This window comes from Streptomyces sp. NPDC003635 (assembly GCF_053587635.1).
Genome location: NZ_JBSFOK010000017.1, coordinates 56,714 through 157,809 on the forward strand (window position 1 = coordinate 56,714; position 101,096 = coordinate 157,809).

The 101,096-nt window shown below is 69.1% G+C and carries 92 protein-coding genes and 6 pseudogenes (1 of these 98 cut by a window edge); 45 read left to right on the forward strand and 53 right to left on the reverse strand.

Translation table 11 applies throughout. From position 1 onward, the window contains the following. The 10 genes and pseudogenes from ACWDRW_RS18080 to ACWDRW_RS18125 form a co-directional block, all read left to right on the forward strand. On the forward strand, positions 1 to 245 hold the 3' end of the coding sequence (locus tag ACWDRW_RS18080) for a helix-turn-helix transcriptional regulator (RefSeq protein WP_451724270.1). Its footprint begins 604 nt before the window's first position; only the last 245 of its 849 coding nucleotides appear in the window; its start codon lies off the left edge, out of view; the stop codon is at positions 243 to 245. A gap of 207 nt (positions 246 to 452) precedes the next feature. Beyond that, positions 453 to 986 (forward strand): annotated as a pseudogene (locus ACWDRW_RS18085) (transposase); the annotation flags it as partial. Positions 987 to 1,134: 148 nt separating this feature from the next. Further along, positions 1,135 to 1,566, forward strand: coding sequence for a DUF4240 domain-containing protein (locus ACWDRW_RS18090; protein ID WP_451724271.1), 432 nt, complete (start codon positions 1,135 to 1,137; stop codon positions 1,564 to 1,566). A 56-nt stretch (positions 1,567 to 1,622) separates the two neighbouring features. Then, positions 1,623 to 1,946, forward strand: coding sequence for a hypothetical protein (locus ACWDRW_RS18095; protein WP_451724272.1), 324 nt, complete (start codon positions 1,623 to 1,625; stop codon positions 1,944 to 1,946). 130 nt (positions 1,947 to 2,076) lie between these two features. After that, positions 2,077 to 2,256, forward strand: coding sequence for a hypothetical protein (locus tag ACWDRW_RS18100; protein WP_451724427.1), 180 nt, complete (start codon positions 2,077 to 2,079; stop codon positions 2,254 to 2,256). 158 nt (positions 2,257 to 2,414) lie between these two features. Next, positions 2,415 to 3,233, forward strand: a complete 819-nt coding sequence (locus ACWDRW_RS18105; RefSeq protein ID WP_451724274.1) for a barstar family protein — start codon at positions 2,415 to 2,417, stop codon at positions 3,231 to 3,233. Positions 3,234 to 3,306: 73 nt separating this feature from the next. Next, a complete protein-coding gene (locus ACWDRW_RS18110) occupies positions 3,307 to 3,447 on the forward strand; it encodes a transposase (RefSeq protein WP_451724277.1) in 141 nt (46 codons plus the stop codon). 22 nt (positions 3,448 to 3,469) lie between these two features. Then, positions 3,470 to 3,860: pseudogene (locus ACWDRW_RS18115) on the forward strand (transposase); the annotation flags it as partial. A gap of 39 nt (positions 3,861 to 3,899) precedes the next feature. Further along, entirely contained in the window at positions 3,900 to 4,301 is a 402-nt protein-coding gene (locus ACWDRW_RS18120) for a hypothetical protein (protein ID WP_451724279.1), read from the forward strand. Positions 4,302 to 5,256: 955 nt separating this feature from the next. Continuing rightward, positions 5,257 to 5,541 (forward strand): hypothetical protein, encoded by a 285-nt coding sequence (locus tag ACWDRW_RS18125; protein WP_451724281.1) that lies wholly within the window; start codon positions 5,257 to 5,259, stop codon positions 5,539 to 5,541. A gap of 467 nt (positions 5,542 to 6,008) precedes the next feature. On the opposite strand, the gene ACWDRW_RS18130 is transcribed toward ACWDRW_RS18125, so the two are convergent. The 5 genes from ACWDRW_RS18130 to ACWDRW_RS18150 form a co-directional block, all read right to left on the reverse strand. Next, on the reverse strand, positions 6,009 to 6,230 hold the full coding sequence (locus tag ACWDRW_RS18130) for a hypothetical protein (RefSeq protein WP_451724418.1): 222 nt from the start codon (positions 6,228 to 6,230) through the stop codon (positions 6,009 to 6,011). A gap of 393 nt (positions 6,231 to 6,623) precedes the next feature. Further along, positions 6,624 to 7,880, reverse strand: coding sequence for an alginate lyase family protein (locus ACWDRW_RS18135; protein WP_451724283.1), 1,257 nt, complete (start codon positions 7,878 to 7,880; stop codon positions 6,624 to 6,626). Between the two features lie 514 nt (positions 7,881 to 8,394). Continuing rightward, positions 8,395 to 8,886, reverse strand: coding sequence for an SRPBCC family protein (locus ACWDRW_RS18140; RefSeq protein ID WP_451724284.1), 492 nt, complete (start codon positions 8,884 to 8,886; stop codon positions 8,395 to 8,397). Next, positions 8,883 to 9,275, reverse strand: coding sequence for a metalloregulator ArsR/SmtB family transcription factor (locus ACWDRW_RS18145; RefSeq protein ID WP_451724285.1), 393 nt, complete (start codon positions 9,273 to 9,275; stop codon positions 8,883 to 8,885). Before ACWDRW_RS18145 ends, ACWDRW_RS18140 begins: the two co-directional genes overlap by 4 nt. 162 nt (positions 9,276 to 9,437) lie before the next feature. Then, positions 9,438 to 10,175, reverse strand: a complete 738-nt coding sequence (locus ACWDRW_RS18150) for an SDR family oxidoreductase (RefSeq protein WP_451724288.1) — start codon at positions 10,173 to 10,175, stop codon at positions 9,438 to 9,440. 92 nt (positions 10,176 to 10,267) lie between these two features. On the opposite strand from ACWDRW_RS18150, the gene ACWDRW_RS18155 reads away from it, so the two are divergent. From ACWDRW_RS18155 to ACWDRW_RS18165, 3 genes and pseudogenes are all read left to right on the forward strand, one after another. Further along, positions 10,268 to 11,131: a LysR family transcriptional regulator gene (locus ACWDRW_RS18155; protein ID WP_451724289.1), complete on the forward strand. Its 864-nt coding sequence runs from the start codon at positions 10,268 to 10,270 to the stop codon at positions 11,129 to 11,131. Between the two features lie 1,891 nt (positions 11,132 to 13,022). After that, the gene (locus ACWDRW_RS18160; protein ID WP_451724419.1) at positions 13,023 to 13,604 is read left to right on the forward strand and encodes a DUF998 domain-containing protein; all 582 of its coding nucleotides are present in this window, start codon (positions 13,023 to 13,025) and stop codon (positions 13,602 to 13,604) included. 42 nt (positions 13,605 to 13,646) lie between these two features. Further along, a pseudogene (locus ACWDRW_RS18165) lies at positions 13,647 to 14,421 on the forward strand (transposase). 44 nt (positions 14,422 to 14,465) lie between these two features. On the opposite strand, the gene ACWDRW_RS18170 reads toward ACWDRW_RS18165, so the two are convergent. The 5 genes from ACWDRW_RS18170 to ACWDRW_RS18190 all read right to left on the reverse strand — a co-directional run bounded on the left by ACWDRW_RS18170 (position 14,466) and on the right by ACWDRW_RS18190 (position 18,885). Continuing rightward, entirely contained in the window at positions 14,466 to 15,017 is a 552-nt protein-coding gene (locus tag ACWDRW_RS18170) for a hypothetical protein (protein WP_451724421.1), read from the reverse strand. Between the two features lie 168 nt (positions 15,018 to 15,185). Then, positions 15,186 to 15,671: a MarR family winged helix-turn-helix transcriptional regulator gene (locus ACWDRW_RS18175; protein WP_451724290.1), complete on the reverse strand. Its 486-nt coding sequence runs from the start codon at positions 15,669 to 15,671 to the stop codon at positions 15,186 to 15,188. A 445-nt stretch (positions 15,672 to 16,116) separates the two neighbouring features. Next, entirely contained in the window at positions 16,117 to 16,584 is a 468-nt protein-coding gene (locus ACWDRW_RS18180) for a cupin domain-containing protein (RefSeq protein WP_451724291.1), read from the reverse strand. Positions 16,585 to 16,692: 108 nt separating this feature from the next. Next, positions 16,693 to 17,679: an alpha/beta hydrolase gene (locus tag ACWDRW_RS18185; protein ID WP_451724292.1), complete on the reverse strand. Its 987-nt coding sequence runs from the start codon at positions 17,677 to 17,679 to the stop codon at positions 16,693 to 16,695. A 225-nt stretch (positions 17,680 to 17,904) separates the two neighbouring features. Further along, entirely contained in the window at positions 17,905 to 18,885 is a 981-nt protein-coding gene (locus ACWDRW_RS18190; protein WP_451724294.1) for an AraC family transcriptional regulator, read from the reverse strand. 136 nt (positions 18,886 to 19,021) lie between these two features. Here ACWDRW_RS18190 and ACWDRW_RS18195 point away from each other — a divergent pair, with 136 nt between their 5' ends. After that, positions 19,022 to 19,318, forward strand: a complete 297-nt coding sequence (locus ACWDRW_RS18195; RefSeq protein ID WP_451724297.1) for a DUF1330 domain-containing protein — start codon at positions 19,022 to 19,024, stop codon at positions 19,316 to 19,318. 771 nt (positions 19,319 to 20,089) lie between these two features. Here the strand turns inward: ACWDRW_RS18195 and ACWDRW_RS18200 are convergent. Continuing rightward, positions 20,090 to 21,514, reverse strand: coding sequence for a family 43 glycosylhydrolase (locus ACWDRW_RS18200; protein WP_451724422.1), 1,425 nt, complete (start codon positions 21,512 to 21,514; stop codon positions 20,090 to 20,092). A gap of 259 nt (positions 21,515 to 21,773) precedes the next feature. Between ACWDRW_RS18200 and ACWDRW_RS18205 the strand changes: the two genes are divergently transcribed. Beyond that, complete coding sequence (locus ACWDRW_RS18205; RefSeq protein ID WP_451724298.1) at positions 21,774 to 22,400, forward strand: class I SAM-dependent methyltransferase; 627 nt, start codon at positions 21,774 to 21,776, stop codon at positions 22,398 to 22,400. A 457-nt stretch (positions 22,401 to 22,857) separates the two neighbouring features. Here ACWDRW_RS18205 and ACWDRW_RS18210 read toward each other — a convergent pair whose 3' ends face one another. Beyond that, a complete protein-coding gene (locus ACWDRW_RS18210; RefSeq protein ID WP_451724299.1) occupies positions 22,858 to 23,442 on the reverse strand; it encodes a hypothetical protein in 585 nt (194 codons plus the stop codon). Positions 23,443 to 23,837: 395 nt separating this feature from the next. Here ACWDRW_RS18210 and ACWDRW_RS18215 point away from each other — a divergent pair, with 395 nt between their 5' ends. The 3 genes from ACWDRW_RS18215 to ACWDRW_RS18225 all read left to right on the forward strand — a co-directional run bounded on the left by ACWDRW_RS18215 (position 23,838) and on the right by ACWDRW_RS18225 (position 25,872). Beyond that, the gene (locus ACWDRW_RS18215) at positions 23,838 to 24,905 is read left to right on the forward strand and encodes a fatty acid desaturase family protein (protein ID WP_451724301.1); all 1,068 of its coding nucleotides are present in this window, start codon (positions 23,838 to 23,840) and stop codon (positions 24,903 to 24,905) included. 284 nt (positions 24,906 to 25,189) lie between these two features. Beyond that, entirely contained in the window at positions 25,190 to 25,534 is a 345-nt protein-coding gene (locus tag ACWDRW_RS18220) for an alpha-amylase (RefSeq protein ID WP_451724302.1), read from the forward strand. Between the two features lie 161 nt (positions 25,535 to 25,695). Beyond that, positions 25,696 to 25,872: a transposase gene (locus tag ACWDRW_RS18225; protein ID WP_451724303.1), complete on the forward strand. Its 177-nt coding sequence runs from the start codon at positions 25,696 to 25,698 to the stop codon at positions 25,870 to 25,872. Positions 25,873 to 25,911: 39 nt separating this feature from the next. Here the strand turns inward: ACWDRW_RS18225 and ACWDRW_RS18230 are convergent, their stop codons facing one another. After that, the gene (locus ACWDRW_RS18230) at positions 25,912 to 26,445 is read right to left on the reverse strand and encodes a DinB family protein (RefSeq protein WP_451724304.1); all 534 of its coding nucleotides are present in this window, start codon (positions 26,443 to 26,445) and stop codon (positions 25,912 to 25,914) included. Between the two features lie 15 nt (positions 26,446 to 26,460). Beyond that, positions 26,461 to 26,742 (reverse strand): hypothetical protein, encoded by a 282-nt coding sequence (locus ACWDRW_RS18235; protein WP_451724306.1) that lies wholly within the window; start codon positions 26,740 to 26,742, stop codon positions 26,461 to 26,463. Between the two features lie 448 nt (positions 26,743 to 27,190). Here ACWDRW_RS18235 and ACWDRW_RS18240 point away from each other — a divergent pair, with 448 nt between their 5' ends. Further along, positions 27,191 to 28,453 carry an MFS transporter gene (locus ACWDRW_RS18240; RefSeq protein WP_451724307.1) on the forward strand — a complete coding sequence of 421 codons (1,263 nt, stop codon included), beginning with the start codon at positions 27,191 to 27,193 and terminating at the stop codon, positions 28,451 to 28,453. Between the two features lie 467 nt (positions 28,454 to 28,920). Here the strand turns inward: ACWDRW_RS18240 and ACWDRW_RS18245 are convergent, their stop codons facing one another. Next, on the reverse strand, positions 28,921 to 29,835 hold the full coding sequence (locus ACWDRW_RS18245) for a LysR family transcriptional regulator (protein ID WP_451724308.1): 915 nt from the start codon (positions 29,833 to 29,835) through the stop codon (positions 28,921 to 28,923). A gap of 105 nt (positions 29,836 to 29,940) precedes the next feature. On the opposite strand from ACWDRW_RS18245, the gene ACWDRW_RS18250 reads away from it, so the two are divergent. Further along, entirely contained in the window at positions 29,941 to 30,984 is a 1,044-nt protein-coding gene (locus tag ACWDRW_RS18250; RefSeq protein ID WP_451724309.1) for an EamA family transporter, read from the forward strand. 475 nt (positions 30,985 to 31,459) lie between these two features. On the opposite strand, the pseudogene ACWDRW_RS18255 reads toward ACWDRW_RS18250, so the two are convergent. Next, a pseudogene (locus ACWDRW_RS18255) lies at positions 31,460 to 31,745 on the reverse strand (IS5/IS1182 family transposase); the annotation flags it as partial. 24 nt (positions 31,746 to 31,769) lie between these two features. Next, complete coding sequence (locus ACWDRW_RS18260; protein WP_451724310.1) at positions 31,770 to 32,957, reverse strand: M20 metallopeptidase family protein; 1,188 nt, start codon at positions 32,955 to 32,957, stop codon at positions 31,770 to 31,772. Between the two features lie 244 nt (positions 32,958 to 33,201). Here ACWDRW_RS18260 and ACWDRW_RS18265 point away from each other — a divergent pair. Next, positions 33,202 to 33,453 (forward strand): annotated as a pseudogene (locus ACWDRW_RS18265) (transposase); the annotation flags it as partial. A gap of 53 nt (positions 33,454 to 33,506) precedes the next feature. Here ACWDRW_RS18265 and ACWDRW_RS18270 read toward each other — a convergent pair. The 6 genes from ACWDRW_RS18270 to ACWDRW_RS18295 all read right to left on the reverse strand — a co-directional run bounded on the left by ACWDRW_RS18270 (position 33,507) and on the right by ACWDRW_RS18295 (position 38,732). Continuing rightward, complete coding sequence (locus ACWDRW_RS18270) at positions 33,507 to 34,277, reverse strand: anti-sigma factor (protein WP_451724311.1); 771 nt, start codon at positions 34,275 to 34,277, stop codon at positions 33,507 to 33,509. A 16-nt stretch (positions 34,278 to 34,293) separates the two neighbouring features. Next, positions 34,294 to 34,857, reverse strand: coding sequence for a sigma-70 family RNA polymerase sigma factor (locus ACWDRW_RS18275; RefSeq protein ID WP_451724312.1), 564 nt, complete (start codon positions 34,855 to 34,857; stop codon positions 34,294 to 34,296). 47 nt (positions 34,858 to 34,904) lie between these two features. Further along, positions 34,905 to 35,609, reverse strand: a complete 705-nt coding sequence (locus tag ACWDRW_RS18280; RefSeq protein WP_451724314.1) for a class F sortase — start codon at positions 35,607 to 35,609, stop codon at positions 34,905 to 34,907. A 72-nt stretch (positions 35,610 to 35,681) separates the two neighbouring features. Beyond that, complete coding sequence (locus ACWDRW_RS18285) at positions 35,682 to 36,518, reverse strand: DUF4397 domain-containing protein (RefSeq protein WP_451724316.1); 837 nt, start codon at positions 36,516 to 36,518, stop codon at positions 35,682 to 35,684. A gap of 401 nt (positions 36,519 to 36,919) precedes the next feature. Beyond that, positions 36,920 to 37,612, reverse strand: coding sequence for a GAF and ANTAR domain-containing protein (locus tag ACWDRW_RS18290; RefSeq protein ID WP_451724319.1), 693 nt, complete (start codon positions 37,610 to 37,612; stop codon positions 36,920 to 36,922). Between the two features lie 382 nt (positions 37,613 to 37,994). Next, on the reverse strand, positions 37,995 to 38,732 hold the full coding sequence (locus ACWDRW_RS18295) for an SDR family NAD(P)-dependent oxidoreductase (RefSeq protein WP_451724322.1): 738 nt from the start codon (positions 38,730 to 38,732) through the stop codon (positions 37,995 to 37,997). A gap of 84 nt (positions 38,733 to 38,816) precedes the next feature. Here ACWDRW_RS18295 and ACWDRW_RS18300 point away from each other — a divergent pair, with 84 nt between their 5' ends. Next, the gene (locus tag ACWDRW_RS18300; RefSeq protein ID WP_451724324.1) at positions 38,817 to 39,458 is read left to right on the forward strand and encodes a TetR/AcrR family transcriptional regulator; all 642 of its coding nucleotides are present in this window, start codon (positions 38,817 to 38,819) and stop codon (positions 39,456 to 39,458) included. Between the two features lie 302 nt (positions 39,459 to 39,760). On the opposite strand, the gene ACWDRW_RS18305 is transcribed toward ACWDRW_RS18300, so the two are convergent. Further along, entirely contained in the window at positions 39,761 to 40,438 is a 678-nt protein-coding gene (locus ACWDRW_RS18305; RefSeq protein WP_451724325.1) for an NUDIX domain-containing protein, read from the reverse strand. Further along, positions 40,435 to 40,818, reverse strand: a complete 384-nt coding sequence (locus tag ACWDRW_RS18310; RefSeq protein ID WP_451724327.1) for a DUF4406 domain-containing protein — start codon at positions 40,816 to 40,818, stop codon at positions 40,435 to 40,437. The genes ACWDRW_RS18305 and ACWDRW_RS18310 overlap by 4 nt, the downstream gene beginning before the upstream one ends. A gap of 49 nt (positions 40,819 to 40,867) precedes the next feature. Between ACWDRW_RS18310 and ACWDRW_RS18315 the strand changes: the two genes are divergently transcribed. Beyond that, positions 40,868 to 41,626, forward strand: coding sequence for a DeoR/GlpR family DNA-binding transcription regulator (locus ACWDRW_RS18315; protein WP_451724329.1), 759 nt, complete (start codon positions 40,868 to 40,870; stop codon positions 41,624 to 41,626). A 196-nt stretch (positions 41,627 to 41,822) separates the two neighbouring features. On the opposite strand, the gene ACWDRW_RS18320 is transcribed toward ACWDRW_RS18315, so the two are convergent. Beyond that, complete coding sequence (locus ACWDRW_RS18320; RefSeq protein WP_451724330.1) at positions 41,823 to 42,968, reverse strand: YeiH family protein; 1,146 nt, start codon at positions 42,966 to 42,968, stop codon at positions 41,823 to 41,825. Continuing rightward, on the reverse strand, positions 42,965 to 44,152 hold the full coding sequence (locus ACWDRW_RS18325) for a TauD/TfdA family dioxygenase (RefSeq protein WP_451724332.1): 1,188 nt from the start codon (positions 44,150 to 44,152) through the stop codon (positions 42,965 to 42,967). Before ACWDRW_RS18325 ends, ACWDRW_RS18320 begins: the two co-directional genes overlap by 4 nt. Before the next feature lie 200 nt (positions 44,153 to 44,352). On the opposite strand from ACWDRW_RS18325, the gene ACWDRW_RS18330 reads away from it, so the two are divergent. From ACWDRW_RS18330 to ACWDRW_RS18365, 8 genes are all read left to right on the forward strand, one after another. Then, complete coding sequence (locus tag ACWDRW_RS18330; protein WP_451724334.1) at positions 44,353 to 45,375, forward strand: AraC family transcriptional regulator; 1,023 nt, start codon at positions 44,353 to 44,355, stop codon at positions 45,373 to 45,375. 401 nt (positions 45,376 to 45,776) lie between these two features. Next, positions 45,777 to 46,835 (forward strand): 3-keto-5-aminohexanoate cleavage protein, encoded by a 1,059-nt coding sequence (locus tag ACWDRW_RS18335; RefSeq protein WP_451724335.1) that lies wholly within the window; start codon positions 45,777 to 45,779, stop codon positions 46,833 to 46,835. 37 nt (positions 46,836 to 46,872) lie between these two features. Beyond that, the gene (locus ACWDRW_RS18340; RefSeq protein WP_451724336.1) at positions 46,873 to 47,847 is read left to right on the forward strand and encodes a quinone oxidoreductase family protein; all 975 of its coding nucleotides are present in this window, start codon (positions 46,873 to 46,875) and stop codon (positions 47,845 to 47,847) included. Positions 47,848 to 47,923: 76 nt separating this feature from the next. Further along, the gene (locus ACWDRW_RS18345) at positions 47,924 to 48,823 is read left to right on the forward strand and encodes a TauD/TfdA dioxygenase family protein (RefSeq protein ID WP_451724338.1); all 900 of its coding nucleotides are present in this window, start codon (positions 47,924 to 47,926) and stop codon (positions 48,821 to 48,823) included. 61 nt (positions 48,824 to 48,884) lie between these two features. Next, positions 48,885 to 50,198 (forward strand): MFS transporter, encoded by a 1,314-nt coding sequence (locus tag ACWDRW_RS18350; protein WP_451724339.1) that lies wholly within the window; start codon positions 48,885 to 48,887, stop codon positions 50,196 to 50,198. Beyond that, positions 50,195 to 50,818, forward strand: coding sequence for an RBBP9/YdeN family alpha/beta hydrolase (locus ACWDRW_RS18355; protein ID WP_451724341.1), 624 nt, complete (start codon positions 50,195 to 50,197; stop codon positions 50,816 to 50,818). The genes ACWDRW_RS18350 and ACWDRW_RS18355 overlap by 4 nt, the downstream gene beginning before the upstream one ends. Then, the gene (locus ACWDRW_RS18360; RefSeq protein ID WP_451724343.1) at positions 50,815 to 52,818 is read left to right on the forward strand and encodes an acetoacetate--CoA ligase; all 2,004 of its coding nucleotides are present in this window, start codon (positions 50,815 to 50,817) and stop codon (positions 52,816 to 52,818) included. The genes ACWDRW_RS18355 and ACWDRW_RS18360 overlap by 4 nt, the downstream gene beginning before the upstream one ends. 243 nt (positions 52,819 to 53,061) lie before the next feature. Beyond that, on the forward strand, positions 53,062 to 54,315 hold the full coding sequence (locus tag ACWDRW_RS18365; RefSeq protein WP_451724344.1) for a low temperature requirement protein A: 1,254 nt from the start codon (positions 53,062 to 53,064) through the stop codon (positions 54,313 to 54,315). Positions 54,316 to 54,501: 186 nt separating this feature from the next. Here the strand turns inward: ACWDRW_RS18365 and ACWDRW_RS18370 are convergent, their stop codons facing one another. Then, complete coding sequence (locus tag ACWDRW_RS18370; RefSeq protein WP_451724345.1) at positions 54,502 to 55,332, reverse strand: oxidoreductase; 831 nt, start codon at positions 55,330 to 55,332, stop codon at positions 54,502 to 54,504. 334 nt (positions 55,333 to 55,666) lie between these two features. Between ACWDRW_RS18370 and ACWDRW_RS18375 the strand changes: the two genes are divergently transcribed. Further along, the gene (locus ACWDRW_RS18375; protein ID WP_451724346.1) at positions 55,667 to 56,668 is read left to right on the forward strand and encodes an AraC family transcriptional regulator ligand-binding domain-containing protein; all 1,002 of its coding nucleotides are present in this window, start codon (positions 55,667 to 55,669) and stop codon (positions 56,666 to 56,668) included. A 432-nt stretch (positions 56,669 to 57,100) separates the two neighbouring features. On the opposite strand, the gene ACWDRW_RS18380 is transcribed toward ACWDRW_RS18375, so the two are convergent. Further along, positions 57,101 to 57,526 carry a MerR family transcriptional regulator gene (locus tag ACWDRW_RS18380; RefSeq protein WP_451724424.1) on the reverse strand — a complete coding sequence of 142 codons (426 nt, stop codon included), beginning with the start codon at positions 57,524 to 57,526 and terminating at the stop codon, positions 57,101 to 57,103. A gap of 71 nt (positions 57,527 to 57,597) precedes the next feature. On the opposite strand from ACWDRW_RS18380, the gene ACWDRW_RS18385 reads away from it, so the two are divergent. After that, on the forward strand, positions 57,598 to 58,848 hold the full coding sequence (locus ACWDRW_RS18385) for an MFS transporter (protein ID WP_451724348.1): 1,251 nt from the start codon (positions 57,598 to 57,600) through the stop codon (positions 58,846 to 58,848). Here the strand turns inward: ACWDRW_RS18385 and ACWDRW_RS18390 are convergent. The 6 genes and pseudogenes from ACWDRW_RS18390 to ACWDRW_RS18415 form a co-directional block, all read right to left on the reverse strand. Next, complete coding sequence (locus ACWDRW_RS18390; protein ID WP_451724349.1) at positions 58,815 to 59,129, reverse strand: aldehyde dehydrogenase family protein; 315 nt, start codon at positions 59,127 to 59,129, stop codon at positions 58,815 to 58,817. The two genes, ACWDRW_RS18385 and ACWDRW_RS18390, sit on opposite strands and share 34 nt — an antisense overlap. A 73-nt stretch (positions 59,130 to 59,202) precedes the next feature. Then, positions 59,203 to 59,535, reverse strand: a pseudogene (locus tag ACWDRW_RS18395) (aldehyde dehydrogenase family protein); the annotation flags it as partial. A 14-nt stretch (positions 59,536 to 59,549) separates the two neighbouring features. Further along, a complete protein-coding gene (locus ACWDRW_RS18400; RefSeq protein ID WP_451724351.1) occupies positions 59,550 to 59,798 on the reverse strand; it encodes an aldehyde dehydrogenase family protein in 249 nt (82 codons plus the stop codon). A 233-nt stretch (positions 59,799 to 60,031) separates the two neighbouring features. Beyond that, positions 60,032 to 61,111 (reverse strand): DUF1996 domain-containing protein, encoded by a 1,080-nt coding sequence (locus ACWDRW_RS18405; RefSeq protein ID WP_451724352.1) that lies wholly within the window; start codon positions 61,109 to 61,111, stop codon positions 60,032 to 60,034. 69 nt (positions 61,112 to 61,180) lie between these two features. Continuing rightward, positions 61,181 to 63,352, reverse strand: a complete 2,172-nt coding sequence (locus ACWDRW_RS18410) for a discoidin domain-containing protein (protein ID WP_451724354.1) — start codon at positions 63,350 to 63,352, stop codon at positions 61,181 to 61,183. 843 nt (positions 63,353 to 64,195) lie between these two features. Then, positions 64,196 to 66,004, reverse strand: a complete 1,809-nt coding sequence (locus tag ACWDRW_RS18415; protein ID WP_451724355.1) for a S8 family peptidase — start codon at positions 66,002 to 66,004, stop codon at positions 64,196 to 64,198. Positions 66,005 to 66,477: 473 nt separating this feature from the next. Here ACWDRW_RS18415 and ACWDRW_RS18420 point away from each other — a divergent pair, with 473 nt between their 5' ends. After that, on the forward strand, positions 66,478 to 66,996 hold the full coding sequence (locus ACWDRW_RS18420; protein WP_451724357.1) for a hypothetical protein: 519 nt from the start codon (positions 66,478 to 66,480) through the stop codon (positions 66,994 to 66,996). 128 nt (positions 66,997 to 67,124) lie between these two features. On the opposite strand, the gene ACWDRW_RS18425 is transcribed toward ACWDRW_RS18420, so the two are convergent. The 3 genes from ACWDRW_RS18425 to ACWDRW_RS18435 form a co-directional block, all read right to left on the reverse strand. After that, complete coding sequence (locus ACWDRW_RS18425) at positions 67,125 to 69,518, reverse strand: SpoIIE family protein phosphatase (protein ID WP_451724359.1); 2,394 nt, start codon at positions 69,516 to 69,518, stop codon at positions 67,125 to 67,127. 926 nt (positions 69,519 to 70,444) lie between these two features. Continuing rightward, a complete protein-coding gene (locus ACWDRW_RS18430) occupies positions 70,445 to 71,086 on the reverse strand; it encodes a DUF6338 family protein (RefSeq protein ID WP_451724361.1) in 642 nt (213 codons plus the stop codon). A 35-nt stretch (positions 71,087 to 71,121) separates the two neighbouring features. Beyond that, positions 71,122 to 74,559, reverse strand: coding sequence for a CHAT domain-containing protein (locus ACWDRW_RS18435; RefSeq protein ID WP_451724363.1), 3,438 nt, complete (start codon positions 74,557 to 74,559; stop codon positions 71,122 to 71,124). Positions 74,560 to 75,011: 452 nt separating this feature from the next. On the opposite strand from ACWDRW_RS18435, the gene ACWDRW_RS18440 reads away from it, so the two are divergent. Then, positions 75,012 to 75,752 (forward strand): peptidoglycan recognition protein family protein, encoded by a 741-nt coding sequence (locus tag ACWDRW_RS18440; RefSeq protein WP_451724365.1) that lies wholly within the window; start codon positions 75,012 to 75,014, stop codon positions 75,750 to 75,752. Between the two features lie 76 nt (positions 75,753 to 75,828). Beyond that, a complete protein-coding gene (locus ACWDRW_RS18445; RefSeq protein WP_451724368.1) occupies positions 75,829 to 77,403 on the forward strand; it encodes a family 10 glycosylhydrolase in 1,575 nt (524 codons plus the stop codon). Between the two features lie 219 nt (positions 77,404 to 77,622). On the opposite strand, the gene ACWDRW_RS18450 is transcribed toward ACWDRW_RS18445, so the two are convergent. The 3 genes from ACWDRW_RS18450 to ACWDRW_RS18460 all read right to left on the reverse strand — a co-directional run bounded on the left by ACWDRW_RS18450 (position 77,623) and on the right by ACWDRW_RS18460 (position 79,644). Further along, positions 77,623 to 78,204, reverse strand: a complete 582-nt coding sequence (locus ACWDRW_RS18450) for a hypothetical protein (protein WP_451724370.1) — start codon at positions 78,202 to 78,204, stop codon at positions 77,623 to 77,625. A 124-nt stretch (positions 78,205 to 78,328) separates the two neighbouring features. Next, positions 78,329 to 78,694, reverse strand: a complete 366-nt coding sequence (locus ACWDRW_RS18455; protein WP_451724372.1) for a hypothetical protein — start codon at positions 78,692 to 78,694, stop codon at positions 78,329 to 78,331. A 377-nt stretch (positions 78,695 to 79,071) separates the two neighbouring features. Continuing rightward, the gene (locus ACWDRW_RS18460) at positions 79,072 to 79,644 is read right to left on the reverse strand and encodes a DUF308 domain-containing protein (protein ID WP_451724374.1); all 573 of its coding nucleotides are present in this window, start codon (positions 79,642 to 79,644) and stop codon (positions 79,072 to 79,074) included. A 110-nt stretch (positions 79,645 to 79,754) separates the two neighbouring features. Between ACWDRW_RS18460 and ACWDRW_RS18465 the strand changes: the two genes are divergently transcribed. After that, on the forward strand, positions 79,755 to 80,357 hold the full coding sequence (locus ACWDRW_RS18465) for a TetR/AcrR family transcriptional regulator (RefSeq protein WP_451724377.1): 603 nt from the start codon (positions 79,755 to 79,757) through the stop codon (positions 80,355 to 80,357). A gap of 113 nt (positions 80,358 to 80,470) precedes the next feature. Beyond that, complete coding sequence (locus tag ACWDRW_RS18470; RefSeq protein WP_451724380.1) at positions 80,471 to 81,076, forward strand: dihydrofolate reductase family protein; 606 nt, start codon at positions 80,471 to 80,473, stop codon at positions 81,074 to 81,076. 318 nt (positions 81,077 to 81,394) lie between these two features. Here the strand turns inward: ACWDRW_RS18470 and ACWDRW_RS18475 are convergent, their stop codons facing one another. Further along, positions 81,395 to 82,513, reverse strand: a complete 1,119-nt coding sequence (locus tag ACWDRW_RS18475) for a fatty acid desaturase family protein (RefSeq protein ID WP_451724381.1) — start codon at positions 82,511 to 82,513, stop codon at positions 81,395 to 81,397. Positions 82,514 to 82,520: 7 nt separating this feature from the next. After that, a complete protein-coding gene (locus tag ACWDRW_RS18480; RefSeq protein ID WP_451724383.1) occupies positions 82,521 to 83,576 on the reverse strand; it encodes a ferredoxin reductase in 1,056 nt (351 codons plus the stop codon). Positions 83,577 to 83,662: 86 nt separating this feature from the next. Between ACWDRW_RS18480 and ACWDRW_RS18485 the strand changes: the two genes are divergently transcribed. Continuing rightward, on the forward strand, positions 83,663 to 84,802 hold the full coding sequence (locus ACWDRW_RS18485) for a PucR family transcriptional regulator (protein ID WP_451724384.1): 1,140 nt from the start codon (positions 83,663 to 83,665) through the stop codon (positions 84,800 to 84,802). A 75-nt stretch (positions 84,803 to 84,877) separates the two neighbouring features. Here the strand turns inward: ACWDRW_RS18485 and ACWDRW_RS18490 are convergent, their stop codons facing one another. From ACWDRW_RS18490 to ACWDRW_RS18505, 4 genes are all read right to left on the reverse strand, one after another. After that, on the reverse strand, positions 84,878 to 85,165 hold the full coding sequence (locus ACWDRW_RS18490) for a hypothetical protein (protein WP_451724385.1): 288 nt from the start codon (positions 85,163 to 85,165) through the stop codon (positions 84,878 to 84,880). Next, complete coding sequence (locus ACWDRW_RS18495) at positions 85,162 to 86,019, reverse strand: MBL fold metallo-hydrolase (protein ID WP_451724387.1); 858 nt, start codon at positions 86,017 to 86,019, stop codon at positions 85,162 to 85,164. The genes ACWDRW_RS18490 and ACWDRW_RS18495 overlap by 4 nt, the downstream gene beginning before the upstream one ends. Positions 86,020 to 86,271: 252 nt before the next feature. After that, a complete protein-coding gene (locus ACWDRW_RS18500; RefSeq protein WP_451724389.1) occupies positions 86,272 to 86,931 on the reverse strand; it encodes a response regulator in 660 nt (219 codons plus the stop codon). Then, the gene (locus ACWDRW_RS18505) at positions 86,928 to 88,055 is read right to left on the reverse strand and encodes a sensor histidine kinase (RefSeq protein WP_451724391.1); all 1,128 of its coding nucleotides are present in this window, start codon (positions 88,053 to 88,055) and stop codon (positions 86,928 to 86,930) included. Before ACWDRW_RS18505 ends, ACWDRW_RS18500 begins: the two co-directional genes overlap by 4 nt. Positions 88,056 to 88,286: 231 nt before the next feature. Between ACWDRW_RS18505 and ACWDRW_RS18510 the strand changes: the two genes are divergently transcribed. Continuing rightward, positions 88,287 to 88,703 carry a DUF6223 family protein gene (locus ACWDRW_RS18510; protein ID WP_451724392.1) on the forward strand — a complete coding sequence of 139 codons (417 nt, stop codon included), beginning with the start codon at positions 88,287 to 88,289 and terminating at the stop codon, positions 88,701 to 88,703. Positions 88,704 to 88,807: 104 nt separating this feature from the next. On the opposite strand, the gene ACWDRW_RS18515 is transcribed toward ACWDRW_RS18510, so the two are convergent. Next, positions 88,808 to 89,224, reverse strand: a complete 417-nt coding sequence (locus ACWDRW_RS18515) for a contact-dependent growth inhibition system immunity protein (protein WP_451724394.1) — start codon at positions 89,222 to 89,224, stop codon at positions 88,808 to 88,810. On the opposite strand from ACWDRW_RS18515, the gene ACWDRW_RS18520 reads away from it, so the two are divergent. The 4 genes from ACWDRW_RS18520 to ACWDRW_RS18535 all read left to right on the forward strand — a co-directional run bounded on the left by ACWDRW_RS18520 (position 89,223) and on the right by ACWDRW_RS18535 (position 92,155). Next, positions 89,223 to 89,411: a hypothetical protein gene (locus ACWDRW_RS18520; protein ID WP_451724396.1), complete on the forward strand. Its 189-nt coding sequence runs from the start codon at positions 89,223 to 89,225 to the stop codon at positions 89,409 to 89,411. The genes ACWDRW_RS18515 and ACWDRW_RS18520 overlap by 2 nt on opposite strands. A 760-nt stretch (positions 89,412 to 90,171) precedes the next feature. After that, positions 90,172 to 91,176, forward strand: coding sequence for a polyphosphate kinase 2 (ppk2, locus tag ACWDRW_RS18525; protein ID WP_451724399.1), 1,005 nt, complete (start codon positions 90,172 to 90,174; stop codon positions 91,174 to 91,176). Between the two features lie 293 nt (positions 91,177 to 91,469). Next, entirely contained in the window at positions 91,470 to 91,769 is a 300-nt protein-coding gene (locus ACWDRW_RS18530; RefSeq protein ID WP_451724401.1) for a hypothetical protein, read from the forward strand. Next, positions 91,766 to 92,155, forward strand: coding sequence for a fic family toxin-antitoxin system, toxin component (locus ACWDRW_RS18535; protein ID WP_451724403.1), 390 nt, complete (start codon positions 91,766 to 91,768; stop codon positions 92,153 to 92,155). Before ACWDRW_RS18530 ends, ACWDRW_RS18535 begins: the two co-directional genes overlap by 4 nt. A gap of 59 nt (positions 92,156 to 92,214) precedes the next feature. Here the strand turns inward: ACWDRW_RS18535 and ACWDRW_RS18540 are convergent, their stop codons facing one another. From ACWDRW_RS18540 to ACWDRW_RS18560, 5 genes are all read right to left on the reverse strand, one after another. Then, on the reverse strand, positions 92,215 to 93,186 hold the full coding sequence (locus ACWDRW_RS18540; protein WP_451724406.1) for a hypothetical protein: 972 nt from the start codon (positions 93,184 to 93,186) through the stop codon (positions 92,215 to 92,217). Between the two features lie 186 nt (positions 93,187 to 93,372). Next, entirely contained in the window at positions 93,373 to 94,350 is a 978-nt protein-coding gene (locus ACWDRW_RS18545) for a CU044_5270 family protein (protein WP_451724407.1), read from the reverse strand. Then, positions 94,347 to 94,943, reverse strand: coding sequence for an RNA polymerase sigma factor (locus tag ACWDRW_RS18550; RefSeq protein ID WP_451724408.1), 597 nt, complete (start codon positions 94,941 to 94,943; stop codon positions 94,347 to 94,349). Before ACWDRW_RS18550 ends, ACWDRW_RS18545 begins: the two co-directional genes overlap by 4 nt. 416 nt (positions 94,944 to 95,359) lie before the next feature. After that, positions 95,360 to 95,974: a CatB-related O-acetyltransferase gene (locus tag ACWDRW_RS18555; protein ID WP_451724425.1), complete on the reverse strand. Its 615-nt coding sequence runs from the start codon at positions 95,972 to 95,974 to the stop codon at positions 95,360 to 95,362. Positions 95,975 to 96,368: 394 nt separating this feature from the next. Next, a complete protein-coding gene (locus tag ACWDRW_RS18560) occupies positions 96,369 to 97,796 on the reverse strand; it encodes a non-reducing end alpha-L-arabinofuranosidase family hydrolase (RefSeq protein WP_451724410.1) in 1,428 nt (475 codons plus the stop codon). 1,554 nt (positions 97,797 to 99,350) lie between these two features. Between ACWDRW_RS18560 and ACWDRW_RS18565 the strand changes: the two genes are divergently transcribed. Next, the gene (locus ACWDRW_RS18565; protein ID WP_451724412.1) at positions 99,351 to 100,781 is read left to right on the forward strand and encodes an endo-1,4-beta-xylanase; all 1,431 of its coding nucleotides are present in this window, start codon (positions 99,351 to 99,353) and stop codon (positions 100,779 to 100,781) included. Positions 100,782 to 101,096 lie beyond the last annotated feature (315 nt).

Sequence of the window (101,096 nt, forward strand, 5' to 3'; positions counted from 1 at the left end):
GCCTGTGGGCCCGTGCGGACGTGCGGGCCCGCGCCCATGGACGCAAGGCCTACCGGCACCCGCTGGTCGGCCTGCTGGAACTGCACCAGGAGAACTTCGCTCTGCCGGACGCGTCCGGCATGGAACTGCTCCTCCTGTCCGCGGCCCCTGGCAGCCCCGCCGAGGACGGCCTGCGCCTGCTCGCGGGCCTGGGCGCGAACGACGACGACGCGCATCCTGCGGCCAGGGCTCATGCACACGAGTAGTCCCACCTCACGGCAACAGGACCGAGCACCACAGCCCGAGTGACCCGGTCAGGGCAGGATCTCGGCATGGCCGTCGGTGCCGTGGACCCGCATACGCTGGCAGCCCCTGATCCGCCGGGTGGCCGGACGCCGTTTCATTCGGTGCCTGCGGGTCGTTGAATGGTTCGTAGGAGCCCTGTTGAGCGGTTGATGCCAGATGAGCTGTGAGTGCTGCTCCGGCGGGTGGTGCCGCCTTCCGAGGTCAAGCGCCCTCAGGGCGGTGGGCAAGCTCGAGCAGGTGACCGCGAAGTACTGGCCCGCGATCACCTTCGTGGCCACCTCGGGCTACACCTGGCGACACCTACCGCCGATCTCCGGTCCTGCCTGGCCCATCATCGACCCACGTTTCGCCGAGTGGAGCCAGGACCGTGGGCGGGCCAGGCTCCACCGCGTCCTCCCGGACGGGCTTGGCGTCCGCGGCAAGTTGGACTGGTCGCGGTGCGCGATCGACTCCGCCAAATCTTCGATGCGCTCTCGTCCCGGTCGGTCGGATTCGGTCCGGCCAGGGGCCCTCTTGTGCCGCTCTGAGGTGACAAGGGCTACGACTACGACCACCGGCGGAGGCGGCTGCGCGAGCGAGGCATCCGCCACCGGATTGCCCGCAGGGGCATCGACTCGTCCCAATTGCTCGGGCGACACCGCTGGGTGGTCGCGCACACGATGTCGTGGCTGGCGGGATGCCGCCGCCTGCACCGGCGCTACGAACACAAGGGCGAGCACTACCTCGCATTCGTCAGCATCGCGGCAGACCTCATCTGCCTTCGCCGTCCGGTCAGACAGCGTGCACCCATGTGGAACGGTGGGCCGGCGCCGCCCCGCCACTGTCAGAGCCGTCCGTCATCCTCTGCCCATGAACGAGAAAGACTTCTGGCAGCTCATCGACGACTGCACAGCGTGCACACCCGACCCGGACGCCGTGCAACTGGCCGCGAGACTGACGAGCCGTCTGTCCGCTGGACCGCTGGCGACGGTCATCGGATTCGCCGAACGGCTGTCCTGGGCGCTCTACCGGCTGGATCGCAAGGAGTACGGACACGACCTGTCGAGCGACATCTTCCTCTACACCCGCGCAGCCATCGTGGCCGCCAGCCGTGAAACCTACGCAGCAACGCTCCGCGATGCCCAGCTCTTTGCTCCCTACGCCCGCGACCTCATCTGGGCAGAGAGCCTGCTCTATGTGCCAGACGAAGCGTACAGACGCATTACCGGCAACGAGTGGGACCGCAGCACCCGCTACTCCTACGAGTCCTACTCGAATTCTGAGGGATGGGCCGACGCATAGCCCTAGCAGCCTCAGTCACATCCAAGGAAACAGCGCCCAACCCAGGGGGATTGCCTGTGAGCAGCGACTTTGGTTTCTGGAAGCGCTCTGCCGGAAACCCTGAGGAAGTTTTCGACAACCTCGCTGAGGGCGAGACCAGCAACCTCGTAGCGAGCCCTGAAGTCTTGTGCTTCCGGCATGAGTTGATGACCAGGTGGCCAGATTTGGCGGATGTTCTGGAGCCGTCTCGATTCGACTTGGAGGAGGAACCGGATGACGTGGAAAAGTACGTCCTCCTGACCCTTTCGGTGAGTCAACTGGAGTACCTGCCACAGATCCTTGAGGTGGCGAAGCGGAACGGCCTCGTCGGATTCAGCGGGGTGGCGGGCGAGCCGATTTAGACTTCTGATTCGCGACGCAGTCAAGCGCAAGGATGTGGCCCCTGTCGATGTTGTCTACATGGGCCGTTGCGCAGCTCAACGGCATTGGATGAGGGCAACGGCGTCGGCCACGGGGCCCGCAGCCGTTGCCGTGAGCCGTGTAGCAAACCTGATCGAGGATGCGGCCGAGGAGGCCGGTGGCATCTCACTGAAGGCGGAATCGGACGTGGGCGCAGACGGTGGCGGTGACGCAGATGTGGGCGTGACCGAGGAGTTCTTTGATCACGACGAGTTCGACGCCCTGTGCCAGGAGCGACCTGCTCGCAGCTGACCGCTCGGGCGTCAGGTGTCGTACTCGCCGTTCCACGGTGCCGAGAAGGCCAACCGATCCAGATAGAGCGCAGCTCAGTGAGCCTTTCCAGCAACCATTGCGGATGTGGGCAGGGCACAGGCGATGACGGGTAGGATCAGCGCTTTCATGGAGGTTCGATGCGACCATCAGGGCGGAGCAGCCAGGGGAAGAAGTACGCGCTGACCTCGGACGAGGGCGACCGTGACTTCTGGGGCTTCGCTCACGAGTCCAAGGGGCTCTTCGAACCTCTGCCGGACGCGGAGGGTGCACGCCGAGTGCAGCTCGAGGGCTGCCTCCCGCAGGGTGGTCTGCTAAAGAGTATCGATCACGTGGGTAGTCGTCGTGCGGTGGCAGGGAACGCCTGGTTCGAGTTCCTCGACGGCGACGGTGCCATCATGGGGTCCTACTTCGTCAACGAGGTCACCATCGTCGATGCCAACCCCTCCACCCGTGAAGCCGGCCTCGTCGACCTCACGGTGACACTGTGGTGCGAGAACGCCCTGCCCGGAGCAGAGCGAACGTGGGAGCTGATCCAAGCTGGGCGCCTGAACCGCACCAACATGTGGAACAAACTCACGCCCGAAGAAAGACATGCCTGGCTGTCAGTGGCGCTCTGGTCCCGGGAATACCAACGCCAGGGAAGGCCTGATGCCCCTGCAGGCGAGATGTTCACCTTGGACGGCCGGCACATCGTTGATAGGGACACCTTCTATTGCGCGATCGGTGAGGCCATCAACGGACCCGGCGGATACTTCGGCTGGAACCTGGACGCTCTGGACGACTGTCTTTGCGGCGGCTGGGGCGCCACCACTCCATTCACCTTGCACTGGGAATCCTCGGCCGCGGCGCGGGCACGGTTGACAGAACGCGTGCCTATTGGCGACCGCGAGGTTGCGCTTTTCGACCTGCTCCTGGAAATCTTCGAGGAACGAGGCGTGAGCGTCTCTCTTCAGTGAGGGCCTATACAGTGTCCCCAATTGATCTTGAGTGATGGATCTTGGTCGGGTGATACGTCGCCATGACTGTCCGATGCCGAAGTGGGAACTCGTCCGGCCGCTGCTGCCTGCGCCCTTGCGGGGGCGGAGGCGGTTGGACGATCGACGGGTCCTCAACGGGATCGCGTGGAAGGTCCACACCGGCACCGCCTGGCGGGATGTACCCCAGCGGTAGGGCCCTGACAGGCGCTGCACACCTTCCGCTCTCGGTCGGCATCTCCGGCGCCAACCTCCACGAGAGCCAGGCCCTGATCCCTTTGAGGCGCGGCATCCCTCCAGTGCGCTGCCGCTTTGCCCCCGGCGCCGACGCCTAGCCAGGCTGTCTGCGGACACCGGCTGCGACTTCGACCACCTGCGAGGTTGGCTGCGCCGTGGGCAGATCGTGCCAGGCATAGCCCGTAGCAGGGGTGGAAAACTCCAACCGTCTGGGCCCGCACCGTTAAGTGGTCGAGCGGACGATGTCCTGGCTGAACGGATGCCGTCGACTGCGCCGCCGCTACGAGCGTATGGCCGGCCACTTCCTCGCCTGCGTTGGCATTGCCCGCCCTGATCTGCCACCGGCGCCTTCGCCGATCAGGGTGTTCGTAGAGTGCCCAGCAGGATGCTAGGCAACTGGAGGTTGCGGGAATGCTCGTCTGGTGGAGGGCAACGGACCACGAAACGCGACAGTTCTCCCCGACTGGGCGAAGCTCCGACATCGCGGATCTGACGGATTATTTCACCGCACTGCGATCGCGTGGTCGGGGGTATCTGGAAGTTCGCCTGCCGGGCCGCGAGTTTCCCCTGCTGACCCTGGGCTTCCAAGACGATCAAGCAGTCATCCATCTGTTCGACGCTGCTGAGAAGTCATCCCTACTCGTCGGCGACGGCGCCGCGGCATCGGATGAGGTCGTGGAAGTGCCGATCATGGACGACCTGGCCGTGTTCAGTGGCGACTGCGTCGTCGCTGTCGATCGCGCCTGGGCCTTCGTTCGCAACTTCATCCAGAGCAAGGCGCCTCGTGAGCTGGGTGAGTGGCGCGAGCTGTGACCCCGCCCCGATCACCAACCGCGACACTGTCTTAACTGCAATGACGGCCGCCACGCCGCCAGCAGCTGCCCGCGGTGCGCACCCGGACTACTACATCGCGGGATGGGCGGTGCGAAGCTGGGTTGTGCCACCGGACCAGAGTCGTGCGTAGCCGCCTACAAACACGGCCGCCCACCACTGTCGCCCCACCGTCCTGGTCTGCCGTGGTCGGGGCAACTACGGCCACCACGCCCCATCCGTGCACGCACTGCGCAGCCCGACTGCGCATCGTGGGGTGGGTCGTTGCGCAGCCTGGCTGCGCAACCGGTCGGGGTTCGTGCGTAGTCGCCCTGCGCATAGGGCTGCGCACTCTCCCCTCACCCCGCGGCCCCAGTGCGCAGGTTCAGACGCTGCCCTGCGCAGGCTCTGTCGTTACTCCCGTACGGTCTGTGATGCGCCCCCCTTGCGGGCCCACTGGCGCAGGACGAGAGCCTCGTGACGGTCCTCGGTTGCGGAGTGCGGGCGGACAGGGTGAGCGGTCCCCGGCGGTGTGCCGCTGAGCTTTGTGGTCTGGTCTGTGGTCGGGGCGACCATGACCCGTACCACGGGCTTCGTGTCCTCCTTGTGACCGTGGTCGGGCCTTCATGGTCGGTGGTCTGGTCGGGGCTTGCAGGTTCTTTCAGGTCAGCAACCACTTCTTCTTACGTGGGAGTTCAATCAGATACCCCGGCAAGCAGGGCCTGGAGAATGAGGCCGCTGCTCCGATGGCGGCAGGTGTCCGGCTGAACGCGATGCGGCGTCGGGCAGGTCCTCGCCATCGGCGAGGCGTTCAGCCGTCCCGGCCACCACAAAGTCGGCACCAAGCCCGGCCGCGACACCTGAAGCGCCACCCGCCTGAACCGTCAAGAAGCCGACGAGGTTGGATGGCTCCGTGGGAAGAGAAAAGCGGGAGGAGAAGAGGCGACCACCCTTCGGCATGCCCAAAGGCATCATCCTGCTCGCGACGCCGGAAGGCTGGCGCCACAGTGTCCTCACCGTGGAAGGCGGGATGCTCTGCGGGCGCCTCGCTGATGTCCCGGTCGACGCCAGCCCAGACGAGGCACGGGCCGCCGCAGCGGCCAAGGTGGTGAGACTCGCACACGACTTCCACGACGTACGCGTCGACGTGACCTGGGACTCACCCCAGGAACCCGGGTCCTGGACCGCCCAGGTCACGGTCGCCTCGACCCCGCCGCACGCCTTCGGTCAAACGACAAGGTGAGACGCCGAGCAGATGCTCACTGAAGACGAAGCACGAGGGCTCGTGCTGGCGGAGCTCGCAAGGACCGAAAGTGCGATACACCTGAAGCTCGCCATCTCCAGGATCGAACCCGCGTCTTTCGGCTGGGTGTTCTACTGGTGCGCGCGACGGGACGTGGGGCGTCCCGCCGGACAACGGCCAACACTCGGTGGGAACGGCCCTTTCTTGGTGGATCGGGAGAACGAGCGGCTCATCCGCACTGCAACCAGCAGATCCGTGCCCCTACAGATCGCGGACTATGAGCGTCGGCTGCGTCGTGAGGCTCACGCCCAGAACGCAGCGGCGAAGCGAGCTGCGCAGCCAGGCAGTACAGCGACCACGGCAACCGTAGACGTCCGCCACCAGCCTCCGACGGCCCACTGACCTGCCGAGCAGGCCTCATCGCCTGTCGTTCGTATCACGCGGCCTCGACGACCAGGACGACCCCGTCATGCGAACGGAGACAAGCCATTGCTCTCCAGGTGAGCGAGCAACGCATCAAGGCATGCGTCGGCGCTGCCCAGGTCCGCGCGGAAGAACGACTCCTCACCAAGTGGCCCCCCACTGACTATGACCATCCATGCCTTCCTGCGCTCGGTCATGCGATCACCGTCGACCTTGAACACGGTCGTGACTCCCCGCTCGGCCAGCCACTCCATCAGCTCGAGCATGTCCACTGGCACCCCTCCAGGGAGATCATCCGCCGCGGCGGGCGATCATGGGTGTGATGCCGGTTGCGCAGACCAATCGGCGGTACTTGTCGAGGCCGTAGCCGCGGCCGGCCAGAAGCGTATCGGGCCATCGGCGTGGCCGCCGGCCAGACCCGTGACCGTCCGACACTGGGACGGGCGGCCCGGACTGGACACTCTCGACAGGATCCACGGTCTCCAACTCCACGGCCATGGCCACCGCCACTCCCCCGGCCGAGCCCTCAACGTCCCCGAGAAGTTCACGGGACAGGTGGCTCCCGCCCCGTTTGGACGACTTGGGCCCAGACTGCTTGTACGTCACCGGAGCCTCGTTCCGGTTGCGCTCGTCAGTCGGCAGGCGCGGCTCGTCGCCCGTCAGGTGAGGTTGTGAGCGTGCGTGAGCGTCTCCCAGGCAAGGAAGTAGCCCGCGCCGCTGGGGCGTTGCCTGGTCTGGATCAGTTGTCTCGTCTTGGGAAGGCTGACTCCCTTACGGTCGGCGTAGTGGTTGTAGGCGACCTCCAGGACGGAGCCGATGCCGCGGTCGACCGAGCCTTTGCAGAGCCAGGACGGCACCGTCGCACCGAGTTCGTAGGCGGCGTGGAACTCCAGCGCCTTGGTCATCCGGCCTTGTGCCTCGGAGTAGAGGTCAAGGCCCTGAATACGAGCGGTCTCTGCGACATGAGCCGCTGCGGCGAAGCCCCAGCCGGTGTGACCGAAGTCCCGGCAGGTCTCCTGGGCCAGCCCGTCGACGAACGTGGACTGGCCCTGCCAGTAGTCGATCAGCTCTTGGCGGGTGTCCTTGCTGCTGCCTGGCGGGCTCTTCGGCAGCGCCCCGTCGCTCCTGAGGTAGATATAGGCGGGCACCCGCTTGCGCCAGATGGCGATCGCCTTCTCGAAAGAGGCCCGGTCATCGAGGAAGACGGAGATCCCGGTGGCGGCGTCCATCATGATGAGTTCCCAGTTGCCGTTGGCGTTCGGCCGCCCTTTGATCACCATCGGCAGGTACACCGTGCGCAGCATGGCGGCGAAACGGCTCTGCCGCGCACCCGACCATCCGGTGTAGGTGTGCTTCATCAGCTCGCCGGCACGAGCGAAGGAGGCGCCCGCCCAGCCCGTCTGCAGGGGCGCGTTGTGGTTCGTGTGGCCCTTGATCACAGCAGACCACGCGTCCATGATCTCAATGGCCTTGGCGGCATGGCGGCGGTCCTTGGTGAGATTCCACAGCAGGGCGTGCGTGTACGCCGCCAGCGCATCGTCACGCTCGTCAGAGCATCCGCGATTGGGGCTGGAACCCGGACCGCACTCAACAATCGCCCGCGGCCTCGCAGTCCACGACAACGACGCGTACTTACTCTTCAGCATGGCGTCATACGCGGACGTCCACGGCTCCGCTTTCGCCTTCACCCTCCCCCGCACGAAGTCCAACTGCGCCTCGCTGACCAGCACTCCTGGATGTTGGAAAGAATTCCTGGCCGATGCCCCGGCATAAGGCTGCGCGCCGGCCGCTTCAGCGTCGTCGGAGGTAAGGGAAGGAAGGGTCGCCGCCCCGAGCGTGAAGGCAACAAGCGCCGACACCACGGTCACCGAGAGCCGTCGGCGCCTGCGATGCCTCCCACGGGCACGTTCCCCCATACCGTCGGTTCCCTGACACGCATCCCTCATCAACGCCTCCGCGAAACAGTCGATCCCGACACCGGTACCCGAAGATGCGGCATCAGCCCGGACACCGAAATCGACCGCCCTGCAGACAGGCACACCACGGGCAGTGCCCACGAAACCGCCGTCTCGACACCGAGACTTCGCCATGGACACGTAAAGCACACTGACCTCGAACAAACCGTGCGGTCAACCAACTGAGCCTGCGTTAGGAAACCCTTAAGACAGGAGAAAGGAAGCACCACACTGAACCGTTCCGGGGCTGATGGAGGCTCGATTCCCTGAGGGGATCGAGTCATGGCACGTCCGTCCCCCTGTCCTCCCGAGCATGAGCCTTTTCCCTCCCGCCTACGAGGTGGGAAAAGGCTCACGCCAACAGTGAGGCCGCCGGGGCACGTGCACACTCCGCCTACCCGCAACCAGCGGCGACGCCAACCGCTGCTCCACCTCCGGGACGAAGCCCTCACCCGCCTGGGGCGCAGGGCCCGGCTCAGGCCAGGGACTCGAAGTACGCTTTCTGGGCCGGGTAGTAGTCCTCGAAGTCAGGCCGCGGCCCGCCCGTGCGCGCCGCGGTCAGCGTGTCCAGGTAGTACTCCCAGCCGGGGCCGACCTGGCCGAGTTGGTCGGTGGTGGTGAGGTGCTGGATCAGCCGGAGTTCGGTGCTGCCGTCGGTCTCGGCCAGCAGCAGTTCCATCGACCAGGCTCCGGCCTCGTCCTCCATCGAGACAGCCAGCCGGCGCGGCGGTTCGCAGGCTTCGATTCGCAGGGGGCTCCAGGGCGCGGATTCCTCGAACGCCATCTGTACCTCGATGGTGCGGCCGGGTCCCGCATGGCCCCGCCACGGGCCGAACCAGCGGGCGGTGCGCTCGGGTTCGGTCACGCTGGCCCAGACGTCGTCCGCACCGGCGCGGTAGGTGCGGGTCAGGATCAGGTCGTACCCCGTCGGCGTGGGAATCAGTTGTCCGGTGGGCTCGAGGGTCATGCCGTGTCCTCCTTGGGGTGGCGTACGTCCTGCTGGTCGACGGCAGGCTCAGCCCGGCGGCGCTCCCGCCCGGTGCGGTGGACCTCGGTCTCCAAGGCGGCCAGGCGCGGCGACCAGCCGGCCTGGCGGGTATCGAACTGCGAGAGCCAGGCGGCAAGGTCTCCCAGCCGGGAGGGGACGAGCGAGTAGCGCCGGTGGCGGCCGATCTGCTCGTCCAGGACGAGACCGCTCTCCCGCAGCACGCGCAGATGGCGGCTGACCGCGGGCCTGGTGATGGTGAACCGGGCAGCGATGTCACCTGCCGTCAGCGGACTGTGGCGCAACATCATCATGATCTCCCGGCGCACCGGATCCGCGATGGCGTCGGCCACACCGCTCAGTTCGTCCACACCGTAAGCGTAACCTATTGGTTACGCGTTGAGGGAGTCTTCGGGTCATCGCCGCAGCGCATCTCCCCGCGTCGATGACCCGGTGCCGTGATGTCGCCCGGCCCGCCTACCGGCGCCGGCGGGTGGTTTTTGTGACTGCGGTGTGCGCCGGGCGGTTCGTGTTCACCAGGGGACGACGCCGTCATCCTCGAAGAACGAACCGGTCGGACCGCCGTCGGGCAGGGTGGCGAGCCGGATCGCCGTGGTCGCGCCCTGTTCAGGAGTACGGGGCCCTTGGAAGCCTGTGAAGTCGGTCGCGACCAGGCCCGGGCAGGCGGCGTTGATCAGGATGTTCGTGCCGGCGAACTGCCGGGCGTACTGCACGGTGAGGGCGTTGAGGAACGACTTCGACGGCGCGTAGGCCGCCATGATCGGGCCGATCTCGATGTCCGGGTCCGATTGCCTGGTCAGGGAGCCGACGCTACTGGAGACGTTGACGATGCGTGGTGAGGGCGAGCGCCGCAGCAGTGGCAGCATGGCGTTGGTGACCCGGACGACACCCATGACGTTGGTATCCACGACCGTGCGGAGCACTTCCAGGTCGAGCGCGGTCGGGTCCTGCACCCACCCGGGGCCCATCTCGCCCGAGATGCCGGCATTGTTGACCAGGACGTCCAGGCGCCCGACCTGCCGTTCGACCAGTTCCGCGGCATCAGTGACGCTCTGGCCGTCAGTCACGTCCAGCGGTACCCCGAACGCGTCCACGCCGACGGCGCGCAGCTTCCCGACGGCGGTTTCGCGTCGGGTGGCGTCGCGGGCTCCCACCCCCACGCGGTACCCCAGGCTGCCCAGCCCGGCCGCGATCTCGTACCCGATTCCCTTGTTCGCGCCGGTCACCAGCGCGATCATCGTTTCGCTCATGCTCATGATGCTGGCTCGCGGGCGAGTGGCGCGGCCAACACCGATACGGTGTCCTGTCATACCCTCCAGGTATCACCGCGTATGCTGCGGCCATGGACACCCTGGAGACGCGCGAGTTGAGGTACTTCGTGGCGGTGGCCGAGGAACTGCACTTCGGGCGCGCCGCGGAGCGCCTCGGCATGGCCCAGCCCCCGCTGTCGCGGGCGATCCAGCAGCTTGAACGGCGCCTCGGAGTCAGCCTGCTGCAGCGCAACCGCCGTGGTGTCCGTCTGACCGGTGCCGGAGAGGTGCTGTTGCACGAGGGCCGGGCGGCCCTCGACGCGACCGCTGCCGCTGCCCGCCGCACCCGGCGCGCAGGCGGTGCCGACAGCTCTGGCGGCTCCCGCGGACGGCTGGTCCTCGCGGTGAAGGCCGCCGCGTCGCACGAACTGCTGCGGAAACTTCTCGACGCTTACGCGGCCGAGCCCGACAGTGCCGAGATCGAGGTGCTGCCGTGCGGCCTCTGCGAGCAGGAAGAGCTGCTGCGCGACGGACGTGCCGACGTCGCGCTCATGCACGCGCCGTGGAACTCCCTCGCCGGGTTCGACAGTGAGGCACTGACGACCGAGGGACAGGTTGCCGTCCTGCCTGCCGAGCACCCGCTCGCCGCCCGCGAGACCCTGTCCGTGGCGGATGTCAGGGACATCCCCGATCTGCCGCTCGCCCGCTGGCCCACCCACGGCACCTACGCACCCGGCCCCGGGCCCGAGGTCCACAACCAGACACAACTGGCTCAGCTGATCGCCCTCGGACGCACCGTGGCGATCGTCCCCGACTCCGCCCGCTCCTGGCTGTGGGCCGAGCACACAGCCGTCCCCTTGACCGACGCGCCTCCCGTCGTGACCCACATCGCCTGGCCCGCGCACAGCCGCTCCCTCGCCCTGGCCAGCCTGGTCCGCACAGCCGCACGTCTCTGACCGGCCGCGGTTCGTTGCGGTGCAGACTGCAGCTGAGCTTGATCACGGTCGGCCAGTGGACGGGCCGCTGCTACCGCTGGGGGCCACGGACCGGGGCCCCTGCCAGGATGCCTCCGGCAGTCCGGCGCGGGGACCTGGAAGGGCGTTCCGGTTCGGCGCTTTTTCTTGGACCACGTACGGAGCCAGAAGATGATCAAAACGCAGAACATAGAAGTCAGTCGTAACGGGGGACTCATCCGCCGTCGCCGGATCCCTCGCCGTACGTAACGGCGTCACCAGCTCTGTGGCCGTCGTCCTCACGGCGATCACGGTGGTGGTTCGGGACCCCACCACTGAAGCGCGGCGGCCAGTACTGGTCCGCGGTACACCAGGCGACACTGGGGCCTTGAGGGGGCTTGACTCCAGTTTCATCTTCGCCCCCGCCGATTGCCGTGCGCCGTACGGGCGGATTCTGGAACCTGCCCCGCGTCAGCGGGCTGCCCGCCCCCGCCGAGCAAGCGTCGAACATGACGTCACTCACGTACTACCGGATCACGAGAGGGCTCCTTCACCCGAGGCATCCCCGGTGTGGGTGGCAATGGCTCGTGTCCGGCTGTCGAAGAGGCTCCGCAGTGCCTCCTGGACAGCTTCGTGATCCAGCTGCCGCTCCTGGGCCAGGAGCAGGCGGGCCTCGGCCTCGACCCGGGCCCACGCCAGGCGGCTGCGTCGGTTCTCAGCGCGTCTCACATCGCTGCGGAGGAAACCGGCTCCTGCTGAGAAGCCGGCGGAGACAAGGGCCAGCACCGCAGCGGGGACACGGGCATCCGGCGAGGCCAGCCCGGCAGCTCCGGACAGACCGGCAAGCACCGCAGCGGGAAACCCGAGCGCGATGTCGGTGACAGACCAAAAGCGCACTCTCAGGTGGGCACTGCGTGCTCGCCGTTCCGCCTCACCCAGCACGCGTTCGACTTCCGCCCGAACAGGCGTCACCGCGCCACGTGGAGTGCCCTGATGCAGTGCGTCGTCTCCAGCCACGGGCCCAACAATCTCACCGACGCCGACCCAACAGGCGACAACCGACCACGGCGATTCCCTCGGGTGTCCTTGGCCTCTCCGTCCATCGGGTGCTGCGGGACTTCGGCCACCCCGCACCAAGGTGGCCCGACGGCGGTTCTTCCCGCCCGGTGCTCAGTCAGCGCCGCCCTTTTGCGGGTGGTCAGCCGGAGGCTTGAGGGGCGCCCCCCGCCTCGTGCTGGGCATGCAGGGCGGGGTCCGCCGTCGCGTTGGTGGGCAACGCACCTGAGCCGCCGGAAGTTCAGGAGCGAAGAGTCTGTCCTCGTTGTCGCCAGGGAGCGGGTTGGGCTGAATCTCGATTCGCGCGTTGGGGATGCTGGCAGCGTGGTAGGCACACCGGTAATCGCCGTCACGCTCGGTGAAGACCAGCCGAAGGCGGCCGCTGACGAGTCGGACACGCTCGTCAGTAGTGCGGGTGCTGACGCCATAGGTCGGTCATGGTGCACCACACTCTCGGCCGCTGCCGCCGACCGGAGCGCTCCCGCCTCACCGTCGCCGTCATGCACCTCGAAGCCAACAGAATCAGGGTTAACCGACCCGCGAGCAACTGAACGCACTCACCCACGGGTTGAAGAGCGCGCGTTCCAACGCCGCCCGGGCCGCCGCCACATTCCGCACGCGGAAGCCTGACCCGGCTGAACCGAGTGGGACGCCCGAGGACGCGCGCCCGGAGCCGCGCGCTGCCGGAAGTCGAGCATGTCGGCTAAAGGCCGCCCCGTAAATGATCCCCTGAGGTCAGCCGCCAGAGTGTCCCGCCTCCTGTCAATCAGGGTTGACACAACCCATTCCGTCAACCTAAGTTGACACGATGGGGAATCAAGTGCTCCTTGCATGCGGGATGGCTGCTGGACCGCTCTTCACCCTCGCGTACCTACTGGAAGGCGCCAGCCGTGTGGACTACAAATCCTGCCGCCACCCCGTCAGTTCGCTTGCTCTTGGCCGCGCCGGGTGGGCGCAGACCGTCAGTTTCCTCTTCACGGGCTTGCTGTCGCTGCTCTTCGCCGTGGGCCTGTGGGATACCGGACCTTCCCGCTGGGGTGCACTGCTGATCTGCGTTTGGGCGGTCGGCCTGCTGGGCGCAGGTGCCTTCCGCACGGATCCGGTGAGCGGCTACCCGGTCGGCACCCCCGATCAGCTTCAGCACCCCACCCGCCTCGGGGCTCTGCATGACCTGTTCTCCCTCATCGGATTCCTCGCCCTTGCCCTAGCCTGTTTTGTCTTCGCCCTGTCCACCTCGCTGGGATGGGCCTTCTACTCGATCGTCAGCGGTGTGCTCTTCGCAACCACGATGGCGCTGGCCAGTGTCGCGTTCAGCCAGCATCAACGCTGGGGGGATCTGGGCGGACTGTTCCAGCGCGTCTCACTCACGATCGGCTGGACCTGGCAGACGCTGCTCGCCGTGCGCCTTCTGCACATCTGACGGTCGTCACATATCGCCGCTCACCGCAGCGACGATCTTTCGGTGGCTGGTGTGATTACGGCGTCGGAGCCGTCTTGGATAGGCCCCTTCACCCGGCTGAGCCTGCGATGCTTCACCAAGTAGGTGAGCGCACTGCGGCGCAAGGACGCGGACGCGGTCCGTAGAGGCCGGCCGTGGAGCCTTCCGCTGGAGGGCCGAGTCCTGCTCGTGACGGCCTACTGGTGCACGAACTTGACGATGCGACAGCTCGCCCCGCATTTCGGCATCTCATAGTCCGCAGCTGACCGCGTCATCGACCACCTCGGCTCCAAGCTCGCGCTCCAGGCACGCAAGCGATTCCGCAAGGACGCCGTACTCATCGTGGACGGCACGCTCGTACCCACCCCGGACCACGGGGCCGCCGAGCAGTCGAGAAATTGCCGGTACTCCACCAACCACCAGGTCGTGATCGACGCCGAAACCCGCCGGATCGTCATGGTCGGCCGACCGCACCCGGTAACCGCCCCGGCTCCAAGGCGTGGACGGAATCCGGCGCCAAGGCCGCCGTTGCCAGGACGATGACGATCGCGAACGGCGGCCATCCCGGCACAGGACTCGTCATGCCACATCCCCGACGCCAAGGCGAAGAGCTGCCCGACTGGAAGCAGGCACACAACAAGTCACACAAACAGGTCCGGGCCCGCGTCGAGCATGTCTTTGCCCGGATGAAGGGCTGGAAGATCCTGCGCGCCTGCCGCCTCAAAGCGACGGTGTCCACCACGCCATGCTCGGCATCGCCCGCCTGCACAACCTCGCCCCAAGACTTGTCCCGCAATGATCACGCAGGAGGGCGTCGCAGCCGCTTGCCGGCTGGCTGCGGAGTCAGTCAAGGCCGGTCGCCCAAGTCGTCAGCGCGGCGAAGTCGTCAACGGCGAGGCCGCGTCGCGGGTCGATCCGGTGTAGTAGGGCGGGACCGTCGTGGTGTTCCTTCACCCAGGAATGATCCGCCTCTGTGATCTCGTCATCGACCCAGGCGAACGCACGTCCTGTCGCCCAGGCGACGATCTCAGGCGTCTTCCAGAACACACCGTTCCCGGGCTCGGGCCGCGGCGAGGGCCAAGGGATGAAGGGCAGCTCGGGCAACCCCAGGACTGGCGCGACGAAGGCGTTGGCTTCTTCCTCCCACGTAGTCGCCCACACCAGGTCGAAGGGAAGTGCCTCCAGCGCCGGGCCGTGATCCGGGTTAAGCCACACCCGCAGCGGCTTCACCGGCTTGTTCGGCAGCCCCCACTCAGCCAGCCGGCGCCGCTCGGCGGCCTCCCACCGAGGCGTCAGCAGGCGGTGCGTCTGATAGCCCACAGGCCGACGGTGCGGCTTCGCTGCATACGGGTTCAGCGGTCCGTCCACATCCACCAACAACACTGGGCGCACCAGCTCATCCCCCCTTGGTCCTGCGTCGCACCGTACCGGCCAGTGACGAGCCCGCCCAACAGCGGCCAGCCGCTTCAGCGTCGTCCTGGCCAGCTCGGCCTGCCCGATGAGCAGGCGGTAGCCGGACGGGACCGCGGAACGTAGCCGGCCAGGGCGCAGCGGCCAGTGCTTCTACTTTTTCGCCGTGTCCTGAGCAGGACGGCGGCCGCTCATGGCGTCCGCGATGGTGTGCGCGGTCCGGGTGAAGTCCTCGGCCTGCTGCGGGGACAGATCGCGCAGGGAGGCTTCCTCCAGAGCCTTCCACATGGCCTCGATCGGCCCGCGCATCGCCCGCCCCTTGTCGGTGAGGTGGACGATCATGACGCGCCGGTCGTGCGGGGCCGGTTCACGGGTCAGAAGACCGGCGTCCTGCATGCGGCGCAGCGACTTCGAGACCGTGGAGTGATCCAGCCCGACGCTTTCGAGCAGCTCGGACTGGCTCTGGCCGTCCCGGTCCAGGAGCTGCATGAGCAGCAGTTCCTGCCCGGGATGCAGGTCCATCTCCCGCAGCATGGCCGAGGCATAGCCACGGTGAGCGCGGGCCAGCTGGAAGATCGCATAGCTCAGCGCACCCTGACGGGCAGTGGAGGGCAGGGCGGGCGGAGTGAGGGCGGTCATGTGCCAATCCTTCAATCGTCCGGTCGGGGGCAGGCGGCGGTCGGTGAACAGTGAGGACGAGTGTGCCTCCAATGCGACCACACTCGCCGCCCGGCCTCGGCTCAGGTCGTCGGGACGAGGGTGGTGGGTGAGGGCCAGTGGAGGACGACCGTAGGCCGGAGTGGCCAGGCGGGATGCCCGGGCGGCCGCCACGGGCCAGGTCGGACGGGCGCGCAATGCGCGCTCGGCTTCCGTAGTGGCGGCGTGGGGGGTGATTTGCGTCGATGGCGGGCAGGACGCCGCAGCAGCCCGGACGGGCGGCCAGGGCCGCGACGGTGGAGCGCTCCCGAGCGGCGGGGGGTGACGGTTGTGCCGGGCTGGGAGCAGCCACGCCAGGCGAGCGCGGGGTGCCTGGACGGTGCCTGTCGGGTGCCTGAGCCCTGCGGCGGAGGGCGGGTGGCCGGGGTCAGCGTGGAGGGCCGAGGATGACGCCGCCGTAGAGTTCCGCCGCCTCGGCCAGGAGGGCTTTGGGGATGGTGAAGCCGTCCGGGCGCGGTGTGGTCAGGTCGCGGCCGGCGTGGCGGAACATGCCCTCGATGCCGCCCGGCGTGGCGATCATGAGGAGGTCGGCGCGCTTCGAGGTGATGCGGTAGGTGTGGGGGATGTTGCGGGGCAGGTAGACGATTCCGCCCTCACGCAGGTGGTGTTCCTCCTCCCCCGCCCAAACCAGTGCGCTGCCCTGGAGGAGCAGGAAGACCTCGTCCTCGCGGGTGTGCAGGTGCAGGGGCGGGGCTTCGCCTCGGGCGACATCGAAGCGGCCCACGGTGAGCTGGCCTGCGGTTGCTTCCTTGTCGAGCAGGACGGAGAACGTGCCCCCGTCGAGCCATTCCAGTTTCTGCTGGTCCTCGGCCTGGGCCAGATACGGCATGCTCATCACTTCCCCCTCAGTCAAACCGGGTGGTCGGTGGGTGGCGCTCCCCGTTCAGGCGCGGTCGGTTCAAGCGCGGGTTGTGCAGGCGCGGTTGAGTCAGGCGCGGGAGGTTCAGGTGCCGGGGGTTGAGGCGGTGAGGATGCGGCGTACCCATGCCGTGCGGGCGGCGAGCGCGGCGACGGACAGGGCCGCGGCGGGGGCGGCGCCGTCGAAGATGTGGAAACCGCCCGCCCACACGTGGAGTTCGGCCTGTACGCCCGCCGCCCACAGACGGGAGGCGTAGGCGACGTCCTCGTCCCGGAAGACCTCCGCTGAACCGACATCAATGAAAGCAGGCGGCAGGGCGGACAGATCCGTGGCACGGGCCGGAGCACTGTATGCGGAGACGGCCTCGGTGCCGCGCAGGTCCCCCAGCAGCGCGGTCCAGCCGGTGAGGTTGCTCTCCCGGCTCCAGGAGCCGGTGCCCGCGTACTGCCGCGTGGACACCGTCTCGTCCCGGTCGTCCAACATCGGGCTCATCAAGAGCTGCGCCAGCGCCTTCGGCCCCTTGCGGTCACGCGCCAGCAGAGCGACTCCCGCGGCCAGTCCGCCGCCCGCCGACGTGCCGGCGAGCAGGATCCGCTGCGGATCGATACCCAGCTCGGCAGCGTGGGCGGCCATCCACACGAAGCCGGCGAAGGCGTCCTCCACCGGCGCCGGCGCCGGATGCTCGGGGGCGAGGCGGTAGTCAAGGCTGACGACGACCGCGTCGTGCTCCAGGGCCCAGTCCAGGATGTTCTCGATACCGGTGAACCGGTCACCGATGATCATGCCGCCACCGTGCAGGAAATAGATGCCCGCACCGCTCAGCGCCCCCGACCGCGGAGTGAACACCGACGCGGCGAGATCACGGTCCGGGCCCGGCACCGTGACGATCCGGTGCTGAAGGTCACGGGTGCTGAGCACCTCCTCGATCGGAGCGGTGAACGGCGCGGCCCGCAGGGCCCCGATCATCTCCGCAGTGATCGCCGAAGGCAGCGGACTCTGGTCCAGTAGGGCGCCCAACTCCGGGTCGTAGGGCGGTCGGGCAGGTGCTTCGGGTGTGGTCGAGACAGACATGACGACTCCTCGCAAGGGCTCCCGCCGACCACTTATGTGGCCGACCACATAAATGTAGCGCGAGAAAACGTGGCTGGCAACATATTTGGGTGGACCCTGCCCCCACCTGCAGTCACAACCCAGCCACCGGGCACCCTGGCGGCGATGCACCCGCGACACGGCCCGGCCAAACGCCACAGCCGCCGACGGCCGCGCCGCGCCCTCACATCTGCCGGCGAGCAGGCACTACACCCCGACGGGCGCCTCGCCGCTCGCCACGCGCCCCGGCTCACGCACGGCCCGGCGGAAGCGCCCGGGGGCGAGCCCATGATGGCGCTTGAAGGCATGGGCGAAGGCGAACTCTGAGGTGTAACCGACCTGTCCAGCGACCGCCGACAAGGGAGCATCGCTGTCGCGGAGGATCCGTGCGGCGCTGCTCAACCGCCACCAGGTGAGGTACGCCATCGGCGTGCTGCCGACGAACCGGGTGAAGCGGCGTGCGAAGGCTGTCCTCGACATGCCGACCTTGTGCGCCAGTTCCTGCACGGTCCAGGGGTGAGCGGGCCGGCGGTGGAGATAGTTGAGGGCCGCGGCGACCCTGGGGTCGGCAAGGGCGGCGCACCACCCCGCCGACGGCCCTCGAGCCGACTCCAGTTCCAGCCAGGCCCGCAGGACGTGCACCAGGAGAAGGTCGAGCAGCGCGGGCAGGGCCGCGTCCGCTCCGGGTTTCCCGTCCGTCAGGTCGGCAGCCAGCAGCTCGACCACCGCGGCCAGCGCGGGGTGGCGGTCCGGGCCTGCGGGCAGGTGCACGACGTCGGGCAGAGCGCGCAGGAAGGGATGGATCTGGCCACGGTCGAGCCGATACGCGCCGCAGACCAGCACCGCTCCCCCATCCACCACCTCGCCGTCGAGACCCCCACCGACGTCGTGCGCCGCTCCATCAGACGCACCCGGCTCAACGTCAAGCGGCAGGACAGCCGCCTCACGGTCGGGGCCACTGCTCATGCCGTGCACGGATCCGTGGGGCAGGAAGACCACATCGCCCACGCTGAGCCGTGTCGCCGTTCCATCGGGAGACAGCAGCCAGCAACTGCCTCGCAGAACGACATGGAACCCGGCACCGGGGTACGGACCGAACCGGCTGCCCCACTCACTCCCACGGCGGGAGAGGCGGAACTTGGCCCGCCCCACTCTCATCGTGGCGATCACATCGCTGACGACATCCACATCCCGACCCTAGAACACGTACAAAGGGCGGAACGCTCACGCATGTTCTGAGCTCTTTGGCGCATGGATGGGCCCCGTCCGCCGTCCATACGGTGGAAGCCGACCGGAAAACAGGCCTGAACAGGGAGCAGTTACCGTGACCGCATACGTCGTCATCGATCTCGACGTGACCGACCCCGCCGCATTCCAGAAGTACATCGACGGCGTCACCCCTCTCATCGAAGCAGCCGGCGCCCGCAACCTCCTCATCGACGACAACCCCGTTGTCCTGGAAGGGGACTGGAAGCCCGCCACACTGGTCCTTCACGAGTTCCCCTCCCGAGCGGCGCTGCAGGCGTTCTGGGACCTGCCGCAGTACCAGCCGCTCAAAGCGCTGCGCCGTACCTGCTCCACCGTCAAGGTCGTAGCGGGAGAGGACCCCGCAACACGCTGAGACACACAGCAACACCACGCCACACCACTTGCAGTCACCCAGCCCGCGAACACCGCATCTCCGCACACTGAGGGGACGTTGGCTCCGAATCCGGACTGGCGGCGGCAGCGCGCGGGCCAAAGTCCTCAGCCGCCTCGCCGACGATGAGTGCCATCACGCATGCACTCATGAGTACCAGCGCCAGCCCGCTCGTCCCGGTCGCCTGCGGCGCCCGGCCATGCGGCCGGGGCCGGGCACGGCGTAGATGAAGGACATACCGCTGATACCGGACGCGGCGCGGCTGGAGGAACGACTGGGCTCGGGCTCTCTGTGGCGGCCCGACGAAGACACCTGCCGGCCGAGCTGACCGGCGCCGAGGCGAGGGAGTACTTGCTCACGGTGGGCTTTTGCGCCGTCGGTCCCCCTTCCAGGGAATCGAGACGCGGCACCTGCGGGGCGAGGACGCCATGGAACCCGTCGACGCCGACGAGATCCACGGCAGCCGCTGTCCCGACCACGACTCCCCGCCCACCAACTTCTGCTTCAGCGTGCACGTACACGGGCTACTCAGCCTTCTGGTCCGGCGCCTTCAAGGCTCTCGGCTGACCAGCGCCGACGACAGGCTCCGTCGGAGCGAGGCGCCGGATCTGCCCGGCCCTGACCGGAAGCTCACAGGCACGCCTACTGGGGCAGGTCGGCGACGACATCCGGCGCGACGGTGACCGCCGTGGCACCCGACGCGCACTGAGGTCCACCCCTCACTCCGGCTCGCCAGCCCGCAACGGTGGCGGCTCACTGCGTGTAGAAGGTGGCGTCGGCCCGGTCCGTCGTCGTGCTGAGAGCCTGGACCTGGAGCAGATGGTCGTAGTGGCGGATGTAGCGGCCCGGGACGTTGGACGACTCGTACGAGACTCCGGCGGAGTCCGCCAGCCCGGGCCGGGCGATCCAGGAGGCGTCGCCGCGGAACAGGGCCGTGCCGTCGTTCTTCTCCACCCACACCTCGTAGTTCTTGTGGCGCAGGAAGTATCCGGGGAAGTTGGCCGACTCCAGGGAGACGGAGCCGCCGCCGGCAAGCCCGGGGACGACGCGGAACTGCGAGTCGGCCAGCGGGGAGACGTTCGACTCGGTCCTCGCGCGGAACTCCCAGTGCCTGATGAACCGGTCGGGGAAGTTGTAGGAGGAGAGCCGGACCGGGGTGAGGCCGTCGGCGACCGGGATGCCGAAGTCGGGTGTGCCGTCGGCCTTCCAGTAGATCTTCTGCACGCGGGTACGGCGGTTGGGGTCGTTGAGGGGGTCGCCGCTGATGTCCCGGTAGCCGCGGGAGTGGTAGACGAGGATGTCCGACCTACCGTCCTCGGAAACCGTGAACTGGTTGTGCCCGGGCCCGTATTGGCTGGTGGCGGCGTTGCTCGCGAAGACCGGGCCCGCGTGCTTGGTCCACGACGAGGCTTTGAGCAGGTCGGCGGAGGCTGACGCGGTCAGCATGCCCATGCAGTAGTTGGCGTCCGTCGCGCTGGCCGAGAAGGTCATGAAGACCTTGCCGTTGCGCTGGATCACGGCAGGTCCCTCGTTGACCGTCTGGCCTCCGGCGGTCTCCCACGCGGCCGTCGGCCGGCTGAGCATGACCGGTGCCCCGGTGATGGTCCACGGACTGGCCATCCGTGCGATGTAGAGGTTGGTGCCGGGGCCGACGGCGGGATCGTTCTGCGCCCAGGCGAGGTAGCGGGTGCCGTTCACGGTGAAGGTCGTGGCGTCCAGAGAGAAGGTGTCCAGTGGCAGGGCGATACGGCCCTTCTCCGTCCAGGCGCCGGTCACCGGGTTCGCGGCGGTGCACTCGAGGACGTAGGGCCGAATCCGCCACACATCGCCTGCGTCCCCGGCCGCGAAGTAGACGTACCATCTGCCGTCGATGAAGTGGATCTCCGGAGCCCAGATATGAGCGCCCATCGCCCCGGTGGCGTGCTTGGTCCAGATGGTCGCCTCGGCGGCCGAGGACAGTCCCTGGATCGTGGTGGCACGGCGCAGCACGATCCGGTCGTACGCCGGCACCGTGGCGGTGAAGTAGTAGTAGCCGTCGGTGTGTTTCCAGATGTGCGGGTCGGCCCGCTGTTCCGCGAGGGTGTTCGTGTAGGTGACACCGGGGGACGCCGGCACGGCGGCGTGGGCGGCACCGGCCGGGAGGCCGACAGCGACGGCGGCGGCCGAGCCGGCCATCATGCCGAGGACCGTTCGCCGGGTGGGTACAGGTCTCACGGGTTCTCCTTGTGGGGGCAAGGCGCGGAGGTGACTGCCTGTTCACGTGGATCGATATTTCGAACGCCGTTCGCGAGTTCGACCAGAAGATAGGTTCTGCCGATCCTCCGGTCAACGCTTCCGCCATGACAATCGCCGGTCCCCGGGCTCTTCCTCGGGCGGCTCACATCGCACGAGGCCAACGAAGCCGGGGCGTGCGCGAGTGCTAGCTTCCCTTCGCGTGATGGAGCATCAGGAGCAGACCAGGGCGGCCTATGACGGCGTCGTCGAACTGTACGCGGCGAAATTCGCCAACCAGTTGGAGGAGCAGCCGTTCTCCCGGAACATGATCAGGACCTTCGCCGAGTTGGTGCGCCGGACGGGTAACTCGCGGGCCGCCGACGTCGGGTGCGGGCCTGGACATCTGACGGCCATGCTGCACGATCTGGGACTGGACGCCTTTGGCCTCGACCTCTCCCCCGCCATGATCGACCATGCCAGGCGGACACATCCGGCGCTGCGCTTCGAGGAGGCGCGGATGGAGTCCCTGCCGGTCGAGGACAGCGCGCTCGGCGGGGTACTGGCCCACTACTCGATGATCCACACGCCTCCTGGGGACCTGCCCGCACTCCTCGCCGAGCAGGTACGGGTCCTGTCGCCAGGGGGACTGCTCATGGTCTCGTTCTTCGGGACAGACGAACCGGAGCCGGTCCGCTTCGACCACAAGGTGACGCCCGCCTACAGCTGGCCGGTGGACCGGTTCGCCGAGTTGCTGTTCCGGGCCGGGCTCGACCCGTTCGCCCGGCTGCTCCACGATCCGGCCTCCGAACGAGGCTTCCTCGACACGCACTTGCTGGCGCGGCTCCGCTGAGGGACGCGGACGTCGCCCTTGTGAGCGCCCCCGCCGCCGCAGCACGGGACCGCGGTGATCGTCCCGTGCGCCGAGCGGGGCGTGACCGCCGTGCGCACGCGCGGAGCCAACGAGCTCCTGTGCACACCCACCCCGGGTGGAGGGACATGTACGCGAGAGACCGTGGCCCCACGCTCCGCCTTCGGTCCCAAGCAGCCCAGGTGGTGGCTGTCGAGCTCGAAGCCGAAGGGGGTGACCCGCTGCAACGACGGACATCACGTCCCGAACAGTGACCTGCTGCGATGACGGAGACCACGTCCCGAACAGTGACCCGCTGCGATGACGGACACCACGTCCCGAACGACGCCGGTCAGCCGCGTCGGTGATCCTGCGCGGACACGATCCGGCCCGGGGCCCTGCCCCGCGCGGTTCCCCGCCCCAGGACAGGGCAGTCACCCGTACTGTGCGCGCCCGGCCTTCAGTTGAAGACGTCCAGGGCATCCATCCAGGAGCCATCGGCAGCGGAGCGGGCCCGCACGGGGCGCGGCTCCGGGTAAGTTGCCGTTGCGGCCCTGGCGCGGACGAGCTCCGGTCCGCCGCACGACGCGACCGCGAACGCGCCGAACACCTTGGCGAACGCGGCGGGGTCGCGAAACTCGACGCCGAACGCCCGGCCGTCCTGCAGCGGCACCCACACCACCCGGTCCAGCCGTCCCCACTCCAGCACCGGCTGATCGTCCGCGGTCGACCGTCCCTCCAGCCACAGCCGCGCCACGTGCAGGAGGTTCACCTCCTCCATCGGCAATCGCTTGCGCCGCACCCGCAGTTCACCCGCCGTCAGCTCAACCCGCTGGTCCTTCCTCGGGTACCAGACGACACCGATCCCGAACGGCACCCACAGCAGGATCCCGATCATCGGCCAGACCAGAGCTGCACCCCATGATCGGAACAGCCCGGCATCCAGCAGGTACAGGGCGCCGAAGACCACAACCCACTTCGCCGTCATGCGCCAGAACCCAGTGCCCTGCCGGTACAGCACCCGCCGCTTGCTCGTCATCGTCATGCCCGCACGCTATCCGCAGCCCCGCCACTGCCCACCAGCCGGCCGCCCGTGAGCGTGCCCGGCACGTCCCGTACCGACTCGTGGACCCGTCGAACCGGGCCGGCACGACCCGCCGAGCGGCGGCGGGCTCCCTGGCGGCGGGCTTCGCCCACCTCGCGCCGGCGACCTGAGCGACGTACCTGCAACGCCGCATCACCAAGGTCAGCGGCCAGGCCGAACCACACCGTGCGACAGCGCACCTGCGGACAACCCCCCTCTCGCGCCTGGGGGTCCCCTCCGATCGTCCGGGGGATGGCTCCATGGCACGCCACCGCCCATGATCCGTACGTTTCTGAGACCGGGCCGACCAGTCGAGCTCCGCGTCCACACCAGCCACCGAACCCAGGAGTACGACCATGTCCTTGGCCGGCGAAACCACTCTGCCGCACCCCGGGAAGCCAGCCGCGAGGCACGCCTCGGCGGACCCGGGCAGCGAGTTCGCGCCACTGTTGCGCCACGTCAAGGGACAAGGGCTGCTCGAACGGCGCACCGCCTGGTACGCACGCACCATAGGTGTCAACACGCTCAGTCTGGCCGCCGTCGTCACGGGCATGGCGCTCGTCGGCGGTTCGTGGTGGGTGCTCGCTCTCGCCCCCGTCCTCTCCGTCCTGTGTGCCCGCACCGCGTTCATCGGCCACGACGCGGGCCATGCCCAGATCAGCGGCGACCGCGTCACCAACCGCCGCATCGGTCTCATCCACGGCAACCTGCTGCTCGGCATGAGTTACGCGTGGTGGAACGACAAGCACAACCGCCACCACGCCAACCCCAACCACATCGACAAGGACCCTGACGTCGTCGCTGACGTCCTCGTCTTCACGAGTGAACAGGCCGCCACCCGCACAGGCTTCCGCGGCTGGCTCACCCGCCACCAAGCATGGCTCTTCCTCCCCCTCACCCTCCTCGAGGGCCTCGCTCTGAAGCTCTCCGGCTTCAAGGATCTGCGCCGCCAGAGCGGCCGCGAGCGCCTCATGGAGGGCTCACTCCTCATCGCTCACATCGCTGGGTACGTCACCCTGCTGCTGACGACCATGCCGCTCGCGCACGCACTCGTCTTCGCCGCGCTCCATCAAGCCCTGTTCGGGCTGCACCTGGGCATGGCCTTCGCACCCAACCACAAGGGGATGGACATGCCCGACACCGACGGTGAGAAGTGGGGACACCTGCGTCGCCAGGTCCTCACATCCCGCAACATCAGGGGCGGCGTCGTGACCGACTGGCTCCTCGGCGGCCTCAACTACCAGATCGAGCACCACCTGTTCCCCAGCATGCCCCGCCCTCATCTGAGGCTCGCGCAGTCCATGGTGAAGGCCCACTGCCACAACCTCGGTATCCCCTACGCCGAAACCGGCCTCGTCGACTCCTACCGTCAGGCCCTGCGGCACATGCACGAAGTGGGAGAACCGCTGCGCGCCGACAGGTGAGCGTGGGTTCCGCGCGAGCCGACCCCAAAACCGCGGTCGTCCGCTGCCGCTTTGCTGGGGGACCCGTACGCAGTCGACGGCGTCGAACGACATCAGGATCGTCAACTCGGCTCCGGCGTGAACCGTATCGCGACCTTGATCACGCTACGCAACAGACAGATCCGCAACAACTTTCAACCTTCCACATGGCAGATGAGCTGGAGATTAGGACCCTTAATGAGATCTTGTCTGAAAATACTTGCAGTAAGTTGCAGGAGCATTCGTGCGACCCCAGAATCCGGGGCATGGCAAACCACACGACGCGCGCATCGCGTCCCCTCGCTCTCGCCACCATGACCGCTGCGGCTCTGGTGATGTCCCTCGCCGCCGCCCCGTCCACCGTGGCGGCCACCGGATCGCCGGCTCCGGAATGCGTGGAGTACTTCCAGAGCTGGCGCTACACCGACGTCCATAACGGCTGCAGCGACACCGTCAACGTCACGGTCGAGTACACGAACGGCCAGTGGGCCCCCTGCCGCGTCATCGAGCCCGGCGGCTGGGCGACCTTCTCCGGCTACGGGACGAACGGCAATTACGTCACAGCGCTGCGGACGTGCGACCCCGCCCTCGTCACGGCCAACGGCGCCTGAAGATAGGTGATGACGGGCCCACGCTCGACCAAGCTGACAGTCACCCCACGAACGGCTCCCGTGGCGCAACTGCCTCCGAGCGCATAGCACTTGCCCGAGGCCCGTAGGCAGTGCGTCGAAAGTCGGCTCGCTTCCTCGTCCCCCATCGCGGTGATCTCGATGTGGGGCGAGGGGTTCCGTGGCGAGGTTTGCCGTCGGAGTACGGGCCACGGCAGTGGGTTTACGGACTCTTCCGCCGCTGGCAGCGTGACGGCACCTGGCCCGCACTGCTGGCCCGACTGCCGTCACTCATGTCCCGCTCGTTGACTGTGCACCAGCCCACGATGTCGTGCCGGTGAGGGATGGCTGCCGATTGCGCCTCGCGCAGGTGCAAGCGGTCAGGCGTAGGGGTTGCAGACGAGATACCCGTCGACGCGGCTGATCCAGTCCGAGGCAGGGTCGCAGGGAAGGGTGTGGCCGAGGTCGTCGACGCGGACCTCGCTGATCCACTGGTCGTGCTGGTACTCGTGGTTGATGAGCGCGAGCAGAAGGTGGCTGGCGACGATGGTCAGCTGGGTGGGGGCGCCGACCTTGCCGGCGGCGATATTGCCGATGCGGGCGTGGACGCGTTCGGCGACGGTGTCGCGGAACGCGGTGAGCCGTTCGACGGTCGGCAGGGCACCACGGAACTTCTCCGGGTTCGCCGAGTCCATGAGTCCGTCCAGCTCCGGGTCAGGGCTGGGCTCGGCAGCGGTGAGGTTGCGGATCAAGAAGTGGGCGACGTGGGCCTGGTGGCCCAGGTGCCAGCCGATGGCGCTGGAATCCTCGTGCGGTCGCCAGGTCACCTCGTCCGGGGTGAGGTCCCGCCACAGCTCGTCGGTGTAGGCGCGGGCGCGGTCGTACTCGCGCAGCAGGGCGTTGATTTCGTGCATGAGGTCACCCTGCCGTCAGGCGGCGTCGTAGAGGCGGATTTCGCGGCCCGTCTCCGGCAGCGGGGACAGGCCGTCGACCACGTCATGGGTGAACCGGCCGCTCTCCATGTGGGCCTTGGCGTCGGCCGTGCTCTCGAAGCCGTGGAGGACTTGGACGTCCTCGTCGCGGACGAGGAGTTTCTTGCTGACGGCGCCGGGGACGGTGTCCAGGAAGGGCCGCCTGTACTTCGCGTACACGCATGTGACTGCGGCGCGGTCGGCCGGGACCTCTGGCAGCGTGATGTCGAGATACGCCATGGGTATGCCTCGTTTGCTCGGCAGAAGGGGTTCGGTGCGGCGATTCCCGCAACGTGCCTGCCAAGTTAGGCATCCTCGGGAGAGTGCGGTAGGGGATCTCGCACCGAGGAGGCGATCTCGCGCGAGAAGGCCTTGGGGTAGTGAGCGCCGACCTGCGGTGCCCCTCCAGAGCGGCGTGGCGCTGGCGAGGCGTACGAGCTCGAGCGGCATGCGTGAACAAAGGAGACGGCGACTGAGCACACCGGATACTTCAAAGGCGCCCTCGCCGCCGGCGAACGAGCCGCCCGGTCCGTGCCGGCGACCCTGGAGAATACCGACGACCCGATCACCGAGCCCGCCCAGCTGTCCGATCTCAGCTGACGCCCCACCCGGCACACAGGCGACGACCCCGAACCTGGTCCGGGCCGTCACCCCCCGCCACGCCCGCAGCCCTGCCCCGGAAGAGGACATGACCTCGCACGCACCATCCCCCGCAACGATCCACATACCCGATGCCGCTCTGACCCAGCGCCGGATCCTGCGGGTCCTGGTCGTCTCGCAGATCCTGAGCGGCGCAGGTCTCGCCGCTGGCGTCACCGTCGGCGCCCTCCTCGCCCAAGACATGCTCGGCTCCACCAGCCTCGCCGGACTGCCCAGCACCCTGTTCACCGCCGGATCCGCGCTCGCCGCCGTCGCCGTCGGCCGCATCTCCCAGGCCCGCGGCCGCCGCCCCGGCCTGGCCACCGGCTACCTCACCGGCGCCGTCGGCTCGGGCGGCGTCATCACCGCCGCCGTTCTGGACAACCCTGTGCTGCTGTTCCTCGCCCTGTTCGTCTACGGCGCCGGCACCGCCACCAACCTCCAAGCCCGCTACGCCGGAGCCGACCTCGCAGCCCCCGGCCACCGAGCCCGCGCCGTCTCCACCGTCCTGGTCGCCACCACCCTCGGCGGCGTCGCCGGACCCAACCTCGCCGCCCCCACCGGCACCTTCGCCGAACGCCTCGGCATCCCCAACCTCGCCGGACCCTTCATCCTCTCCGGCGTCGCCTACGCACTGGCCGCCCTCGTCCTCGCCCTGTGGCTGCGCCCGGACCCCCTGCTCCTGGCCCGCTCCGTCGCCCAGGCCGAGAAGGCCGGCACCGCGGCCAACCCGGCCGCTGGCGGCCCCGGCCCGAGCTCCGGCCGCGGAAGCGTGGTCCTCGGCGCCCTGGTCATGGTCCTCACCCAGCTCGTCATGGTCGCCATCATGACGATGACCCCGGTCCACATGCACGACCACGGCCACGGCACCGCGGCCTCCGGTCTCGTCATCGCCATCCACATCGGCGCCATGTACCTGCCCTCACCGCTCACCGGATGGCTCGTCGACCGCTACGGCCACATGAAGATCGCCGCAGCCTCCGGCATCACCCTCCTGGCCTCCGGCATCCTCGCCGCGCTCGCGCCCGGCGATTCCATCGCCCTCCTCGCACTTGCCCTCGCCCTGCTCGGTCTGGGCTGGAACTTCGGTCTTGTATCCGGCACCGCGATCATCACCGACACCGTCCCGCTCGCCACCCGCGCCAAGACCCAGGGTCTGGTCGATGTTTCCATCGCCATCGCGGGTGCCACCGGCGGTATGGCCTCCGGCATCATGGTCGCCGCCACCAGCTACCCCGCCCTCGCTCTGGCGGGCGGCGCACTCTCCCTCGCTCTTCTGCCCGCAGTCGCCGCCACCGCCTACCGCCGGTGAGCCCAATGGATCCCGACACCACCACGACGGAGGACGTGCAGCCAGGGCTTGACTTCCGGTGGAGCTACTCATGGATGCGTGGTGCAGATCCTGACCCGCGACGCTGGATTGATCGCCGCCCTGCACGAGGTCAGCGACGCTGGTCAGAGTCCCGGTTCCTGGAGGGCTGGCGGGCGGCGGTCGGCAGGAGGGAGTCTGGCGCCGGCAGATGATCGACGCGGTGCGCTGCCTCGTCGACCACGGCAACAACTGGCAGGCGATGCCCGCGGACTTCCCCCTGCGTCTGTACCTGCGCCGGGCCAGGCAGCACCGGGTCATCCTCGTGGAACTCGGTGCCGAAAGAGAGCTGGTCTGGTCGCTCTGCGCGATCCACTCCGTGGGTGTGCGAGCGGCAACCGGGGCAACTGATCGGACCGAATCCGGCGGACCGCGGCGATACTCGGTCCGCGCAAGCGGATCCGGGTTGCTCAATGAACCGGCTGTGCCGTGCTGGGCCAGTGCTTCTGCAGGGTTTGAACGGTCTCGGCGATCGCGGGCCGTTGGGCCGCCCTGGTGCGCCACAGTGCGTACAGCCGCCGTACCGGGGTGGGATCGAGCGCCACCTCCGCCACCCCGGCAGGCAACGGTCCGCGGCCCAGGCGCGGGATGAGGCAGATACCCAGTCCTGCGGCAACGAGCGCCACCAAGGTCGGGTTCTCGTCCGCCTGGTGGACGATCTCCGGCTCGTGCCCGGCCGTCCGCAGGGTCCGCATCAGCCATTCGTGGCACACCCGGCCGGGCGGCTGGCACACCCACCGCTGCCCGCCGAGGTCCTCGCGCCGTACGGCCTCCCGCCCTGCGAACGGGTGGCCTTGTGGCACCAGCAGCGTGCACTGGTCCTCCCCGATCACCGCCCGCTGGACTCCCGGCGGCAACAGCAGCGGCGCGATGTCCCAGTCGTGGACCACGCTCATGTCGACCGCGCCCTTGGCGACCATGCCCACGGACAGGTGCGGGTCGACCTCGACGAGCCGGGCGTCCACTCCCGGATGCCGCACGGCCAGGTCGGCGAGGACGGCGGGCAGCAACCCGCGCGCCGCCGACGCGAAGGCGGCGATACTCAGGCGCCCGGCGGGCTTCCCGCGCCGTTGTTCCAGCTCGCCCTGCGCACGTTCCATGATGCCCAACAACTCCTCCGCTACAGCTACGAGTTGATGGGCCTCGGGGGTCAGCTTCACTCCGCGGCCCGCACGCTCCAGCAGCACGGTCCCGGTCTCCCGCTCCAGCTTCGCGATCTGCTGGGACACAGCGGAGGAGGTGAAGCCCAGGGCGGAGGCGGCGGCCCCGACGCTGCCGTGCACGCAGACGGCGTGCAAGGCGCGCAAACGATGCAGGTCGAGCATGAGAAGTCTCCCGTCAAAGCGAGGCAACCGATAAGCGTCACTTCATCCAACCAGGTAGCAATCATCGCTGGTGCTACATAGTTGGTGGGTGTGACTCTGTGGCCCATGCGCCCAGCTCACCTCGCCCTCGCCGTCGCTGTTGCCGCCGTCTGGGGTGTGAACTTCACGGTCATCGAGATCGGACTCGATCACTTCCCGCCCTTGCTCTTCTCGGCCTTGCGCTTCTTCGCGGCCGCGTTTCCCGCGGTTTTGCTGGTGGGACGCCCCAGGGTCGCCTGGAAGTGGGTGGTGGCGGTCGGGCTGGTCCTCGGCGTGGCCAAGTTCGGGCTGCTGTTCGTGGCCATGGACACCGGGATGCCGGCCGGCCTGTCCTCCTTGGTCCTGCAGATACAGGCGGTCTTCACGGCCATGATCGCCTTTGCTGTGCTGGGGGAACGCCCCTCGCGGCTCGGCGCGCTGGGTATGGCGATTGCCCTGGCCGGCATCGCCGTCGCGGCGGTGGACGAAGGCGACTCCGGCCCGCTCGGCGCGTTCGTCCTGTGCATTGCAGCGGCTGCCTGTTGGGGCGTCTCCAACGTTCTGACCCGCAAGGCTTCCCCGCCGGACGCACTGAACTTCATGGTCTGGGTCAGCACCATCCCGGTACTCCCCCTGCTGGCCCTGTCGTTGCTGATCGAGGGCCCGTCGCGGGACCTGGCCGCGTTGCGCACCCTGGACTGGCAGGGCGCAAGCACCGTCCTCTACGTCGCCTGGGCCACGACCATATTCGGCTTCGGCGCCTGGGGCTGGCTGCTACGGCGCCACCCGGCGTCCACGGTGGCCCCCTTCTCCCTCCTCGTCCCGGTCTTCGGCATGTCATCAGCCGTACTCCTCCTGAACGAACCGATGAGCGGGCTGCGCTGGTGGGCAGCGGTCCTGCTCGTCAGCGGAGTCGCCCTGACCTCGTTCGCACGCCCCACTCTGGCGGCACGTCACGCATCCGCCGAACCCCAACTCCTTCTCGGCCCGCGGAAATTCGCCGCACCCTTCGAACAGGCCGAACGGCAGTTGATCAGTGCGCAGAACGGCCCCGACGAGACTGCACCGCACCTTGCCCACCCCGGTTTGGAGGACACCATCAAAGACCGAACAGGCGGCCCCACCACATGACGCCATCGCCTGCCCAACTCACATGACGGCCCCGACATCCTGATGAGCTCTGTTACACGACAGCGGCCTCCTCCCTCCCGTCAAGCGTCGACTCCTGCTCTTGGAGCGGAGGTGCGCCGACCGTCTCGCCTCCAACATGACGTTGCACATGCCCCGACTCCTCCAGCACTTCGCGCGCCGGCCCCAGCTCCGCGAGCGCCGTGCCAAGGCTCATGGAAATCGGAACCTGGCCAGCTCGGTCGCGGCCGGGCGCATGTTGGTCAGCCGAAATCCAGGCCCGCGTCGGCGAGGTAGTCGAACTCGTCGTGGAGGGCAAAGCCGAGGATGATGCCCGTGGCCCGGCACGTGTCGGATCACACGACCATCGGCACTCCGGCATCGGCGCAGGTCTTGGTCATGCGCAGCTGCGCGGGCCAGAGGCCGCGGAGGGCCTTGCCGGTGGCGTGGCGAACTTCCCCGCCGACTGTCCCACGGGCACATGAAAGGTGAGGACGGCCTGGACGAGTTTGGTGATCTGGATGGTCGAGCCCCGTAGTTTGCGTTGCGGCCGCCAGGACTTGAGGGTGGCGACGGCGTGTTCGGCGAGGGCGCGGATCTTCGCGTGGGACCGGGGTACGGATCGTGCCGCTGGCGCCCCGGTAGACCTTGTCCGACCAGCACGGGATGCCGACGCCGGCGAGGCCTTCGAGGATGCCGTGTTCGCGGGCCGCGCGGCTGTCGTGGACGGCGCCGGGCAGTGCAGGTGCGGCCCACAGCAGTCGTTGCCCGGCCGACCGGGATGCAGCTCAGGCGAGGGCATCGAGACGGTGTGACAGGAACCCCGCCATCGCGCGGACCCCGATACCGATCGCGTGCTCGTCGGCAGCGAAGTCCGGGGAGTGGGGGACCCCGTTGATGCCCGCTTCCGGGTTGGCGACGCCTAGGTAGAACATCGCTCCGGACACCTGGTGCAGGAAGTACGCGAAGTCCTCGCCGTTGAACGGATACGCCGCGTGCAACGCCATGACCGCGTCCGCCCCCAGGACGCCTCGCAGGTACGAGGCTGCCGCCGCGTTGAGCTCCGGCGAGCACACCATGGCGGGCAACGGAGGCTCGGTGAACTCCACCCGCCCACGGGGCAGCGCATCCACCCGGCGCCGCACCTCCTCACGGATCTCGGCGTACTGGCTATCAGGCCAGGCCCGCACGTAGGCGTCCACGCGCGCGCCGTCATCGCACGAGCTCGCATAGGACAGGGCGTGGACAAAGCGCGCCAGCGGGCCGTCCGGGGTCTGCATGTCGTCCATGAGCTGCTGGAGCTGTCCGGGCGTCTGCGGGCGCCCGACAGTCGACAGTCCGCCGATCATGGCGACGAGCTGCTTGGCGTCGTCGTCGGCGCCCGGCCCCGCCAGCTCGATCCGGAAGCGGTCCTGTCCCGGCTGACCCGGTCCGATCGCGAACGTGCCCACTGGATTGGCGCCGCAGTGCAGCGCGTAGATCTCCCGTGGCGGGGTCCGCTCCAGGACCCCGTCCTCGATCATCGCCCGGGCGCCCTCGCACGTCTCCTCGGCCGGCTGGAAGACGAAGACGACCCGGCCGTTCAGTCGCTTGCGCAGCCGTGCGAGGACCAAGGCGATACCCACCCCGATCGCCGTGTGCAGGTCGTGGCCGCACAGGTGGGCAGCCCCCGGGACCTGCGAGGCGAAGGCACAGTCGAACAGTTCGTCGTCGTCGACCGCGTCCATGTCGGCCCGGTAGGCGACCGTCGGGCCCTCACCCGTACCGTCGAGCACCGCCACCACACCGTGGCCGCCCACGCCGGTTACGACGGCCAGACCCGCGGCGCGAAGCCGCTCGGCGACCAGTGCTGAGGTGCGCCGCTCCTCACCGGCAAGATCGGGATGCCGGTGGATGTCGCGGCGCATCCCGATCAGCTCATCGTCGATCTCGGCCGCAATCTTGTCGATCATCGCGTTGTCCAGCACGGAAGACATGCGCCGGAGGCTACACGAGCCGATCTCCAACCCTGCCTTGAAGTTGGCAAATCCGTTGCGCCAGGTCGTGCGCTTGTCGGAGTGCTCGTGCGGGAAGCGCTCACCTAGTTGGCTTGTGGTGCGTACAGGGGCGGTCTTGTCGGACCGCCCCTCGTGGAGCACCTCAGAAACCGAGCTCCAGGCCTATGAGTTCGCCGACGGCTCCTGCGACCCGGCGCAGGGGGAGGAACTGGCCTCCTGCCGCAGGGCGAAGGTGCATCACCGGATCGCTTTCCAAGCCGTGATCGTCGCCACCGGGATCTCCGCCACCGGGCACCGCGACATCCTCGGCCTGATGGTCGGCGACAGCGAGTCGAAGCCGTTCTCGACGAAATTCCTGCGTTCGCTGCGTGCCCGGGGCCTGTAATAACGTCCAGCTCATCCTCTCCGACAGCCACAGCGGGTGGCGGCCGCTATCCGCACCGGCTTCCTGAGGGCGGCTGTACGAAGCAGCCGGGCCCGGCCGCTCAAGCCCGCGGGGCGGAGGGAGTTTCCGCCATCGCGTCGGTGTCAGCTGGCGTAAGGCCCACGTACGAAGCTGTCGCCCGAGTGGTCGGGTTTGCCGTTGTAGGGCTGGAGGGAGACGTCGACCTCGGAGTATTCGGTCAGGTCGACGTTGTCGGGGACGGGCAGTGTCGCGTGGCCGTCGGGGCCGAGGACGCCCATGGAGATGAGCTTGGTGTGGGTGCTGTCCATCAGCCAGACCTCGAAATAGCCGGCCGTCTGGGGCAGTCCCTTCACCGTGATGTCCAGCTGGCGGTGTCCGTCGCTGTCGCTGAGGCTGGCATAGCCGGCCGAGTTCGCCTGAAGCGACTTGAGTCGATTGCCGTCTTCGGCGGACGGAGCGGCGGTCGTGCTGTTCTGCGTGATCCACCAGGTGATGCCGGAGCCGGCCGCGGCGCCGAGCAGGGCGGTGCACGCGGCCAGGCCCACGGTGAAGCGCGCGAGCCGTCGCCGCTTGCCCAGCGGGCTACCACCCGTCGGCGGCCTGCCGTTGCCGCCGCCGGACGCCGGGGCTTCCGCATCGACGTCCGGCGAGCGCCGGTCGGACACTCCCGCATCCGCCGCGCCAGTCACCTCCCCGTCCGTCACGGACAGGTTCAGTTCATCGACGACGGCGTCCCACACCTCGGAGGGCGGTGACAGCAGGTCGCGGTCCATGAGTGAGGGAGCCGTCATGGAGGTGGCCACCCGGCGCAGTGTCTCCAGTTCCTGACGGCACCGGCCGCAGGTGAGCAGGTGGTCGGAGACCGAGGGGGACGGTTCCTCTCCCAGCGCCACAAGCGTGAGCGTTCCGTCATCCGTGTGTTCCACCGTCCACCTCCAACCGGTTCTTCATGCGCATCAATCCGCGCCGTGTGTGACTCTTGACCGTGCCCAGCGGCAGCCCGGTGCGTTCGGCGATCTGGGCCTGCGTGAGGTCTTCGTAGAACGCCATTTTCAGCACGGTCTGCTGCTGCTCGGGCAGCCTGTCCAGCTCGTCCGTGAGCAGTACGAAGTCCAGCACCCCGTCTGAGGGTGCCGACTGCTGCGGCTGCTGCCCCGCCGTCGACGCGGCGGTGGCCGCCTCGACGTCCCGAAGATGCCGCGAACGCCGGGTGAGGGCGTCGGCGACCTTCTTGTACGCAATGCCCATGATCCACGTCTTCAGAGAGCCGCGCTGTGCGTCATATCCCTTGCGTCCGCGCCAGGCACCGACGAACACCTGCTGCGTGACGTCCTTGGCCTCCTCAGCATCGCCCAGTTTCCTTGCCGCCAGGGTGAAGACCAGGGCGCCCCAACGCCGGTACGCCTCGGTCAGGCATGACTCGTCGCCCTCGACGAAGCCATGCCCCAGCTGCTCGTCGGAGGCCGAGGTCACGGTCGCCACACTAGCCGCCAGGACCTCGGATCCGCCCCAGGTGGATGTCACCTCGGCCTCTCAACGGCTGTGACGACGAGGTTGTTCTGATATCCGCCCTGGTCGGAAAGGTACGGTCCGGCGCATGTGATGAGCGTCAGAACGGCGGGGCCGTCGCGGCGGAAGGCGCCAGAGGCCGAGAGGGCGTCCTTGGCGACGGTCCGGCGGGCGGTGATCTGGTACGTCACGCGTGCGCCGTCCGCGCGCTGCACGAGCACCTGGTCTCCGCGGCGTACCTCGTTCAGCGCGACCAGGACTCCCAGGCCCTGGCCGTCGGAGTCGACATGCCCCACCACGACCGTGGACCCCTTCGGTGCCCCCGGCGCGGGAGAGAACCGGTACCAGCCGACCCGCTGGGGATCCTTGGGGATCTCGACCTGTCCGTCGGCGGCGACTCCGACGGGATCGACCGGCGCGCTGATGCCCAGTCTGGGCAGGGACAGCCGGGAGGGCTGGGTGGCAGCGGCATCGTTGCCTGACGTGGCGCTGCCTGACGCGTCCCCGCCTGTTCCGCCCGTGGCCGCCCGTTCGGTCGCTGGGGCCTCGCTCCGCGCCCCGGTCGTAGCAGCCGCGGCAGGCACACGGCCGAAGTCGCTGCCGACCGCGTCTCTGTCCGGCCAGGAAGCCACGGCGAGCGCGGCCGCGACGGCGCACCCGATCAGCGCCAGACACAGTCCGGCGACCAGGCCGCGCCGCGACAGCGGTCTACCCATACCAAACCCCTCACCGGTTCTCGGCAGCCCAGGTGCCGCATCCGACGGCACCTGGGCTCTTGCGTCGTCGCGTCAGCGTGCGGAGGACCGCAGCTTGAGGAGAAGACCGGCCGCCATCAGGGCCGAGAAGGCGCCCAGTGAGAGAGCGCCCAGCGGCACGCCGCCGTTGTGGGCGGCTGCCTGTCCGCTCTCACCGGCGGGAACGCCGCCAGGCGCGGAGTGCAGACCGCTCAGGGTCTGCGTCGCCAGCGCCAGGTTCTTGTCCTCGGCGCTGCCCCACGCGTAGACGATGGTGTTCGTGCCTTCGGCCAGGTTCAGATCGGCCGGGCCGATCGCGACGGTGTCGGTTCCGGCCAGGACCACGTCGGCGGAGACCGTGCCGGCCGCCACCTCACCCTTGGCTTCCTTGGGATTCTCCAGATTCTTGAACACAGGGGTCTTGTCGGCGCGCACATCGACCGCGGGAGCGGCGGCCACGTGGCGCACGGTGAGACGGGCCTTGCCCGCAGGCACCTGGGACGTGTCGTTGACGAACGCGTCCAGCGCGGGATCGCCCTCGGCGGTCAGGTGAGCGACCAGGGTGGCGTTGGCACCGGCCGGCACGTCCACGGTCTTCTCAATGGCGGGCGTTCCGTCGGGGCCCTCACCGTCCTTGAAGATCTTGATGTCGTAGGAGCCGGCGTCGAGCTTCATCGGGTCGGTCAGGGTGCCGGGCTTGAAGTCGGCGATGAGTTCCTCGCTCCCCGCGTAGACGTCGACCGTCAGGCCCGGCACGGCATGCAGCACCGACACGGTGGCCTGATCATCGTCTGCGGCCTGCGGCTGCGCGAGAGCCGGGGCGCCGGCGGTGACAGACAGGACAACAGCGACTGCGGCGGTCACAGCCGCACCCGCGACACGAGTGGTCATGGCGGATACCCCTTCCGTTGTTCGAGCGCATCTCGAACCTCGTGGAAAGGCATTCCGCCGGCGACGCGGGGACGGTTTCAGAAGAGGCCGACATTTTTTGAGTGGCCTGTGCGGCCAAGGTCACCGGCGTCACCGGCCGCGGCCTGCCCCCGGCGGGGTGTGGTGGATCCCGGCGTCACGAACTGGGGAGCGCCGTGGCCTCGTAGCTCGTGCGTGGAGGGATCGAGGTGGTCGGGGTGCCGGGCGTTGGCGCCGATGCAGTTCCGTCTGTTACTGCAGTCAGTTCAGGAGCGGGAGCTGCATTGCGCACTCCCGGTGGCCGGCGTCGATTCCCAACGCACCGGTGCGGCCATGGTCGCGGTGGCGTGGGCCGGTGTCACCAGGCTTCGCGCGTGCCGGGGTCAGGCCGGGTCGCTGTTCTCCCCCCGGACCTTCTGGGCGACATCGCGCAGCTTGACGTTGTGGTGCTGGGAGATGCGTCGCAGCACGTTGAAGGCGTCTTCTTCGCTCAACTGATGCCGCTCCCTGAGGATGCCTATGGCCTCGCCGATGGCGTGCCGGGTTTCCATGGCGTGCTCGAGCTGGTCAATGGTGCGGGCGCTGGACAGGGCGACGGCGGCGTGCGAGGCGAGCATCCAGCCGGCCGTTTCGATGTCCTTGCTGAAGGTTCCGGGCCGACTGGCGTAGAGGTTGAGGGCTCCGAAGTCCTCGTTGTCGGTGTACAGCAGTACGCCGGTCATGCTGCCAATGCCCAGATTGCGGGCTTCGGCCGCGAAACGTTCCCATGTGGGCTGGGGTTGGCGGACGTCCACGATCCGATACACGCGCTCGCCGCCCTTGCTGCTGGCCAGATCGAAGCAGGGACCCTCGCCGAGCTCACCTTGCAGCCGGTCGGACTCACGGACGACGTCTCCGCAGGCGGCCAGGGTCACGGCCCGGCCCTTGCGGACCGAGAGAATTCCGGCGGCACTGCAGCCGTCAATCAGCGTCACCGCAGACGCCACGATGTGATCCAGCGTTGCCTGGACCGAGTCCTGGGCGAGTAGATCCCGTGCGAGCAGAGCCATCTGCTCGGCGTAGTTGCGCCACTCCACCGCCACCACCCACCTTGATCGCCGGTGCGGACACCCTACGCCAGCTTCTCCGCTTCCCGGTCAGGTACGGCTCTGAGGAGTTGCGGGGGTCCACGGGTGAGGGAGGTCCGGGGGGTGCGCTGGAATGGACTGACCTGTGGCCATTTCGGTGTCCGCTTGCCTCGCCTGCCGTCCGGTCTCCTGATGAGATGAATGAGCATCCAGCGAAGCTCGGCGTGGCCCCTGCGGGAGCCGGTGGTGGCGACCGGTGGCCGAGGTCGTCCTTGGAAGCCGCGGCCGCGATCTTGGTCTCGGGCGCACCGGGACTCGTACGGCGCACACGCGGGGACGTGAAGCGCGGCCCGTCGCGTCGAGGCAACCGGACGCCACCACCGACCGTCGTTCAGGCCCGGGTGTAGCCGCCGTCGGCGAAGAGTTCGGCGCCGGTGACGAACGACGAGGCGTCCGAAGCCAGGAAGAGGGCGGCCTCCGCGATCTCCTCGGCGTCGGCCAACCGCCCCAGGGGCACGACGGCCTCGGCGAACTGGTCGCCGTCCGGCCCCGCGGCGCCCAGCAGACCAGGGGTCCGGGTGGGTCCCGGGCTGAGCACGTTGACCCGGAAGTGGCGCTCCCGCGACTGCCGGGCCCAGTTGTGCACCAGGTTGCTCACCGCTGCCTTGGAGGCGCTGTAGACCTCGAGGTGCTCATTGGGCCGCACGCTGTTGCTCGAGCCGATGACCAGGACGGAGGCGTTCTCCGCCAGCAGCGGAAGCGCCTTCTGAACGGTGAACAGTGTGCCTTTCACGTTGACGGCGAGCGTGAGGTCTACGTTCGCCTCGCTGTGGGCGCCGAGCGCGGCGTCCGCGACGATGCCCGCGTTGGCCACCAGCACATCGATGCGTCCAGCCTGCTCACGCACTCGTGCGTAGAGCGCGTCCAGGTCGGCCAGGACCGAGACGTCGGATCGTACGCCGGTGACCGCAGGGCCCATCTCCTTGACTGTTGCTTCGAGGCGGTCGATGTCCCGGCCGGTCACGAAGACCCGTGCGCCTTCCCTCACGAAGCGGTGGGCGATGGCCAACCCGATCCCGCTGGTCCCTCCGGTAATCACGGCCACCTTCTCCTGCAACACGCCTGGCATGGCGAACCCTCTCAGTTATGGAATGGATCGTCCACAACGTAGGCAGTAATGGACGATCGAGTCAAGAATGGTTAGGCTCACACCATGGCGAGACCACGCGCTTTCAACGAACGCCAGGTCCTGGATCAGACCCGGGAACAGTTCTGGGCCACCGGCTACGCGGGGACCCGGATGGACGACATCGCTCGGGCGACCGGCCTGGGCAAGGGAAGCCTGTACGGCGCATTCGGCGACAAGGGCAAGCTGTTCCACCGGGTGTTCGGCGACTGGTGCACCGCAGTGGTCGAGGTGGCCGAAGAGCGGCTGGCGGGCGGCCCGGAAGCAGAGGCCCTGGACCGGCTGTCGGAATACGTGCACCTGATGGCAGAGAACACGGCCTCCGACACCGAGCAGCGCGGGTGCCTGCTGGCCAAGGGCGCGGCGGAACTGGCCCAGCTCGATCCGGTGGTCGCGGAACGGTCGGCCGAGACCATGAAGGCACTGCTGAGTCTGCTGCGGACGGAGATCAGCGCCGCCCAGCGCCACGGCGACATCGACAGCGCAGCGGATCCGGAGCGGTTGGCGGCGCTGCTGCTGACGGTTGTCCGCGGCATCGAGGCGGTAGGCAAGGCCGGTCTGGACCCGGAGACGGTGCGGAGTGTCGCCGACACCGCCTTGGCCGTCCTGCCCATGCCCGAAGGGCACAAACGCCCCGCGACCGGGCGCAGGCCGGCCCGCGAGAAGTAGCATCCACCGGCCGTCTGGTGCCTGGTCCCGCACGGGTTGGCCTGGGCGTGATCAGCCATCCGGGCGGCCAGGTCAGCGGGCGTGTCGCGGCGGCGATGCGCAGGCCGACCATGCCGCGTTCCAGCCGCAAGCCCGTCCAGGCCCTGGGCGCACCGTCAACGGCACACAGCGACTCCCCTGGTGCGTGGCGGATGCGCTTCGACGGCGGTCGGTTCGTCGCGCAGCCCGAGCTCGCTGCCGGCTGCCGCGCAAGCCCCGGTTGGCCCATGCACCCGTAGCGGGGTGGGCCGAGGGCGGGAGTGTCAGCCAGTGCCTGCGGCGGGCGCGAAAGGGCCGTCCAGGGCAGCCCATTGCAGGAGCAGGATGGTCTTGCCGTCGGTGATGCGCCCGTCGCGGATCATGGCGAGGGCGTCGGCGAAGTCCAGTTCAAGGACTTCAATGTCCTCGCCGTCCTCCTCCAGCCCGCCACCGTTTCCGGTGCGGTCGGCCGGAGTGTAGGCCGCGGCGTAGAAGTGCAGGCGCTCGGTGACTGAGCCAGGGCTCATGTAGGCGTCGAGGATGTGAGCGAGCGGGCCGAGGGTGACTCCGAGCTCCTCGGCGCTCTCTCGACGGATGGCAGCGAGCGGGTCGTCGCCGTCGAGCAGCCCGGCCGCGGCCTCGACGAGCATGCCGTCCGGGTGGTCGTTCACGTAGGCCGGGTAGCGGAACTGACGGGTGAGCAGCACCCGTCCGCGCTCGGCGTCGAAGGGCAGGACGACGGCGCCGTCGCCGCGGTCGTAGGTCTCGCGCTGTTGGGTGACCCAGCGTCCGTCGCGGCGTCGGTAGTCGAAGGTCGTGCGGCGCAGGACGTGCCAGCCCTGAGAGGTGAGCTCCACGTCGCGGACGACTACGTCGGGATTGCGGTCCAGGTCGCGTCCAGCGCGGTTGAGGCCGGTGCGGCCGCGGTGGTCGGGGGTGTCGACGCCGGGGCGGGCGTTCACGCGGTCTCCTGCGGGACGCGGCTCGGAATCTCCTCCACGGAGTAGTAGACGGGCAGGCCGCGGCGGCGGGCGGTGGCGACGTCCTGATCGGCCCCAGCGGACTCGCCGGGAAGCCGGAGTACCGCGTCGCAGTGGGCGAGCAGGCGCTCAGCGGTCGGATAGAGAACCTGGTCAGCGAGCGGATCGGTGGGGCCCGCGCCGGCTGAGCGCAGCACCGGCAGAGCGACCCACTCGCCGATCACGGGGAGGTGGCCGGTGGCGAAGACCGGCCATGCCGCCGATTCGAGGCGGGCGAGGTTGGCGGCCATGGCGTGCGGGTCGCCGTCGGTGCCGGAGCGGTAGGGCCCGGCAATGAGGATGAGCATCGGCTTGTCGGTCATGGCACGCTACGATACATGCAGAAACGTGCAAGAACAGGAGAGAATACGGATGCTGGCTGCCGAACGGCGCGATCACCTGCTGGGCCTGCTCACTCGCGAGGGCAAGATCGTCGCCAAGGACGTCGCCGCCGAACTGGGCATCTCCGAGGACAGCGTGCGCCGCGACCTGCGCGACCTCGCGGCCGAGGGACTGTGCCAACGGGTCTACGGCGGAGCCCTGCCCGTGTCGCCCGCCGTCGCGGACTACGCCGCCCGGCAGGCCGTTACCCCTGACGGCAAGCGGAAGGTCGCCGCAGCGGCCGCCGCGCTGGTGCGGCCCGGCAGCGCCCTGATTCTGGACGGCGGCACCACGGCGCTCGCCGTCGCGCACGCGCTCCCGGTGGACCTGGCCTGTACCGCGATCACCCACAGTACGACGGTCGCGGTCGCACTGCTGGACCGGCCGCACGTCGAGGTCTTCCTGCTCGGCGGCCGCATCTTCAAGCACTCGGCGGTCGCCTGCGGCGCGGCCGCGGTGGAGGCGGCGCAGAACATCTCCGCCGACCTGTGCCTGCTCGGCGTCACCGGCGTTCACCCGGAAGCGGGTCTGACCACCGGCGACGCCGAGGAGGCGGCGATGAAGCGCGCCCTGGCCGCCCGGGCGGCGGACACCTACGTCCTCGCCTCGTCCGAGAAGATCGGCACCGCCTCACGGTTTCGTGTCCTGCCCTGGGAGGACATCAGCGGCCTGATCACCGACACCGAACCCCGCCACCCAGTCGTCGAGCAGCTCACGGCGCTCGGCGTGGAGGTCCTGACAGCAGGCTGAAGCGACAGGCTGATAGTGCGACCGCAGGAGCACCGATCTCTCTCTTCTGCTTGTGGCGGGGAGGGCCGCCCCTGCCGCGTGTCACCAGTGGCGTCGACTCTCCTCACCCCAGAGATCAGTGCCGTGCGAGAGGTCTGCCTCGGAGCATCTCCGGGCGGAAGAGGCCGTCGCCATGACCCTCACGGCGCCGTGACCCTCACCTGGCCAGATCGAGGAAGTGGAAGGCCAGGCTGGTGGCGGTCACCACCAGCCAGAGGCAGCCTCCGAGGATCAGGGGCGCCGGGCCGGTGCGGCGCAGTGTGGCGGGTTGGGTGGAGAGGCCGATCGCGGACAGGGCCACGGTGATCAGGAAGACGGCGAGCGCGCTGAGCGGCGCATGGGCGCCGGAGGGGATGAGACCGGCGGTGTTCACGGCCGCCAGAGCGAGGAAGCCGACAAGGAACCACGGCACCAGCCGACCGACGCGCAGCAGGCCGGCGCCACGGCGGCCGGGGCCTGCCGCGTGGGCGTCATTCGCCGTGCCGGTCGCGCCCGACAGTGCCTCGGCCCTCCGCGCGCGGCGGCGGGCGAGCGCGGCGAGGCCGAGGCAGATGGGGATGATCATCAGCGTGCGGGCCAGTTTGACCACCACCGCCTCGTCCGCCGCGGGGTCGCCGTAGGTGGCGGCCGCGGCCACCACCGAGGACATGTCGTTGATCGCGGTGCCGGCGAACAGGCCGAACGCCTCCTGGCCCATGCCCAGCAAGTGGCCGACGGCGGGGAAGGTCAGCACCGCCGCGATGTTGAAGACGAAGATCGTGGAGATGGCGTAGGCCACCTGTGCCTCGGCCGCGCCGATGACCGGCGTGACCGCCGCGATCGCGGAGGCGCCGCAGATACCGGTGCCCACCCCTATCAAGGTGCGCAGATCGCCTACGACACCGAGGCGGCGCCCGATCCAGTAGGCGGCCGTAAGACACGCCGCGAGGGTCCCCAGCATCACCGGCAGTGAGCCGACGCCGACCCGCAGCACCTGGCCCAGGGAGAGTTGCGCGCCCAGCACCACGACGGCGGCCTGGAGCACGCCGCGTCCGGCGAGGGTGATGCCGGGCCGCAGCCGTTGCCCGGGCCGCACCACCACCGCCACCAGGATCCCGAGGACGACCGCGCTCACGGGCCCGCCGACGACCGGTGCCAGGCGCCCCGCCGCGGTCGCGACGAGGGCGACGGTCACGGCGAGGGTGAGTCCCGGCAGCCGGACGGCGAACCCGGTGAGCCGGGCGGTGAGCGCGACACCGTGCTTTTCGGCGGCGGGGCGCGGCCGGATGGTTCGTGACCTGGACGGGTAGCCGGCGTTCGTCATGACGGATGGGTCCTCAGTTCGTCTCGACCGGCGCGCGGCGGCGGACAGCCGCGGCCGGGGCGCTCCATGCCTGGGCCCCGGGGGCGGATGACGTCGCGCGGGGCGACTCCGGTGCGGGTCGCGGGGCGCTCGGCTGCTCCGGTCGCCTGTTCGTCCGGGGTGGTGCCGTCGGGGCGGGCCAGCCACAGGCGCAGCAGATGGCGTTGCGCCTGCGGGGCGTCGAAGTCGTCGTAGGCCGAACGGCCGTGCAGGACCACGTGGTTGTCGAGGAGCAGGAGGTCTCCGGGGCCCAGGTGCAGTTCGAGCCGTACGGCGGGGGAGGCGGCCGCGGTGTCGATGAGCGTGTACAGCTCACTGTCGACGTCCCCGGCCCTGCCCGGCTCGTTGTCGACGCCTCCGACTCCGCCCGGCTCTCCGTCGATGTCCCCGACTCTGCCCGGCTCACCGGCGCGGAACCCGCCGGCCAGGCGGTCACGGTCGTAGCGCATGCTGGGTCTGTCCCCGTGCCGGGTGACCAGGGGCGAGAGCAGGGAGGTGTCCTCGCCGGAGTCCTGCTCCGGCTGCCGGTCGAAAGGGTGTGTGCGGTACAGGTGCCGCGCCAGGTCGGGCCGGGCAGCGAGCACGGCGTTGTGCACGGCCGCGGCACTGGCCAGCAGCGTGTGCCCGCCCGCACGTGCCGGGCGCAGGCACAGCAGGCCCAGCAGATCGGACTCGGCGGTGTGGAGCCGTATCGCCGCCCGGGTCCGGTAGGCGGGCGGCGCGCTGCCGCTGGGCACCGCTCCGAAGTCCCGGACGTGGCACAGGGTGCGGCCGTCGGACGTCTGCGAGACGGGCTGGCCGAGGTACTGTCCGAGCCCGTGCAGCACGATGCCCGCCTCCGCCTCGCCGAGCAGGTCCGGTGGGACGCCCCTGAGCAGGACGAAGCCCCGGCCCCGGGTCAGTGCCGCTTCGGCGCGCTCGAGTACGGCGGAGAGGCTGGGCAGCGGGAAGTCGGCGACCGTCACCCGCAGCAGGGGCGCGGCACGCCGTCGCACCGTGCGCACCGCCGTACGTAGCTCCTCCTGGTGCCCGGCGGACAGGGTCAGGACCCAGTCGTCGCGGCCCGCCACAGCGGGCCCGTGCCACAGGGCGGGACCGGTGAACGGGGTGATCGGCACGGTCGTCGCGTCCGGGGTTTCGGCCATGGTCGCCTCCGTGAGGTGGGGAGAGCCGGGCAGCTCGGGGACGGCCCCGCGGCGGACGGGCGGTCGGCCGCCGGACCCTCGCCGCGTGGCCGCAGGGCCGCACAGAACGGGGATGCTAGGAAAGGGACGCGCCTCATGCTTGACGTACAGGGACGGGAAACTTAACTTCTGGGGACCCTGCCGTTCCCTGGAGCGTGTCCATGAGGCCTCTGGCCCGTACAGCAGCACTGAACGGCTACGTCGAGCTGAGCCGTTCGCTCGGCCTGGATCCCCGGGCGCTGATGACGAGCGTGGGCCTGGACACCGCGGATCTCGCCGTCCAGGACCGCTGGATCTCCGGCACAGCCGTGGTGGGCCTGCTGGAGCTGTCGGCCGCCCGCTCGGGGCGTGAGGACTTCGGCCTGCTCCTGGCGGAGCGGCGGCGCTTTTCCAACCTGGGGCCGATCAGCCTGCTGGTGCGGGAGGAGCCGGACGTGCGCAACGCTCTGGCCCTGCTGATCCGCCATCAGCACACCTACAACGAGGTCCTGCACGCCCGGCTGTCGGAAGGTCACGGGGTGGCCACGCTCAAGATCGACATCGAGCTCGGCGAGCCGCGGCCGGCCCGGCAGGCGACCGAACTGGCCGTGGGCGCCTTCCACCGGGTGCTGTGCGGGTTCCTCGGCCCGCTGTGGCGGCCTGCGTCGGTGTGTTTCACCCACCGGGCGCTGAGTGGCAGCGCGGCACACCGGCGTCTGTTCGGGCCGGTGGTGGAGTTCGACTGCGACTTCAACGGCCTCGTCCTCTACACCGAGGACCTGGACGCCCCCAACGCCATGGCCGACGCGCAAATGCGCAGCTACACCCGGCAGTACTTCGAGCCCGTCGCCGCTCCCAGGGAGGCCACCGAGGCCGACCGCGTGCGCGACCTGATCGAGGCGCTGCTGCCGACCGGGCGCTGCTCGATCGAACAGATCGCGCGCAGCCTCGACGTGGACCGGCGCACCGTGCACCGCCATCTGGCCCGGTCCGGCCAGACGTTCTCGTCGCTGCTCAACACGATCCGCAGAGCGCTCGCCGAACAGTTCGTCGCCAACCCCAGCCGTTCCCTGACCGAGGTCGCCACCCAGCTGGGGTTCTCCTCGCTCAGCGCGTTCTCCCGCTGGTTCCACCAGCAGTTCGGCACCAGCCCCCGGCAGTGGCGCAAGACGCGCACCGGTCAGACGGAGACCGGCGCAGACTGAGCGGCGGGGCGCGGGCCGTCGTACGGCACCACGCCACCTGTGGTGGTGCCCCTGCAGAGCGAGGGGACGTCACACCGAAACCTCCGGCAGCGGGCCGATGGACGGCACCGCCCCCCTCAACGGCACCCGCCCCGCCACCGGGTGCGTCCCCGATGGACAAGTCACCTGTCACCACAGGCAAAGCAGGGGCCCGTCGTCAGCCCTACCTTGGCACCACCGCGCAGGCGGTCGGCCTTCCGGAGGAACCCTTCCTGACTCCCTGAGGGACCTCCCTCCGGAACCGGCCTCCGCCCCTTCCGGGCCCGTCAGTCCCCACAGCCGGGCCGCCATCGCCACAGGACGTGTCGGCCGTCCGCCGCCCGTTCTGTGAAGCCGTCTCCCGATGCCAAGGAGAAGCACCCGTGCACTTCCACGACGACTCCCTCTTCCCGGAGAACCAGGAGAAGCTGGTGATCCAGGCCGCGCCGTACGGCCCCGAGTGGCTGCCCGGGGACGCGGACGACCTGCCCCTGACCATGGACGAGCACGTGCAGGCGGCCGTCGACTGCCACAACGCCGGCGCGACGGTGCTCCACATCCACGTACGGGAGCTGGACGGCAAGGGCTCCAAGCGGATGTCCATGTTCAACGAGCTGCTCGGGCGGCTGCGCGAGGCCGTGCCGGACATGGTGCTCCAGATCGGCGGCTCCATCTCCTTCGCCCCCGAGGGCGAGGGCGGCGACGCCAAGTGGCTCGCCTACGACACCCGCCACTTGCTGGCCGACCTCACGCCGGCACCGGACCAGGTGACCATCGCCATCAACACCAGCCAGATGAACATCGTCGAGATCATGAACGACGACGACCTGGAGGGCACCTCCATCGCGAAGCCCGATTACTACCGGGCCTACCGCGACATGGTCGTGGAGGCCGGCCCGGAGTTCTACCTGGAGCACCTCAAGCGCCTGCACGCGAACGGCATCCAGCCGCACTTCCAGCTCGCCCACCTGGCCCAGCTGGAGACCGTCGAGCGGCTGATCCGCGCCGGCGTCTACACCGGCCCGCTCATCCTCAACTACGTGGCCATCGGCGGTGGTTTCGCCGGCCGGCACCCCGCCGACCTGGTCGAGTTCATCCGCCGGGTGCCGGACGGGGCCGTGCTGACCATCGAGAGCTCCATGCGCGCCGTGGCTCCGATGAACGCCGTCGCCATCGCCCTCGGCCAGCATGTGCGCGTCGGCAACGAGGACAACCTGTGGCGCGCCAAGGGCGAGCGGATGTCGTCGGTGGCCCAGGTCGAGCAGATGGTGCAGATCTCCGAGGCACTCGGCAGGGGCATCGCCACCGGGGCCGACGCCAAGCGCATCTACCGGCTCGGCGAGTACTACAGCGACGCCGACGAGACCCTCGCCCGCCTCGGCATGGTGCCCAACCGCCGTCCGGGGCAGCGCGGCTTCATGCTCCGCGACGCCCAGGCCTGACCCCCCTCCCCCACCCCGCGACCCCTCGGAGTTCCTCGTGGCACATGCCGTCCGCTTCTACGAAACCGGTGGCCCTGACGTCCTCACCTGGGAGGAGGTGTCCGTCGGCGACCCCGGGCCGGGCCAGGTGCGGATCCGGCACGAGGCCGTCGGCCTCAACTTCGCCGACACCTACTTCCGTACGGGGCTGTACCCGGTCCGGCTGCCCGACGGACTCGGGGTCGAGGCCGCCGGCGTGGTGGAGGCGGTCGGCGAGGGTGTCACGCACGTCGCCACGGGGGACCGGGTGACGTACACCGGCAGCCCGCTCGGCGCGTACAGCACCGAACGGGTCATGGACGCCTCGCACCTGATCCCGTTGCCCCAGGAGATCAGGTGCGAGACGGCGGCCGCGATGACCATGCGCGGCCTGACGGCGGCCTACCTCCTGCGCAGGATCCATCCGCTGCGCAAGGGAGACACCATCCTGCTGCACGCCGCCGCCGGCGGCGTGGGCCTGATCGTGGCCCAGTGGGCCGCACTGCTCGGCATCCGTGTGATCGGAACGGTCTCCAGCGAGGAGAAGGCGGAGCTCGCCCGCGCACACGGATGCGAGCACGTCATCCGCTACCGGCACGAGAACGTGGCCGAGCGGGTGCGGGAACTGACCGACGGCGCGGGTGTGCCGCTGGTGCTCGACAGTATCGGCAAGGACACCTTCGCCGCCTCACTGGCCTCGCTGGCCCGCCGTGGACTGCTGGTCTGCTTCGGCACCGCTTCCGGCCCCGTCCCGCCGATCGACGCCATGCAACTCGCCGTCCACGGCTCGCTGTTCGTCACCCGGCCCGCTCTCGCCGACTACATCGCCGACCCTGCCGAACGCGACGTTCTGGCCGGAGAGCTGTTCGCGCACGTCTCCTCGGGGCGCATCGCCATCGAGATCAACCAGCGCTACGGACTCGACGACGCCGTGCAGGCCCACCGCGACCTGGAAGCCGGACGCACCACCGGATCCTCCGTCTTCACCCTGTGAGCCGCCCGCCTTCGGGCAGGCCCAGGGATCCCTGTGAGCACCGCACCCTCCTCCCCATCTTCTGGAGTGAGCACTCATGACCGACACCCTCTCCTCCGCCCCGCCTACCGGCTCGCGGCGCACCTCGATCGACGTGGAACCGCTGACCTGCACCATCGGAGCCGAACTGCGCGGGGTGAGCCTCGCCGACGCGGCCCGCGACGACGACCTGTTCGCCGAGATCAAGAGCCTGCTGCTGCGGCACAAGGTCCTCTTCCTGCGGGACCAGGATCTCTCGCGAGCCGACCATGTCGCCTTCGCCTCGCGCTTCGGTCCCCTGGAGGACCACCCCGTCGCCGGCAGCGACCCCGACCACCCCGGACTCGTCCGGATCTACAAGGACCTCGACAGCCCCCCGGAGCAATACGAGAACGCCCTGCACACGGACGGCACCTGGCGGGTCAACCCCTCGATGGGCGCCGTACTGCGCTGCGTCGAATCACCCCCGGTCGGCGGCGACACGATCTGGGTCAACATGGCGGAGGCCTACCGGCGGCTCCCCGACCACATCAAGGCCCGTATCGAGGGCCTGCGCGCCCGGCACAGCATCGAGGCCACCTTCGGCGCCGTGATGCCCACGGAGCAGCGCCACGCACTGAAGGAACGGTTTCCCGACGCTGAACACCCCGTCGTGCGCACCCACCCCGAGACGGACGAGAAGATCCTCTTCGTCAACGCCTTCGCCACACACTTCGTCAACTACCACACACCCGAGAACGTCCGCTTCGGCCAGGACTACGCGCCGGGCGCGAGCCACCTGCTGACCTACCTGATCAGCCAGGCCGCGATCCCCGAGTACCAGGTGCGCTGGCGGTGGACCCCCAACAGCGTGGCCATCTGGGACAACCGCTCCACCCAGCACTACGCCGTCCAGGACTACTGGCCCGCCGTCCGCAAGATGGAGCGCGCCGGAATCGTCGGCGACAGACCCTTCTGACCTGCCCCTTTCCCCAGCAGTCGAGGTGATGACAATGGAGTTTCACACCACTGCGCAGCCCATGGCCTTGAGCGCGTCGGCCTGGCCCGTCCCCAGACGCTATGCCTGGACGGTCTTCGCCCTCAGCTTCGGCCTGCTGCTCTCGGACTACATGTCCCGTCAGGTCCTCAACGCCGTCTTCCCCATGCTCAAAGCCGAATGGCTGCTGTCCGACGCCGCCCTGGGATCGCTCAGCGGCGTCGTGGCCCTGGCAGTCGGCGTACTCACCTTCCCCATGTCCCTCATGGCCGACCGGTGGGGCAGGGTCCGCAGCCTGCTGCTCGCCGCCACCCTGTGGAGCGTGGCCACCCTGGGCTGCGCCGTGTCGGCGAACTACGGCGAGATGTTCATGGGCCGTCTGTTCGTCGGCATCGGCGAAGCCGCGTACGGCAGCGTGGGGATCGCCGTCGTGCTCAGCATCTTCCCCGTCACCCTGCGCGCCACGCTGTCCGGCGCGTTCATCGCCGGTGGCGCCTTCGGCTCCGTGCTCGGCGTGGCCATCGGAGGCGCCGTGGCCCAGGCGGCCGGCTGGCGCTGGGCGTTCGCCGTGATGGGCGTCTTCGGCCTGGTGCTCGCCGCCGTGTACGGCTTCGTCGTCAAGGAAAGCAAGCTCGCTCCCCGCGAGCGGCCCGCCGACGACGAGGACAGCGGCAAGGAGCCCACAAAGCTGCGCGGCCTGCTGCCCCGACTGTTCTCTTCCGTCTCCGTGATCAGCGCCTACGTCGGCAGCGGACTCCAACTCTTCGTCGCCGCCACGCTCCTGGCCTGGCTGCCGAGCTTCTTCGACCGCTACTACGGCATGGCGTCGGCCAAGGCGGGCGCGACCGCGGGCGGCTTCGCGCTGGTCATCGGCCTGGGGATGATCCTCGGCGGGCTCGTCTCGGACCGCGTCAGCTCCACGGCTCCCCGCCGCAAGTGGGTTGTCGCCGTCGGTTGCAGCCTCGGCTCGCTGCTCCTGCTGAGCATCGCCTTCCAACTCCCCACCGGACCAGCGCAGTTGCTGACCCTGGGGCTGGGCTGCCTGCTGTCGGCCGGCTCCGCCGGGCCCGCGGCGGCCATGGTGGCGAACCTGACGCCCGCCGCCGTCGCCGCGACCGCGTTCGCCACCCTCACCCTGGCCAACAGCCTGCTGGGCCTCGCCCCGGGCCCCACCGTCACGGGCGCGCTCGCCGACCGTGTCGGCCTGCTGGGCGCCCTGCGCGTCGTTCCCCTCGTCGCGATCGCCGCCACCATGGCCTTCCTGATCGGCCGACGCTGGTACGCCCGCGACCTCCTCCGCCTCGACGCTCCGGCGGAGAAGGCGCAGCCCAAGCAACCGTCGGAGACAGGTTCATGAGTTCCGCCCCGGAATCCACCGTCGTCATCGTCCCCGGACTGCGCGACCACGTCGCCGACCACTGGCAGACACGACTGGCCGAACGGCTCGCCGAAGCAGGCCGTACCGTGCGTACCGTTCCCCCGCTGGAGGGCGAGCGGCTCGCCCTGGACGCCCAGGTCGCCAACCTGGCCGCGACGCTGGCGTCTCTGCACGGGCCTCTGCTGCTCGTGGCCCACAGCGCGGGTGTCATCACCACGGTGCACTGGGCGGCGCGCCGCAAAGCCCAGGTGCGCGGCGCGCTCCTGGCCACCCCGCCGGACTTCGAGACCCCGCTGCCGCACGGCTACCCCACCCCCGCCGAACTCGCCCGGCACGGCTGGACGCCCGTGCCCCGCGGGCGGCTGCCCTTCCCGAGCATCGTGGCGGCCAGCGCCGACGACCCGCTGTGCACACCGCAGCGCGCCGCCGCACTGGCCCGCGGCTGGGGCAGCCATCTCGTGGAACTCGGCGCGGTCGGCCATCTCAACCCCGCCTCGGGCCACGGCGAGTGGCTCCTGGCCGAGGAACTGATGGGCAGGCTGGAGTCGAACGCCGTCTCCCTTCCCCCGGGCGCGACACCCGCTGGAGAACGCGGATGACACCCGACCTCGACCTGCTGTGGACACCCGGGCCCCGCGAGTCCGAGGACTCCAATGTCGCGCTGTTCATGGCGTGGCTGTACGAGACCCGCGGCCTGGGCTTCACCGACTACGCCGAGCTGTGGCGATGGAGCTCCACCGATCTGCCCGCTTTCTGGTCGGCGGTGTGGGAGTACTACGGGCTGGAGGCGGTCACCGGCTTCGAGGAGGTGCTGGCCGACGCGACCATGCCCGGAGCCCGCTGGTTCACCGGCGCGCGCCTGAACTTCGCCGAACGGTGCCTCGCCCATGCCAATGACGAGCGTCCGGCCCTGGTGAGCGTGACCGAGGGCGGCGAACCGGCCGAGATGTCCTGGGACCGGCTGCGCCGCGAGGTGGCGGCCGTGTCCGACGCGCTGCGCCGGATGGACGTACAGCCCGGCGATTGCGTCGCCGGGTACCTCACGAACCTCCCGCAGGCGGTGGTGGCCCTTCTCGCCACCGCCGCGGTCGGGGCCGTGTGGACTGTCTGCTCACCCGACTTCGGCACCCCGAGCGTGCTCGCGCGGCTGCGGCAGGCCCGGCCGAAGGTCCTCGTCGCGGCGGACGGCTACCACTACGGAGGCAAGGACCACGACAGACGCTCCACGGTCACCGAGCTGTTGGACGGCCTGCCCACGGTCCGCCATCTCCTGGCCGTCGACACAATCCTCCCGCCGCAGACGGACGGATGGCTTGTGCGACCCGACGTCACCGTGCACGCCTGGTCCGCGCTGCCGTCCACCGACGGAGCGCCGGTCTTCGAGGACGTGCCCTTCGACCACCCGCTGTGGATCCTCTGGTCCTCCGGAACCACCGGGGTCCCCAAGGGGATCGTGCACGGGCACGGCGGCATCGTCGTCGAACTGCTGAAGGCACTGGGACTCGGCGCCGACCTGCGTCCCGACGACCGGTTCCTGTTCGTCACCTCCACGAGCTGGATGGTGTGGAACTTCCTCGTCGGCGGCCTCCTGCACGGCAGCACGATCGTCCTGTACGACGGCAGTCCCACGCGCCCCGACGCCGCCGGAGCCTGGCACGTCGCCGAACGGACCGGCGCGACCATGGTCGGGGTGGGCGCCGCCTACCTCGCGGCCGTGGAGAAGTCCGGCCTGCACCCGGCGGCCGAGTGCGATCTCAGTGCCGTGCGCTCGGTCCTCCAGACGGGCTCGGCCATGGCGACCGGCACCTGGCGGTGGGTGAGCGAACGGCTGGCCCCCGGGACATGGCTCCAGTCGATCTGCGGCGGCACCGACATCTGCTCCGTGCTCGCGGGTGGCTCCCCGCTCCTTCCCGTCCGCGCCGGCCGCATCCAGGGACCGGCGCTCGGCGTGGCACTGGCCGCCTGGGACGAGTCGGGCCGACCCGTGACCGGCGAGCAGGGCGAGCTCGTGGTGACCGCCCCGATGCCGTCCATGCCGCTGCGCTTCGTCCAGGACCCCGGTGACGTGCGCTACCGGGCGAGCTACTTCGACACCTATCCGGGAGTGTGGCGGCACGGCGGCTGGGTGACGGTGGGGGAAGACCTCTCGGTAGTCGTGTCCGGACGTTCCGACTCCACGCTCAACCGCAGTGGGGTGCGCATGGGTTCGGCCGACATCTACGCGGTGGTGGAGCAACTGCCCGGCATCACGGACAGTCTTGTCGTGGGGGTGGAACAGCCCGACGGGGGCTACTTCATGCCGCTGTTCGTCGTGACGGCGGACGACGCGGACCTCGGCGGTGAACTCGACGGCCCGCTGCGGGAGCGGATCACGGCGGCCATCAGGCAGCGGCTGTCCCCACGCCATGTGCCGGACGTGATCGTACGAGTGCCCGCCGTGCCCCGCACACTGACCGGGAAGAAGCTCGAAGTCCCCGTCAAACGGCTCCTGCAGGGCGCACGTGTCAGCGATGTGGTGGGTCAGGGCGCCGTGACGGACCTCCAGATGCTCCATTGGTTCGCGGCATACGGAAGCCGGGCCGGCGGCCGTGTGAAGTGATCGTGGATGCTTAAAGGGCGCCCGAAGGCCCACCCAACGACCATCCCGGTGACCCGGATGGCCTATGCCGGTGGGCGCGGGCCGACGGTTCCGGGCAGCCATTCGCATGATCGACACGCGACTGCCGCCACAATGCGCTCGCAGCCGTGGTCACGGAGGCTGGAGCGGGGTGCGCGTGCCCGCGGCGGCGCAGCCGTCGTGTCCATCCGCCACCCGTTCGGCCGCGTCCCGCAGGAGCCTCGCATGTCTGACAGCGCCCACGAAGCCCGTCCCGCCGCGCCGAAGGCGGTCCCCCTGGGCACCGGTACCCGCCGATGGCTGTTCCGGCCTCCGCGGCGCCACGGTGAGGTGGACACCGGTCGCAGCGTCAGCTTCCTGGAGCTCTTCTACGACCTCGTCTACGTCGTCCTGATCGGTCAGGCGGCCCACACACTCGCGGAGGACCTCTCCTGGAAAGGCACAGCGACATTCGCAGTGGTCTTCGGGCTCATCTGGATCGCCTGGGTGAACGGCACACTCTTCTACGAACTGCACGGCCGCGAAGACGGTCACACCCGCTCGCTGATCTTCGTGCAGATGCTGCTGCTGTCCCTCATGGCGGTCTACGTCGGTCACGCCGACGGCGACGACGGCCGGACTCTGGCGGCGCTCTACGCGTTGCTGCTGGCCCTGCTGAGTTACCAGTGGTACTCCGTGTACCGCCAGGACCGACCGGAACTGCGCAGGACGCCCCGGCGCTATCTGATCGCCATGGTCGCGGGCATCATCGTGGTCGCGGTATCCGTACCGCTGTCGGCCGACGTCCGTCTCGTGGTGTGGGCGGTGTTCGTCGTCGCGTGGTGCGGCGTGGAGTGCGTCATTCTCATCTTCTGGCGCAGCCGGCCGAGTTACGACGTGGTGACCGACACCATGGTCGAGCGCTTCGGGCTGTTCATCATCATCGTGCTCGGCGAAGTCGTCATCGGTGTCGTGAACGGCCTGACCGACACCGAACGCAGCCCGCTCGTGACGACGACGGGCCTGCTCGGGCTCGCGATCGGTTTCGGCTTCTGGTGGAACTACGCGGACCTGGTGTCGCGACGGCTGCCCCGTGAGACCGGCCACTCCCTCGCGACGTGGATCTTCACCCACCTGCCGCTGACCATGGCCGTGGCGACTGCCGGTGCGGGCATGGTCGGGCTGGTGGAGCACGCCACCGATCCCCGGACCCCGGTCGCCGTGAGCTGGCTGATGGGTGGCTCCGTGGCCGTCATGCTGCTCACTACGGTGGTGCTCCTGCCCACCCTTGCGGACTACGACCGCTACCCCGCCGCATACAAGTCGGTGCAAGCGGTTCTGGTCATGGCTTCCGTCATCGCCCTCCTCACCGGTTGGTCCCGCCCCGCCCCCTGGCTGCTGGCGCTCATCTTGTTGCTCCTGCTCTTCGCGACGTGGGCTTTCGCGTTCGTCCGCTGGCTGCGGCAGGGCTCCCTGATCAACGAGAGGCCGGCCGAGTGAGACCGCTGTCGCCGGTGTCGGGGTTGCGGCGCAGAGGGGCGTCCTGCTGTCCGGACGGCCCCACCGGGAAATTTTGGGCGGCCGTGGGCCGTGCCGAAGTGCGACAGCCAGAGCGTCGTCATGACGCAGGAGCACTCGGCCTCCTTGCGGCCGACCGCCGCTGCGCTCGACGGCCCTTCCCGGAGGTCAGCGAGGGAGACTCATGGACCGGGAGATCAGCGTGTCGAAGACGCGGTCGGGCAGGAGGCGCCGCAGGGCGATGAGGGGGCGTGCGCCGAAGCCGGTGGCGTATCGGGTCTTGGGCCGGCGTGCCGTGACGGCCTTGCCGACGGCGTCGGCGATGACGGTGGGTGGGGACATGCGCTTCGCCATGGTCTCGGAGCGCATGGCGGCGGCGACGGCCTCGGCCTGGTCGGAGTAGGCGCCATCGGCGGAGTACTTCTCCAGATGGTCGGCCGCGATGCCGCTCCACTCGGTGCGGATGCCACCGGGTTCGATGACGACGACGTCGATACCGAAGGGCTTGACCTCCATCCGCAGGCAGTCGCTGAGGGCTTCGAGAGCGAACTTGGTGCCGTGGTACCAGCCGCCGAGAGGGGTGTAGATCTTCCCGCCCATCGAGGTGATGTTGACGACCGTCCCGCTGCGCTGGGCACGCATGTGCGGCAGGGCGATCTGGGTCAGGCGGACGGCGCCGAAGACGTTGACGTCGAACTGGCGGCGGGCCTCGTCCTGCGAGACATCCTCCAGGGCACCGTAGGAGCCGTATCCGGCGTTGTTGACCAGGACGTCGATGCGGCCGGTCTCGGAGATGACGCGGTCGACGCCGCTGCGCAGGGAGGCGTCGTCGGTGACGTCCATCGCCAGCGGGCGGAGGCCGTGCTCGGCGAGCTTGTGCAGGCGGTCGGTGCGGCGGGCTGCGCCGTAGACCGTGTAGCCGAGGCTGATCAGCTTGAGGGCGGTCGCTTCGCCGATGCCGGAGGAGGCGCCGGTCACGAGGGCGGTCTTGATGGGCATGGGGTCCTCTCAAACAGACGGGTGCGGATCGCCGGTATCGGGCCGGCCAGATCCCGGACCGGGCCTGGAAGTCACCGGTGAGGTGGCGTCGGCGGCGCCGGCTTTGATCGTCTCCAGCAGGCCCGCTCACGTCGCTGCCGGCGGGTCCGCTTCTTCGTCGAGCCGACCGCTGCGGTGGCCCGTGGCTTCCACGCTAAGCGGGAAACCACCACGAGGAACTAGCGGATGACGCCTCCCTACTTGCCGTTCACGCCATCAGGTGTATGGCGTCTTCTGCGGGTCGAATGGCGCGTACGGAATCCCCGCCGTCGCGCGCGGGGACTAGCCTGAAGAGATGGCATCAGAGCGGTTCACCGTGGACCCGGGGGCCCGTGCGCTCCTGCACGACCTCGGAATCTCCACCGCTCATGTGCTGCGGCGGGCGCAGCTGCCGGCCGGCGTCTTCGCGCACGGTCCGGTCACCATGACGACCGACGAGTACTACCGGTTCTGGGACGCGATGGACGCCGAGGCGGCGGATCCCGACCTGGCCGTCAGGATCGGGCGCGCACTGTCCGTCGAGGCGTTCAATCCGCCGATCTTCGCGGCGCTGTGCAGCGCCGATCTGCGCACCGCGGCTGAGCGCATCGCCGCGTTCAAGCCGCTCATCGGCCCGGTGCACCTCAGCGTCACTGTCGATCACGGCGGGCTGACGATCGCGTTCCACTGGCCCGAAGGCCCGCCACCACCCCCGCTGCTGGTCGCCACCGAACTCGCGTTCTGGACAGCCCTGGCACGCATCGGCACACGGCAGGAGGTGAACCCGACCCGCCTGTCGATGCGTCGGGCTCCACAGCCGTCACCCGCGACCACCTCCTACTTCGGCACGCAGATCCACGAAGCGACGGCCGACGCCGTCACCTTCTCCGCCGAGGACGCCTCACTGCCGTTCCTCACCGAGGACGAGTCCATGTGGAACTTCTTCGCACCGGAACTACGCCGCCGCCTGTCCGAGCTCGAGGCGTCCGCCACCACGGCCGATCGAGTGCGTGCAGCACTGTACGAGCGCCTGCCCGCCGGGGAGAGTTCGATCAACGCCATCGCCGCCCAGCTCATGCTCAGCCCTCGCACACTGCAGCGGCAACTCCAAGCAGAGGACACCAGTTACCAGGCAGTCCTCAGCGACACCAGGGAAAAGCTCGCCCGCCGCTACCTCGCCGACCACTCCCTCCCCACCTCCCAAGTCGCCTACCTCCTCGCCTACGACGACACCAACTCCTTCTACCGGGCCTTCCGCCGCTGGACGGGACTCACACCGGAGGCCGCCCGCAACGGCGGCCACCTCACGGATGCGTGATCGGTGTGGGCTGACACTCCCCCACGCCGCAGAATCGCCAGCCCGCGGGTCAGGGAGCTCTCGGGCACTGGCTCGGACACAGCACCGCTCGTCCTGAGCGCTCACCGGCGGGCTGCACCCCGTACCGCACCGCGCGCAGGCCAGCCCGCCCCGCTCCCCGTCGTGGTGGGGCCGAGTTGCCCACAGGGAAGTCGTGGCCGATCTCTATCGCTGTGGCTTGTTTGTGGTGCATCGTGGTCGCCGTGGGATCCTTCGCCCCCAGGTGGGGGACCCTCTGTCGGGCCCTGCCGTCACCCCTGCGACAGGGCCCGCCGCACCTCCCGGCTCCCCACGGGAGGCCATGCGGCTGCCATCAATCAGAGGCCGCCGACTCATGTGCCGTTGCATCGGGCGACGACGTTGCGCTGCTTGCACGGGACGGCCCCGTGCGGGTCATGACGTTGCTGACACATCCGGCGGGGAGTTCGGTGTTCCGTGAGAGCCGCCGGGCGCCAGCGCTCGGCATCGTGCGACTTCAGCCAGGTACTCGCTCATCGCGTCACGGTTGCGGACCAGTACGTCGATCCGCTCGGTGAGCCGGTCCCGCTCGGCGGCCAGCAAGGCCAGCATCTCCGGTGTCGCGTCCGGAAAGTGGATCGATCGAGGTTTGTCCAGGCAGGGAAGGATCTGCTTGATGATGCGAGTCGGCAGCCCCGCATCCAGCAGGCCACGGATTTGGCTGACCCGGTCCACGTAGCGGTCGTCGTACTCCCGATACCCGTTCGCGCCCCGGTCCGGGACGATCAGCCCCTGCTCCTCGTAGTAGCGAAGTAGCCGACGGGACGCACCCGTCAGTCGCGACAGTTCCCCGATCCTCACACCCGCCGAAACTACTCGGCGCACCCCGGGCTTGACCATCACATCCATGTGAAGGTTTCAGGATTCGGTCCATGACCACCACGTCTTCTGACGCACAGTCTTGTGCGCGCCAGGCCGCCTTGCCATGGTCGGCGCTGCTGGCACTGGCAACTGCCGTCTTCGTCACGAGCTTGACCGAGACTCTGCCTGCCGGTGTCCTGCCCGGGATGTCGGCCTCACTGGGTACCAGTTCAGGTGCTACCGGCCAGGCCGTCACCGTCTATGCGGCCGGTACGGCGTTGACCGCGATCCCGCTCGCCACGGCGACCGCATCGGTACCGCGCAAACCACTGCTGCTCGGCGCCATGGCCGTCTTCCTGGTCGCCAACACTCTGACCGCGGCCGCACCGGGATACATCGTCCTGCTCGCGAGCCGGTTCCTCGCCGGCGTGGCCGCGGGCCTGGCGTGGGCCATCCTCGCCGGCTACGCCCGTCGAATCGCACCTGCCGGCTTGGAAGGGCGCGCCATCGCGGTGGCGATGACCGGGATCCCTGTGGCGTTGTCCTTGGGCGTTCCGGCCGGCACGCTGATCGGTGAACAGGTGGGATGGCGGGCGGCGTTCGGCTCCGTCTCCCTGGTCACTCTTGCCGTCATCGGCTGGATCAGCCTGTCCGTCCCCGGCGTGGGGCGACCCGCCACTGAGCAGGCTGACATGGACCGTTCGGACCCCGCGCCCCAATCGGCGCAATCGCCCATGCGGCAGACCCTGGCGGTGCCCGGTGTCATGGCAATCATGGTCACGGTCACGACGTTCGTTCTCGGGCACACGATCATCTACGCCTACATCGCTCCCTACCTGCAGTACGCCGGGCTCGGCTCAGCGACCGACGCGGTTCTCCTTGCTCTCGGTGTCGCATGCCTGGTGAGCATCTGGTTCGTCGGACGCCATGTCGACCGCCGACCACGGACCTTGATGCTCACGGGCGCGGTGCTGTTCACTCTCGCCACCGCAGCTCTCGCCGTCACCACGGCACACGCGATCGTCTGGGTCGCCGCTGTTCTCTGGGGCCTCGGGTGGGGCGGTGCCCCGACCCTGCTGCAAACCGCGGCCGGACAAGCCGGAATGCGGCACAGCACCACTGCCGCCGACATCGCGCAAGCCGTCCTCGTCACCCTCTGGAACACCGCGATGGCCCTCGGCGGCATCATCGGCGGACTCCTGCTGCACAGCTCGGGCGCCACCGCGGTCGCCGCGTCAGCCGCCGCCCTCGGGGCAGTCAGCCTGCTCATCGTCGCCGGGGCCCGACGTCACGCATTCCCCAACACCCAGGCCACGCCATGACCCCCGCCAACGCGCCCCTGCGTGCTGAAAGGCTCCGAAATACCACAGCAGCTCGACACCCCATCGCCAACCGACTGCGACCGCCCCCGACATGGTCGCGAGGGCCGAGAAGCCTGGGCTTGGTCGAGCACGCCGGAGAGGGAGAGGACGCTGCCGTAGCCGGAGCGGCCCACGCCACTGTGTGGCGCTCCGACACCCTCGTGCCGTGGGTTGACCCAGACGATGCCGGTCCGCAGGGCCCGGGACACGCGAACGACCCGGTCGTGGTCGCGCGTCCACACACTCGCGACGAGCCCCGGCCGGCACGCCGTTGGCCGACCGTCGGGCCTCGGCCTCGTCGGTGCAGGGCTGGACGGTGACGACCGGGCTCAACACCTCCCGCTGCACGATCTTGTCGTCCTGCCGTGCCCCGGCGACCCCCGTGGCCTGGTGGAAGTAGGCGGGCCGGTCCACGGCGGCGCCGCCCGCGACGATCTCAGCGTGTCCCGGCAGATGCTCCAGCAGGCCGCGTACGGAGCCGAGTTGGGCAGCGTTGCCCAGGGGGCCGAAGTCCGCGTGCTCGTCGTCCGGGGGCCCGGGCCGCGGACGCGACGTCCGTTCGGTGAAGCGGGTCAGGAAGGCGTCGTGGACCCGGCCGCGACCAGGATCCTGGTCGCGGCCGTGCAGTCCTGGCCCGCGTTGTAGAATGACAGCGACGACAACTACTCCACGGCGTCGTCCAGATCGGCGTCCGCGTGGATCAACACGGGTGCGTTGCCGCCGAGTTCAAGGTGCAGCCGTTTGAGGTCGGCGGTCACCGCGGCGGCGGACTCCTGTCCCGCGCGGACGCTTCCGGTGACGGCTACCAGCCGGACCTCGGGACGGGCGACCAGGGCACGCCCCGTGTCGCGGTCGACGCACACGGCGTTCAGCATCTGTGCGCAGACCCCGACGGATTCGCGCCGCAGCACCGATGTGCGGCCCGGCGTGTACTCGGCGGCGGCCGCGCCGGGAAGATTGCGGGCGGCCCCAGGCCTCGCACTTGGAGAAGCACTTCCTGCGCTGCGACGTCACTTTCCGCTGACTGCCGAAGGGCACGGTCGACTCGGCCCCGGTACGTGATCAGTGAGCGCCTCGTGACGGCGGAAGGGGCCCGGCGGCACCCGCGCTGGGCGGGTGGCCGGGCCCCTGGAACCCGGCTGGGTCAAGGCAGCCGGTGATCCGCGTTGAGCACCGCGCCGCGCTCCGGGTGGTTCTGGTCGTAGCCGCGCGTGTCGCACTGGAGCCCGCCGACGATGCAGTGGTCGACCAGCGCCTTGAGGGTCCGTTCCTCCCAGGCGTTGAAGAAGTCGTAGTGGAAGGAGTACCCGCGGCCGCTGGCCAGGCGGACCTCGCTCATGTCGCCGTTGACCGGGAAGGCCATCTTGAACTCGATCATCGGCAGGGCGACCGGGTGGGAGGCCGGGCACATGTTGTCGTTGGTGCCGGGTTTGACGACCGGGTAGGACATGTGGCTCTTGTGGTCCGGGGTGTCGAGGTACCTGCCGTCCCAGCAACTGGGAGCCTGGAAGCGGATGTTGAGCTGCACGTCCGGTCGACTCGGGCAGCTCGCAGGGAAGTCGACGTTGAAGAAGCTGTCACCGCATTCCCAGCCCTCGACGAAGCCCTTGTGGCTGCGGAACTGCTGGGCGCTCTGCATGGGGTCGCCGACGACGAACCGCAGCCCCCTGGGGAAGGGCCGCACGCTGGTGTAGTCGGTGACACCGGCTTTGTAGTAGATGACCTGCGGGCCGACAGGAAGGATCTTCGTGTTCCCCTTGTACAGGGACGGCATCCAGTAGGCGGAGGCGTCGGCCGGTGCGTTGCAGGTGGTGTTGCCTCCGTAGAGGCTCGCCGTCGTGCTGGCGGCGTTCGTCGTCCTGTTGCCCATGAAAGTGTGGTCGTGGGACTTGCCGGGCTGCCCCGGATAGATGATCGGGTCGTCCGGCGCGGTGTGTGTGACGGCGCAGTTGGCCTGGAACTCCTTGTGGTAGCGCGGCGGCGGGGTGGCCCCGGACGGAGTCACTCCGGTGACCTGGGGAACGGCCGGTATGTACCCGTCACCGTCGGGATCGTCGCCGGACGCCTGCGTCGACACCGCCATGGTGTGCCCGGCGTGGGCGCCGACCGCGACGGTCGCGGCGCCGTCGGGTCCGGCTGCGGTGGCGACGGTGCCGACGCCGAGGCCGCTGGCGATCAGTGCGCTGCCGAGCAGCAGCGCGGGGAGCTTCGAACGTGGTCTCATGGGGCCTCCTTGCCCGCTGAGGTGCCAAGTGGGGGTGGTACGTAGGGCACCGCCGGGCGCCCTTCGCCGTCATCTGTAGATGCCGAACTCGTGCAGCGAGTAGCCCCAGCCGGTGCCACGCGCCGTCAAGTGCAGTCGCACGTGTCGTGCGGTCGCCGCGACGTCGATGGTGTCGACGTCGCCGTTGCCTGTCGTGGTGGTGTGGACGGTGCGCCAGGTGGTGCCGTTGTCCGACACCTGGACCTCGTAGGACTTCGCGTAGGCGGGGTCCCAGACGAGCTGGAGCTTGCGGACGGCGGTGGCCGCGCCGAGGTCGACCTGGAGCCACTGCGGGTCACTCCAGTCGCTGGCCCAACGCGTGTCGGCCCTGCCGTCCGTGGCCTTGGCGGGTTCGCACGGGCAGTCGCCGTACGACGCCTGGAAGGACGAGGCGGTGGTGGGCTTGTTCAGCGCGACGTTGGTGCCGGAGACCGGCGGGGCGACGACCTTGACGGACTTGGTCTCGATGCCGGCGTTGCCGCGGCCGTCCTCGGCCTGGATGTACACCTTCCACACGCCGAGCTTCTCCGGCGCCGTCACGGCGAAGGTTCCGTTGCCGGTGGATCGCCACGTGGCCTCGACGAGACGCTTGTCACCGTTGGCGTAGTTGCCGCTGAGGAAGATCTTGTACGCGATCGGGTCACCGTCGGGGTCGCGCACGTCGGCACGGACGGTGAACTCACCTCCCGCCGGGGCGGACGAGGCGGGGCTGACCGTCATGTTCGTGATCACGGGCGGGGTGTTGTCGCCGGTGGTCGAGCCGGCGTAGGCCCGCTTGACGGAGTAGTAGGACAGTCGCTTCAGCCCGTCGGGTACGAGGTTGAACCAGACGCCGCCGAAGTCGTGCTCGACGCCGTAGTGGAAGAGGGTGGCGCCCAGGGCGACGCCCCGGTGGCCCGCGACGCAGTTCCACGCCCGGGTGTAACCCTCGGCCTTCTGCACGTCGGTCGGCTCGTCGGGGACGCCGTTGGCGTCGTCGGGAACCTCCCACTCGCCGGCCGGTCCACCCTCGGTGATGATGTACGGCTTGGTGTAGCCGTCCTCTTCCCAGTCCTCTTGGACGCCGCAGATGTCGCCGTAGGAGTTCATCGAGTACAGGTCGAGGTCGGGCGCGTTGCGCTTGTAGTACGGCCAGGCGCCGGTCCAGGCGTCGGTGGAGGTGACAGGGTGGTCGGGGTCGATGCTGTGGATCTTCCTGGCGACGTCGTTGACGAAGCCCGTGTAGGCGTTGCGCTGCGCCTCCAGCTCCGTGCCGCCGTAGCAGTTCTGCAGACCGAGGACCGACTCGTTGCCGATGTTCCACATGAGGGTCGCCGGGTGATTCTTGTACGCCTCCACCCACTTGGCGAACTCGGTGAGCATGTTGTTCTTGTACGTGGTGTCCGTGACGTAGTTGACGCAGCCGCCGGAGCCCGGGCCGCCACCGGGCTGCAGCCAGAAGCCGTTGACGACGCGTATGCCGTGCGCGGCGGCGCTGTCGAGCAGCGGCTTGGTGCCGCCGTCGGTGCCCCAGGTGCGGATCGTGTTGACGCCGATGGACTTGACGTCGGGCATGTACTTCGGAGCGTCCGCGATGGCCGGGCCCCAGGTCAGACCCTTGACCGTGTACGGCTGGCCGCCGACGGTCAGTTGCCAGTTCCCCTGCGAGCCGGCGACCTTCACCGCGCCTCCCCCGGTGGGCGGGGTGCCGTCGGTGCTGCCGTACACCTGGAACTCCCACAGGGAGTAGCCGTAGCCGCTGGAGCGTTCGGTGCCCAGCATGCGGACGTACCGGCCTGCGCCGGAGACGGCGACCTCGTCGGTGCCTCCGTCCCCGCCGGTCACGGTCTTCAGGGTCCGCCAGTCCGTGCCGTTGTCGGACGCCTGGATCTGGTAGCTCTCGCCGTACGCGCTCTCCCAGGTCAGCACGATGCGGCTGAGGTCGGCGCGCTGTCCGAGGTCGACCTGAAGCCACTGCGGGTCGCTCCACTGGCTGGCCCAGCGGGTGCCGGTGAGGTTGCCGTCGACGGCCGCCGCGGCCGCGTACCCCGCGCCTTCCTGGGACGAGGCGGTGGCGGGCCTGCCCTGGGAGAGCAGGGTTTCCGCGGCCTGGGCCGGCGGGGCGGCGAGGGCGAGGGACGACGCCGCCAGGGTGCCGAGGACGAGTAAGGGGGCGCCTGCGCGACGGGTGGCCGGTCTGCGGTACGAGGGGGCTCTGGACACATCTGCTCCTGGCGGGTCGGGAAGAGCCGGTCGGCGGGGCTGCTGGAGCACCGCGTGGTGGCCCCTCCGGGCCGGGGCGCCGGGATGTCATCCGGCCCGGAGGGGAGTTGTGGCGGGCGTGGCTCGGTCAGGGGTAGGACACGAGGGGGAACGGAAGGGTCAAGGACCCAGATGTGGAACGCGACCGGGCCCGGCGTAGGACGCCTACGAGGCCGCGACGACCGGATCTTCGTGGCACCGGCGCCGCTGGGAGTACGCCGAAACGAGGCATGGCACTCCTTGGCGGGGGATGGCTGGGAGAGCACTCCCCCGGAACCATGCCCGCCTCAGCAGTCGCGGTCAAGGTTACAGACAAGGCTTTTCTTTTGACTTGCATTAAGTGTCGATCTGGTGGGCCCGGTCCTGAAGCAGGGGCTGAGGTCTGGTCAAAGCGGCTATGAATAGGAGTGGTTGGCCGTGCCGGTCAGCCAGCGCGGCGGCGGTTTCCCGGGGAGGGCTCCGCGCGCGCCTGACGCTGCCGGGGAGGTTGTCGAGCGCCGATCCGGAAGACGAGCTGACTGGATGCTGCGGGAAACCGTGCGGCAGGTACTCCCCGGGATATCGGTGCAGTTGACGCAGATGATCGCGTTGACCATCTCGCGCAGATCGCGCACCCGAGTCGCCGCCCCCAGGCCCGTCCGGCTCGCCCGTCAGGCGGCGCAGACCGGCTCGATCAGAGCCCAGCGGGCATCAGACACGTCAATGGCGGTGCGGACGGCGAGCACGCACACACGTGCAACGGCCGCCCACACCGCCAGTCACAAACACACATCAGAACAGCGACTGACTAGCTTGGAGACCTTCTCAGAAGGTGACGTTCCAGGAGTCGATCCTGCCGGTGTCGCCGCCGGCGTTGTCGTTGACCCGCAGCTTCCAGGTGCCGTTGGCGACCTCGGCGGAGGCGTTGACGGTGTAGACCTGGTTGATGTTGTCGGCGCTGCCGCCCGAGCGGTTGTGAACCGTGTAGACGGTGCCGTCCGGGGCGATCAGGTCGACCTTCAGGTCCCCGATGTAGGTGTGCACGATGTTCACACCTACCTTCAGGGTGGCCGGAGCGTTGCCGGTCACGCCGCTGACGGTGATGGGGCTCTCCACGGTCGTATTGTCACCGATGGCGAAGTCCGCCGTGTTCTCGAAGTACTTGCCGGGCGGCGGGGTGCCGCCGACGGCCTTGAGGGCGTCGACCTGCCCCTCGCCGAAGAAGCCGTTCTTGGCCGTGGTGCCCTTGCAGCGGCTGTCCGACGGGCAGGCGATGTCATTGGCCTGGGTGGCGAGCTTGTCGCGCAGCTGCGCCGGGGTGATGCCGGGGTTGGTGCTGGCCAGCAGCGCCGCCACGCCGGCGACATGCGGCGAGGCCATCGAAGTGCCGCTCTTGGAACCGTACTTGCCGCCCGGCAGGGTGCTGTAGATGCCGGTGGCGTCTCCGCCCGGGGCCGTGATGTCGACGACGTTCAGGCCGTAGTTGGAGTAGGAGGCCTTCGCGGTGGTGCCCATCGCCGAGACCGTGACGACGCCCGGCAGCTCGGTCGGGATGTCCAGGCAGGCGTTGGTGATGGTGCGGGTGACCGGCGTCGAGTCGTTCGGGCTCTCGGTGTCGGTCGTCTTGTTGGCCAGGTCGATGTTGGAGTTGCCGGCCGCCGCGACCTGGAGCGAGCCCTTGCCCTCCGCGTACTCCTGGGCGCGCTTGACGCCCTCGATGATCGCGGCCTGGTCGGCGTTGTCCGGGCAGTTGAACTGCCAAGGGTCGGTGTAGTAGCTGTTGTTGGTGACCTTGAAGCCGTGGTCGCCGGCCCACATGAAGCCGCAGATGGTGTTCTCGGCGAAGAAGAGCGAGGTGCCGGGCTCGGCGATGCGCACGGAGGAGATCTTCACGCCGGGGGCCACGCCGATGACGCCCTTGCCGTTCTTGGCGGCCGCGACCGTACCGGCCACGTGCGTGCCGTGGGTGCCGACGTCGCGCCAGGCGCCCGTGCGGGTGTCCGGCTTGCCGTACGCGCAGGACGCGGAGTCCGCGGCGTTGAAGTTCGGCGCCAGGTCCTGGTGCTGGTCGTCCACACCGGTGTCCAGGATGCCGACCTTGACGGAGGCGGAGCCGGTGGTCACGGCCCATGCCTGGTCGGCCTTGATCTGCGTCATGTCGGCGCGGACCGGCTCGCCCGAAGGGGTCGCGGACTGCGGCGGGTTGGCGGGCAGCGCCGGGTTGTAGGCGTCCGCCGGCACGTCGGAGGTGCGGGTGGCGCCGACCTGCTGAACCCCGCTGACACCGCGCATCGTGGCGGCGAAGGAGGCGGACGCGGAGTGGGCGGTGATGACACCGATCGCGTCGTAGTAGTGGAAGACCGTTCCGCCGTTGGCGGTCACCGCGTCACGGACCGCCGCGGTGTCGCCCGGGGCGGTGATCACGAGGTACGCGCGAGTGCCGGCAACCCAGTTCGCACTCGGGGCGGGGGCCGCGGCCCGGGGCGCCGCCGCGGGGGCGGAGGCGTCAGAGCCGGAAGGGGAGACGGGGGCGGTGTCGGCCAGCGCGGCGGGCGCCCCGAGGGCGAGCGCCGCGCCGAGCGTGGCGGCCAGCGCGAGGGTACGTCGAGGGCGGCCGGATCTGTGGGGTATCAATGCGTCCTCCGAGGACCCGGTGGTCAGGCCGGGTCGTACGAAACAAGTGATGGACGCAAGATGTCATGCACGCGGCTAGTTACGGAAGTACCTTTTACCGCAGGGGAGTTCGTTTATCGGTGGCCGGAAACCGACTATAGGTGAACAAGAACGGAGAATCGGCGGGCCGCCTGGGGAGGAGGCGGTAGATCGGTACGCCGTCCCGCCCGTGCGCGGTGCGTGCAGACCGAGTGGCAGTAGCGCCTGCGGTCAGGCCGCTTCGCCCGGCTCCATCCCGCATTCCGGGTGACAGTCCGCAGGTCAGCTCCAACCCTACGACGGTGTCATCCACTTGACGTCTCTGGCGTGATCGTCGGGTCCGCCGCGAGAGGTACGTTTAGCTGCGCGAGGGCCCCGCAGTACCCGTGAACGTGCCGGAACCGGGCTGCATTACCCTACGGCCGGGAAGGTCACACACCACGTCGGGGGCGTGCATGTCAGTGCGGGGCGGGGCGATTCTGGCCGAACTCAGCTCTCTGCCGCCGAATGTGCGCGAGGACTACATCCGCGTTCTCGAGACGGTGATACGGGTCGCCCCCGGGGCATGGACCCGCCGCAGAGGCGTCCAGCTGCAGTGGATCACGGTGCCTGACAGCGACGAGGACGTCGTGGTGCAGGTGGACTCCGGCGAACTGGGCAAGCATGTCGACTGGGACGGTCCTCGGTCCGCCCGCTCCTTCTCCGGCGCCCTGCGCGAAAAACTGGGAACGAACCGGTGTGCCGCCCTGGTCTACGGCAACGCGATCGATGCGCGCACCTGGGGCTGGGTCCTTCCGCTCCTCCTGACCAGGCGGCTGCCCACACTCGACTCAGCGGTGATGATCGATATCGAACACCACTCGGGAGCTCGATCCACGTTCTCCTTCCCGGTCACATACCGACGCGTCATCGTCCGACGCCTACGGTTCGAGGAAGACCTACGCGCACTTCTGCGACGCGCCAAGAACACATGACCTCAAAGGTCCCGGACAAAGGCGTTGGGCATAGCGGTGTGTGTGCCGAGGCAGGGGACGGCCCCCGGGAAGGCGCCGTGACAAAAGTGTGCCCGAGCAGGGCGACCGCATCGCGGGGCCGCGGAACGTCAGTGCGCGGGCAGTATCTGTTCCGCCCAGATCGTCTTGCCCGCAGGCGTGTAGCGCGTGCCCCAGTGTTCGGTGAGCTGGGCAACCATGAACAGTCCGCGTCCGCCCTCTTCGTCGCTGCCCGCGTAGCGGGCGTGCGGTGATGTGTGTTGCGAGTCGGAGACCTCACAAATGAGGGACTGGTCCCTGATCAACCGCAGACCGATGGGCCCGGAGGCGTACCGGATGGCGTTCGTGACCAGTTCGCTGACCACCAGCTCTGTGGTGAAGGCCAGGTCGTCCAGCCCCCACCGCGTGAGCTGTTCGGTGGCCATGGAACGTGCGCGTGCGACCTGGGCGGGGTCCGGGGTCAGTTCCCAGGCGGCCACCTGGTGTTCTCCCAGGGCACGGGTGCGCACGACGAGGAGGGTCGCGTCGTCCTGCACACGGTCCGCGGACAGCTCCGCGACGACCTGGGCACACAGTCGGTCGGGCGATGAGCCCCGCTGTTCGCCGAGGACAGCCGCCAACCGGTCCAGTCCCGCCTCGACGCCCTGACCGGGAGCCTTCACGAGGCCGTCGGTGAACAAGACGACGACGCTACCCGCCGCCAGCTCCACCTCCGCACTCTCGAAAGGAAGCCGCCCCACACCCAGCGCAGACCCCGGCGGCAGACGGAGGAAGGTGACGGCGCCTCCGCGCGGATGCACGACGGCCGGCGGCAGGTGTCCAGCCAGCGCCCAGGTGCTCGACCGGGACGCCGGATCATAGATGCCGTACAAGCACGTCGCTCCGGCGATCCCGCTGCCGCCCGCACCGTGCTCCTGCTCGTCCGGCACTTCCTTGCCGACCTGATCGTTCAGGCGGGCCAGGAGTTCGTCGGGCGCCAGGTCCAGCTCGGCCAGGGTCCGCACCATCGCGCGCAAGCGCCCCATGGCGGCGGCAGCGCCCAGACCGTGGCCGACGACGTCACCGACGACGAGCCCGACGCGGGCACCGGAGAGCGGGATGACATCGAACCAGTCGCCGCCTGCACCGAGATGACTGTCGGCCGGCAGGTAGCGGCTCGCCGCCTCCACCGCGCTCTGCTCGGGAAGCGACCGGGGCAGCAGACTGCGCTGGAGCATGAGCGCGGCGGTGCGCTCGCGGCGATAGCGCCGGGCGTTGTCGATGCACACGGCGGTCCGCGACACCAGCTCTTCGGCCACCGCCCGGTCGCCCTCGTCGAAGGGTTCGCCATCATCGCCCCGCACGAAGCTGGCCAGCCCCACCACCGTCTCCCGCACGCGAAGCGGGACGTACAGGCGCACCGGAGCACGTGCCGCATCCGTCGTCGTCCGGCCTGTGGCAAGGCTTTCGGCCTGCGGAGACGCGACGGCGTAGGCGACGCCCTCCCCCAGCCGGGAAGGGTACGGCCCGGAGTCCGCCACTCGGAGGAGCTCCCATCCCATGACAGGTTTCGGTTCCCCTCCCTCAAGCACCGCAGCCGCCACGTCGACGATTACGGCGTCGGCGAACTGCGGCACGGCCAGCGAGGCGAGTTCCGCCGCCGTTCCGGACGGATCGAGCGTGGAGCCGATCCGCGCGCCCGCCTGCGCCAGGAGCGCGAGGCGCTGCTGGGCCCGGTAGTGGTCGGTGACATCGATGGACTGTTCGCACACACCTACGGGCTCTCCCCGGCCGTCCACCAGCCGGAAATACGACGACGACCACACGTGCTCACGCCGGGGATCGGCCGGGCCACGCCCTCGGAACTGCAGGTCGATGATGGGTTCACCGGTCTGCAAGATCTGTTGGACGAACTCCTCGGGCGGCTCTGGATGCTGGGCTGTGAGGACGTCGCCGGGAAAGAGCTCTGTCATGGTCCGGCCCACCAGCCCTGTGAGGTCACCTCCGAGTTCCCGGATGCTTGCTGCGTTGGCCCACAGCAGGCGAGCCTCGGGGCTGTAGATGGTCAAGGTCACCGGGGACTGGGCGACAAGCCCCTGCAGCATCGCCAGACGGGTTTCCCACCAGCGCTGCTGCTCCAGTTCGGTCGCCATGAGTACCGCGGAAGGGGCCCCTTTGAACGCGGCGGTCAGGCGATGCACAGTCACCGCGATCCGCACGGTTCCTCCGGAACGGTGACGCACGTCGACGATGTGACTGCGGGCCCCGGCCAGCCGCGGGCGCTGTCCTGGTCGCGGCTCTCGTGATCCCCCGCGGGCACTCTCGGGCGGTGCGATCAGCTCCGCGGCCCGGCGTCCCAGCACATGCGAGGCCGCGTATCCCAGGAGGTTCTCGGCCTCGCGACTCCACCCGACGAGCACTCCGTCCGCATCGAGCAGGGCGATGGCGGCCGGGGGCGGGCCGAAGGGCGCGCCTTGGTCCGCCTCTTCCGCCCCGGGGGCAGCGGCGAAGGGCATCCCATCCATACGCCCATCATCCTGCTGGGCGGTCCGGACCGCAGGGTGCTCGGTCCACGCCGCGCGCTACCTGGAGTGAGGGGGCAGCCGGCCACGGGTGGGAGCGTTATGCCGCGGTCCTGCCGGACGCCGACCACATGGGGGCACGAGGTACAGGCCGACGCCCACTCGCGCAACCCTTGCCCTCACACCTTGGGCACAGCGCGCCGCTCACTGGGCCCGACCTGCCCAAACCCGATGGCTCGGGCCGCGCTCCGTCAGCAGGTCACCTCACCCATGTGCAACCGCCCGGTCCCAGCCCCGCGAACTCTTGCGAGGCCCTCTACCTCCCTCATTGGGAGCGCTCTCACACATTTGTCGCCCACGCCGTCGACCGGCAAGCAGCCCTCCATGCAGGAGCAGCAGCGCTGGGCACCCATGAGGCCGCAGGCAGACCTGCCCGGCGCGTGGACATGATGGCGTGGGCCAGTGCGAGCCCTCGATGGGCCAGGTGCTCCTCCCCGCGGAGGAGTGGCATCAGGCCCTCATCGGCCACGGATCCTCCGGCACCGACGGGGCAGCGCACGCCTCGGAACCGGTCCGTTCGGCCGCGGTAATCCACGTTCACCGGGTCGCGACTCCGAAGAACGGCTTGACGCAGGGATCCAGCGACATCGGACGCGCGGCCGAGGAGTCGCGTGAAGGAGGCCATGTGATGCCCCCGCCGTCACGACAGCCCTCCAGAGTTCGGGGAGGTCACTCATTCCCGGCAGGTGGGGTCTCCCCCGTCGTGTCCGTGTCGGCCGCGGGAGCCGAGGCACCGGCACGACCCGGAGGCGGTGAGGGGGGCGTCTCCGTCTCCGGTGCGGAGAGCCTCCATCCGCGGTCGCCGTCGAGGCCCGCCAGAAAGGCTCGCTCGTGCGGGGTCAGGGCCTCTTGCGGTGTGCTGGAGTCAGTCATGTGGTGTCCTCCACTTGTACGGCGTCCACCAGTTCCAGGATGTCGATGTTCTCCACGCGTATGTACAGGCCCGCAGTTCCCGCCACCGGTGGCCCGAAGGAACCGTCCGAGTTCATCTGGTAGCTCCATTGGAGGAAGAGGTCTCCCCCGTGCGGGTAGCCGGACGCGTAAGAGCGCGCGTCGAACCAACCACCCACCCAGGCCCCGTCCTTGAGTCGGGCGCGCACGAACCGTGGCCGGGTCAGATTGCTGAACACATGGTCCCAGGCCGTGGGTGTGCGCCAGTACGCGGCCCGGCTGTTCCTGCGCTCCCACCAGGACACCGCGACGGCCGCCGCCCCGGGTACGCCGAGGAAGAGGACCAGCGCCCACAGCCCAGCCGCTCTTGGTTGATCGCCCACCGCCTGGAATCCGGAGCCCGACCGCCGGACGGCCTCGACGACGTAGGGGCCGAGGATCACGGCGTACACCGCGTCGAGGGCGACACTCGCCGTCATGGCGCGCAGCACCCGGTCGGCGAACACCTGCTCGGCCGCGACTGGCCCCCGCCGACGCTCTCTGAGGTACTGATAGGTGACGCCCGGCAGCACGAGGAGGATCAGCAGGAGCAACTGCTCCACTGTGGTGGGTGGTTGCACGGCCAGGCCCTCCTCGATACGGGTCGGACGATATCTCAGGCGCCGCTGTGTACATACGCTGCCCACAGATAGGGGAACCGCGGGTAGCGGGCACGCATCTGTTGGGTCGCGCGATGCAGAGCCACCGCGGCACGGCCTGTGGTCAGCGTTTTGTAGAACTCGGAGGCCACAGCCGCCGCAGCGGTGTCATTGACCTGCCACAAAGTGCCGATCACCTGAGGGAAGCCGGCAAGCTGCATGGCCGACACGAGGTGGATCGACTCGTCGGTGAGGTCGATGGCCTCGATGGCTGCTGTACGACACGCGGACAGATAGGCCAGTTGCGCCCCGTCGAGGTTGACCGGGCGCAGGGCGGCGACGGTGAGTCTGCCCGTGACGTGATCGAGCAGCAGCAGGCCGCTCTGCGAGGGGTCGCCGGGATCGCTGTCGCCATGGCAGGCGAAGTGAGCGACCGCATGATGCGGCAGCCGTTCCAGCACGGTCGGCCTGGTCGGTGGTGTGTGGGCCACCGCGTCGACCAGCACTTCGGCATCGGGCCAGAGCGCGCGGATCGCGGCCACCTCCTCCCAGACTCCGCCGAGGTTCTTTTCCGAGGGCAGTCCAGGCGTCGTCGGCATCGCCACCACCAGCGCGGAGCCCCGGGACGCGTCAGACGCGGCAGCCCGTTGTCTGGCGTGCCGCAGGGCTCGTACGGTCGGGGTGTAGGAGGAGACCACGCGATCCAGCACGGTGCGCCGACCAGGCACGCCGGACGGATCGCCGTGGTGGCCCGCCGCGTGCAGGGGCAGCAGCGCGAACCGGCCACAGGGCACCCACCAGACTCTGGGCACAGGTCCGTCGTCGTGATCCGGTACTTCCAGGGCGTCGATAACCGGTCCCGCGGCCGTGTCCCACAACCACGCGAGCACGCGGTTGAGGTCGCGCTGTGCCTGCAGCACCTCCTCCTTGCGGGTGCAGCGGGCGAGAGACGTGTGGAACGCGGCAGCCTGCTCGGCAACGCTCTGCGCGGTGAGACCTGCCAGGTGCAGCGCGACGATGCCGTCGGGACGGACGATCAGGGCATCGCCGCGCGTCTCGGCGACGTTGAGGAAGACAAGGGGGCCATCAGCCGCCTCAACGAGCAACTCGGCCGTATCCGGCGGCAGGGCGAAAGCCGCGAAACCATCGAGAGCCCGAATCTCAGCAAGGAGCGTGGTGAATTGCTCAGACAGCTGACACCGATATGCGTGCACTCGGTCCGACCCCGCTTCCGTCGCGGCGAGGCTGTCGATGTGATCAGCCGAGTCGAAGATGTACTCGGGGCGGTCGAGCCGTTCGCGAAGGTCGGTGAATCGGCGTGCCAGTGCCGGGTGACGGGCTCGAAGGTCGGTGAGATCGCTGCGGCTCTCCAGGGCCAGACCATGCAGCACCGCGCGCCCCGACTCCAGCAGTCGCAGAGCACGTTCCGCCCGTACAGGTGCGCTGTCGCCCGGCACGGCGAGAGCCAGCGCCGCGGCTTCGCCGGCCAGTCCTGCGAACTCACCGACCATGCGCTGCTGGTCGTTGTGCTCCAGGCGGCGCGGCGCCACGTACGGCAGCAACAGGGTCGCTGACTCCGCCGCATCCGCCGCCGAATCCGGCGAGCCCGCCCGAACCCACAGCTTCGCGGCGACCCGCGCTGCGCGAATGCGATGGGAGGGAGCCGCCGCAGTCACCTCGGACGCTTCGGTGTAGAGGGCGGCCGCAGTCTCCAGATCTGTCCGCGCGCCCCTGCTGTCGAACCGCGCGTGGAAGGAGGCGGCAAGGTTGCACAGATGCTTCAGACGAGCGGGATCAGCGGTCCGCGCTGTCGACAGGGCTTGCTGACCAAGTTCGATCGCCCGGTCCAGGTCGGTCGCACCACCGTCTCGCCTGAATTTTCTGCGCAGGGCGACGGCGAGGTTGTCCAGGAATTTGGGCCGCTCCGCAGCGTCGCCGGGCAGCACATCGACTGCTTCCTGCAATCTGGCGATGCTCTGGTCCAGATCGGCCGACGTACTCGCGTACAGGTACCTCGCCTCGAAGGCACTGGCAACGGTGAGCAGGCACCGCGGGCGGTCAGGTTGACGGACAGGCATCACGTTCGCCGCGTCCACGCCCACATCGATCGCGCGGTCCAAGTCGAGTGGATCCCGCGAGCGTTCGAACCGCAACTGCAAGGCGAGACAGAGGTTGGTCAGAGCCTTCGCGCGGTCAGTGTGTGCGGCAATCACGGTCGCTGTGACGGTCTCGTCAAGCAGCCGGATGCTCATGTCGAGATCCCAGGCCGCGCCGATGGCTTCGAACCGGGTCAGCAGGGCGAGTCCGAGGTTGGTCTGGATCACCGAGCGGGAGGAGTGCGCATATGGCGTGCTCCGCAAGGCTTTTTGGAGGAGATCGATGCTCTGGTCCAGGTCGCTTGGCGAGCCGCGGTGTTCGAACTCCAGGAGTCGGGTCACACCGAGGCCGGCCATGCACAAGCTGTGCTGCTCATGGCCCGACGGCGCACTCGCGACCGCCTCCTGCCCCACCTGGATAGCGCGATCGAGATCCGCCTGCTCTCTCGAGTAGCCGAACCGCGTCTGCAGTGCATCCACCAGGGCTACTAGACCGGCAGCGCGCATGGCCGGATCATCAGCCGGTGCAAGCACAGCCTGTTCGGAGAAGGCGACGGAGCGCTCCACGTCGGCCTGGACCCCCTGCAGATCGAATCGCATCTGGAGGAGGAGGCTGAGCATGGTGAGAAGCTCCGGGGGCCCAGGTGAGTCAGCGGTCGGTCCGGCGAGCAGGTCCTCTCCGACAGCTATCGCGCGGTGCAGATCCGAAGCTGTGGCGCGGGTGGCGAAACGCGTCTGCAGCGCGACCATGAAGGGCAGACCGCACCCCTCCGTCAAGCGACGCGGATCGTCCGTTGGTTCCGCGTTCCAGGCCTTCTGGAAGTACTCGATACTCCAGTCCAGATCCAGCGGATCATGCATGGTTTGAAAGCGCTCGTAGAGCGTCAGGGCGAAGAGTCCCCAGTATGCGGAGCGCTCGAAGCCGTCCTCGGTGGCGAAAGCCATGCGATTCCACAGAGCAGCGATTGCGGTCAGCGGTCCTCGCGTCGGCATGTCCCGCGCTTGCTGGGACTCCGCCCACGCGTGAGCAACTGCCTCCTGTGCAAGGTGCGATCGCAGCGGATCTGGCAGGGGTTCGAGACCGGCGATGAAACCCTGCGTAAATGCCTCGGCCGCTGCTTCGAGGTCCATCGCGTCCTCGCCCGCGGGCAGAGCCCGGTAGCGGTGCCAATGGAGCCAGCCCAGTGAGAGGCGAGATTGCTCATCGGCTTCATGGCCGAGAGCGGTAAGCCGTTCGAGCAGGCGCTGAGCGTAAGCGCTCAGAGCGAGTGTCGGGTCGTTGCTCCCAGCGATCCATTGCAGCAACTCCCGGACCGAGGGCAACAGTTCATCGCGGTGATCTGCTTCAGGATCGCGCACAACGGCGACAGTAGCGACCACGTCAGCTCAAAGTGTGACCTTCCAAGATTTGTTCAGATTTCCGGTGGATGCTATGCGCCGCCCTTCCGACCGGACAGCTTCGGGGTCGAGCAATGCCGGTACGTCGAACGACCACCCCTGTCTTGACTGGAACCTGTCAACGTCTCGACAATTGCGCGTACCTCCCCACCCCTTGGAGGACCGTTGACCCACGGCCCGTCTCGTCGCACGACGCTCCTGGCGGCAGCCGCCGGCGCTGTCGCGCTGCCCGCCATATGTTCCGGATCCGCCCGTGCCGACACCCCCCTCCCGCCGGGACGCCGGGAACTCCCCATCGTCACGCACTCCCGCCACCCCGGCGCCGTGTACGGCCCCGAAGCCTCGCGCGGCGCCCACGCCGAACCCCTCAACGCCGCCGTCGACTGCGCCCTGGACCGAGGAGGGCGGAGCTGATGGCCACGTTCGTCACCCGCTCCCAGTGGGGCGCGAGGGCACCCATAAGCGTCAGCAGCAACATCACCCCAGCCCAGGGCGGCGTAGTCGTCCATCACGTCGACGCGGTGAAGGTGGCCAAGGCCAACCACGCCGACTGCGCCGCCCAGGTGCGGGGCATCCAGAACTTCCATATGGACGACAACGGCTGGTCGGACATCGCCTACAGCCACCTCGCCTGCGTCCACGGCTACCTCTTCCAGGGCCGCGGCGAGTACGTCCGCACCGCCGCCCAGGGCACCACGCAGGGCAACGACGACTGGTACGCCGTCTGTGCGCTGACCGGCGGCTCCAGCAGCAACTACGACACCATCACCGCCGGACTCATCGACGCCGTCCGCCTCGGCATCAACCGCCTGCGGGTGTCCGGAGGCGCCGCGCGGGCCATCACCGGCCACCGAGACCACCACGCGACCGCGTGCCCGGGCAACCTGTACGCCAGGGTGCTCAGCGGCGAGGTCAACCCCGGTGGCGGCCCCCTGCCCTACCCCGGCGTCAGTTTCCGCCAGCCGCCGACCTTCGTGCATGCCAGCGTGGCGACCTGGCAGTACCGGATGAACAGCGCCCACGGATACTCCCTCGCCGTGGACGGCCAGTACGGGCCGGGATCCGACTCCGCCTGCCGCAGCTTCCAATCGAGCAAGGGCCTGAGCGTGGACGGCATCGTCGGTCCGGCCACCTGGGGAGCCACGTTCGCCTAGAACCGGCCGGGGCCCCACCGCCTTCCCACGACGTACGCCCGCAGCCGACGAACTCCACCCGGGGGGACACCTCGACATGCGTTTGCCTCGCGTCCTCATGACCCTGGCGGCGGGCCTCGGCCTACTCCTCGGCGCATTCACCGCGCCGCCCGCCCACGCCCGTGCCGACGACAGCGCGGCGGCGCCGACCCAGTGGCGCAGCTACTGGGCGGACGCGTTCAACCCGGGCATCTACACACCCACCCAGGTCACGGCTCTGGTCCAGGACGCGTTGGACGTCAACGCCAACGTCCTGATCGTGCAGACGGCCCGGCGCTACGACTGCTTCTGCAACAACGCCCTGTACCCGCGCACCGACGCCGCGATCGCCCCGGAGCCCTACGACCCGCTGGCGGAAGTGGTCCGGCAGGGACACGCGGCCGGACTGCAGGTGCACGCCTGGGTCAACGTCAACACCATGTGGAACAGCAACACCCCTCCCCGCTCGCCGGACCACGTCTTCAACCAGCACGGCCCGAGCGCCACCGGATCCGACCGCTGGCTCAACAGGAAGGCCGACGGCCAGGAACTGGTGGGTGCCAACGCCTATGTGGACCCCGGCCATCCGGCGGCCGTCGACTACATCGTCCGCGGCATCCAGAGCATCGTGCGCAACTACGACGTGGACGGCATCAACCTCGACTACGTCCGCTACCCGGACGGCAGTTCCACCACCACCCACAGCGACTGGGGCTACAACGCCGTATCTCTCGCCCGCTTCCAGCAGGCGACAGGCCGGACGGACGTACCCCTCCCGTCCGACACCGCCTGGAGCGACTGGCGGCGCAACCAGGTCACCCAACTGGTGCGCAGGATCTACCTCGGAGTCTGGGAAGTCGACCCGCGAGCCCGCCTGTCGATGGACGCCATCACCTACGGACACGGCCCGCAGGCGGTCGGCGGCTGGCAGGCCACCCGCACGTACGCCGAGGTCCTTCAGGACTGGGCGGGTTGGCTGGACGAGGGGATCATGGACACCGCCGTGACCATGAACTACAAGCGCAACTGGAATCCCGACCAGGCGCGGATGTTCTCCGAGTGGTCCGAGTTCCTGGCCGACCACCAGGGCGAGCGGCAGGCGGTCAACGGACCCGCGTTGTACCTGAACAGCGTCTCGGACTCGCTCACCCAGGTCAGGGAGGCGCTGAGCCCCAGCGCGGCGGGCAACACCGCGGCCGGCTGGAGCGGCTACTCCTACGCCGCCCCCAGCAAGGACGTGGCGGCCAACGGCCTTGCCGCCGAGCGCGCCAAGCTGGAGCAGGCCCTGACCCAGGGCGAAGACGCGCCGTTCAAAGACCAGGCGGCGGTGCCCGGCATGCCGTGGAAGACAGCGCCCCAGGACGGGCACGTGACCGGCAGGCTCATGCTCCGCAGCGGCGGCCCGCTGGACCAGGTGCCGGTGACACTCGCCCCACTCACCGGCAGCGGCCAGAAGACCACCCGGCTCAGCGACGGCTCGGGCTGGTTCGGCTTCGCGCATGTGGAACCAGGTCTGTATCTGGTCACCCTGTCCCTGCCGAAGGGTGTGATCGGCGCCCCCAAGACCGTGGTGAGGGTGACGAAGGGCAACCTCGCGAAAACGGCTTTCCCGCCGTTCCTCGCCGTGCCATGACGCCCGAGACCGTGCCTGCGCGCAGCCCAGCACCACCCCTGACGGCTCTGCTGAAGCCGTCACGTCATGGGCCCTCAGCGCTGTTGCGCCCACCCCGCCGGTGGGGTGCAGCCGACGTACCTGCACTGGCCGCACCGCGTGGCCCCGCTTCCTACCGAGGCGAGAGACCTGCTCACCCTGCCGCGGCTCCCGATCAGAAGACGCGTAGGGCCGCCGCCATCAGGCCTGGGACCGTCCGTGGTCCGTCCCCGCTGCTCCCGCTGTCACGTGTTCCGGGGAGTCGGTCGGAGGAAGCAGCATCGCAGCAGCCTCGGCGTGCAGGGCGTCCAGTGTGGTGGCCTGCTCCTCGGCCCGCTGCAGCAGGAGCTGGAGCTGGGCGGGTTCAAGGCGGGGGTCCGATCGCGCGGCGTGGTGGAGGGTGCGCCACAGCAGGATCTTTCCCTGCACGCCAAGCCGCATGGCTTCGAGCTCGACCAGCAGGGTCAGGCCGGAGCGGCGCAGCAGCCGCCCGTTGGGCTTGACCCGTCCGATCTTCTCGCCCAGCCAGGCTCCGTAGACCTTGTAACGCCGGGTGGGCACGTCCAGGTCGGCCATGAGACGCAGCAGTGCCGAGCGGTCCTGGGTGATCGCGGCGGCCAGACCGCGCAGCTCCCGGCCGTGCTCCGACTCTCCGTGCTCCTGGACCATGCGTCGAGCCAGTTCGACACCGCCCGTCGCACCGGCAAGGTGGTCATTGAGGTAGATCGCCAGCATGCGTGAGGGCGCGGGGGCGCCGCCGGAGCTGGTGGCTGTGGCACTCATGAGCTGCCTCCGGGATCTGAACGGTGCCGATGTCCACCGAGTGCCCCGGTTGCCGTAATCAAGCGTTGCAGGCCAGGTGTAACCGGCGGGCCGGACCCGTCAGGCTTTCCTCTCCACCACGCGATCACATCTCGGCTGGGGCATCCTGCCAGTCGTCGCTTCCTCCAAGCAGCTCGGTGAGGCGCAGCCCGGGGTCGTCGGCCTCGGCGGCCCATCGGTCGTAAGTCGCCTCCCGCAGCGGGGCGATCCGGGAAGGCCATGGCAGCCGGTAGCGATGGGTGAAGGGCGCCTCGCCGGGCTGCTCGATGGTGAGCCGCTGGCCCAGCAGGCCGCTGCGGTGCCGCACCACGGCACCGGGCTGGACTTCGATCCGCCGGTCGCCGATGGTCAGCACCCGCCGGTCTCCGGCTCGGCGGAGCTCGGCCCGCACGCGACCGAGCCGCCCGGACCAGAGGAGCGTGCCCGGTGAGGGAATGGGTTCGGCTTCCATCGGACTCCTCCGGGCGTCTGGAGAGCAGGGCCTGCGGCGGCGAGACCGGTCACGGCAACCGCCTGAACAGGATGTCCCCCTACCCGCTCCAACAACAAGATCTTCGGGTGAGACAAGGCCCGATCTCGTGCCGGGAGGGGGACGCTCCGTCCGATGAGGGTGCCCGAATCCCTCGCTGCATGTCGCGCGCATGGCGCAGATCGGGGCGGCCCCGGGACTGCGGCGTGGGCTGCAACTCCGCCTGGCGCCGCCAACCCGCGCGACCGGCGGCATGCCGATCGGTCCGACGACCGCGCGGGCCGAACGCAATGCCCGGCCGTACTTCGGCGACGGGCGTGCATGACGTGGATGCGCGATGAGTCCGTGCCGACGGATGCTCAGCTTTTCCGGTGCCCGGAGTTGAGGCGTAGCGCGGAGGCGAGGAAGAAGACGCCGCCGAGGAAGGCGTATCCGGCGAGATTCGCGAGCGTGGCACCGTCCCTGCCGGCCTGGAGAACGAAGCTCGCGCCGGCGAGTGTGGAGATGGCTCCGCTCACGATCATCGGCCACTGTCCGCCCATCCGGCGCCGCACCAGGCCCACTGTGAATTGCGCGATGCCCGCAGTGATGGCCCAGACGCCCCAGACCCGCAGGACGGCCGGGATGCCCGACGTGAGCGCGACGGCCAGGGCGATGCCAGTGACCACGCTGAGCGCGATGTTCACCAGCAGTCTCCTGGTCGCGCCGTCGTCCGCCCGGGCCGACCGCAGGTCGATCACCGCGCAGGCCGCGTCGAAGAGGGGATAGAGCACCAGCAGCGCCCCGCTGAGCAGGCCCAGACTGTCGGCCGTCGAGAAGAGCAGGGCCGCCCAGACGGCGGCGAACGCGAAGCGCAGGAGATACAGCTTGCGCAGAGCCGCCAGGAACTCGGTCTGAGCGGTGGGAGTGGGCCGGCTGACGACGGTGTCCATGGCGGATCCGCCTTTCAACTCGAGGGAGAACGTTCGGTCTCTTTTCATCATTGGACGCCCCGGTCACCCTGTCAAGACCGAACGTTCTCCCTCGGGGGTAAGGTGGGGTCATGAGTCGGAAGACGAACGCGGGCAGCACGTCAGCAGCCCGGGCGCGGCTGCTCGGGACCGCCGTCAGGATCTTCTACGCGGAGGGGATCCACTCCGTCGGCGTTGATCGGATCATCGAGGAAGCGCAGGTGACCCGGGCTACCTTGTACCGGCACTTCTCCGGCAAGGAGGACCTTGTCCTCGCTTACCTCGAGCAGGCCGACCAGGCCATCAGGGCCCAGCTGTTGGCCGCCCAGGAGGGCCTGGAAACCCCGGCCGACAAAGTGCGCGCGGTCGGCCGCGCCATCGCCGAGGGCATCCGGTCCGAGGGCTTCCGCGGCTGCGCCTTCCTCAACGCCGTGGCCGAGTATCCCGACGCGACGCACCCGATCCACCAGGCCGTACTCGCACACCGGCAGTGGTTTCTCGACACCGTCACGGATTTGCTGGCGCAGGTCGGAGACGAGCCCGCCGAAGCAGCGGGGCGGCACTTCGTCATGCTTCGCGACGGAGCCATGGCCGCCGGATGCCTCACCGACTCCCGACTCATCACCGAGACGTTCCTGGAAGGCGTCGAAGGGGTCCTGCGGGCACGTAATGCGGCACAACCGGCGGGCGCATAACACACCGGTCCGAGAGTCCACGCGAATTACAGCGAGACCAGTCCGAGCGGCGAACTGCGCTCACGGCTCTCTCAGCAGGACAATCACGTGACACCCCAGGAAAGGACACCGCAATGTCGGAGCTTCTCGTCGACTTCATCACCTCCCTCGACGGCTACGCGTCGGGACAGGGGTGGCCCGGGTTCTGGGGGCTGGAGGGGCCGGAATATCTCGCATGGCTCGGCGCGCAGCCCCAGGCCACCTACCTGATGGGAGCGAACACCTACCGCCTGATGTCGGGCTTCGCCGCAGGCGAGGTCCCGGAGGGCCAGGACGAGTTCAGGCCCGAAGAAGAGGCGTCCGTCGACGAGCTCACGCAGGCCTCCAAGGTGGTGTTCTCCTCTTCACTCGAGGAACCGCTGACGTGGGCCAACTCCACGCTCGTCCGCGACGACGCCGTCGAGGCGGTCCGCGCCATGAAGTCGAGTGGCTCGGGGCTCCTCAGCACGATCGGCAGCCTCAGCCTGTGCCGGTCCCTGCTGCAAGCCGGACTCGTCGACCGCTTCCGGGTCGTGATGTTCCCGGTGATCACCGGGGCCACGGGCGAAGAGCGCATCTACGACGGCTATCCGGACGTCGCGCTCGAGATGATCGAGCACCGCACCTTCGACGGCCGCATCCAACTGGTCGAGTACCAGCCCCGCGTACTCGAGCACCCGCCCCTCGCCGTCCCCGCGTGACGTCGCCCTGCCCCCCGGTCTGCCCGACCGCCGGCCCGACGCCGTCGGGCGCGCGCTAGACCTCATGAGCGGCGGACGGCCAACACCGCAGGCGGGCACCAGCGCCCGCCACCCGTCCCAGTTCGGCTCACCCACCCCGGCAGCAGCGCCGGTCGGGCACAGGGGCGGCGGGCATCGGTTCCGGCTGTGTGCACGTCGTAGCCCCTGCCTTCCAGCCGGAGCGCCCGTCGCCTTCCAGCCGGTGCGCCCGTCGGCAAACCGAGGGCGCCTACGCATCCGACTATGACCCGACCATGGCAGGATCCGACCGACCAGGAATCAGGCCGCGAGGACTTCCTGCTCGCGGGCCGACGTTGTGACCTTGGGCTTCTTGTTCGGCAGCGAGAGCCGGACGACCTTGCGCCACGCGGAGAACACCTGCTTGGGCAGCGGTCCGGTCACGTACTCCAGCTCGTACTTCTCGAACAGCGCGCGCACCTTCACCGCGACCTCGGCGTACCGGTTGCTCGGCAGGTCCGGGAACAGGTGGTGCTCGATCTGGTGCGAGAGGTTGCCGGTCATGAAGTGCATGGCCTTGCTGCCGCTGATGTTCGCCGAGCCCATCATCTGGCGCAGGTACCACTCACCGCGCGTCTCGCCCTTGATCGACCGGCGCTCGAAGACCTGGACGCCCTCGGGGAAGTGCCCGCACATGATCACCGAGTGGGACCAGATGTTGCGGACCACGTTCGCGGTGAACGTGGCGGCGAGTGTGGTGAGGAACGAGGGGCCCGACAGCAGCGGGTGGATCACGTAGTCCTTTAGCACCTGCTTGCGGATCTTGCGGCCCACGGCCTTGGCCCGCGCTCGGAACTCCGGGTCCTTGCGGCGGTGCTTGCTCAGGTTGTTGCCCAGTTCGAGGTCGTACGCGGCGATGCCGTACTCGAAGAAGCAGGCGTTGATGAAGTTCCACAGCGGCTGGCCGAGGTGGAAGGGCTGCCACTTCTGGTCCTCGTCGACGCGCATGATGCCGTAGCCGAGGTCGTTGTCCTTGCCGAGCACGTTGGTGTACTTGTGGTGCAACTCGTTGTGCGAGTGCTTCCACTGGTCGGCCGGCGAGACATGATCCCAATCCCAGGTGGTGGAGTGGATCTTCGGGTCCCGCATCCAGTCCCACTGGCCGTGCAGGACGTTGTGACCGATCTCCATGTTGTCCATGATCTTCGCCACGGACAGCCCGGCTGTGCCGATCAGCCACGCGGGCGGGAAGAACGAGAACAGCAGCACTCCCCTGCTGGCCAGCTCGAGCTTGCGCTGCGCCGCGATGACCTTGCGGATGTAGGCGGCGTCTTTCTCGCCGCGGCTGGCGATCACCTCGTCGCGGATCGCGTCCAGCTCGCGGCCGAGCTCCTCGATCTGCTCCGCGGTCAGGTGGGCGGTGGGGTCGATGGCGGTCAAACTGTTCCTACCGTTCGATGTCGCAGGGGCCCGCGGCGGCGGACACGCAGGTCTGGATGAGGACGCCCGGTTCGGCTTCAGTGATCTCGCCGGTGCGCAGGTCACGGACGGCGCCCGCCTTGAGCGGTGTGGTGCAGCCGAAGCAGATGCCCATGCGGCACCCGGACGGCATGAGCACGCCGGCCTCTTCGCCGACGTCCAGCAACGGCGTGGCGCCGTCCGCGTCGACGGTCTTGCCGGTGGCACTGAAGGTGACCTCGCCGCCGTCGCCGGCGACGACGATGCTGGGGCGGAAGCGTTCGGTGTGCAGGCGCTCAGGAACGCCGTGATCGGCCCAGTGCTTCTCAGCGGCGTCGAGCAGGCCCGCGGGCCCGCAGGCCCAGGTCTCGCGCTCGGCCCAGTCGGGCACGAGTTCGTCGAGACGGGCGATGTCGAGCATGCCGTCTGTGTCGGTGTGCACCTCGGTGAGCTGCAGCTTCTTCTTCGCGACCAGGTCGTGCAGTTCGTCGCGGAAGATCACGTCGTGCGGCTGGGGCGCGCAGTGGACCATGACGACGTCGTCGAATGCGGTGTCGCGCAGCATGCCCATGACGGGCGTGATCCCGCTGCCGGCCGTCAGGTAGAGCACCTTGGCGGGCTTGGCCCGCGGCAGCACGAAGTCACCGGTCGCCTGGTCGAGCTGGATCAGCGTGCCCGGTTTCGCCCTGCGGACCAGGTGGTTGCTGACTTTGCCGTCCGGGATCGCCTTGACGGTGATCGTGACGCGGCCGTCCTCGCGGTCGGTCGGCGAGGTGAGCGAGTAGGCACGCCACAGGCGCACCCCGTCGACGTCGACGCCGATACGCACGTACTGACCGGCTCTGTGCCCGCGCCAGCCCCGTCCCGGCCTGATCACGATCGTCGCGGCGTCGCCCGTCTCGGGGTGCACGGCCTCGATGCGTCCCCGCAGGTCAGCGCCCGCGCGCAGCGGACTGACCAGGTCGAGGTAGTCAGACGGCAGCAGCGGCGTCGTCACCATCTCCAGTAGTTTCCACGCCCTGCTGCGGAGGGCTGTACTCGTCATGTCTCCAGCTTGCTGTGCCCCAGGGCGTAAAGTCCTGACCGCAGGACGTGAATCTGGTCGCCAGAATTGTTCGCAGGGAATAAAAAATGAGCCATGTGATCCGGAGGGCCAGTGAACTGGCCCTCGATGAGACGACGGTCACAGCACTTCGGGCAGCGCTGAAGGCCACCGCCGACGAGGTCGTCCAGGCGATCATCGACGAGGTCCCTCCGTACGCCAACGCCCTCACAGGCCACATGGGCGCCACCATCCGCCGAGCCGTCCGCACCGCCCTGGGGCACTACCTGGACCTCGCGAGCGGCAACGCCACGGCAGGCGACGGCAGTGACGCGGCCTACGAGCTGGGCCGCGGCGAGGTCCGTGACGGCCGTTCGATGGACGCCCTCCTCAGCGCCTACCGCGTCGGCGCCCGCGTGGCCTGGCGATGCCTGGCAGCGGGAGCCGTACCGGCAGGTCTGCCCGCCGCCGAGGTCGCCAAGTTCGCCGAGCTGACCTTCGCCTACATCGACGAGCTCTCGGCCGCGAGCGCCGCGGGCCACGCCGACGAACTGGCCGCCCGGGGCCGAGAGCACGAGCGCCACCTGGAGCACCTGGCCCGCGACCTCCTCGCCGGCGCGAGCCCGGACGTGCTGCTGGTATCGGCCCAACGAGCCGGGTGGCAGCCTCCGGGGTCGCTGACCGCGGTCCTGCTGCCCGCCGCCCAGGCCCGGCCCGCCTATCGCACACTCGATCCGAGCACCCTCGTCCTCGACGATCTGCCGGACGCCACCGGTGTGCTGCTCGTCCCCGACTCCGACCGGTCACATCTCTTGCGGCAGCTCACCGACCGCACCGCCGTGATCGGCCCCGCCCGGCCATGGACCCGAGCGTCCGCCTCGTACGCACGAGCCGTACGCGCACGGTCTCTCTCCCCCGATATCCGCGACACCGAGGACCACCTGCCCGAACTGGTGCTGAGCGCCGACGCGGACGCACTCGCAGACCTACGTGCCCGGGCCCTCGCGCCGTTGCGGACCTTGCCCGCCGCGACCGCACGGCGGCTGGAGGAGACGTTGCGGGCGTGGCTGCTGCACCAGGGCAGGCGGGACGACGTGGCGGCGGAGTTGTTCGTCCATCCCCAGACCGTTCGCTACCGGATGTCGCAGCTGCGGGAGCTGTTTCCGGATCTCGCATCGCCCCACCGCGTCCTCGAACTGACGTTGGCGGTCGCACTTCGGGACAACTGACGAGTACGCCGACCGCTTCTTGATCGAGAACCTGGTCCTGGGCCCGTGTCGGCGGCCAGTTGGTGCGGAAGATCGTCAGGTGAACAGGTCCATGAACAGCACCGCAGCGAGGAACGCGCCACCGACCCCGCCCCCAGGCAGGCCAGCAGGCCAGGTTCGCCGCAGCCCTGCAGACGGGCACGTCGAGGCTTCGACCCTGACCTCATCGCTTTCCGGAGGGGTGAAGGCGACCTCGGGACAGAAACGGAGGTCGCCGTCGCCGTCCGTGGCCTCCCGAACGTAGACGATCTCCGCCTCGATCCACTGCCAGGCGGCCCTCACTTTGGCACCCCTGAGGGCGGAACCGGCGGCCCTCTCGATCACACGGAGTGGAATGGCTCCGTCAGGTGCGGAGTCGCCAGGTGCATCGTCGTGCCGGCTCCGCTGCGAAGCGTGCGCTCCCTTGAGTGCCTGGCCGCCTCGGGGTCGACCTCGTGCGCGTAGGCGAGTTCGGGATGCAGGAGTTGGAGAGCGTGTACCAGGAGGTCGCCGGTGACGAGCGCCAACTCCCGTCCGTCGGCGACCAGCACGCTCTGGTGGCCGGGCGTATGACCGGGCGTGGCGACCGCGCGCCCGACGCGCAGCGGTGTGTCCCCGTCGAGGAGCCGGAGCCGACCGGCGGCCTTGAGCGGGTCGATGAGGGTCTCGCGCAGCTGGGGGTTGAGCGCGTCGACGGCGTCGAACTCGGCGTGCTGGAGCAGGTATTCGGCGTTGGGGAAATAGGGCCGGCGACTGCCGGCCGGGGCATCGCCGTTTCCTGCGCCGTCTGTTGAGGGGACAGCGGCCTCGGTCACCACCGCCCACCCGACGTGGTCGGTGTGCAGGTGGGTGAGCACCACGGTGTCGACGGCGGCCGGGTCGATGCCGGCGGCGGCCAGCGACGCGGGGAGAGCGCCGGGCACCGGCGCCCACGAGGCGGCCGGGCTGTCCACCGGACCGATCCCGGCGTCCACCACGGCCAGGCCCTTCTCGCTGCGGATCGCATAGGCCCGGAACTGCAGCCACCAGCGTCCCTGCGCATCGACCGCACCCGGATCGTAGTGGTCGGCCTCGGCCCACTGAGCGGCCGTCGCCCCGGGGAATGCCTCGGCCCGCGGTGAGAAGAACGGGCCTTCGGCGTCAGCGAGGGCGATGATCTCGGTCGAACCGATCCGCAGACGGGGAATGCTGAGAGACATGGCAGCGATCCTGCCATGTCGTCAGCGGAGGTGGAGACGCCGTCTGTGTCTACTGACGCGGCCCGGCCACACACCGAAGTCGGAGTCTCAGCTGCCCTGGTAGTCGGTCAGAGCACTCCGGCCCCAGGACCACGTGCGCCGCGTCGCCGAACGCCTGAGCCGTGGTACGGGTCTTGCGAAGCCGAACTCCATGACGACAGGCATGTCTCCAAGACCTCCGGCTACCGTGAACTGCGGGTGCCCCAGGCGCTGTCAGCCGTTGCGTGGGGCGACCAGGCCGGATTCGTAGGCGAGGACGACGAGTTGGGCCCGGTCGCGGGCGTGGAGTTTGGTCATCGCCCGGTTGATGTGTGTCTTGGCGGTCATCGGACTGATCACCATGCGGTCGGCGATCTGGTCGTTGGACAGGCCCTGTGCGACCAGTGCGACCGCTTCACGTTCCCGGCTGGTCAGTTCCTCCAGCGCCGCGCCGGTGGCAGGCGGCGGCTGGGTGACGTATCGGTGGATCAGCTTCCGGGTGATGGACGGGGCGAGCAGGACGTCACCGCGGGCGGCGACCCGAACGGCGTGCAGGAGGTCCTCCGGCATGATGTCCTTGACCAGGAATCCGGCGGCTCCTGCGCGCAGCGCTTCGAAGACGTACTCGTCCATGCCGTAGTTGGTCAGCATGACGACGTGCACGTCGGCCAGGGCCGGGTCACCCGCGATGCGGCGTGTCGCCTCGATGCCGTCCATGACGGGCATCTGGATGTCGATGAGCGCGACGTCCGGCAGATGTTCCTGGATGAGCGCCACGCCCTGTTCGCCATCGGCGGCTTCGGCCACTACCTCGATATCGCCCTCGAGGTCGAGCAGCGCGCGGAAGCCGCTGCGGATGAGCGGCTGGTCGTCGACCAGCACGACACGGATCATGATGCTCGCTCCACGGGGAGTTCGGCCTGGACGGTGAATCCGTGCTCGCTGCGCGGCTGCGCGCGCAGCCGGCCCCCCAGGGCAGTCACGCGCTCACGCATGCCGAGCAGCCCGAGGCCGGGAGCCGGTACGTCGTCGGGGGTGGCCTTGCCGTCATCGTCCACCCTGATGGCCAGCGCGCCGGGCCGGTAGTCGATCCGTACCGTCGCGGTGGTGGCGTTGGCGTGGCGTGCGGTGTTGGTCAGCGCCTCCTGCACGATGCGGTAGGCGGTCCGGCCCACCGCGGCCGGCACGTCCTGCCGTTGCCCTTCGATCGTCAGCGTCACGTCCAGGCCCATCGAACGGGCCCGCTCGACCAGTTCCGGTACGTGCTCAAGGCTCTGCGGCGGGCTCGTGTCGTCGTCGCGCAGGGCCTCCAGGGTCGCCCGCAGCTCCCGGGTCGCCTCTCGCCCGGCCGCCTGGATCGCCAGCAGTGCCTCAGGTACCTGCTCACCGCGCCGGCGCGCGACGTGGACGGCGACCTCGGACTGCACCTTGATGATCGAAATCTGGTGGGTGAGTGAATCGTGCAGCTCCCGCGCGATGTGCAGCCGCTCCTCGTCGGCACGGCGCCGAGCGGTTTCCTCCCGCGTGCGCTCGGCTTCGTCCGCCCTCCGCTCGGCCTGGCGCAGCGCCTCGCCGGCGGCAAAGGCGGCGATCAACCAGGCGATTTCCAGGACGTTGCGGGCCTGCGCGAATGCCTCGCGCGCCGGCCCGTCTCGAAAGACCAGCGCCGTGAGGGGAAGGATGATGAGCAACGACACGGACACCGCCACCGTCATGGCACGATGCCCGGCCCGCACGGCGCCGTACACCGCCACCAAGTACGAGACAGCGAGCACCCCGAAGCCCGCCGCCTCGTACCCCACCGCGCACAGGCCGGTGACCGCCAGCACGGCGATCGGAGCCCTGCGGCGCGCCACCAGCGCCATACCGCCCGCCGCCAGCAGCACGGAGCCGAAAAGCTGCTCCTTCCCGGCTTGGTGCTGCCCGGCCAACCCCGATCCCAGCAGCAGTGCCGCCACACTGACGGCGATCACCCAGTCCATGGCACCGGCCGGGACACGAAAACGACCTGTGTCCATGCGCGCACCCTAGCCGGACGCCGCTACGGGCGAGTCCCGCCAGCAGACGAGTTGTCGACTACCGCACCCGCGGTAGGGGCCCGCCATCTGCCGCACCCGTGGCAGCCGACTGCCACGGCGACGTCAGTTCGAAAAGACCGCGCCCGCCGGACGACCAGCAGTGCGGTCGCCAGGCACGCTCAGGGAACAGCGAAACACGGGATTTCGCCGCACATGAAGGAGGAGAGCGGCATGAGCGCAGCAGAGGTATTCACGGTGGCCGCTGAGGGCGGGGTCATCGGCGACGGGCGGACAGGGGCCAACCTGGCCCTCGGCGTGGGGGTGATCGGCGTGGCCATCGGCTGGCTGTCCCTGGCCCGCCTCGCGGGCCGTATCACCACGGGCAACGCACGCACCGGCGCTGTCTCGGCCATGGCGGTGGGCCTGATCGGCGTGGCTCTCGCGATACTGCACCTTGCCACCTCCAGTGGTGGCCCCGGCACCGGCAACGGCATGGTCGGAGCCGTCGCGGCCATCCCGTTGGGGCTGATCGCCATGGCCCTCGGCTGGCGCGCTCTCGTCCGCTCCCGGCGGACCGGGCGCACCGACGGGACAGCACAGGACGAGAAGTTCGGGTCCGCGGCACAAGCGCCCTTCGGACTGCGCTGACGGTGCACTGAGCGGCACAGCGTTGCCTCCGACAACAGCCGACCGACGATGGGCCGGAGCCCGGGTGACGCGTCGAGCACACGCGACGATACGGCAGAACAAGATCAGTCGACCCGGGCGACGAACCCGGCGAGTTCCGCAGCGGCACCGCGAGGCAGATCGGCAATGGCTTCCTTGGGCAGGCCGGTGATCACGTCACGCAGCCTCTCTTGGAGGTCAGGGATCATCGACCAGGCGGAGGCCGGGGCCTGGAGCGCGGCGAGCAGCAGGTCTCCCTCGTAGAAGTAGGCGTCCAACAGGGGTTCCTCGAGCAGCAGGTGCACAGCGAGCGGAAGGACGTAGGCGAGCGACACCTGCTGGGAGACGAGCGTGCGCAGATCCGCTGGACTGAGGTCGTTCAGCGGTACACATCGCAGGCTGTGCACCTTGCGGACCAAGTGCGTCGCGTCTGCGGCCGGTGGGCTCCAGCGCGGCGGGTCGAGTTCGTCGAGGGTACGGTCCAGCTGTGGCAGGTACGCCATGCGTTCATTGTCGGCCCTCGGCGGGAGGGGCCTGTCCGGGGGCCGGCGCCGCTCCGCGGACGGCGTCTCGGCGCTGGTCGTTCTGTCGACCGTGTGTGCCAGGACGGCGCGCGGCCGCCAGGTCGTCCTGAGCGGGCGTCCCGACCGGCTGTCCGCCGCCGATCACTGCCGTCGCCCGATCACGTAGCAGCGGTGGTGGTGGCTCACGTCATGAGTGCAACGGATCAGGAAAGGGAGACCCAGCATCTCGGCAGGAGAGAGCCGTGGCGACCACCTCACCCTGCTCTCTCCGCCTGCAGCCGCTGGAGACGCGGCGCCGCACATGCTCGCCGCTCCGGGTAGTCGCTGGTCAGAGCGCCGAGGCACTCAGCCGCACGGAGCCGCCTTGCGCACCGCGGATCGCCGTAACGCCCAGGCAGCCTTTGCGCCGCGGAGGGCGGGGCGGGCCGCGCACCCTTGCGCCGAACCAGGGACGACCAGGCCCCACGAGGCACGTGCCGACGGCGGCCCGGCGGGTCGCGGTCCAGCAGGACCGCACCAGCTGGCGTGATCCCGGGCGGAAGGGGCACGTGGTCCAGCAGATCGCCCAATACGACGTCTCAGCGAGTTCGGGAGCCTCTCATGATCGTTTCTGCCTGTGCCGTCCCCGCTGTGCCACCTCCCCCACGTCTGCTGTATCGCGACGTCACCAGAACGGCGCCCGGCGCGGCCAAGGCCCCGGCTCGCGCGCCGGGCCAAGACACCCGGCCCACTGGAGCGGCTGTTGAGCGACCCTGCAGCTCCAGCTCACACGCGACCGGCGACAGCGGCCACTCCGGGCGCGGGGCCGGTCGCCGTCTTTTGTCGTGAGCCCCGTCCGCAGCGGCCGTCGTCGTCAATCCACGCTCGCCGGCACGCCGGGCGGATACCGTCCACGTCGACATCGAGGGACAACCGGGAGATAAGTGATGTCAGAGAACGACCATGCGGCCGGTTCGCACGAGGGCGCCGCGACGAGAGCCGAAGAAGAGCTGCTCGACGGCCTCAGCGTCGACGAAAGCCGGCCGGAGAAGCCGATTCTCCTCGATGCCGACGGAAGCCCCGTGGACACCTGGCGGGAGAACTATCCCTACGACCAGAAGCTGAAGCGGTCCGAGTACGAGCGGACCAAGCGGGTGTTGCAGATCGAGCTGCTGAAGATGCAGCGCTGGGTGAAGGAGACCGGTCAGCGAATCGTCGTGCTGTGCGAAGGCCGCGACGCGGCCGGCAAGGGGGGCACGATCCAGCGCTTCACCGAACGGCTCAACCCGCGCGGCGCCCGCGTCGTAGCGCTGGAAAAGCCGACCGAACGGGAAATGGGTCAGTGGTACTTCCAACGCTACGTGCCCCATCTTCCGTCCCGCGGTGAGATCGTCTTCTTCGACCGCTCCTGGTACAACCGGGCCGGAGTCGAACGTGTGATGGGCTTTTGCACCGAGGCCGAGTACCGCACGTTCCTGGAACAGGCTCCCTTGTTCGAGGAGATGCTGACCAAGGACGGCATCCTGCTGGCGAAGTTCTGGTTCTCCGTCTCCCAGGCCGAACAGCGCACCCGTTTCGCCATCCGCCAGGTCGACCCGGTACGCCGCTGGAAGCTTTCCCCGACCGACCTCGCCTCCCTCGACCGCTGGGACGACTACACCAAAGCCAAAGTCGACATGTTCCGGGCTACCGACACACCCCACGCCCCCTGGACGGTGGTCAAAAGCAACGACAAACGCCGCGGTCGGCTCGAGGCGATGCGCAGCCTGCTGTACCGCTGTGACTATCCGGCCAAGGACCATGCCGCCGTAGGAAAACCCGACCCGCTGATCGTCGGCGCCGCCAACACCCTGCTGGAGGCCGATGAGGAACCCACCGACCTCTCTCCCACCCCCCTGGCCGGCTACGACCAACGCCCCGGCTACCACCCCGACACCGACCCACATGCCTGACGGATCGCCCCTCAGCATGTGCGTCGCTGTGTTATAAGGCATACGCCGATTGTCCAAGGCCCAAGGCCCTCAACCTGCGCTCATGGCCCTCCAGGCCCTCACCCTGCGCTCATCGCCCGCCAGGCTCGGAACCTGCGCCATCGCTCTCACTCGACGGCGGAGGGCCGACCTCACCACGCGATCTCCACCGTCGCCCCGCGAGAACCGCAGCCGCGCAGGTTGAGGCCTGCCCCCGTTTCCGGACCTGGTGAGCGTCTGGCTCTCCGTGTGGTACCGGAGGTACCATCGGTACCATGTCGCAGCCCAAGGCCATGAACCTGCGCTTTCCCGATCCGGCCCAGCGCACCGCGATCGAGGCCGCCGCACGACAGGCCGGTGTCAGCCTGCAGGAATACATCCTGTCCGCTGCCTACGATCGCGCCACCGCCGTGGAAGCACGCTTCCTCGAAGCGTTCAGGACGTCGATGACCCGCAGCGGAGACGCGTTTGCCGAAAGCGCCGGCGCGGTCGATCCCAGCCAGGAGCAGCGCGCCGCGGAGCTGGCCGCTCGGCGTGATCTTGAAGGGGCGAAGAGAAACGGCAACGCCGCGTGACCCAGCACGAACCGCTCCACCCGCTCGACGTGACCTTCCTTCTGCACGCCGCCGAACTACTGCCCGGCGATCCGCAGGTGGACGACCTCGGGCCGCTCTACGCAGCCGTGGCCCGCGTCAATGCCCGGGCCCTGGAGCACGACGTCTACGGGTCCGTGTACCTCAAAGCGGCCGCGCTGCTGCAGACGCTCGTCAGGCTGCCCTGCCTGGAGCACTCCAACGAGGCCTTCGCCTGGCACTGCGCCGAGGCCTACCTCACCTTGAACGGCCGACACCTCGACTACCCGCCGAAGGAAGCGGCCGCTCTGGTACGGGATGCGGCCTCCGGCACGACGGGAGTCGGCCTGACCGCCCGCCAACTGCGCATCTGGAGCAGTGGCGGCTGATGCCGTAAGTCACCCTCCGCTGCGCCAAGTCGCGCCGCGCGGGGCATAACGAAGCCGGATCAGGGGCGCAGGGCAACCCCGAAGCGCGTCCTCATCCGCCGCAGTTCCCACAGCGAGACAGCGGTCACGGACAGCGGACCACCGAGCGTGGAGCAGAACTGGACGAGTGGCGGGCCCCCCGGCAGGCCCTCGTCAATCAAGCTGAATGCGGCGAGCACCCACACCAGTGCCAGGGTCAGGACGGGCGGCAGCATCGGGTGGACCTGGGCGCTGTTGAACGTGCTGCGGGCCGAGTACAGCGACGCCATGAAGAAGAAGGGGAAACCCCACACGATCACGATCAGCGAGGCAACCGCCAGTACGTACTCCCACCAGCCCTTGCCGTTGTCGGCGTTGACCGTCAGGGCCGTCGCGACGAGGACTGTGCTGATCACGACCAGCGTCAGCACGTACCAGCCGACCGCCTTGAGAGGAGCGCGCAGCCGCGCGCGCAGATGCGGCCGCAGGTGCGGGGGCGCGTAATAGACGAATCCGACGATGACCAGAGGCGCGGCGACCATCAGCACGATCGGGGTGAGGAGGAGCTGCGCGGCACCGCGGTACGCCGCGTCCTCCCAACGGTCCGGATTCACGTTGTAGGCGAGGATCAGGGCGATGGTGGCGGCGGCACCGAGCACCGTGCGGGCCAGCTGCACGCGGTCCACCGTGCGGTCCTCGATCCGGCCGTTGCCCTCCTGCGCGAAGAGCCTGGTGGCAACACGATGCGCGGAGCGCAGGATCGCGCCGACCAGCCCGAAGACCCCGAAGGACAGGCACCCGTAGCGGCGCCGGGCGGCGGGCCTCGCGGGCTGGGGGCCGTACGGGTACGGAGGCTGGTTCGGGCTCGGGTACGGGCCCGGGTTCGGTGGCGGCGGGCCGTACGGGCCGCCCTGCGGTGGCCCGTAGGGAGCGCCCCAGCCACCCTGGCCTCCCGCTCCGCCGCCGTCAGCTTGACCGGGACCGAATCCTGGTCCCCAACCCCCCGCAGCCATGCGACTCCCCGTCCCCTGAGGCCAGTTCTGTGTGTGGCCTGTGATGCCACAGCGCAGTGTAGTGGCCCCTCAGGCGCCCGTTTACGGCATCTCGTGCGGGCCGGCGGGAGGGCACGCTCCGTAGCACAACATCAGGTACGACCAGGGGGCGCCCGGTGTTTCAACAGACGCCCCCTGGCGGGCTGTTCAGGGGCGGGCACCAGGCTGGTCCACGACGCCCCAGGCGGCGCGAGCGCTGACCATCTCCCTGTCGTCCCGCGTCTGCCCGAGGTAGGCGTAGGTGTGGGGATCGAAGAAGATCTCCTGCTTGCCCTGCCAGCCTGCCGCTGTCCTTTCGGCGTAGGTGACGCTCACGCTGATCGCCGCACGGCCGAGGGGGTCTTTCACGCCGGTGCTGACCCGGGCGCCGGGAATCTTCGCCAGGGCCCGGAACAGGCCCGCCTGGGCGTTCGGCGGGATCAGCACCGACCGGTACAGCACGTCGATCTCCCGCCAGTCGCGCTCCGCGCGTGTCTCGCCCTTGATGGAGCCGATGGCGTGCTCGGCGCGGATGCGCTGCATCATGCGCTCGGGGTCGCTGGGCAGGGTGGCGAGGAACCGGTAGAACTGCCGCTGGGAGCGGTCGTCGTAGCCCTCCCTCTTCCACCTCTCCTCCTGGTTGGGGCCGTACCAGACCTGCAGCTTGTCAGGGTCGAAGCCGGAGATGTCACCGGCCGGGGGGATGCCGGGCAGACGGGCGTGCCCGGTGCCGTCCCAACGGGTCCACTCCTCGCTGCTCTGCGGCTTGCCCTGGCCGAAGACAGTGCTCTTCTCGTACACCCACTGCTTCGGGCCGGGTTCGGTGCCGTCGTGCTTCTCGACGGTCAGGGCGGCTAGTTCAAGGGCGTGGGCGGAGGCGCCTGCCGACAGCATCCGAGGACCGTTCCCGCCGGGAACGCGGGTGCTGTCCTGGGGCAGGGTGACGACGATCCCGGTCGTCACGGCCAGGGCTCCGGAGGTGACGGCGCCGACCAGGATCATCCGCCTCCTGGGAAGGCCGGCAGGCTTCGACCGCGAGCCCTGGCGGATCGCCGTGGTCAGCCGGGCCCGCGGCGCGGTGAGCCGGGCGGCGTCGGGAAGGGGTGTGCCGGCGCGCAGGCCGTTCAGTTCGGAGATCTCGTTCATGCGGGGTCACCTTCGTGTAGGCGAGCATCGATCAGGGCGCCGTCGGCCGCACCGGCTTGAGTGCGCAGCTTGCGGCGGGCGCGGTTGAGGCGGGAGCGGACGGTGCCGATGGGAATGCCGAGCGCTTCGGCGATCTCCTGGTAGCCGAGGTCGGCCCAGGCGAACAGCAGCAGGACGTGTCGGTCGCCCGCGGACAGACGGGCCAACGCCCCGGCCAACGGGCGGACAGCGGCCTCCGCAGCGAGACGGTCGTCAGCGGCATCGGTCCAGCTGTCGGCGACCGGGTCATGGCCAGTGCGGGCCAGCAGCTTCAACGTCCTGACCTCCTCCCGACGATGTCGGCCGATCTGCTTGGCGGCGATGCCGAACAGCCAGGGCCGCACCCCGGCGCGAGCCGGATCGAACCGGGCCCGTATCCGGAAGGCCGTCAAGAACGTCTCCGCCGTCACATCGTCAGCCGCGTCCTGGCCCAACCGCCGAGCCACGTACTGATGGATCGCCGGGGCGTGTCGGTCAAAGAGCACCGCGAAACGCTCGGGTTCCTCGAGTGAGGCCGCGATGAGCTCGGCGTCACCGCGGGCCACGTCAGTCATGCACGTCCGTCCGTCGGTGGAGTCGGTGATGGTCAGGGTGGTAGTGAGTGTTCACACCCTGTACTTGCCAAGGCCCGGCCATCAGGTTCACGCCCCCGCCCTTCCAGTGGCCTCGTCCTGAGTAGGTCGATTAGGGGGCCGCTGCGGGGTGGGTCAACCGGCCGCAATCCTGGAATGAGCCTCAACTGCGCCGCGGAGCACCACTGTCCAGATGAACTCTTGACGGAGGCATCAGCAGCTTCGCGGTCTCCCACAGTCCGTCCGGAACGTTCCAACTCCATGCTCGCCGCCCCATACCGGAGCCAACGTCCGCCTCATCACGTGGGAATGGGGAAGCCACGTACGGTCGTTTTGGGGCGGAGGGTTGCAACTGCCTGCCGCATCTCGCTGGGTGCGGTGCGGCGGCCGTTCACACGTCAGGACCGGTCGCCGCCCGCGGTGACGCCCTCCAGTTCGTCGACGGTTCCCGCCATGATCGTGCGGACGTGCTCGGTGATGCGCTCGACCGGCCAGTCCCACCAGGCCACCGTGAGCAGCCGCTCGACGGTGTCCTCGTCGAAGCGGGTGCGGGTGAGACGGGCTGGGTTGCCGCCGACGATGCCGTAGTCGGGTACGTCGCTCGTGACCACCGCACCGGTCGCGATGATGGCGCCGTGGCCGATGCGGACGCCGGGCATGACGGTGGCGCCGTTGCCGAACCAGACGTCGTTGCCCACGATCGTGTCACCGGGATTGGGCAGTCCGGTCAACAGGTCGAAGTGCTCGGCCCAGGAGCCGCCCATGGTGGGGAACGGGAACGTCGACGGCCCGTCCATGCGATGGTTGGCGCCGTTCATGATGAAGCGGGTTGCCGTGCCCAGGGCGCAGAACTTCCCGATGACGAGCCTCTCCGGCCCGTAGTGGTAGAGCACGTTGCGGGTCTCGAACGCCGTCGGGTCGTCCGGGTCGTCGTAGTACGTGAAGTCTCCGACCTCGATCAAGGGGGACGTCACCAACGGCTTGAGCAGGACTACCCGGGGCTGTTCCGGCATGGGGTGCAGGACGGTCGGGTCGGCCGGTACGGGGGGCAGCACGGAGATGGCACCTCTCGGTCGGTCGGCGAGTGCCGCTGAGGCGACGGATGATGCACCATTCTCACCGTTCGGACGCGTCGATCAACTGGACACCGGGTTCGGTGACGCCCTCCCGGCGTCACTCCGGCTCGACGTCCGGGCGGCCGTACGGCCCGCGTCCGCGAACAGCTCGTCGAGGCGGTGTGCGCTCAGCCGTGACAGCGGCAGGAGGTGAGAGGAACCCCGGCCGGGGAAAGGCCGGGGTTCCTCGCAACACTGAGTGGCGGTCAGCGGAGGGAACGGCTCACGGCGTGCACCGCTCCCCCACCCGCCCGCGACCGCGGCACACCACGGTCATCGTGCATCGTGAGGGTCAGCGCTGCAGGGTGAGGACACCGGGCCGCCACGGCAGCCGGTTGTAGTCGCCCCCCGCGGTGGGGGACTTGCCCTGGTAGAGGAACTGCAGGTTGCAGGGGTCGATGGTCATGGTCTGGTCAGGGTTGTTGCGGACCAGGTCACCGTGGCTGATGTCATTGGTCCAGGTGGCACCGCTGTTGGCCTTGCCGGCGAAGGGGTTGTTCTCGGTGGCGGCCTGCGGGGTCCACGAGCCGCTGAGGCTGGAGGCCGTGAAGGAGCGGAAGTAGCGCCCGTTCGCGCCCATCGCCTCGACGATCATGAGGTACTGGTTCTGGCCCTGAACCTTGTAAACCTGTACGCCCTCGAAGAGGTTGGCCTTGGTGTCGCTCATGATCGTCGTGTACGACGAGCCGAAGCTGCCCGGGAAGTTCCCGAGCGGCATGCTCGCCCGGTAGATCTTGCCGTTGTCACCGGCGAAGAACAGATACATGTTCTGGCCATCGGCGATCAGGGTCTGGTCGATCGGTCCGGTGTCGGAACCGGAAATGCTCCCGGTGAACAGCGGCTGCGGAGCGGACCAGCCGTTGGGGTTCGTGGGATCGCTGGAGGTGCGGTAGATGAAGGGCCACGCACCCCACTGGTACGCCAGCACCCAGATGTTCTTGGGAGCGAAGTAGAAGAGCGTGGGAGCCACGGCGGCTTGGCTCATACCGGTCTGGCCGGCCGACGCCATGTCCGACCAGTTCGTGAAGGGACTGAACATCATCGAGCCGTACGACGACCCTGAGAAGTTCGACGCGTAGACGAGGTGCTTGCCGTTGTGCGTCACGGTGGTGAAGTCCTTCACCGCCGCCCACCCGTTCGCCGGCTGCGCCAGCACTCCCGTCGAGGACCACCGGTACGTCGACGGAAGGGCACACGTGCCGTCCGGCGGAGTCGTGCCCCCGGACAGGCCCGTCCACTTCTGGTTGCCGCCGCCGTTGCAGTTCCAGAGCTGCACCGCCGTGCCGTTGGCCGTACCGGCGCCCGCAGCCTCCAGGCACAGACCGGATTCCACGCCGACGACCGTGCCGTCGGCGTTGATCCTCCATTGCTGGTTGGCGCCGCCGGAACAGGTCCAGATCTGCACCCGGGTACCGGCCGTGGTGGCGTGGCCAGGAACGTCCAGGCACTTGTTGCCGTACACCGTGAGCTGGTTGCTGTCCGTCAGCGTCCACTGCTGATTGGTCCCGCCCCAGCAGTCGTAGATCTGCAGGTAGGTGCCGTTGGTCTGGCTGGCACCCGGCACATCCAGACACCGGTTCGACGCAACACCGCGCAGGGCGCCGGTGGAAGCGGCCTGAGCCGGAACGGCGACGAGCATTGCCGCGAGCGCGGCCAGGACCGCGACCGCGGCGGCGAACATCGCAGACGGATGTCTGCGACTGAAACTTCCTCGGTGCATGACACTTCCTCACCCTTGAGTAGGCGGTTCCGGTCGACCTCGTCAGAGGTTGTCCGGACTGTCGGTGCAGTGCGCTCGGTAGTGGCCTGGGAACAGCACGGCGGACCTCTCGTCACGTCGCGGTCATCCGTGGGTTGCCGGAAGGCCGGCGGCGCCGAGCGCCGTCGAGCGGCATGGACGCCAGGGATGACGACTCGGAGGACGACCGGGGAGGCCGTCACGGCCTCGCGCATCAGCGGGACTGCCGCAGCCGACAAGCCCGAACCCGGGGCACGGCGGCGTCCGAAGCGTGGGTGCGGGTTCATGCTCCTCCTCGTATGGCCGGTGCGGCTGGTGGTGGCCGCCTTCGGTTCGGACGGGCGCAACCCAGGCCTCGTGACTCGACCGAACCACCGAGCGCGCTGGCGTCCGGCCGAAGAGGACAGCGAATTGGCGAGCTCATGACATTTGCATCCGGCACGATTCCCTGCGCCTTTCCATGGCCGAGCGAGGCGATCCGGGACCTCCCGCGAGGGAGGCCTGGTTCGCAATTTCGAACAACGGTCGAGTTGTCGAGCACCCTGAATGATAGGGAGCCGCCGAAGGCCGTCAATACCTTCCGCACGCGTCGCAGTCGAGACCGAAACATTCGAGATACTCCCCGCCTCCGCTCGGCGCCCCAGCCAAAGGGGATCGCGGGTTACGGCCCCGACAATCGCCACCTCGCGCACGGGTCATGCACCGGCGCCCCAGGCATCCCCGTCGCAACCCGATCAGACATTCGGGCCCGTCCATCACACCCCAACCGGCGAAGCGGAACCGAACGAACGAGCGCGGGCAGCACTTTCGGGCCGATCCTGAAGAGCGACGAAGCCCCGAGGAGGCCGGAGTCCCCTGGTCAAGCTCACTTCGACCCCCGGGGGCCGCGCAGAAGAGAGTTGGCGAGTAAAAGCGGTCGCACGTCGGCCCCGACCTCGGCCTCCCCAGTGGCCTAGACCTCGCGAGTCCATCGTCCGCATCTGACGGGCTCGAAAGTTGCGAATCAAAATAAGAAACTTTCTCAGTTGGAGCTATTGACGATGCACCGCCAACACGCCAATCTCCCTGTCTGGGACACCGGGTGAAGTTCGATATGGCGGACCGCAGTACCCCAGCATCCACGCTCTACAGCGCCGCTCCACAGCACAGCTCCATGGCACAGTTCCCTGCACGCCTGCACGACAGATCCGCCCAACAGCACACCTGCGACAGCCCGTTCGTTCCGGTGTGGTTCGCGCCAGCGCATCCGGGCTCTCGGCGCAGCTGGACAGGCACCCGCCGCGACGTGACGGTCCACCGGCGGAGCAGCGCAAGGGGCGTACCTCATGGCATGTGTCGAATGACGGCCGACCCCCGTCGTCCGACGGCCGGCCACGGCCCGTGCCCGCTGAGATCGACCAAGCCGTACGACCACGGTGTCCCGTGATTCCGAGCTGCCCCGGCTCTGGTCCGTTCCCGCTCGCCCGCCGAACGGGAACGGGCCGCGCACTGCCCTGAGTTCAGTCCATCCGTCATTTCGACCTTGGAGGCGCAGTCATGGGCTCGTATGCCCTTGCCAGAACCCTCGTCCGCCGGAAGATCCGCGGCCTGCTGTTGGCACTGATTGTCGGCAGTCTCGGCATGGTCGGCGCACTGGTCGCGCCGCCGACCGCACACGCCGCCGAGAGCACGCTCGGCGCCGCGGCGGCGCAGAGCGGCCGCTACTTCGGTACCGCCATCGCCTCGGGCAAACTCGGCGATTCGGCTTACACCACGATCGCGGGCCGTGAGTTCAACTCGGTGACGGCCGAGAACGAGATGAAGATCGACGCCACCGAACCGCAACGGGGCCGGTTCGATTTCACAGCCGGTGACCGCGTCTACAACTGGGCGGTGCAGAACGGCAAGCAGGTACGCGGTCACACCCTCGCCTGGCACTCCCAGCAGCCCGGCTGGATGCAGAGCCTCAGCGGCAACGATCTGCGCCAGGCGATGATCGGCCACATCAACGGCGTGATGAGCCACTACAAGGGCAAGATCGCCCAGTGGGACGTCGTCAACGAGGCATTCGCCGACGGCAGTTCGGGCGCCCGGCGCGACTCCAACCTGCAGCGCACCGGCAACGACTGGATCGAGGTCGCCTTCCGCACCGCACGCGCCGCCGATCCGGCCGCCAAGCTCTGCTACAACGACTACAACGTCGAGAACTGGACCTGGGCCAAGACCCAGGCCATGTACGCCATGGTCCGCGACTTCAAGCAGCGCGGCGTGCCCATCGACTGCGTCGGATTCCAGGCGCACTTCAACAGCGGCAGCCCCTACAACAGCAACTTCCGCACCACCCTGCAGAACTTCGCCGCCCTCGGCGTCGATGTGGCCGTCACCGAACTCGACATCCAGGGCGCTTCGGCCACGACCTACGCCAACGTGACCAACGACTGCCTGGCCGTACCGCGCTGCCTGGGCATCACCGTCTGGGGTGTGCGCGACACCGACTCCTGGCGAGCGCAGGACACGCCGCTGCTGTTCAACGGCGACGGCAGCAAGAAGCCCGCCTACACCGCCGTCCTCAACGCACTCAACGGCGGCACCACCACGCCTCCCGCGGAGGGCGGACAGATCAAGGGCGTCGGTTCCGGCCGCTGCCTGGACGTGCCCAACGCCAGCACCACGGACGGCACCCAACTCCAGTTGTGGGACTGCCACAACGGCACCAACCAGCAGTGGACGTACACCGCCGCCGGCGAGCTCAGGGCCTACGGCAACAAGTGCCTGGACGCCGCCGGCACCAGTAACGGCACCAAAGTCCAAATCTACAGCTGCTGGGGCGGCGACAACCAGAAATGGCGCCTCAACTCCGACGGATCCATCGTCGGCGTCCAGTCCGGTCTCTGCCTCGACGCCGCCGCGGCCGGCACCGCCAACGGCACCCTGATCCAGCTCTACTCCTGCTCCAGCGGCAGCAACCAACGCTGGACCCGCACCTGACGGGACCGGTGACTGACCGGCGGGGTTGAGGCGACCGCCGACGGCGCGACGGCCCCATCAGCAGTTCGCCTGGTCGACTCCGGCGGGTCGGCACGTCCGGCTGGCCAACCGCTCAGCAACAAGGCGGTGGAGGTGCACGGCGCCTCCACCGCCGACCTCGTCCGGGCCGCGTACTGGAGATGCTGAGCGTCTCAGCACAGCGGCGCAGTCATCCACGGAGGCGGCCCGGTGGGGCGGCCCGACTACGGAGGGGCCTCGCCATAAACGCAGGGTGGGCTGGGCCAGAAGAATCTTCTGGCCCAGCCCACCCAGCGC

Bases quoted from the DNA above. Each gene is read 5' to 3' on its own strand.
- ACWDRW_RS18240 (WP_451724307.1), top strand. From the start codon at position 27,191: ATGACCTCGCACGCACCATCCCCCGCAACGATCCACATACCCGATGCC.
- ACWDRW_RS18505 (WP_451724391.1), bottom strand. From the start codon at position 88,055: ATGGACACAGGTCGTTTTCGTGTCCCGGCCGGTGCCATGGACTGGGTG.
- ACWDRW_RS18250 (WP_451724309.1), top strand. From the start codon at position 29,941: ATGCGCCCAGCTCACCTCGCCCTCGCCGTCGCTGTTGCCGCCGTCTGG.
- ACWDRW_RS18160 (WP_451724419.1), top strand. From the start codon at position 13,023: ATGGCTGCTGGACCGCTCTTCACCCTCGCGTACCTACTGGAAGGCGCC.
- ACWDRW_RS18330 (WP_451724334.1), top strand. From the start codon at position 44,353: ATGAGGCCTCTGGCCCGTACAGCAGCACTGAACGGCTACGTCGAGCTG.
- ACWDRW_RS18120 (WP_451724279.1), top strand. From the start codon at position 3,900: ATGCTCGTCTGGTGGAGGGCAACGGACCACGAAACGCGACAGTTCTCC.
- ACWDRW_RS18495 (WP_451724387.1), bottom strand. From the start codon at position 86,019: ATGTCTCTCAGCATTCCCCGTCTGCGGATCGGTTCGACCGAGATCATC.
- ACWDRW_RS18130 (WP_451724418.1), bottom strand. From the start codon at position 6,230: ATGCTCGAGCTGATGGAGTGGCTGGCCGAGCGGGGAGTCACGACCGTG.
- ACWDRW_RS18520 (WP_451724396.1), top strand. From the start codon at position 89,223: ATGCGTTCATTGTCGGCCCTCGGCGGGAGGGGCCTGTCCGGGGGCCGG.
- ACWDRW_RS18090 (WP_451724271.1), top strand. From the start codon at position 1,135: ATGAACGAGAAAGACTTCTGGCAGCTCATCGACGACTGCACAGCGTGC.
- ACWDRW_RS18450 (WP_451724370.1), bottom strand. From the start codon at position 78,204: ATGAGTGCCACAGCCACCAGCTCCGGCGGCGCCCCCGCGCCCTCACGC.
- ACWDRW_RS18135 (WP_451724283.1), bottom strand. From the start codon at position 7,880: ATGGGGGAACGTGCCCGTGGGAGGCATCGCAGGCGCCGACGGCTCTCG.
- ACWDRW_RS18315 (WP_451724329.1), top strand. From the start codon at position 40,868: ATGCTGGCTGCCGAACGGCGCGATCACCTGCTGGGCCTGCTCACTCGC.
- ACWDRW_RS18480 (WP_451724383.1), bottom strand. From the start codon at position 83,576: ATGACGAGTACAGCCCTCCGCAGCAGGGCGTGGAAACTACTGGAGATG.
- ACWDRW_RS18550 (WP_451724408.1), bottom strand. From the start codon at position 94,943: ATGACTGACGTGGCCCGCGGTGACGCCGAGCTCATCGCGGCCTCACTC.
- ACWDRW_RS18110 (WP_451724277.1), top strand. From the start codon at position 3,307: ATGCCGAAGTGGGAACTCGTCCGGCCGCTGCTGCCTGCGCCCTTGCGG.
- ACWDRW_RS18105 (WP_451724274.1), top strand. From the start codon at position 2,415: ATGCGACCATCAGGGCGGAGCAGCCAGGGGAAGAAGTACGCGCTGACC.
- ACWDRW_RS18420 (WP_451724357.1), top strand. From the start codon at position 66,478: ATGTCAGTGCGGGGCGGGGCGATTCTGGCCGAACTCAGCTCTCTGCCG.
- ACWDRW_RS18345 (WP_451724338.1), top strand. From the start codon at position 47,924: ATGACCGACACCCTCTCCTCCGCCCCGCCTACCGGCTCGCGGCGCACC.
- ACWDRW_RS18530 (WP_451724401.1), top strand. From the start codon at position 91,470: ATGTCGCAGCCCAAGGCCATGAACCTGCGCTTTCCCGATCCGGCCCAG.
- ACWDRW_RS18370 (WP_451724345.1), bottom strand. From the start codon at position 55,332: ATGCCCATCAAGACCGCCCTCGTGACCGGCGCCTCCTCCGGCATCGGC.
- ACWDRW_RS18175 (WP_451724290.1), bottom strand. From the start codon at position 15,671: ATGACCGCCCTCACTCCGCCCGCCCTGCCCTCCACTGCCCGTCAGGGT.
- ACWDRW_RS18425 (WP_451724359.1), bottom strand. From the start codon at position 69,518: ATGGATGGGATGCCCTTCGCCGCTGCCCCCGGGGCGGAAGAGGCGGAC.
- ACWDRW_RS18200 (WP_451724422.1), bottom strand. From the start codon at position 21,514: ATGATGGCCGGCTCGGCCGCCGCCGTCGCTGTCGGCCTCCCGGCCGGT.
- ACWDRW_RS18540 (WP_451724406.1), bottom strand. From the start codon at position 93,186: ATGGCTGCGGGGGGTTGGGGACCAGGATTCGGTCCCGGTCAAGCTGAC.
- ACWDRW_RS18500 (WP_451724389.1), bottom strand. From the start codon at position 86,931: ATGATCCGTGTCGTGCTGGTCGACGACCAGCCGCTCATCCGCAGCGGC.
- ACWDRW_RS18180 (WP_451724291.1), bottom strand. From the start codon at position 16,584: ATGAGCATGCCGTATCTGGCCCAGGCCGAGGACCAGCAGAAACTGGAA.
- ACWDRW_RS18185 (WP_451724292.1), bottom strand. From the start codon at position 17,679: ATGTCTGTCTCGACCACACCCGAAGCACCTGCCCGACCGCCCTACGAC.
- ACWDRW_RS18460 (WP_451724374.1), bottom strand. From the start codon at position 79,644: ATGGACACCGTCGTCAGCCGGCCCACTCCCACCGCTCAGACCGAGTTC.
- ACWDRW_RS18515 (WP_451724394.1), bottom strand. From the start codon at position 89,224: ATGGCGTACCTGCCACAGCTGGACCGTACCCTCGACGAACTCGACCCG.
- ACWDRW_RS18310 (WP_451724327.1), bottom strand. From the start codon at position 40,818: ATGACCGACAAGCCGATGCTCATCCTCATTGCCGGGCCCTACCGCTCC.
- ACWDRW_RS18385 (WP_451724348.1), top strand. From the start codon at position 57,598: ATGACCACCACGTCTTCTGACGCACAGTCTTGTGCGCGCCAGGCCGCC.
- ACWDRW_RS18360 (WP_451724343.1), top strand. From the start codon at position 50,815: ATGACACCCGACCTCGACCTGCTGTGGACACCCGGGCCCCGCGAGTCC.
- ACWDRW_RS18245 (WP_451724308.1), bottom strand. From the start codon at position 29,835: ATGCTCGACCTGCATCGTTTGCGCGCCTTGCACGCCGTCTGCGTGCAC.
- ACWDRW_RS18355 (WP_451724341.1), top strand. From the start codon at position 50,195: ATGAGTTCCGCCCCGGAATCCACCGTCGTCATCGTCCCCGGACTGCGC.
- ACWDRW_RS18205 (WP_451724298.1), top strand. From the start codon at position 21,774: ATGGAGCATCAGGAGCAGACCAGGGCGGCCTATGACGGCGTCGTCGAA.
- ACWDRW_RS18470 (WP_451724380.1), top strand. From the start codon at position 80,471: ATGTCGGAGCTTCTCGTCGACTTCATCACCTCCCTCGACGGCTACGCG.
- ACWDRW_RS18350 (WP_451724339.1), top strand. From the start codon at position 48,885: ATGGCCTTGAGCGCGTCGGCCTGGCCCGTCCCCAGACGCTATGCCTGG.
- ACWDRW_RS18220 (WP_451724302.1), top strand. From the start codon at position 25,190: ATGGCAAACCACACGACGCGCGCATCGCGTCCCCTCGCTCTCGCCACC.
- ACWDRW_RS18210 (WP_451724299.1), bottom strand. From the start codon at position 23,442: ATGACGATGACGAGCAAGCGGCGGGTGCTGTACCGGCAGGGCACTGGG.
- ACWDRW_RS18375 (WP_451724346.1), top strand. From the start codon at position 55,667: ATGGCATCAGAGCGGTTCACCGTGGACCCGGGGGCCCGTGCGCTCCTG.
- ACWDRW_RS18300 (WP_451724324.1), top strand. From the start codon at position 38,817: ATGGCGAGACCACGCGCTTTCAACGAACGCCAGGTCCTGGATCAGACC.
- ACWDRW_RS18560 (WP_451724410.1), bottom strand. From the start codon at position 97,796: ATGCACCGAGGAAGTTTCAGTCGCAGACATCCGTCTGCGATGTTCGCC.
- ACWDRW_RS18485 (WP_451724384.1), top strand. From the start codon at position 83,663: ATGAGCCATGTGATCCGGAGGGCCAGTGAACTGGCCCTCGATGAGACG.
- ACWDRW_RS18440 (WP_451724365.1), top strand. From the start codon at position 75,012: ATGGCCACGTTCGTCACCCGCTCCCAGTGGGGCGCGAGGGCACCCATA.
- ACWDRW_RS18155 (WP_451724289.1), top strand. From the start codon at position 10,268: ATGGACACCCTGGAGACGCGCGAGTTGAGGTACTTCGTGGCGGTGGCC.
- ACWDRW_RS18465 (WP_451724377.1), top strand. From the start codon at position 79,755: ATGAGTCGGAAGACGAACGCGGGCAGCACGTCAGCAGCCCGGGCGCGG.
- ACWDRW_RS18260 (WP_451724310.1), bottom strand. From the start codon at position 32,957: ATGTCTTCCGTGCTGGACAACGCGATGATCGACAAGATTGCGGCCGAG.
- ACWDRW_RS18555 (WP_451724425.1), bottom strand. From the start codon at position 95,974: ATGCCGGAACAGCCCCGGGTAGTCCTGCTCAAGCCGTTGGTGACGTCC.
- ACWDRW_RS18510 (WP_451724392.1), top strand. From the start codon at position 88,287: ATGAGCGCAGCAGAGGTATTCACGGTGGCCGCTGAGGGCGGGGTCATC.
- ACWDRW_RS18285 (WP_451724316.1), bottom strand. From the start codon at position 36,518: ATGACCACTCGTGTCGCGGGTGCGGCTGTGACCGCCGCAGTCGCTGTT.
- ACWDRW_RS18125 (WP_451724281.1), top strand. From the start codon at position 5,257: ATGCCCAAAGGCATCATCCTGCTCGCGACGCCGGAAGGCTGGCGCCAC.
- ACWDRW_RS18235 (WP_451724306.1), bottom strand. From the start codon at position 26,742: ATGGCGTATCTCGACATCACGCTGCCAGAGGTCCCGGCCGACCGCGCC.
- ACWDRW_RS18545 (WP_451724407.1), bottom strand. From the start codon at position 94,350: ATGAACGAGATCTCCGAACTGAACGGCCTGCGCGCCGGCACACCCCTT.
- ACWDRW_RS18140 (WP_451724284.1), bottom strand. From the start codon at position 8,886: ATGACCCTCGAGCCCACCGGACAACTGATTCCCACGCCGACGGGGTAC.
- ACWDRW_RS18365 (WP_451724344.1), top strand. From the start codon at position 53,062: ATGTCTGACAGCGCCCACGAAGCCCGTCCCGCCGCGCCGAAGGCGGTC.
- ACWDRW_RS18215 (WP_451724301.1), top strand. From the start codon at position 23,838: ATGTCCTTGGCCGGCGAAACCACTCTGCCGCACCCCGGGAAGCCAGCC.
- ACWDRW_RS18405 (WP_451724352.1), bottom strand. From the start codon at position 61,111: ATGAGACCACGTTCGAAGCTCCCCGCGCTGCTGCTCGGCAGCGCACTG.
- ACWDRW_RS18320 (WP_451724330.1), bottom strand. From the start codon at position 42,968: ATGACGAACGCCGGCTACCCGTCCAGGTCACGAACCATCCGGCCGCGC.
- ACWDRW_RS18295 (WP_451724322.1), bottom strand. From the start codon at position 38,732: ATGCCAGGCGTGTTGCAGGAGAAGGTGGCCGTGATTACCGGAGGGACC.
- ACWDRW_RS18150 (WP_451724288.1), bottom strand. From the start codon at position 10,175: ATGAGCGAAACGATGATCGCGCTGGTGACCGGCGCGAACAAGGGAATC.
- ACWDRW_RS18280 (WP_451724314.1), bottom strand. From the start codon at position 35,609: ATGGGTAGACCGCTGTCGCGGCGCGGCCTGGTCGCCGGACTGTGTCTG.
- ACWDRW_RS18455 (WP_451724372.1), bottom strand. From the start codon at position 78,694: ATGGAAGCCGAACCCATTCCCTCACCGGGCACGCTCCTCTGGTCCGGG.
- ACWDRW_RS18445 (WP_451724368.1), top strand. From the start codon at position 75,829: ATGCGTTTGCCTCGCGTCCTCATGACCCTGGCGGCGGGCCTCGGCCTA.
- ppk2 (WP_451724399.1), top strand. From the start codon at position 90,172: ATGTCAGAGAACGACCATGCGGCCGGTTCGCACGAGGGCGCCGCGACG.
- ACWDRW_RS18230 (WP_451724304.1), bottom strand. From the start codon at position 26,445: ATGCACGAAATCAACGCCCTGCTGCGCGAGTACGACCGCGCCCGCGCC.
- ACWDRW_RS18325 (WP_451724332.1), bottom strand. From the start codon at position 44,152: ATGGCCGAAACCCCGGACGCGACGACCGTGCCGATCACCCCGTTCACC.
- ACWDRW_RS18565 (WP_451724412.1), top strand. From the start codon at position 99,351: ATGGGCTCGTATGCCCTTGCCAGAACCCTCGTCCGCCGGAAGATCCGC.